The 113094-nt window shown below is 72.1% G+C and carries 95 protein-coding genes, 11 tRNA genes, 1 other RNA gene and 1 riboswitch (1 of these 108 only partly in view); of the genes, 55 read left to right on the forward strand and 52 right to left on the reverse strand.

Features of this window, described 5'->3' with window-relative positions; genetic code table 11:
- Positions 1–488: 488 nt before the first annotated feature.
- On the reverse strand, positions 489–1037 hold the full coding sequence (locus ACFY2L_RS18570) for a MarR family winged helix-turn-helix transcriptional regulator (RefSeq protein WP_390662335.1): 549 nt from the start codon (positions 1035–1037) through the stop codon (positions 489–491).
- A gap of 134 nt (positions 1038–1171) precedes the next feature.
- On the opposite strand from ACFY2L_RS18570, the gene ACFY2L_RS18575 reads away from it, so the two are divergent.
- On the forward strand, positions 1172–2434 hold the full coding sequence (locus ACFY2L_RS18575) for an MFS transporter (protein ID WP_390822832.1): 1263 nt from the start codon (positions 1172–1174) through the stop codon (positions 2432–2434).
- 77 nt (positions 2435–2511) lie between these two features.
- Here ACFY2L_RS18575 and ACFY2L_RS18580 read toward each other — a convergent pair whose 3' ends face one another.
- From ACFY2L_RS18580 to ACFY2L_RS18590, 3 genes are all read right to left on the reverse strand, one after another.
- A complete protein-coding gene (locus ACFY2L_RS18580; protein WP_390662333.1) occupies positions 2512–3318 on the reverse strand; it encodes a class I SAM-dependent methyltransferase in 807 nt (268 codons plus the stop codon).
- Positions 3319–3410: 92 nt separating this feature from the next.
- Positions 3411–5063 carry a SpoIIE family protein phosphatase gene (locus ACFY2L_RS18585; protein ID WP_390822833.1) on the reverse strand — a complete coding sequence of 551 codons (1653 nt, stop codon included), beginning with the start codon at positions 5061–5063 and terminating at the stop codon, positions 3411–3413.
- Between the two features lie 272 nt (positions 5064–5335).
- The gene (locus ACFY2L_RS18590; RefSeq protein WP_390662331.1) at positions 5336–6715 is read right to left on the reverse strand and encodes an NAD(P)/FAD-dependent oxidoreductase; all 1380 of its coding nucleotides are present in this window, start codon (positions 6713–6715) and stop codon (positions 5336–5338) included.
- 379 nt (positions 6716–7094) lie between these two features.
- Between ACFY2L_RS18590 and ACFY2L_RS18595 the strand changes: the two genes are divergently transcribed.
- Both ACFY2L_RS18595 and ACFY2L_RS18600 read left to right on the forward strand, forming a co-directional pair.
- Positions 7095–7898 (forward strand): TetR/AcrR family transcriptional regulator, encoded by an 804-nt coding sequence (locus ACFY2L_RS18595; protein WP_390822834.1) that lies wholly within the window; start codon positions 7095–7097, stop codon positions 7896–7898.
- A gap of 291 nt (positions 7899–8189) precedes the next feature.
- Positions 8190–9995, forward strand: a complete 1806-nt coding sequence (locus tag ACFY2L_RS18600; RefSeq protein ID WP_390822835.1) for a sigma-70 family RNA polymerase sigma factor — start codon at positions 8190–8192, stop codon at positions 9993–9995.
- On the opposite strand, the gene ACFY2L_RS18605 is transcribed toward ACFY2L_RS18600, so the two are convergent.
- Together ACFY2L_RS18605 and ACFY2L_RS18610 are read right to left on the reverse strand one after the other, a co-directional pair.
- Positions 9982–13368, reverse strand: coding sequence for a BTAD domain-containing putative transcriptional regulator (locus tag ACFY2L_RS18605; protein ID WP_390822836.1), 3387 nt, complete (start codon positions 13366–13368; stop codon positions 9982–9984). The two genes, ACFY2L_RS18600 and ACFY2L_RS18605, sit on opposite strands and share 14 nt — an antisense overlap.
- Before the next feature lie 214 nt (positions 13369–13582).
- Positions 13583–15709 carry an asparagine synthase-related protein gene (locus tag ACFY2L_RS18610; RefSeq protein WP_390662327.1) on the reverse strand — a complete coding sequence of 709 codons (2127 nt, stop codon included), beginning with the start codon at positions 15707–15709 and terminating at the stop codon, positions 13583–13585.
- Between the two features lie 706 nt (positions 15710–16415).
- Between ACFY2L_RS18610 and ACFY2L_RS18615 the strand changes: the two genes are divergently transcribed.
- From ACFY2L_RS18615 to ACFY2L_RS18630, 4 genes are all read left to right on the forward strand, one after another.
- Complete coding sequence (locus ACFY2L_RS18615; protein WP_390662326.1) at positions 16416–17840, forward strand: MFS transporter; 1425 nt, start codon at positions 16416–16418, stop codon at positions 17838–17840.
- Between the two features lie 87 nt (positions 17841–17927).
- A complete protein-coding gene (gene lhgO, locus ACFY2L_RS18620) occupies positions 17928–19127 on the forward strand; it encodes an L-2-hydroxyglutarate oxidase (RefSeq protein WP_390662325.1) in 1200 nt (399 codons plus the stop codon).
- Between the two features lie 41 nt (positions 19128–19168).
- A complete protein-coding gene (gene trmB, locus ACFY2L_RS18625) occupies positions 19169–19999 on the forward strand; it encodes a tRNA (guanosine(46)-N7)-methyltransferase TrmB (RefSeq protein WP_390662324.1) in 831 nt (276 codons plus the stop codon).
- A gap of 110 nt (positions 20000–20109) precedes the next feature.
- Entirely contained in the window at positions 20110–21528 is a 1419-nt protein-coding gene (locus tag ACFY2L_RS18630) for a PrsW family intramembrane metalloprotease (protein WP_390822837.1), read from the forward strand.
- A gap of 18 nt (positions 21529–21546) precedes the next feature.
- Here ACFY2L_RS18630 and ACFY2L_RS18635 read toward each other — a convergent pair whose 3' ends face one another.
- From ACFY2L_RS18635 to ACFY2L_RS18650, 4 genes are all read right to left on the reverse strand, one after another.
- Positions 21547–22491, reverse strand: coding sequence for an aldo/keto reductase (locus ACFY2L_RS18635; protein ID WP_390822838.1), 945 nt, complete (start codon positions 22489–22491; stop codon positions 21547–21549).
- A gap of 145 nt (positions 22492–22636) precedes the next feature.
- The gene (locus ACFY2L_RS18640; RefSeq protein WP_390662321.1) at positions 22637–23671 is read right to left on the reverse strand and encodes a M23 family metallopeptidase; all 1035 of its coding nucleotides are present in this window, start codon (positions 23669–23671) and stop codon (positions 22637–22639) included.
- Between the two features lie 7 nt (positions 23672–23678).
- Positions 23679–23846: riboswitch (cyclic di-AMP (ydaO/yuaA leader) on the reverse strand.
- A gap of 246 nt (positions 23847–24092) precedes the next feature.
- A tRNA-Met gene (locus tag ACFY2L_RS18645) sits at positions 24093–24166 on the reverse strand.
- Positions 24167–24228: 62 nt separating this feature from the next.
- A complete protein-coding gene (locus tag ACFY2L_RS18650) occupies positions 24229–25356 on the reverse strand; it encodes a dihydrofolate reductase family protein (protein WP_390662320.1) in 1128 nt (375 codons plus the stop codon).
- A 79-nt stretch (positions 25357–25435) separates the two neighbouring features.
- Between ACFY2L_RS18650 and ACFY2L_RS18655 the strand changes: the two genes are divergently transcribed.
- Positions 25436–25957, forward strand: coding sequence for a MarR family winged helix-turn-helix transcriptional regulator (locus ACFY2L_RS18655; protein ID WP_390662319.1), 522 nt, complete (start codon positions 25436–25438; stop codon positions 25955–25957).
- 131 nt (positions 25958–26088) lie between these two features.
- Positions 26089–26715, forward strand: a complete 627-nt coding sequence (ribA, locus tag ACFY2L_RS18660; RefSeq protein ID WP_390822839.1) for a GTP cyclohydrolase II — start codon at positions 26089–26091, stop codon at positions 26713–26715.
- A gap of 36 nt (positions 26716–26751) precedes the next feature.
- On the opposite strand, the gene ACFY2L_RS18665 is transcribed toward ribA, so the two are convergent.
- The 7 genes from ACFY2L_RS18665 to ACFY2L_RS18695 all read right to left on the reverse strand — a co-directional run bounded on the left by ACFY2L_RS18665 (position 26752) and on the right by ACFY2L_RS18695 (position 32871).
- A complete protein-coding gene (locus tag ACFY2L_RS18665; RefSeq protein ID WP_390822840.1) occupies positions 26752–26964 on the reverse strand; it encodes a hypothetical protein in 213 nt (70 codons plus the stop codon).
- A gap of 19 nt (positions 26965–26983) precedes the next feature.
- On the reverse strand, positions 26984–27190 hold the full coding sequence (locus tag ACFY2L_RS18670; protein WP_390822841.1) for a hypothetical protein: 207 nt from the start codon (positions 27188–27190) through the stop codon (positions 26984–26986).
- Positions 27191–27414: 224 nt separating this feature from the next.
- Positions 27415–27487, reverse strand: a tRNA-Lys gene (locus ACFY2L_RS18675).
- Positions 27488–27603: 116 nt separating this feature from the next.
- Positions 27604–29127 (reverse strand): amino acid permease, encoded by a 1524-nt coding sequence (locus tag ACFY2L_RS18680; RefSeq protein WP_390662313.1) that lies wholly within the window; start codon positions 29125–29127, stop codon positions 27604–27606.
- Positions 29128–29546: 419 nt separating this feature from the next.
- Positions 29547–31496 (reverse strand): DEAD/DEAH box helicase, encoded by a 1950-nt coding sequence (locus ACFY2L_RS18685; RefSeq protein ID WP_390822842.1) that lies wholly within the window; start codon positions 31494–31496, stop codon positions 29547–29549.
- A gap of 387 nt (positions 31497–31883) precedes the next feature.
- Complete coding sequence (locus tag ACFY2L_RS18690; RefSeq protein ID WP_390662311.1) at positions 31884–32435, reverse strand: hypothetical protein; 552 nt, start codon at positions 32433–32435, stop codon at positions 31884–31886.
- Positions 32436–32520: 85 nt separating this feature from the next.
- Positions 32521–32871 (reverse strand): metallopeptidase family protein, encoded by a 351-nt coding sequence (locus tag ACFY2L_RS18695; RefSeq protein WP_003999986.1) that lies wholly within the window; start codon positions 32869–32871, stop codon positions 32521–32523.
- 83 nt (positions 32872–32954) lie between these two features.
- On the opposite strand from ACFY2L_RS18695, the gene ACFY2L_RS18700 reads away from it, so the two are divergent.
- From ACFY2L_RS18700 to ACFY2L_RS18740, 9 genes are all read left to right on the forward strand, one after another.
- Positions 32955–34523, forward strand: a complete 1569-nt coding sequence (locus ACFY2L_RS18700) for a metallophosphoesterase (protein WP_390822843.1) — start codon at positions 32955–32957, stop codon at positions 34521–34523.
- A gap of 80 nt (positions 34524–34603) precedes the next feature.
- Positions 34604–34676, forward strand: a tRNA-Glu gene (locus tag ACFY2L_RS18705).
- 38 nt (positions 34677–34714) lie between these two features.
- Positions 34715–34789 (forward strand) — tRNA-Asp (locus tag ACFY2L_RS18710).
- Positions 34790–34813: 24 nt separating this feature from the next.
- Positions 34814–34887, forward strand: a tRNA-Phe gene (locus tag ACFY2L_RS18715).
- Positions 34888–35048: 161 nt separating this feature from the next.
- Positions 35049–35483 (forward strand): hypothetical protein, encoded by a 435-nt coding sequence (locus ACFY2L_RS18720; protein ID WP_390822844.1) that lies wholly within the window; start codon positions 35049–35051, stop codon positions 35481–35483.
- Positions 35484–35591: 108 nt separating this feature from the next.
- Positions 35592–35909, forward strand: coding sequence for a hypothetical protein (locus ACFY2L_RS18725; RefSeq protein ID WP_390662305.1), 318 nt, complete (start codon positions 35592–35594; stop codon positions 35907–35909).
- 68 nt (positions 35910–35977) lie between these two features.
- Complete coding sequence (gene hrpA / locus ACFY2L_RS18730; protein ID WP_390822845.1) at positions 35978–39967, forward strand: ATP-dependent RNA helicase HrpA; 3990 nt, start codon at positions 35978–35980, stop codon at positions 39965–39967.
- A 94-nt stretch (positions 39968–40061) separates the two neighbouring features.
- A tRNA-Asp gene (locus ACFY2L_RS18735) sits at positions 40062–40136 on the forward strand.
- A gap of 297 nt (positions 40137–40433) precedes the next feature.
- A complete protein-coding gene (locus ACFY2L_RS18740) occupies positions 40434–40673 on the forward strand; it encodes a DUF6274 family protein (protein ID WP_390822846.1) in 240 nt (79 codons plus the stop codon).
- A 458-nt stretch (positions 40674–41131) separates the two neighbouring features.
- Here the strand turns inward: ACFY2L_RS18740 and bldC are convergent, their stop codons facing one another.
- Together bldC and ACFY2L_RS18750 are read right to left on the reverse strand one after the other, a co-directional pair.
- Positions 41132–41338 carry a developmental transcriptional regulator BldC gene (bldC, locus tag ACFY2L_RS18745; protein WP_003949541.1) on the reverse strand — a complete coding sequence of 69 codons (207 nt, stop codon included), beginning with the start codon at positions 41336–41338 and terminating at the stop codon, positions 41132–41134.
- Between the two features lie 574 nt (positions 41339–41912).
- The gene (locus ACFY2L_RS18750) at positions 41913–42755 is read right to left on the reverse strand and encodes a hypothetical protein (protein ID WP_390662302.1); all 843 of its coding nucleotides are present in this window, start codon (positions 42753–42755) and stop codon (positions 41913–41915) included.
- Between the two features lie 244 nt (positions 42756–42999).
- Between ACFY2L_RS18750 and ACFY2L_RS18755 the strand changes: the two genes are divergently transcribed.
- Positions 43000–44094, forward strand: coding sequence for a Leu/Phe/Val dehydrogenase (locus ACFY2L_RS18755; RefSeq protein ID WP_390822847.1), 1095 nt, complete (start codon positions 43000–43002; stop codon positions 44092–44094).
- A gap of 310 nt (positions 44095–44404) precedes the next feature.
- Positions 44405–44656, forward strand: a complete 252-nt coding sequence (locus tag ACFY2L_RS18760; protein ID WP_390662300.1) for a DUF3073 domain-containing protein — start codon at positions 44405–44407, stop codon at positions 44654–44656.
- Positions 44657–44737: 81 nt separating this feature from the next.
- Here the strand turns inward: ACFY2L_RS18760 and purM are convergent, their stop codons facing one another.
- The 6 genes from purM to purS all read right to left on the reverse strand — a co-directional run bounded on the left by purM (position 44738) and on the right by purS (position 51880).
- The gene (gene purM, locus ACFY2L_RS18765; RefSeq protein WP_390822848.1) at positions 44738–45802 is read right to left on the reverse strand and encodes a phosphoribosylformylglycinamidine cyclo-ligase; all 1065 of its coding nucleotides are present in this window, start codon (positions 45800–45802) and stop codon (positions 44738–44740) included.
- 45 nt (positions 45803–45847) lie between these two features.
- Positions 45848–47374 carry an amidophosphoribosyltransferase gene (purF, locus tag ACFY2L_RS18770; RefSeq protein ID WP_390662298.1) on the reverse strand — a complete coding sequence of 509 codons (1527 nt, stop codon included), beginning with the start codon at positions 47372–47374 and terminating at the stop codon, positions 45848–45850.
- Positions 47375–47595: 221 nt separating this feature from the next.
- On the reverse strand, positions 47596–48393 hold the full coding sequence (locus tag ACFY2L_RS18775) for a sterol carrier family protein (RefSeq protein WP_390822849.1): 798 nt from the start codon (positions 48391–48393) through the stop codon (positions 47596–47598).
- 291 nt (positions 48394–48684) lie between these two features.
- A complete protein-coding gene (gene purL / locus ACFY2L_RS18780; RefSeq protein WP_390822850.1) occupies positions 48685–50943 on the reverse strand; it encodes a phosphoribosylformylglycinamidine synthase subunit PurL in 2259 nt (752 codons plus the stop codon).
- Positions 50940–51620 carry a phosphoribosylformylglycinamidine synthase subunit PurQ gene (purQ, locus tag ACFY2L_RS18785; RefSeq protein WP_390662295.1) on the reverse strand — a complete coding sequence of 227 codons (681 nt, stop codon included), beginning with the start codon at positions 51618–51620 and terminating at the stop codon, positions 50940–50942. The genes purL and purQ overlap by 4 nt, the downstream gene beginning before the upstream one ends.
- Positions 51617–51880 carry a phosphoribosylformylglycinamidine synthase subunit PurS gene (gene purS / locus ACFY2L_RS18790; RefSeq protein WP_103783996.1) on the reverse strand — a complete coding sequence of 88 codons (264 nt, stop codon included), beginning with the start codon at positions 51878–51880 and terminating at the stop codon, positions 51617–51619. Before purS ends, purQ begins: the two co-directional genes overlap by 4 nt.
- A gap of 363 nt (positions 51881–52243) precedes the next feature.
- Here purS and ACFY2L_RS18795 point away from each other — a divergent pair, with 363 nt between their 5' ends.
- The 8 genes from ACFY2L_RS18795 (at position 52244) to ACFY2L_RS18830 (ending at position 56801) form a co-directional block, all read left to right on the forward strand.
- Positions 52244–52561 carry an Lsr2 family protein gene (locus tag ACFY2L_RS18795; protein ID WP_390662294.1) on the forward strand — a complete coding sequence of 106 codons (318 nt, stop codon included), beginning with the start codon at positions 52244–52246 and terminating at the stop codon, positions 52559–52561.
- A gap of 137 nt (positions 52562–52698) precedes the next feature.
- Positions 52699–52770, forward strand: a tRNA-Gly gene (locus ACFY2L_RS18800).
- Between the two features lie 80 nt (positions 52771–52850).
- A tRNA-Gly gene (locus ACFY2L_RS18805) sits at positions 52851–52923 on the forward strand.
- 131 nt (positions 52924–53054) lie between these two features.
- Positions 53055–54008: an ABC transporter ATP-binding protein gene (locus ACFY2L_RS18810; RefSeq protein WP_390822851.1), complete on the forward strand. Its 954-nt coding sequence runs from the start codon at positions 53055–53057 to the stop codon at positions 54006–54008.
- On the forward strand, positions 54005–54796 hold the full coding sequence (locus tag ACFY2L_RS18815; protein WP_390662292.1) for an ABC transporter permease: 792 nt from the start codon (positions 54005–54007) through the stop codon (positions 54794–54796). Before ACFY2L_RS18810 ends, ACFY2L_RS18815 begins: the two co-directional genes overlap by 4 nt.
- 29 nt (positions 54797–54825) lie before the next feature.
- Positions 54826–56097 (forward strand): sensor histidine kinase, encoded by a 1272-nt coding sequence (locus ACFY2L_RS18820; RefSeq protein ID WP_390662291.1) that lies wholly within the window; start codon positions 54826–54828, stop codon positions 56095–56097.
- On the forward strand, positions 56094–56702 hold the full coding sequence (locus ACFY2L_RS18825) for a response regulator (protein ID WP_390662290.1): 609 nt from the start codon (positions 56094–56096) through the stop codon (positions 56700–56702). The genes ACFY2L_RS18820 and ACFY2L_RS18825 overlap by 4 nt, the downstream gene beginning before the upstream one ends.
- Before the next feature lie 23 nt (positions 56703–56725).
- Positions 56726–56801, forward strand: a tRNA-Gly gene (locus ACFY2L_RS18830).
- A 74-nt stretch (positions 56802–56875) separates the two neighbouring features.
- On the opposite strand, the gene ACFY2L_RS18835 is transcribed toward ACFY2L_RS18830, so the two are convergent.
- The 6 genes from ACFY2L_RS18835 to ffs form a co-directional block, all read right to left on the reverse strand.
- Positions 56876–57775 (reverse strand): phosphoribosylaminoimidazolesuccinocarboxamide synthase, encoded by a 900-nt coding sequence (locus ACFY2L_RS18835; RefSeq protein WP_390662289.1) that lies wholly within the window; start codon positions 57773–57775, stop codon positions 56876–56878.
- A 94-nt stretch (positions 57776–57869) separates the two neighbouring features.
- Positions 57870–59375 carry a N,N-dimethylformamidase beta subunit family domain-containing protein gene (locus ACFY2L_RS18840; RefSeq protein ID WP_390822852.1) on the reverse strand — a complete coding sequence of 502 codons (1506 nt, stop codon included), beginning with the start codon at positions 59373–59375 and terminating at the stop codon, positions 57870–57872.
- 458 nt (positions 59376–59833) lie between these two features.
- A complete protein-coding gene (locus ACFY2L_RS18845) occupies positions 59834–62095 on the reverse strand; it encodes a hypothetical protein (RefSeq protein ID WP_390823188.1) in 2262 nt (753 codons plus the stop codon).
- Positions 62096–62406: 311 nt separating this feature from the next.
- Positions 62407–63660: a phosphoribosylamine--glycine ligase gene (purD, locus tag ACFY2L_RS18850; RefSeq protein ID WP_390822853.1), complete on the reverse strand. Its 1254-nt coding sequence runs from the start codon at positions 63658–63660 to the stop codon at positions 62407–62409.
- 131 nt (positions 63661–63791) lie between these two features.
- Positions 63792–66221 (reverse strand): DNA polymerase III subunit gamma and tau, encoded by a 2430-nt coding sequence (locus tag ACFY2L_RS18855; RefSeq protein ID WP_390662286.1) that lies wholly within the window; start codon positions 66219–66221, stop codon positions 63792–63794.
- 91 nt (positions 66222–66312) lie between these two features.
- Positions 66313–66411, reverse strand: an RNA gene (ffs, locus tag ACFY2L_RS18860) — signal recognition particle sRNA small type.
- Between the two features lie 72 nt (positions 66412–66483).
- On the opposite strand from ffs, the gene ACFY2L_RS18865 reads away from it, so the two are divergent.
- The 4 genes from ACFY2L_RS18865 (at position 66484) to ACFY2L_RS18880 (ending at position 71789) form a co-directional block, all read left to right on the forward strand.
- Positions 66484–66568: transfer RNA gene (locus tag ACFY2L_RS18865), tRNA-Ser, on the forward strand.
- A gap of 280 nt (positions 66569–66848) precedes the next feature.
- Entirely contained in the window at positions 66849–69281 is a 2433-nt protein-coding gene (locus ACFY2L_RS18870) for a helicase-associated domain-containing protein (protein WP_390822854.1), read from the forward strand.
- Positions 69282–69342: 61 nt separating this feature from the next.
- Positions 69343–70764: an ATP-binding protein gene (locus tag ACFY2L_RS18875; protein ID WP_390822855.1), complete on the forward strand. Its 1422-nt coding sequence runs from the start codon at positions 69343–69345 to the stop codon at positions 70762–70764.
- Positions 70765–71144: 380 nt separating this feature from the next.
- Positions 71145–71789: a hypothetical protein gene (locus ACFY2L_RS18880; RefSeq protein WP_390822856.1), complete on the forward strand. Its 645-nt coding sequence runs from the start codon at positions 71145–71147 to the stop codon at positions 71787–71789.
- A gap of 93 nt (positions 71790–71882) precedes the next feature.
- Here the strand turns inward: ACFY2L_RS18880 and ACFY2L_RS18885 are convergent, their stop codons facing one another.
- From ACFY2L_RS18885 to ACFY2L_RS18920, 8 genes are all read right to left on the reverse strand, one after another.
- Positions 71883–72293 carry a roadblock/LC7 domain-containing protein gene (locus ACFY2L_RS18885; protein ID WP_390662282.1) on the reverse strand — a complete coding sequence of 137 codons (411 nt, stop codon included), beginning with the start codon at positions 72291–72293 and terminating at the stop codon, positions 71883–71885.
- On the reverse strand, positions 72290–74299 hold the full coding sequence (locus ACFY2L_RS18890; protein ID WP_390822857.1) for a nitrate- and nitrite sensing domain-containing protein: 2010 nt from the start codon (positions 74297–74299) through the stop codon (positions 72290–72292). The genes ACFY2L_RS18885 and ACFY2L_RS18890 overlap by 4 nt, the downstream gene beginning before the upstream one ends.
- 302 nt (positions 74300–74601) lie before the next feature.
- Positions 74602–75684, reverse strand: a complete 1083-nt coding sequence (chvE, locus tag ACFY2L_RS18895) for a multiple monosaccharide ABC transporter substrate-binding protein (RefSeq protein ID WP_390662280.1) — start codon at positions 75682–75684, stop codon at positions 74602–74604.
- A 915-nt stretch (positions 75685–76599) separates the two neighbouring features.
- Entirely contained in the window at positions 76600–78573 is a 1974-nt protein-coding gene (locus ACFY2L_RS18900) for a copper resistance CopC/CopD family protein (protein ID WP_390823190.1), read from the reverse strand.
- Positions 78574–78726: 153 nt separating this feature from the next.
- Positions 78727–79482 carry an SDR family NAD(P)-dependent oxidoreductase gene (locus ACFY2L_RS18905; protein WP_390662279.1) on the reverse strand — a complete coding sequence of 252 codons (756 nt, stop codon included), beginning with the start codon at positions 79480–79482 and terminating at the stop codon, positions 78727–78729.
- The gene (locus ACFY2L_RS18910) at positions 79479–79958 is read right to left on the reverse strand and encodes a cupin domain-containing protein (protein ID WP_390822858.1); all 480 of its coding nucleotides are present in this window, start codon (positions 79956–79958) and stop codon (positions 79479–79481) included. The genes ACFY2L_RS18905 and ACFY2L_RS18910 overlap by 4 nt, the downstream gene beginning before the upstream one ends.
- A 9-nt stretch (positions 79959–79967) precedes the next feature.
- A complete protein-coding gene (locus ACFY2L_RS18915; protein ID WP_390822859.1) occupies positions 79968–80570 on the reverse strand; it encodes a GNAT family N-acetyltransferase in 603 nt (200 codons plus the stop codon).
- On the reverse strand, positions 80563–82947 hold the full coding sequence (locus ACFY2L_RS18920) for a penicillin acylase family protein (RefSeq protein ID WP_390822860.1): 2385 nt from the start codon (positions 82945–82947) through the stop codon (positions 80563–80565). The genes ACFY2L_RS18915 and ACFY2L_RS18920 overlap by 8 nt, the downstream gene beginning before the upstream one ends.
- 95 nt (positions 82948–83042) lie before the next feature.
- Between ACFY2L_RS18920 and ACFY2L_RS18925 the strand changes: the two genes are divergently transcribed.
- The 7 genes from ACFY2L_RS18925 to ACFY2L_RS18955 all read left to right on the forward strand — a co-directional run bounded on the left by ACFY2L_RS18925 (position 83043) and on the right by ACFY2L_RS18955 (position 87293).
- Positions 83043–83816 carry a siderophore-interacting protein gene (locus ACFY2L_RS18925; RefSeq protein WP_390822861.1) on the forward strand — a complete coding sequence of 258 codons (774 nt, stop codon included), beginning with the start codon at positions 83043–83045 and terminating at the stop codon, positions 83814–83816.
- A gap of 24 nt (positions 83817–83840) precedes the next feature.
- On the forward strand, positions 83841–84425 hold the full coding sequence (locus ACFY2L_RS18930) for an HhH-GPD-type base excision DNA repair protein (RefSeq protein ID WP_390662274.1): 585 nt from the start codon (positions 83841–83843) through the stop codon (positions 84423–84425).
- A gap of 139 nt (positions 84426–84564) precedes the next feature.
- The gene (locus ACFY2L_RS18935; RefSeq protein WP_390822862.1) at positions 84565–85230 is read left to right on the forward strand and encodes an HdeD family acid-resistance protein; all 666 of its coding nucleotides are present in this window, start codon (positions 84565–84567) and stop codon (positions 85228–85230) included.
- An 86-nt stretch (positions 85231–85316) separates the two neighbouring features.
- Positions 85317–85637 (forward strand): hypothetical protein, encoded by a 321-nt coding sequence (locus tag ACFY2L_RS18940; RefSeq protein ID WP_390822863.1) that lies wholly within the window; start codon positions 85317–85319, stop codon positions 85635–85637.
- A gap of 45 nt (positions 85638–85682) precedes the next feature.
- The gene (locus tag ACFY2L_RS18945; protein WP_390662271.1) at positions 85683–85808 is read left to right on the forward strand and encodes a hypothetical protein; all 126 of its coding nucleotides are present in this window, start codon (positions 85683–85685) and stop codon (positions 85806–85808) included.
- 425 nt (positions 85809–86233) lie between these two features.
- Positions 86234–86530: a type II toxin-antitoxin system VapB family antitoxin gene (locus tag ACFY2L_RS18950; protein ID WP_004943146.1), complete on the forward strand. Its 297-nt coding sequence runs from the start codon at positions 86234–86236 to the stop codon at positions 86528–86530.
- 136 nt (positions 86531–86666) lie between these two features.
- Complete coding sequence (locus tag ACFY2L_RS18955) at positions 86667–87293, forward strand: LytR C-terminal domain-containing protein (protein WP_390823191.1); 627 nt, start codon at positions 86667–86669, stop codon at positions 87291–87293.
- A gap of 13 nt (positions 87294–87306) precedes the next feature.
- On the opposite strand, the gene upp is transcribed toward ACFY2L_RS18955, so the two are convergent.
- The gene (gene upp, locus ACFY2L_RS18960) at positions 87307–87942 is read right to left on the reverse strand and encodes a uracil phosphoribosyltransferase (protein ID WP_390662270.1); all 636 of its coding nucleotides are present in this window, start codon (positions 87940–87942) and stop codon (positions 87307–87309) included.
- 157 nt (positions 87943–88099) lie between these two features.
- Here upp and ACFY2L_RS18965 point away from each other — a divergent pair, with 157 nt between their 5' ends.
- The 4 genes from ACFY2L_RS18965 to ACFY2L_RS18980 all read left to right on the forward strand — a co-directional run bounded on the left by ACFY2L_RS18965 (position 88100) and on the right by ACFY2L_RS18980 (position 89792).
- The gene (locus tag ACFY2L_RS18965; protein ID WP_390662269.1) at positions 88100–88306 is read left to right on the forward strand and encodes a hypothetical protein; all 207 of its coding nucleotides are present in this window, start codon (positions 88100–88102) and stop codon (positions 88304–88306) included.
- Positions 88307–88640: 334 nt separating this feature from the next.
- The gene (locus ACFY2L_RS18970; protein WP_390662337.1) at positions 88641–89168 is read left to right on the forward strand and encodes a hypothetical protein; all 528 of its coding nucleotides are present in this window, start codon (positions 88641–88643) and stop codon (positions 89166–89168) included.
- A 50-nt stretch (positions 89169–89218) separates the two neighbouring features.
- The gene (tadA, locus tag ACFY2L_RS18975; RefSeq protein ID WP_390662336.1) at positions 89219–89650 is read left to right on the forward strand and encodes a tRNA adenosine(34) deaminase TadA; all 432 of its coding nucleotides are present in this window, start codon (positions 89219–89221) and stop codon (positions 89648–89650) included.
- A 57-nt stretch (positions 89651–89707) separates the two neighbouring features.
- A tRNA-Ser gene (locus tag ACFY2L_RS18980) sits at positions 89708–89792 on the forward strand.
- Here the strand turns inward: ACFY2L_RS18980 and ACFY2L_RS18985 are convergent.
- Positions 89787–90041: a hypothetical protein gene (locus tag ACFY2L_RS18985; RefSeq protein ID WP_390662268.1), complete on the reverse strand. Its 255-nt coding sequence runs from the start codon at positions 90039–90041 to the stop codon at positions 89787–89789. The two genes, ACFY2L_RS18980 and ACFY2L_RS18985, sit on opposite strands and share 6 nt — an antisense overlap.
- Positions 90042–90267: 226 nt before the next feature.
- On the opposite strand from ACFY2L_RS18985, the gene ACFY2L_RS18990 reads away from it, so the two are divergent.
- From ACFY2L_RS18990 to ACFY2L_RS19010, 5 genes are all read left to right on the forward strand, one after another.
- Positions 90268–90444: a hypothetical protein gene (locus tag ACFY2L_RS18990; RefSeq protein ID WP_390662267.1), complete on the forward strand. Its 177-nt coding sequence runs from the start codon at positions 90268–90270 to the stop codon at positions 90442–90444.
- An 18-nt stretch (positions 90445–90462) separates the two neighbouring features.
- Positions 90463–90756, forward strand: a complete 294-nt coding sequence (locus ACFY2L_RS18995; RefSeq protein ID WP_390662266.1) for a Dabb family protein — start codon at positions 90463–90465, stop codon at positions 90754–90756.
- A gap of 207 nt (positions 90757–90963) precedes the next feature.
- Positions 90964–91797, forward strand: coding sequence for an RNA polymerase sigma factor SigF (locus tag ACFY2L_RS19000; protein ID WP_390662265.1), 834 nt, complete (start codon positions 90964–90966; stop codon positions 91795–91797).
- 357 nt (positions 91798–92154) lie between these two features.
- Entirely contained in the window at positions 92155–93057 is a 903-nt protein-coding gene (locus ACFY2L_RS19005) for an RNA polymerase sigma factor SigF (RefSeq protein ID WP_390662264.1), read from the forward strand.
- A gap of 68 nt (positions 93058–93125) precedes the next feature.
- The gene (locus ACFY2L_RS19010) at positions 93126–93869 is read left to right on the forward strand and encodes a hypothetical protein (protein WP_390822864.1); all 744 of its coding nucleotides are present in this window, start codon (positions 93126–93128) and stop codon (positions 93867–93869) included.
- Positions 93870–93884: 15 nt separating this feature from the next.
- Here ACFY2L_RS19010 and ACFY2L_RS19015 read toward each other — a convergent pair whose 3' ends face one another.
- Positions 93885–94085: a hypothetical protein gene (locus ACFY2L_RS19015; protein WP_390662262.1), complete on the reverse strand. Its 201-nt coding sequence runs from the start codon at positions 94083–94085 to the stop codon at positions 93885–93887.
- A 278-nt stretch (positions 94086–94363) separates the two neighbouring features.
- Between ACFY2L_RS19015 and ACFY2L_RS19020 the strand changes: the two genes are divergently transcribed.
- The 4 genes from ACFY2L_RS19020 to ACFY2L_RS19035 all read left to right on the forward strand — a co-directional run bounded on the left by ACFY2L_RS19020 (position 94364) and on the right by ACFY2L_RS19035 (position 98832).
- Positions 94364–94867, forward strand: a complete 504-nt coding sequence (locus tag ACFY2L_RS19020) for a MarR family winged helix-turn-helix transcriptional regulator (protein ID WP_390662261.1) — start codon at positions 94364–94366, stop codon at positions 94865–94867.
- A 13-nt stretch (positions 94868–94880) separates the two neighbouring features.
- Positions 94881–97400 (forward strand): MFS transporter, encoded by a 2520-nt coding sequence (locus tag ACFY2L_RS19025; protein WP_390822865.1) that lies wholly within the window; start codon positions 94881–94883, stop codon positions 97398–97400.
- 72 nt (positions 97401–97472) lie between these two features.
- A complete protein-coding gene (locus ACFY2L_RS19030) occupies positions 97473–98297 on the forward strand; it encodes a YceI family protein (protein WP_390822866.1) in 825 nt (274 codons plus the stop codon).
- A gap of 64 nt (positions 98298–98361) precedes the next feature.
- Positions 98362–98832, forward strand: coding sequence for a PPOX class F420-dependent oxidoreductase (locus ACFY2L_RS19035; protein ID WP_390822867.1), 471 nt, complete (start codon positions 98362–98364; stop codon positions 98830–98832).
- 74 nt (positions 98833–98906) lie between these two features.
- Here ACFY2L_RS19035 and ACFY2L_RS19040 read toward each other — a convergent pair whose 3' ends face one another.
- From ACFY2L_RS19040 to ACFY2L_RS19070, 7 genes are all read right to left on the reverse strand, one after another.
- On the reverse strand, positions 98907–99683 hold the full coding sequence (locus tag ACFY2L_RS19040; RefSeq protein ID WP_390662257.1) for a TetR/AcrR family transcriptional regulator: 777 nt from the start codon (positions 99681–99683) through the stop codon (positions 98907–98909).
- Positions 99684–99845: 162 nt separating this feature from the next.
- The gene (locus ACFY2L_RS19045; RefSeq protein WP_390822869.1) at positions 99846–102104 is read right to left on the reverse strand and encodes a glycosyltransferase family 39 protein; all 2259 of its coding nucleotides are present in this window, start codon (positions 102102–102104) and stop codon (positions 99846–99848) included.
- A complete protein-coding gene (locus ACFY2L_RS19050; RefSeq protein ID WP_390662255.1) occupies positions 102101–103630 on the reverse strand; it encodes a glycosyltransferase in 1530 nt (509 codons plus the stop codon). The genes ACFY2L_RS19045 and ACFY2L_RS19050 overlap by 4 nt, the downstream gene beginning before the upstream one ends.
- A 14-nt stretch (positions 103631–103644) precedes the next feature.
- Complete coding sequence (locus tag ACFY2L_RS19055; RefSeq protein ID WP_390662254.1) at positions 103645–105291, reverse strand: ATP-binding protein; 1647 nt, start codon at positions 105289–105291, stop codon at positions 103645–103647.
- Positions 105288–106028, reverse strand: a complete 741-nt coding sequence (locus ACFY2L_RS19060) for a response regulator transcription factor (protein WP_062701118.1) — start codon at positions 106026–106028, stop codon at positions 105288–105290. Before ACFY2L_RS19060 ends, ACFY2L_RS19055 begins: the two co-directional genes overlap by 4 nt.
- A gap of 272 nt (positions 106029–106300) precedes the next feature.
- Complete coding sequence (locus ACFY2L_RS19065) at positions 106301–107182, reverse strand: DUF2797 domain-containing protein (protein ID WP_390822870.1); 882 nt, start codon at positions 107180–107182, stop codon at positions 106301–106303.
- Positions 107103–107528, reverse strand: coding sequence for an HGxxPAAW family protein (locus tag ACFY2L_RS19070; protein ID WP_390662252.1), 426 nt, complete (start codon positions 107526–107528; stop codon positions 107103–107105). Before ACFY2L_RS19070 ends, ACFY2L_RS19065 begins: the two co-directional genes overlap by 80 nt.
- Positions 107529–107643: 115 nt before the next feature.
- On the opposite strand from ACFY2L_RS19070, the gene ACFY2L_RS19075 reads away from it, so the two are divergent.
- A complete protein-coding gene (locus tag ACFY2L_RS19075; RefSeq protein WP_390662251.1) occupies positions 107644–108135 on the forward strand; it encodes a MarR family winged helix-turn-helix transcriptional regulator in 492 nt (163 codons plus the stop codon).
- A gap of 34 nt (positions 108136–108169) precedes the next feature.
- On the opposite strand, the gene ACFY2L_RS19080 is transcribed toward ACFY2L_RS19075, so the two are convergent.
- Complete coding sequence (locus ACFY2L_RS19080) at positions 108170–108718, reverse strand: YciI family protein (protein WP_390823192.1); 549 nt, start codon at positions 108716–108718, stop codon at positions 108170–108172.
- A 174-nt stretch (positions 108719–108892) separates the two neighbouring features.
- Here ACFY2L_RS19080 and ACFY2L_RS19085 point away from each other — a divergent pair, with 174 nt between their 5' ends.
- Positions 108893–109873, forward strand: coding sequence for a GlxA family transcriptional regulator (locus tag ACFY2L_RS19085; protein WP_390822871.1), 981 nt, complete (start codon positions 108893–108895; stop codon positions 109871–109873).
- A 193-nt stretch (positions 109874–110066) separates the two neighbouring features.
- The gene (locus tag ACFY2L_RS19090; RefSeq protein WP_390822872.1) at positions 110067–111491 is read left to right on the forward strand and encodes a DJ-1/PfpI family protein; all 1425 of its coding nucleotides are present in this window, start codon (positions 110067–110069) and stop codon (positions 111489–111491) included.
- Between the two features lie 63 nt (positions 111492–111554).
- On the opposite strand, the gene ACFY2L_RS19095 is transcribed toward ACFY2L_RS19090, so the two are convergent.
- Positions 111555–112763 carry an HTTM domain-containing protein gene (locus tag ACFY2L_RS19095; RefSeq protein WP_390822873.1) on the reverse strand — a complete coding sequence of 403 codons (1209 nt, stop codon included), beginning with the start codon at positions 112761–112763 and terminating at the stop codon, positions 111555–111557.
- Positions 112753–113094: the 3' end of a DUF5819 family protein gene (locus tag ACFY2L_RS19100; protein ID WP_390822874.1), read on the reverse strand. It continues 375 nt past the right edge of the window; 342 of the gene's 717 nt are visible here — the last part of the coding sequence; the start codon falls outside the window, past its right edge; the stop codon is at positions 112753–112755. The genes ACFY2L_RS19095 and ACFY2L_RS19100 overlap by 11 nt, the downstream gene beginning before the upstream one ends.

Here is a 113094-nt window from a genome sequence, read left to right on the forward strand (position 1 = left end):
AGTTCTCAAGGAACGGACGCTTCCTTTGTACTCACCCTCTCGGGCTTTCCTCCGGGCGCTTCCCTTCGGTCTTGCGTTTCCGACTCTATCAGATCTTTTCTCGATCCGATTTCCTCGGTGCTTTCCAGGTTCCCGCTCTCGCGTTTCCCTTTCCGGCGTTTCCGACTCTATCAGATCCTTTCGGTGTCTGATTCCCCGTCAGAGGGGGTTGTCTTCCCGGCCCTCGGGCCGTTCCGACGTCTCAAACCTTAGCGGATCCGCCGGGCAGTTCCTAATCGGACTGCCGGCCCCGAATCGAATTGAATTCGGGCATGCCTGAATTCAACCCCGTCGGGAGATCGTGCTGTGGTGTGAGGTGCCGCTTGAGCGGCGGGAGTGCCATCGAAGAACCGTTCCGGCTCCCCGACAACCCGAAGAACTCTACGCACCCCCCAAGGGGCTGTCAAGCACCCCTTGTCAAGATCTTTTAGGGAGGGCTCGTCGCGGCCTCAGTCCAGGTCGCTGAGCCGCCCGCCGGCGTCCGGCTGCGCGTGCTCCACCCGGCGCAGGAGCCTGGTCAGGACCTCGCCGAGGGTGGTGCGCTCCCCCGGGGAGAGGTCCTGGAGCAGGTCCTCCTCGAACACCGTGGCCAGGCGCATCGCCTCCAGCCACTTCTCCCTCCCCTCCGGCGTCAGCTCCACGATGACGCGCACGCGGTTGGACTCGTCCCGTTCCCGGGTCACCAGTCCTTCGCCGACCATGCGGTCGATCCGGTGGGTCATCGCGGCCGGCGTCAGTCCGAGGCGCTTGGCCAGGTCGCCGGGGCCCAGGCGATAGGGGGCACCGGAGAGGACGAGGGCCTTGAGGACCTCCCACTCGGCGTTGCTGATGCCCAGCTCGGCGGTCTGGCGGCCGTAGGCGACGTTCATCCGGCGGTTGAGGCGGGAGAGCGCCGAGACGATCTTCTCGACCTGGGGGTCGAGGTCCCGGAACTCGCGCTGGTAAGCGGCGATCTGCTCTTCGAGGGTCGGCTCAGTGACGCCGGAGGGCTCGGCCATGGCCGCAGTATCGCACGGGGCCACTTTGCCTTGAAGTCCTTCGATGTGTACTCTTTAGCTTCGAACTTTAGCTTTGAAGTCTTCACTCCTAACTAGTGAGAGAGGTGAACGTGACCAGGGCGAGGGGCGCAGCGATGCGCCGGATCCACGTGGGCAACGCACTCAGCGCTTTCGGGCTCGGCTTCACGGTTCCCTACCTGTACGTCTATGTGGCGCAGGTGCGGGGGCTGGGGGCCATGACGGCGGGGCTCGTGCTCGCCGTCTTCGCCGTGGCCGCGCTGATCGTGCTGCCGTTCGCCGGACGGGCGATCGTGCGGCGAGGTCCACTGCCGGTCCTGCTCGCCGCCCTGGTCACCGCCGCTTTCGGCGCGATGGGTCTGGGTCTGGCCGGCCACGCCACCGCCGTCCTGTCCGCGGCGGCCGCGCTCGGGGCCGGACAGGCCGTGATGCAGCCGGCGCTGGCGACGATGATCGTGGACTGCTCGACGACGGAGACCCGGTCGCGGGCGTTCGCCACGCAGTTCTTCCTGCAGAACCTCGGGCTGGGCGTCGGCGGGCTCATCGGCGGTCACCTCGTCGACACCACGCGTGTCTCCTCCTTCACGCTGCTCTTCGCGATCGAGGCGGCGATGTTCCTCCTGCTGGTCGTGGTGATGGCGACGGTGCGGGTGCCGTCCGCTCCGCGGGTCGGGGACACGCCCCGGCAGTCCGGCCGGGGGAGCTGGCGTCAGCTGCTCGGCAACCGGGCCATGGTGCAGCTGTGCGTCCTGGGCTTCGTGCTGTTCTTCGCCTGCTACGGGCAGTTCGAGTCGGGGCTGAGCGCGTACGGGGTGGAGGCCGCCGGGATCTCGACCTCCGCGCTGGGGACCGCGCTCGCCGCCAACACCGCCATGATCGTCGTCGCCCAGTTCGCCGTGCTGAGGTTCGTCGAGCGGCAGAAGCGGTCGCGGGTGATCGCGGCCGTGGGGCTGATCTGGGCCGTGGCGTGGGTCGTGGCCGGGTACGCGGGGCTCGGGCACGGGAGCCAGGAGATGGCGACGGCGGCGTTCGTGTCGACGTACGCGCTGTTCGGGCTGGGTGAGGCGATGCTGTCGCCGACGGTCGCGCCGCTGGTCGCCGATCTGGCGCCGAGCGGGATGGCCGGGCAGTACAACTCGGTGTTCGCCCTGGTGAAGCAGCTCGCGCTGGCTGTCGGTCCCGCGGTGGGCGGGCCGATGGCGGCCTCGCTGCACGCGCCGTACATCGTGACGTTCCTGCTGTTCTCGCTGGGGATCACCTTCCTCGCCGTACGGCTGGGGCGGCAGCTGACCCCCGTGCAGGACCAGCCGTGGCTGGTGCGGAACCGGGTCGTGGCCAAGGGTGGGGCCGTGGTGGAGCCCGTGGCCGCGGAGGCCTGAGGCTGCTCGAAGCCGGAGGGGCGGCCGTCGTTCTCGGAACGACGGCCGCCCCTCTTCGTGTCGTCGGTTCGGTGGGATCAGCGCGGTCGGCGGACCGCTGTCACCAGGGTGGCGGTGAAGGGGAAGGTGGTCGTGCCGGCCGGGAGAGCGGCGCGGATCGTGTCGGCGGCCTGGGTGAGGACGTGCTCGCCCGCCGTTTCGGTGATCGTCTGGCCCCAGGGGATCGCGGAGAGGTGGCCGGGGATGTAGTCCTCCAGCGGCGGGAGGCTGATCGCGAAGGTCAGTTCGCGGCCGGCGACGTCGTGGAATCCCGCTCGGGCCAGGGTGGCCGTCAGGCGGTCCGCCGCGGTGAAGGCGGTCCTGAAGAACTCCGCCGCCTCGGGGGTGCCGTACCGCTCGACGGCCCGGAGCTGGGCGACGAAGTACGGGGAGTCGTCCAGGTGGGACCAGACCGTGGCGGCGAAGCGGCCTCCGGGGCGGGTGACGCGGGCCGTCTCGCGCAGGGCCGCGTCGAGGTCGGGGAAGAACTGGACGCCCTGCTGGCAGAGGACGGCGTCGAAGGTCGCGTCGGGGTAGGGGAGGTCGTCGGCGGGGGCGGCGGTGAACTCGATGTCCGGGTAGAGGCGGGGGTGGCGCGCCACGGCGACCTTGAGCATGCCCTCGTTGAGGTCCGCGCCGGCGACCCGGCCGGTCGGGCCCGCCTGGGCGGCCGCGGCACGGGCCGCGAAGCCGGTGCCGCAGGCGAGGTCGAGGACGGTGGCGCCGGGGTAGAGGTCCACGGCGTCCACGAGTGCGGTGACGAAGGGCGCCATGAGCGGCGCGACGTAGTGTTCGTAGCGCTCGGGGGCGCTTCCCTTGAGGTCGAATCCCGTTGCGTCTGCCATGGGGAGCTCCTAGCACCGAGGGGCGTGTTCGCCTAGGTGTCACGCGCCGAGGAACGGATGTTCGAGGCTCTTCTCGGTCGGGTGGTGTCGGGTCAGTCGGCCGGTCTGGGGAGGACGAACTCGCACCACACCGCCTTTCCGCCGCCCGGAGTGCGCCGGCTGCCCCAGTGGGAGGCGATCGTGGCGACGATCGCGATGCCCCGGCCGGACTCGTCGCCCGGTTCGGCACGGCGGCGGCGTGGGAGGTGGTCGTCGCCGTCGGTCACTTCGATGATCAGGCGGCGGTCGGTGCGGCGCAGGCGCAGCCGCATGGGCGGGGTGCCGTGCTGGAGGGAGTTGGCGACGAGTTCGCTGGTGGCGAGCACGCCGAGGTCGTACAGGTCGGCGGGGAAGCGCCAGCTGGTGAGGACGCCGGAGGCGAAGGCACGCGCGCGGGGGGCCGCTTCGACACCGCCGAGGAGTTCCAGCGCGGCGTTGCGGAAGAGCTCGCTGTCGGCGCCGGTGCGGGCCGGGTGCTGGAGGACCAGGACCGCCACGTCGTCGTCGTGGTCGGCGGTGACGCCGGCCGAGCGGACCAGGCGGTCGCAGACGACCTGGGGGGTGCCGGTGGCTCCGGCCAGGGCGCGTTCGAGGGAGGCGATGCCTTCGTCGAGGTCCTCGTCGCGGCGCTCGACCAGGCCGTCCGTGTAGAGGACGGCGGTGGAGCCGGGGCCGAGGGCGATGGAGCCGGAGGCGTGGATCCAGCCGCCGGTGCCGAGGGGCGGGCCGGTGGGTTCGTCGGCGCGCTGGACATGGCCGCTGTCGTCGCGGACCAGGATGGGGAGGTGGCCCGCGGAGGCGTACACCAGCCGGCCCTCGTTCGGGTCGTGGACGGCGTACACGCAGGTGGCGATCTGGTTGGCGTCGATCTCGGTGGCGAGGCCGTCGAGGAGCTGGAGGACCTCGTGCGGGGGGAGGTCGAGGCGTGCGTAGGCGCGCACGGCCGTGCGGAGCTGGCCCATGACGGCGGCGGCGCGGACACCGCGGCCCATGACGTCGCCGATGACGAGGGCGGTGCGGCCGCCGCCGAGGGTGATGACGTCGTACCAGTCGCCGCCGACGGCGGCCTCGGTGCCGCCGGGCTGGTAGGTGGCGGCGATCCGCAGGTCGTCCGGCTGTTCGAGTTCCTGGGGCAGGAGGGAGCGCTGGAGGGTGACGGCGGTTTCCCGCTGGCGGCGCTCGCTGGCTCTGAGGCGTTCGGCGGCCTCGGCGTGGTCGGTGACGTCGGTGGCGAAGATCAGGACCGCGCCGTCGCCGTTGTCCTCGGCGGCCGGGGTGCAGGTGAAGGTGTAGTGGCGGCCGTCGGGGGCCTTGCGGGACTTGAGGGTGCGGGGCTTGCCGCTGCGCAGGGCCTGGTCGAGGAGGGGCATGAGGCCGAGGTCGCGGAGTTCGGGCAGGGCGTCGGCGGCGGGTTCGCCGCAGGGGCGGACGCCGAAGGCCGCCGTGTAGGCGTCGTTGACGTAGGCGAGGCGGTGGTCGGTGCCGTGGACGAGGGCGACGAGGGCCGGGACGCGGTCGAGGACCTCACGGACCGGGAGTTCGTCCACGGCGGGCACGGGGGGCGGTCCGTCGGTCAGTTGTTCGGCGCGGGCCGCGGGTACGGAGCCGTCGCTCCGCCGGTCCGTGGTGGTGACCGTGTGCTCGGCCCGCGCTGCGGCGCGGCGCTGAGTTCCGGGGAGCCGGGCGCTCCAGCGCGTGAAGTTCACGAATCCTTGCCTCGTGTAGTCGTCGTCGGCCGGCTCCGGGCCCGGCCTGGGCTCCGGGGGCCGCGCGGCGGTGGCCCCGCATTGTTACAGCACCCGGGAAGTGGAGCACGTGGGAACAGCCTCGTGGGTCTCGCGGAGCGGGCGGTGGCCCGCCCCGGGCTCGGAAGGGGGCTCGGGAGGAGCGGGGAGCAGCAAGCAGTCTGGCAGTGTGGCCGCGGTCCGGGCCGACATTCGTCAGACGTGGGTGCGGCCGGGGGAGTTCCTGGATCGGGTCAGGACGACCCCTTCGAGTCGTCCGAAGACTCGTCAGAAGGCTTTCCACCGGCAGCGAGTTCGAACTCCGCACGGGGATGTTCGAGGGACCCCAGGGAGACGATCTCCCGTTTGAAGAGTCCGGAGAGCGTCCATTCGGCGAGCACGCGCGCCTTGCGGTTGAAGGTGGGCACGCGGCTGAGGTGGTAGGCGCGGTGCATGAACCAGGCGGGGTAGCCCTTGAGCTTGCGTCCGTAGATGTAGGCGACACCCTTGTGCAGGCCGAGTGAGGCGACCGAGCCGACGTACTTGTGGGAGTACGTGTGGAGGGGTTCGCCGCGCAGGGAGCGCACGATGTTGTCGCCGAGGAGCCTGGCCTGGCGCACGGCGTGCTGGGCGTTGGGGGCGGTCTCCTTGCCGGGTTCGCCGGCGGTCACGTCGGGGACGGCCGCCGCGTCTCCGGCCGCCCACGCGTGCGTGACGCCCTCGATCGAGAGTTCGGGGGTGCATTTCAGCCGACCGCGTTCGGTACGGGGGAGGTCGGTGGCGTCGAGGACGGGGTGGGGTTTGACGCCGGCGGTCCACACGACCGTGCGGGTCGGGAAGCGGGCGCCGTCGCTGAGCACGGCGACGCGGTCCGTGCAGGACTCCAGGCGGGTGTGCAGCCGCACGTCGATGTTGCGGCGGCGCAGTTCACTGACGGTGTAGCGGCCCATGTCCTCGCCGACCTCCGGCAGGATCCGGTCGGAGGCCTCCACGAGGATCCACTTCATGTCCTCGGGCTTGACGTTGTGGTAGTAGCGCGTGGTGTAGCGGGCCATGTCCTCCAGTTCCGCGAGTGCCTCCACGCCCGCGTACCCGCCGCCGACGAAGACGAAGGTGAGGGCGGCGTCGCGGATGGCGGGATCGCGGGTGGAGGAGGCGATGTCCATCTGTTCGATGACGTGGTTGCGCAGGCCGATGGCCTCCTCGACCGTCTTGAAGCCGATGGCGTGGTCCGCGAGGCCGGGGATCGGGAGCGCGCGGGAGACCGAGCCGGGCGCGAGGACGAGCTCGTCGTACGTCAGCTGCCGGGGGCCGGCGCCCTCCTCGTCGGTGGCGAGGGTGGTGAGGGTGGCGGTGCGCTTGGCGTGGTCGATCGCGGTGACCTCGCCGACGACGACCCGGCAGTGCGGCAGGACGCGGCGCAGGGGAACGACCACGTGCCGGGGGGAGACCGCCCCGGCGGCCGCCTCGGGGAGGAACGGCTGGTAGGTCATGTACGAGTCGGGTGTGACGACCGTGATCTCGACCTCGCCCCGGTCGAGTTCCGGTTTCAGCCTCCGCTGGAGCTGGAGTGCCGTATACATCCCGACGTAGCCACCACCGACAACGAGAATGCGCACACGTTCCTTCACCATCCCATGACGCACCCGACGCCGGTGTTTGTCCACAGCCCCGACAACTTGTGTGACCGCGAGCCGGGCGTGCGCGGGGTTGGCCGAAACACCGGCGTGGGGGGCAGATGCGCAGGTCAGTGGGTGTGCGCCGGGGGGCAGGAAGGGGCGCAATCGGGACGTAACAGGCCCGTACTCCGATCGGGGGGCGCTCCGTGCGGAACCTGCCCCTTCTGAATTGACTGCCTCTCAACTATGTTCTTGTCGACGGGGTGTCAGGGGGAAGCGCGCTCCGCGGGTCCGCGACGGGCGGACCCTGGAAGCGCTCCCCTGTTCCACGCGCCCCGGCTTTCGATGGCGGGGAGAGTCTCCGGGGGGAGACGTCATTACCGGGGGATCATTCATGCACATTCAGGACACGCATTGGTCGTCCGCTTCCGCGCTTGCGCACGGTGGCGGTGCGAGCGCGGTGGGCAACGGACGCGGGGACGGCCCGCGGACCGCCCCGCTGCGCGTGGACGCACAGCGCAATCTGGAGCACGTCCTGCGGGCGGCGCGCGAGGTGTTCGGCGAGCTGGGCTACGGCGCGCCGATGGAGGACGTCGCGCGGCGCGCGCGGGTGGGCGTGGGGACCGTGTACCGGCGGTTCCCGAGCAAGGACGTCCTGGTCCGGCGGATAGCCGAGGAGGAGACCTCCCGGCTGACCGACCAGGCGCGGGCGGCTCTCGGCCAGGAGGACGAGCCCTGGTCGGCGCTGTCGCGCTTCCTGCGGACCTCGGTGGCGTCGGGTGCCGGGCGGCTGCTGCCGCCGCAGGTGCTGCGCGTCGGGGCCTTCGCCGAGGACGGCTCCGAGGCGCCGGCGGCCGACGAGGCCCGGGTGCCGCAGCAGCGGACCCAGCCGGGCGGCGGTGAGCTGCGGCTGGTCGCCGAGGGCGGTACGGCCACGGGTGCCTCCGTGGGCGGCCCGGGGTCCGTGGGCTCCGTGGGCGACGACACCGGGGCGGCCGCGCTGCTCGACGTCGTGGGCCAGCTCGTGGAGCGGGCGCGGGCGGCGGGCGAACTGCGGGCGGACGTGTCGGTGTCGGACGTGCTCCTCGTGATCGCCACGGCGGCGCCCTCGCTGCCGGACCCGGCCCAGCAGGCGGCGGCGTCGGCACGGCTGCTGGACATCCTGCTGGAGGGTCTGCGCTCGCGGCCGGCTTCCTGAGCGGCGGGGCCCGGGGTCACTCGTGAGGGTGACCGGGGTGCGGGGCGCGCCGACGCTCCCGCCCCGGTCCGCCCTGCCCGGACCCGTGCCGCATGCCCTTCTTACGCCGCAACTGCGGCTCACAGCACGGCAGTTGAACCGTGCGCGCAGAGGTGGAAGCCAGTACGGGACCCTCCGGCAGGTCCGCCCGGGCAGGTGCGGGGCCGGTCCGGCCAGGTCCCGCCCCGAAGCCGATCTGGCACGCTGAGCCGATGTCGGGACGGGCAGGGCAGGCGGCGGGGGCATTCCGCGATGAGCGTTGACGGGCGGGACGAACAGGTACCGAGCCAGGGCGGGCGCGTGAACTCGCCGCTCCGGGACCTGCCTGCCGCCGACGCCGAGCTGATCGGGCGGATGCGCGCGGGCGACGACACGGCGTACGAGGAGCTGTACCGGCGCCACTCCGACGCCGTGCGCCGGTACGCGCGCACGTGCTGCCGCGACACCCACACCGCCGACGACCTCACCGCCGAGGTCTTCGCCCGCATGCTCCAGGCGGTACGCGGCGGCTCGGGGCCCGAGTTCGCCGTCCGCGCCTACCTCCTCACCTCCGTCCGGCGCGTCGCCGCGGGCTGGACGCGGTCGGCGAGGCGGGAACAGCTCGTCGACGACTTCGCGGTGTTCGCCGCGCAGGCCTCCCGCTCCGCACGGGCACGGGACGACTCGGCGGCCGCCGGTGCCTTCGGAGAGGGACACGACATGGGCGCCGATGTGCGTGCCCTGCACGAGGCCGAGCAGTCCATGGCCATGCGGGCCTTCCGCTCCCTGCCCGAGCGCTGGCAGGCCGTGCTGTGGCACACCGAGGTCGAGGACGAGTCGCCGAGCGAGGTCGCCCTGCTCTTCGGCCTCGACGCCAACGGCACGCGCGTGCTCGCCGGCCGCGCCCGTGAGGGACTCAAGCAGGCCTACCTCCAGGCCCATGTCAGCACCACCCTCACCAGCGACGTGGACTGCGCCCGCTACGCCGACCGGCTCGGCACCTACGCGCGCCGCCGGCTGCGCACCCGCGCCGAACGCGGGCTGCGCCGGCACCTGGAGGAGTGCCCACGATGCCGGCTGGCCGCCCTCCAGATCGAGGAAGTGGCCGGCGGCATCCCCGCCGTGGTGCCGGTCGCGGTCATCGGCTGGTTCGGCGCCGCCGGGTACGCCAAGGCGCTCGAACTCGTCGCCGGCGGTGCCGGTGCGGGCGCGGCGGCCGCGGGCGCGGCGGGTGCCGCGGGGGCGGCCGTCGCGGCGGGCGGCGGCTCCTCGGGCGGGGCCGGTGGGGGTGGTGCGGTGTCGGAGGGGCTGGGCGGGCCCGTGAAGGCCGGGATCGCCGCCGGTGTGGTCGCGGTGGCGGTCGCCGCGGTGGTCCTCGCCCTCGCCGGCGACGACAGCCCCGCCGAGCGGCCCGAGGCCGCGCCCGAAGCCTCCGCGCCGGTGGCGGGGCCGCGGGAGCCGGCACCCACGCCCGCACGGACGGCGAAGTCACCCGAGCCGGACCCGCCGACGGTCGTCCCGGCGGCGGCCCCGCCCCCGACGCCCGCCGCCACCCCCCTGCGGACACCCGAGCCGCCGCAAGCCCCGACGCCCAAGCAGGTCCCCATTCCGTCGCGGCCCACCCCGGCCCCGACGGCCCCGTCCACGCCCCCGTCCACCCAGCCCGTCAATCCGCTGAGCGAGCTGTCCTTCGAGGTCACCGGCGACGGCACCGGGATCCGGCTGGGCGGCAGCGGCTGGGTGTGGCAGCGCGACGGGCTGTCGATCGCCGGACGGACACACGCGCGCGGGGTGACCGCGCACGGCGAGTCCTCCGTCACCGTCGACCTCCACCGCGCGTGCACCTCCGACGACGCTCCGACCGGCGCCGACGACCTGACACCGACGCTCGGCGAGGCGTCCTTCTCCGTCCATGCCGACGGGGTCCGGCTGTGGACGTCCGGGACGGCCGAGGGCGGCGACGCGGCCGCGCCCGTCCGGGTGGACCTCGACGGCCGGGCGGCCGTCCGGCTGGTGGTCGAACCGCACGACCACGTCGACGGGGCGGACCGGGCGCAGGCGGAGTTCACCTGTGCGTAGGGGGCGTGGCCCCCGCCGGGTGGGCGCGGACCGCGTCGGCGAGTTCCCGTAGGACGCCGGCCGCCGTGAGCGCCGTGCCGCGGGCACGCTCGGCCTCGTGACGCTCGGCGCCCAGCTCCTCACGGGCCACGGCGTCGGCGTGTTCGGCACGCGCACGATGCGGGGCGGGGCGGGCGTGCCGGCCGCGCAGGGTGTCGGCGGCCGCCAGCAGTCTCACCGTGCGCGGGAAGTCCCCGAGCCGGGCCAGCAGGTCCGCGGCGCCGTCCACGACCGTCGACGTGATCGCCTCGGCGCAGCGGTCGGCCAGGGCCCGGCGCAGCGTGTCGAGGTACATCGGCAGGCCGTGCTCGGGGCCGGACTCCGCGGCGACGACGTCGGCGTGGAGCATGTTCAGCGCCGCCATGAACTGCGGGGGCGGGGTGCCCCGACGGATCTCCGCGAGGGTCGCGTCGCACAGCTCGCGCGCGCGGGCGACGTCACCCTGCTGCAGCGTGATGTGGGCGCGCAGCAGCACCACGAACGCCCGGGCGTCCGCCGCTCCGTAGCGGTCGGCGGCGGCGTTCGCCTCGTCCAGCGCCTTCATGGCGCCGACGAGGTCGCCCGAGCGGTAGCCGATCTCCGCGAGGCGGGCCATCAGGAACGGCGTCTCGGTGTACGCGCCGACCTCGTAGGCGAGCCGGAGCGCCTCCCGGTACTCCCGCTCCGCCTCCGCGAAGCGGCCGCGGGCCATCTCCGCCTCGGCGGCCGCGCTGCACACCTGGGCGCGCATCCAGCGGTCGCCGACCCGCCGGCTGATCGCGCGCAGCTCCGCCAGGTCGTCGTCCACGCCCTCGAGGCCGCCGGGCGAGTCGACGACCATGTGCGTACGGAACATCAGGGTGCAGCCCAGTTCCCAGTCGCCTCCGTACTCACGGCAGTTGGCGACGGACACGTCCAGGGTGCGGCGGACGTCGACCGTGTCCCGCATCTGGAACGCGGTCAGCGGCCACAGCATCCCCGGCATCCGGGCCGCCTCCGGGCCGCCCGGCTCGAAGCGGGACTGAAGGCGCAGGAGGTAGGCCCGGTACCGGGGGGTGCCCTCCACCTTTCGGGGCTCGGACTCCGAGAGCAGGAACAGATGCAGCATCCGCAGGTTCGTCCGCTGCGCGTATCTCGGATCCCCCTGGTTCTCCGCCTCCCCGCCGGTCGGCTCGTCGAGGGCGGCGTCGACCGGGTCCACGACGGCCATGCGCGCGGCGAGCTCGGCGGGGTCGGGGCGGCACGCGCGGACGGCCGCCCTGGGGGTGGGTGAGGTGTCCGCCGCGGGGACGGGGAAGGAGTCCAGGGCCGTGCCGAGGCGCAGGGTCCGGTCGGCCCAGGCGGCGCCCTCGTGACGGTAGTTGCGCAGCCACCAGAACCAGCCCATGGCGAGGCAGAGGGCGACGGCCTCCTCCTCGTCGGCCGCGGCGATCGCGCGCTGGATCGCCACCCGGACGTTGTCGAGCTCGGTCTCCAGGCGGGAGATCCAGGGGAGTTGCTCGGCGGAGCGGAGCAGCGGGTCGGCCTTCTCGACGAACGCGCGCGCCCACGCGCGGTGCCGGCGCTCGGCCGCCTCGCGCGCGGGCGGGTCCTCGGCGGCGCGCTCGACGGCGTACTCGTGGATCGTCTCCAGCATGCGGTAGCGCATGCCGCCACCGCCGTCGCCCTCGCACGGGGCCGCCACGACCAGGGACTTGTCGACGAGCGCTCCGACGAGGTCGGCGACCGGGCCGGTGCACACGGCCTCGGCGGCCTCCAGGTCCCAGCCGCCCGCGAAGACGGACAGCTCGCGCAGCAGGGTCCGCTCCGGTTCGTCGAGGAGGTCCCACGACCAGTCGACGACGGCGCGCAGGGTCTGCTGGCGGGGCAGGGCCGTGCGGCTGCCGGAGGTGAGGAGGCGGAAGCGGTCGTCGAGGCGGTCGGCGATCTGCCGGGGGGTGAGCAGCCGGAGCCGGGCGGCGGCCAGCTCGATGGCCAGGGGCAGACCGTCGAGCCGCCGGCAGATCTCCGCGACCGCCTCCTCGTCCCGGCCCTGCGGGGCGGCGGCCGCGGTGGGGCGTACGGCGGCGGCGCGCTCGCGGAAGAGGCGGTGCGCCTGGTCGGGGAGGAGGGGTTCGACCGGGCGGACCGACTCGCCGGGGACGCCCAGGGGTTCACGGCTGGTGGCGAGGATGGTGAGCCCCGGGCAGCGGGTGAGGAGGGTCTCGGCGAGGGTGGCGGCCGCGTCGATCACGTGCTCGCAGTTGTCGAGGATCAGGAGCAGGCCGCGCGGGGCGCAGTACTCGACGAGCAGGGCGACCGGGTCGTCCTGCGGGGTCGCCAGGTCGGTGGCCATCAGCACGGTCTCGCGCAGACCGAGGGCGCTGACCACCGCGCCCGGTACCGCCTCCGGCCGGTCGAGGGGTGCCAGCTCGACCAGCCACGCCTGCGGGAGCCCGGCGGCGGCTTCCTCGGCGAGACGGGTCTTTCCGGAGCCGCCCGGTCCGGTGAGGGTGACGAGGCGGGCCCTGCGTACGTCGGAACGGATGGCGTCGAGCTCGGGTTCCCGGCCCACGAACGAGGTAAGGCGCGGACGGAGGTTGCCGGTGCGTTCCGGGGGCCGGGGCGGGGTGAAGAGGGTGCCGTGGCGCCGCTCGGGGCGGTTCAGGAGCTCGGTGTGCAGGGCGCGCAGGCCGGGGCCCGGGTCGGTGCCGAGGCCGTCGGCGAGGGTGCGGCGGGCGGTCTCGTACGCGGCGAGGGCGTCGGCCTCGCGGCCCGAGTCACGCAGGGCGCGGATGAGGAGGGCGTGCAGCGGTTCGTCGTACGGGTGGGCGGCGGTGAGTTCTCTGAGGCGGGGTACGGCTTCGTGGGCGCGGCCGAGGCGGAGGTCGGCCTCGGCGCGGGCGCGGGTGGCTTCGAGGTGCAGGGCCTCGGGGCGGGCGGCGGGGGTGCGGTCGGGGAGGTCGGCCAGCGCGGGGCCGCGCCAGAGGGCGAGGGCGTCGTCCAGGGTGCGGGCGGCGGCCGCGGCGTCGCCGCCGTGCTGCAGGGCGGTGGTGGCCTGGCGTACGAGGCGTTCGAACACGTGCAGGTCGACGTCGTCCTCGGTGGCGGTGAGGCGGTAGCCGCCGGGGGTGGAGGTGATGGTGTCCTTGCCGAGGGTGCGGCGGAGGCGGCCGACGAGGGCCTGGAGGGCGGCGGGGGCGTCCTGGGGCGGGGCGTCGGGCCAGACCTCGTCGATGAGGGTTTCCGGGGGTGTGGGGTGGCCCGGGCGGAGGGCCAGGGCGGTGAGGAGGGCTCGGAGGCGGGGGCCGGGGACGGGTATGGGGGTGCCCTGGTCGTCCTCGGTCTGGGTGACGCCCAGGATGTTGAACCGCACGGGGTCATTGTCGCCGGGGGTGGGGCCGGGGGCCGCGTCTTTTCGCGTTGCCGGTGTCGGTGCGGCGGGGTGGGGCCCGGGCCGCCGGTCTCCGGGGGGTGCGTTCCGGGGGCCGGGGTCGGGACGCGTGCCCGCGCTCACGTGGTGCCGCTGCGTGCCGCCCCAGCGGCACGGCTGCCCGCAGCCGCGCCCACCGCGCCACGACCGCCATCGGCTATGCCGGGCCCGAAGACACCGCTCGTCGTTGGGGAGCGATGCCGGCCGGTACCGCGCGGGTGCGGGCCGGGGTGCCCGTCCAGCAGGTGCCTCGGCGGGACAGCAGGCGGCGGAGCCACAGTTCCAGGGAGATCAGGTCGGCCAGGCCGTCCAGCGGAAGGGGCTCGCCGGAGGCCGCCGCCCGGACCGCCTTGCGGACCACCCTGGCCTCGATCAGGCCCGCTTCGGCGAGGAGGGGGGCGTCGAAGAGGCTGAGGAGGGGGTCGGTGGCCATGCGGAGCCCGGCGCGGGCCGCCGTCGTGGTGCCGTGGCCGGGGGCGCCCCAGCCCGGCGGGAGGTCGGTGATGCCGGCGCCCTTCAGGACGGTCCGCAGGATGGAGGCGCGCGCCCCGGGCTGCACGCGCAGGGTCTCGGGCAGCAGCCGGCAGGCCCGTACGACCTGGTTGTCGAGGAAGGGTGCGTGCAGGCGCTGGGAGCGGATCTCGGCGGCCTGTTCGAGAATGCGCAGGTCGGCCGCGTGGCGGGTGAGGGCGGCACGCGCGCGGTAGTCGCCCGGGCGCTGGCCGGGACCGATGCCGGCGCGGTGGGCGGAACCTTGCAGCAGAACCGATACTTCAGCCAGTGCCTCGCCCGTCAGCCAGCGCGCCGCGGGACCGGGCCCGGCCCACGTCAGGGCCGCAAGCGAGGCCCCGACCGCGCCTCCCGGGTCGTCGCCGAAGCTGCGGTGCAGCAGGCGGTCGGCGAGGTTCTCCACTCCGGCCCGGTACGGCGTACGGGCGAGTCTTCGGGCCGCCCCGTACACGCGCGCGGGGACCAGTACGGAGCCGTCGGCCTTCGTCAGCGCCGCGACGGGGCGGACGAGATGACGCCGTTTGCGGTCCATCAGAAGGTCCGCGAGACGGGCGGGGTGGGCGTCCAGGACCTGGCGGGCTCCGTAGCCGGTGAAGTGGTCGGCGCTGCCCGCCGCGAGACGCGCGCGATGGCGGGCGGCGGCGACCAGGCTGGGCCCGGGTTCGTCGGTCAGCGGACCGTCCAGGTCGGCGTACGGCAGGCTCTCCTCGCCGCCGGCCACGACGACGTGGTGCAGGCGCGGGTTGGCGGCCAGCGCGCCGGCCCGTTGCACTTCCTCCTCGCGGCCGCGCGTGGTCAGGTCGTTGAAGGTGACCGCCAGCAGGCGCTCCCCCGCGCCCGTGCCGTGGCCCAGGACCGTGCCCGGCCTGCCGGGCAGGCCCGCCGCCAGCAGGGCCAGGGTGCCGGAGGCGGGGCCGCCGGAGAGGTCCGCGCCGATGCCCGGCACCGGCATCCCGCGCGCGGCACGCCGTTCGGCAGGGCCCATTCCGGGCACCGGACCGGGATCGATGTCGGGCACGTGTCGAGGCGCCGACAGACGCGCGCGTACCGCGTCTACGAGCGCGTCGCGTACCGCGTCGACCGCGCTGTCCGGGTCGGCGGGCGGTGCCGCCACGGCGAGGGAGGCGACCGGGTCGTACCCGGCGATCTCGCGCGCCCCGGCGCGCAGGATCAGCGCATGCCCCGGCGGAACCCGCCGCACGCCGTCGTACGGCGTGGAGTCGTGCAGGGCGGCCGGGACGTCGGGGGCGGCCAGCAGCGCCGCCAGGTGGCCGAAGTCGAGGTTGGCCTCGATGAGGTCGGCGAGCGGCAGCGCGGCCGTCGCGTAGGCGGTTCCGCCTGCCCAGGGGGTGTGGAACACGGGCCGGGCACCCGCGAGGTCGCCGCAGACGGTGATGCGCCGGCCGACCTGGACGACCGCGGTGTAGCTGCCCGGCCAGGCCGTCAGATGGCGGAGTGCGCCCCCGCGCGCGGCGAACAGTCCGACGCGCAGCTGCTCGTCGCTCGCCCCGCAGATGCCGAGGACCGCGATCCGGGTCTGGGCGTCGGCCCTCACCACCCGGACCTCGTCGGGGCGCCAGTCGCCGACCGCCCACAGCGGATCGGGGTCGCCCCACAGGAGTTGGGAGCCGACGGGCTGCAAGGTCTCCCCGTCGTAGCCGACTTGGCCGCCGTAGGTGTCGCCGTCGTAACGGCCGTCGTCGCGAGGACCGGTACCGACGGCTCCGCCCAGCGCACCCGCGGCGGTGCTGCTCCATCCCACCAACCACCGCATCGACGCCTCCACGGGCCGTGGACAACCGAGTGCACCGTACGAACGGTTCACCATGCTGCCACGAAGAACGCGCCACAGCGGGAGGCGGCGCCGCGTGTGATCCGTGGAGTGCGCCCGCGCGAACGCGTCGGCGCGGGTCGGGGCACCCGAGCGCACCCCGGTGTCTGCGACACGAATGCGCCCCCGGTACGCTCCCCCAAAACGCCCCGCGCGCCCTCGATTTCCATGGTCGGAGGCGTTGTCACCCATGGAACGCGGGGTCGATTTTCGGCCAAATCCGGCGCGGGCGAAGCGAGTTGCGCGTCCCGCGCGCAGGCTTCGCACACGCTCCGTACACACGCGCGTGCCCTTCACGAGCCGCGCCGGCCCGGGAGGCGGAGTACGCCCCCCGGACCGCTCCGCCGCCCGCGGGGATGAAGGCGGCGGTGTCCCCCAGCCCACTGGATCCAGTACAGCGGGCCGACCCACGCATCACCCATGGAACCGCTCCCCCCTTGGCCGGAGAAGAGCGCACACACGGGCGCACGGCCACACAGCGGGAGCACGCGGCGACGGACCGTGCCGGAGCCCGCACTGCAGTACGGACCACAATCCCGCCAACCGGCAGAATGCCCCTTAACGCTTGGGATGCGGCGAACTACGCTGGGTTTACGAATGCCGCGTGGTTATGCCAGCGCGGCAGCCGTCTGTGTCGAGGGGTGGCGCAATGTCCAGGGAGCAACGCGGGCCGAACGAAAAACTCGGCGCCGTTCTCGCCCTCGCGGGAATCAGCAACGCAGGACTCGCACGACGCGTCAACGACCTTGGCGCTCAACGTGGGTTGACTCTTCGCTACGACAAGACGTCCGTGGCGCGCTGGGTGTCGAAGGGCATGGTGCCGCAGGGCGCCGCGCCGCACCTCATCGCGGCCGCCATCGGACAGAAGCTCGGCCGCCCGGTGCCGCTCCACGAGATCGGCCTGGCGGACGCGGACCCCGCGCCCGAAGTGGGCCTCGCCTTCCCCAGAGACGTCGGCCAGGCCGTGCGCTCGGCCACCGAGCTGTACCGCCTCGACCTCGCCGGCCGCCGGGCCGGCTCGGGGGGCATCTGGCAGTCCCTGGCCGGATCATTCGCAGTAAGCGCATACGCGACCCCCGCCTCGCGGTGGCTGATAACCCCGGCCGACAGTTCGGTGGCGCGTGAGGTCCACCCCCTGGAGGGGTCCGGCGCACCGCTCAAAGTCGGCCACAGCGATGTGCAGAAACTGCGGGAGGCCGCCGAGGATGCCAGGCGCTGGGACTCCAAGTACGGGGGCGGCGACTGGCGTTCGTCGATGGTGCCGGAGTGCCTGCGGGTGGAGGCGGCGCCGCTGCTGCTCGGCTCGTACTCCGACGAGGTCGGGCGCGCCCTGTTCGGGGCGAGCGCCGAACTGACCCGGCTCGCGGGGTGGATGGCCTTCGACACCGGCCAGCAGGAGGCCGCTCAGCGGTACTACATCCAGGCGCTGCGCCTCGCGCGCGCGGCGGCGGACGTGCCGCTCGGCGGATACGTGCTGGCATCGATGTCGCTGCAGGCGACGTACCGGGGCTTCGGCGACGAGGGCGTCGACCTCGCCCAGGCCGCCCTGGAGCGCAACCGGGGGCTGGCCACGGCCCGCACGATGAGCTTCTTCCGGCTCGTCGAGGCACGCGCGCATGCCCGCGCGGGGGACGCGCAGGCCGCCGGGGCGGCCCTCAAGGCCGCCGAGAGCTGGCTGGAGCGGGCCCGCGACGGCGATCAGGACCCGTCGTGGCTGGGTTTCTACTCCTACGACCGGTTCGCCGCCGACGCGGCCGAGTGCTACCGCGACCTGAAGGCGCCGCGGCAGGTGCGGCGCTTCACCGAGCAGGCCCTTTCCCAGCCGACGGAGGAGTTCGTGCGCTCGCACGGGCTGCGGCTCGTCGTGTCCGCCGTGGCCGAACTGGAGTCGGGGAACCTCGACGCGGCGTGCGAGCAGGGGGTGCGGGCCGTGGAGGTGGCCGGGCGCATCTCCTCCGCCCGGACCACGGAGTACGTGAAGGACCTTCTGCACCGGCTGGAGCCGTACGGTGACGAGCCGCGGGTGGTGGAGCTGCGGGAGCGGGCTCGGCCGCTGCTGATGGCCCCCGCCTGAACAGACCGCGGAGCACACCCCGGCGCTCGCGTTTGAAGTGACTGTCAGTGGCGCAGTGCACTATCGGAGGCGGAGGTGGTTCAGGTGGTGGCGTACGACTGTGACGTGCTCGTCGTCGGTGGAGGCATCGTCGGGTTGTCCACCGCGTACGCGATCACTCGCGCCGCGCCGGGCACCCGGGTGACCGTGCTGGAGAAGGAGCCGGGTCCGGCCCGGCACCAGACGGGGCGCAACAGCGGGGTCATCCACAGCGGGATCTACTACCGGCCCGGGTCGCTGAAGGCGCGGTACGCGGTGCGGGGCGCCGCCGAGATGACCAAGTTCTGCGCGGAGTACGGCATCGCGCACGCCGTCACCGGCAAGCTGATCGTCGCCACGGAGCGGGACGAGCTGCCGCGCCTGCACGCGCTCGTACAACGCGGCCGGGAGAACGGCATACCGGTGCGCGAGCTCGGCGCCGCCCAGATCGCGGAGTACGAGCCGGAGGTGCGGGGCCTCGCGGCGATCCACGTCGGGACGACCGGGATCTGTGACTTCACGGCGGTCGCCCGGCTGCTCGGCGAGGCGTCCGGCGCCGAGATCCGCTACGGCGCCGAGGTGGCCCGGATCGACCGGCGGGCGGGTCTCGGCGTGGCCGTGCTCACCACGCGCGGCGAGGTCGTGCGGGGCCGGGTGCTGGTGAACTGCGCCGGGCTGTACTGCGACGAGATCGCGCGGCTGACGGGGGACGAGCCCGGGGTGCGGATCGTGCCGTTCCGGGGCGAGTACTACGAGCTGGCGCGGCCGGAGCTGGTGCGGGGGCTGGTGTATCCGGTGCCCGACCCGGCGTTCCCGTTCCTCGGGGTGCATCTGACCAGGGGAATCGACGCAGGGGTGCACGTGGGGCCCAATGCCGTGCCGGCGCTGGCCCGGGAGGGGTACGGATGGGGTGTCGTACGGCCGCGGGAGGCGCTGGCGACGGCGGCCTGGCCCGGTGTGTGGCGCATGGGGCGCCGGCACTGGCGGTACGGGGCCGGGGAGCTGCGGCGGTCGGTGTCGAGGAGGGCGTTCGTGAAGGCGGTGCGGCGGTTGCTGCCCGCGGTGCAGGAGGGGGACCTGGTGCGCGCGGCGGCCGGGGTGCGGGCGCAGGCCGTGCTGCGGGACGGGACGCTGGTGGACGACTTCCTGATCCGGGAGGGGGCGTGCGCGGTGCATGTGCTGAACGCGCCCTCACCGGCGGCGACGGCCTCGCTGCCGATCGGCCGCGAGGTGGCCCGCAGGGCCCTGGAGGTGCTGGGCACCCGGTGAGCCCGGTGCGCCCGGTGAGCGGCAGTAAAATCGACCCCACTGTGTCTGATTCCGTGAACACCCCCGAAGCCCCCCGGCCCGCCCCCGGCGGCGAGCACCACCCGGGCGGGTCCGTCCGGCACACCCGGGCCAAGGGCGAGCCGCGCTTCCCCGACGGACCCAAGGCCGACCCGGCCGGTTCGCACTTCGAGCGGCGGATCAGGAGCTTCCAGCCCCGGCGCAGCCGGGTGACGGCCGGACAGGCCGACGCCCTGCAGCGGCTGTGGCCGAAGTGGGGGCTCGACATCGACGGGCACGCCGTCGATCTTGCCGAGCTGTTCGGGAACGCCAGACCCGTCGTCCTGGAGATCGGCTTCGGGATGGGCGAGGCCACCGCGCGGATGGCCGCCGCCGATCCGGACACCAACATCCTCGCCGTGGACGTGCACACGCCCGGCCAGGGCAATCTGCTCAACCTGGCGGACCGGAGCGGGCTGGACAACGTCCGGGTCGCCAACGGCGACGCGATCATCCTGCTGCGGGAGATGCTGGCGCCCGGCTCGCTGGACGGGCTGCGCGTCTACTTCCCCGACCCCTGGCCCAAGAAGCGCCACCACAAGCGGCGCCTCATCCAGCCGGAGTTCCTGAGCCTGGCCGCGACGCGGCTGAAGCCGGGGGCGATCGTCCACTGCGCGACCGACTGGGAGCCGTACGCGGAACAGATGCTGGACGTCCTCACCGCGCACCCCGACTTCGAGAACACGCGGGCCGACGGCGGATTCGCGCCCCGGCCCGCGTTCCGGCCGCTGACCCGTTTCGAGGGTCAGGGGCTGGACAAGGGTCATGCGGTGAACGACCTGCTCTTCCGTCGCGTACAGCACGGAGATCGCTGACCGGCGGCGCGGCACCTCCGGATCGCCGGCCGTCCCCCACCGACCCGTCCCCCCACCCCCGCGCACACCGCCCGTCCACCACAGTCCCCTCCCTCGTTAGGGTCGATGCCGTGGCCATCAGTCCCCCGTTTCCGCCGTACCCACCGCACCCGGGCGGCCCAGCCGAGGGCGCCGGACTCCGGCACGCGCACTGGTGGCAGCGGAGAGGCGTGCGCTACGGGGCGCTCAGTACCCTGCTCGCCCTGTCGGGCCTGGTGATCCTGGCGCTGGTGCGGGAGCAGACCGGCACCGAGGGGTTCCTGGTCGGGCTGGGGCTCGCGGTGCTGCCGGTACCGCTGCTCATCGCCGCCTTCCGATGGCTGGACCGGGTCGAACCGGGCCCCTGGCGGAACCTGGTCTTCGCCTTCGCCTGGGGTGCGTGCGCGGCCGCGCTGATCGCGATCGTCGCCAACAGCTTCGCCACCCGGTGGATAGCCACGGCGACCGCCGACCCGTCCAGCGCGGACACCCTCGGGGCGACGGTCATAGCGCCCGTCGTCGAGGAGTCCGCGAAAGCCGCCGCGATCCTGCTCGTCTTCCTCTTCCGCAGGCGGGACTTCACCGGGATGGTCGACGGGGTGGTCATAGCCGGTGTCACCGCGACCGGCTTCGCGTTCACCGAGAACATCCTCTATCTCGGCACCGCGTTCGGCACCGACCAGCTCACCGGTGACAGCGGCATCGCCTCGGTCACCGCCGCGACCTTCTTCGTGCGCGTCATCATGTCGCCGTTCGCGCACCCCCTGTTCACCGTGCTGACCGGCCTCGGCTTCGGCTTCGCCGCGCTCTCCGGCGACCGGCAGCACGTACGCCGTGTCCTGCTCCCGCTGTGCGGGCTGCTGCTCGCGATGGGCATGCACGCCCTGTGGAACGGCTCCTCGACCTTCGGCGAGCTCGGCTTCTTCGCGGTGTACGCGGCCATCATGGTGCCCGCGTTCGGGCTGCTGACCTGGCTGGTGATATGGACCCGCCAGCGGGAACTGCGCACGGTCCGCGAGGAGCTGCCCGCCTACACGGCCGCCGGCTGGCTCACCCCGGCCGAGCCGTACGCGCTCGGCTCGATGCGGGCGCGCCGGCTGGCCCGCGAGTACGCCAGGCGGCATCTGGGCCGGCCGGCCGCGCGGGCGGTGGCGGAGTACGAGGCCTACGCGACCTCCCTGGCGTTCTTGCGGCACCGGGGGCGCAGCGGGCGGGCCGACGCCGACTTCGTCGTACGGGAGCGGGAACTGCTGAACGAGCTGTGGCGGCGCAAGGACGTCGCCCGGCCCGCCCTGGACCACGCGGCCCGGATGACGGCCCCTCCCGTACGGGTGCTGATGCCTCCGGCTCCCTGGCCGGTCCACGGGGGCCACGGATACGGGCAGGGCTTCGGACAGGGCTACGGCCCGGGTCACGTCCCCGGGTACGTCCATCCGTCGGGGCAGGCGTACGGGTACGGCTACGGGTATCCCGCGGGGCCGTACCCCGCCGCCAACCCCTATCAGCGCTAGGGGAGAGCGGGCCGGGGATCAGGCCGAGGCCCGGGTCAGTGCCCCGGTCTCCTCCTCCGTCAGCTCCAGTCCGGCCACCGCCAGCAGCGCCGGCAGCTGCTCGGCCGTCCGCGCGGACGCGATCGGTGCGGCCACCGTCGGCTGGGCGGCCAGCCAGGCCAGCGCGACCGTGGCGACCTCGGCGCCCCGGGCCCCGGCGATCTCGTCGAGGGCGGCGAGGACCCGCCGGCCCCGCTCGGAGTCGAGGTGCCGGGCGGCGCCCGCGGACCGCCGGCTCTCCACGGTCGTACCGGGCCGGTACTTGCCGGTGAGGAAGCCGGAGGCGAGGGCGAAGTAGGGGACGGCGGCGAGGCCGGAGCGGGCGGCGAGGTCCTGGAGGGCGCCCTCGTAGGTGTCGCGGGAGACCAGGTTGTAGTGCGGCTGGAGGGCGACGTACCGGGCGAGGCCCTCGCGGTCGGAGAACTCCAGCGACTCCTGGAGCCGCTCGGGCGTGATGTTGGAGGCGGCGATGTGCCGCACCTTGCCCGCCTTCACCAGTTCGTCGAGCGCGCCGATGATCTCCTCGACCGGCACCTCGGGCTTGTCGAAGTGGGTGTAGTAGAGGTCGATGTGATCGGTGCCGAGGCGGCGCAGGGAGGCGTCGGCGGCGGCCTTGATGTTCGCGGCGGTCAGGCCGGGGAACTCGGGGTGCTGGCTGACCTTGGTGGCGACGACGACGTCGTCACGGTTGCCGCGGGACTTCAGCCAGTTGCCGATGATCGTCTCGGACTCGCCTCCGCTGTTGCCCTCGGCCCACGACGAGTAGGAGTCGGCGGTGTCGACGAAGTTGCCGCCGGCGGCCGTGTAGGCGTCGAGGACGGCGAAGGACGCCGCCTCGTCGGCGGTCCAGCCGAAGACGTTGCCGCCGAGGGAGAGAGGGAAGACCTCGAGGTCGGAGGAGCCGAGCTTGCGCAGAGAAGTCATGTTCTACGTCAACGCCGGGCTCGGAGCGGGCCATTCCGGCTTCGTGCGAACACCGTGTGGACGCCGGCCGCTCCGCGGGCCCGCCGCACGGTCCGGCGGGCCGGCCACGAGTCCGGACGCCCGCCTCAGGGTCCGTAGGGCCGGCTCAGGGGTTGAGGCCCTTGCTGCGCAGCCAGGCCATCGGGTCGACGCCGTCAGCGCTGCCGTTCGAGTGGACCTCCAGGTGGAGGTGGGCACCGGTCACGTTGCCGGTGGCACCCACGCGGCCGATCACGTCACCGGTGGCGACCTTCTGGCCGACGCTGACGCTGATCGACGACTGGTGGCAGAACCACAGCTCGGTGCCGTCGTCCAGGGTGAGGATGGTGCGGTAGCCGTAGGCGCCGGCCCAGCCCGCCTCGGTGATGGTGCCGCTGTGGACGGCCTTGATGAGCGTGCCGGTGGGAGCGGCGAAGTCCAGGCCGGTGTGGTAGCCGGAGGACCAGAGGGAGCCGGCCTGACCGAAGGTCGAGGTGATGGTGTACGAGGAGGTCGGCAGCGTGTACTGCTTGGCCAGCTCGGCCAGGCGCGCGGCCTCGGCCTTCTCCTTGGCGGCCTCCTCGGCCTTCTCCTTCGCGGCGGCGGCGTCGGCCTCCGCCTCCTTCTCGGCCTTGGCGACGGCGGCCGCCTCCGCCTTGGCCGCGGCGGCCTCGGCGACGGCCTGGGCCTTGGAGGCGACCTGGGTCTGCTGCGACTCGGCCTGCGCCATGATCCGGCTGCGCAGCGCCTCGCCGGCGTCGGCGGCGGTCCGGCTGCTGTCGGTGGCGGTCTCGGAGCCGAAGCTCGCGAGCGCCGGGGCGGCGTCCTCGGCGGAGTCGTCGTCGGAGATGAGCGAGCCCACGCCGGGCAGGTCCGGCATGGAGATGGAGACCGGGGCCTTGCCGGTGTTGGCGCTGGCCATGCCACCGGCGCTGACGGCGGCGATGACGCCGACGCCGAGAACCGTGGAGCTGCGGGCGAACCCGCCGCCGCGCTGCTTGGCGACCCGGTGCTTGCCCCGGACCGGGCGAATGGACTCCGCGGTGGGGTTCCACTCCTCCCAGGGGCCCTCGTCGGTGCGGTAGCTGCCGTAGCCGTAGGTCTCGGCGGACCGCTGGCTCGGCACGAACGGGGCTTCTGGGGCAGGCCGGTTGGACGCCACGCGGGCGCACTCCTTTCCTTCCGTCGCCTACCGGGTTAGCTGACGGGTTCGGAGCGGGAAGGTCTCCTACGCGCGTATACCGTTCGTGACTCTGCGAGTTCACGGCGGCTTCCGCGTGATTCACCCCAAGGTGGTGGTTCCCCGGTTCCCTTGCGGGATTCGGCGCGTGCGCACGGAGCCGCCTCTTGTGACGGCTGGGACGACCGCGCTGCGTTATCGAACGTTAATAGACCCGGGGGCGGGTTTCCAAGCTCTTCGGCTTGATCAACTACATTTCTGGCCTGGACCTTTCCGGCCATGACCGTTGAAAAACGGGCGAGTTGACCGGAAAGCACAGCGAACGCACAGCCATCGACCGGGAGATCCGGGAAACACGCCGAGGGCCGGAACCCTGAAAAGGATTCCGGCCCTCGGCCTTCAGTAGCGGGGACAGGATTTGAACCTGCGACCTCTGGGTTATGAGCCCAGCGAGCTACCGAGCTGCTCCACCCCGCGTCGGTATGACACCAGTGTACGTCATCTACGGAGCTGATTGTTCCTGGCCGGTGCGACCCCCGTCACACCAGGTGCCGGTTGGGCTCCTTCGCCCGCTCGGCGTACTCCGGGAGGACGACGACGTCGGTCCCCTCGGCGCCCAGGAGGCCGATGCCGTCGGCGGCCGTCACGAAGGTGTCCGGCTCCTGCCAGGCGGTGACCACCCGGCGCACGCCCGCGTCCAGGATGAGACGGGCGCAGGGCAGCGGGCGGGAGGAGCGGTGGGCGCAGGGCTCCAGGCTGCTGTAGACGGTGGCCGTGGCCAGACGGGGGTCGGCGGGGTCGAGTTTCGCGAGGGCGGCCTCCTCGGCGTGGACGACCGGGTCGCCGGCCTCACGGGAGTGGCCGCGCGCCAGTTCCGTCCCGTCGGCGGCGACGATCACCGCGCCGACGCTGAACGCGGTCCGCGAGGGCGGGCACAGGGCGGCGAGTTCGCAGGCGAGGGCCAGCCAGCGGCGGTCCGCGGCGGAGGGGAGCCGGCCGGTGCCGGGGGCGGTGGGCTCGTAGCGCATCAGCACCACGTCCTCGATCCGCCGGGTCTCGGCCAGGCGCAGCCGGCCGCCCTGGTAGGCGCCCGGGCCGAAGAGCCGGGGCGCCTCCGGGTCGCCCACGAACAGCGGGGCGAGGACGAGCTGGAGTTCGTCGGCGAGGCCCTGCTGGAGGAGCTGGGTGTGGACGGTGCCGCCGCCCTCGACCATGAGCCGCTGCACGCCGCGCTCGTCGTGGAGGTGCTGGAGGAGCCGGCGCCAGTCGAGCTCGGGGCCGAGCGGGACGACGTCCGCGGCGATGCCGAGCGCCCGGGCCCGCTCGGCGCCCTTCTCCGTCGTGTAGACGACCTTGTCGCCGCCGGTGTGCCAGAAGTTCGCCGCCGGGTCGAGGTCGCCGGAGCCGCTGACGGTGACCTTGAGGGGGTACGGCGGCCGGCCCGCCGCGACGCGGGCCGCGCGGCGGTCGGCGGAGTTCACCAGCAGGCGCGGGTTGTCGGCGCGGATGGTGCCGGCGCCGACGAGGATCGCGTCGACGGAGGCCCGTACCTCGTCGACGCGGTCGAAGTCGGCGGGGCTGGAGAGGAGCAGGCGCTCGGGGGTGGTGTCGTCCAGGTAGCCGTCGAGGGAGACGGCGGCGGACAGCAGGACGTACGGGTGGGGCATCGGCGCGGTCTCCCCGGCTCGGTCGACTCGGTGGACGGCAGGTCTTGGTTCAAGTTTGAAACAAACCTACACTGGCTGCATGACGACCCGCTGGCTCACCCCCGAGGAGCAGCGCGCCTGGCGCGCGTACGTGGCCGGATACCTCCTCCTGGAGGACGCGATCGACCGGCAGCTCCAGCAGGACGCCGGCATGCCCCACCTGTACTACTCCATCCTCGCCAATCTGTCCGAGACACCGGAAGGGCGGCTGCGGATGACGGACCTCGCCGAGCGGCTGAAGATCACCCGCAGCCGGCTGACGTACGCGGTGACCCGGCTGGAGAAGGACGGGATGCTGCGGCGCGAGGAGTGCCGCTGGGACAAGCGCGGCAGCATCGCGGTCCTGACGGAGGAGGGCATGGCGGTGCTGGAGAACGTCGCGCCCGGCCATGTCGACACGGTCCGCGCCGCGCTCTTCGACCGGCTCACGCCCGAGCAGGTGGGCCAGCTGGAGGAGATCTTCACGCAGGTGGTGCGGGGCTTCACGGGGAACGGCGAGGAGACGGCGCCCGAGGAACTGCCGTGGCGGCGGCGGTCGTCGCCCTGTTCCGGGAGCTCGTGAGTCACACCGCGAAACGGTTGCTTCAAATTTAAAGCAAGGGTAGGGTCTCGACTCGCTGGATCTGTTTCAAATCTGAAGCAGGTACCGGCAGTGCTCCGACGCTCACCGTTCACCGGACCCGGGAGACCCGCATGCCCGACACCCCCGCCGCCACCCAGCGCGCCCGCGTCCGGGTACCGCTTCGCTTCCACGACGGCTACTCCGTCGACGCCGAGCTCGTCACCTTCCACGGCCTGGCCGACGGGCAGGAACACGTCGCCGTCGTCCTCGGCGAACCGGGACCCGTCCCACTGGTCCGGCTGCACTCCGAGTGCCTCACCGGTGACGTCTTCGGCTCCGCCCGCTGCGACTGCGGCCCGCAGCTGCGTGAGGCGGTCGAGCGCATCGCCGAGACGGGCGGCGTCCTGCTCTACCTCCGTCAGGAGGGGCGCGGCATCGGCCTCTACAACAAGCTCGACGCGTACGCCCTGCAGGACCAGGGCCTGGACACCTACGAGGCGAACGCCGCCCTCGGACTGCCGGAGGACGGCCGCGACTACACCGCCGCCGCCCAGATGCTGAGCGCCCTGGGCGTCACCAGCCTGGACCTGCTGTCCAACAACCCCGACAAGGCGGACCAGTTGCGGGCGCTCGGCATCGACGTCCACGACCGCGTCCCGACGGGCGTCTTCACCACCCCGCACAACGTCCGCTACCTGCGTGCGAAGGTCCTGCAGACCCAGCACACCCTGCCGCTGGCCCAGCTCAGCGCCGGCTGAGCGGGGCCCGGCGGCCGGCCGACGCGCCTGATGCCGTCACTGCAGTTCACCCGCCCTCTTCCACGGCAAGTCGTAAAGATCCAGCGTGCTCTCGGCCTTGGGGTCGTGGCGCTGTGGCGTCAGAGGGATGTCGGGTTTTCGCTTTCCGTCTTTCGTCCCGGAGTCTTCCGCGTCCTTCGACCGCTGCTTCCGGCGGAGGCGGAGCAACAGGTCGTCCGAATCGTTGAGCTGCTGGATTCCGTTGCTCACCAGCCGCAAGCCGTGCTGATCACCCCGCGACCTCACTGGTCTCGTCCTTCGTCCTGTCGGGGTAGATCAGCCGCACGCTCCCGCCGATCGCCAGGAAGCAGCCCAGCAGGAGGGCGAAGCGCACGAACCTGACAGCACCCTCCCACTCGGCCGCGGGCCCGAAGACCAACCAGAACGCGAGAGCCATCCCCGCGGCCAACACCACCACGCCAGCCAACCGACGCACCCCCGTGCTCCATTCTTTTACGATCTTCGACCGGCCGTTCGCTCTACGCACCGGCACCATCGGACAGGGCGGGACCGGAGACGGCCGGCAAGGCGCCGCGGCCGCTCCGCGGGCCATGGGCACATCCCGCGCAAGGCCCCGCACACGAAGCGGCGCCCGGGCCGACCGAAGCCGACCCGGGCGCCGCGTAGCAGGTCAGAGGGCATTTCCTCCCCCGCCACCGGTAGGCCCTGTGGGACTCGAACCCACAACCAATGGATTAAAAGTCCACTGCTCTGCCAATTGAGCTAAGGGCCCAGGCGATGTTGCCTCCTTGAGCATAGCCGGACCTGGCCGCGTCTCCGATCGGGTATCGGTGACGCGGCCGCGCCGGTGTGCGCACAGCGGTGAAGATCGGTCATCCGGGCCACGGGTTACCGCGTCTTCCCCGCCCTCGCCACCTCCCGGGCCACGGTCCTCTCGTGGTCGGGGTTGAGGAACCACTTCCGTGCGGAGGCCAGCCACCACACCCCGGCGAAGCCGAGGACGACGAGGACGGCGACCGGGGCGTAGTTGAAGGTCTCCCAGGTGACCGGGGAGACCTGGGGCAGCATGAACAGCACCGTGATCACCGCGACCCACGCCACCGACACCACGCCGATCGCCCCCGACCAGCGGCCCAGGTGCCACGGGCCCCGGGCGAAGGCGTCGCCCTTGCGGACCCGCAGCAGCGTCGGGATGACGTAGGCGATGTAGAGGCCGATCACGGCGATGGAGGTCACCGCCGCGTAGGCCGTGACGTTGATCAGATACGGCAGGCCGAGGACCAGCGCGCCGCCCGCCGCCAGCCAGACCGCCGCCACGGGGGTCCGGGTGCGCGGGCTGACGGTGTGCCAGACGTGGGACCAGGGCAGCGCGCCGTCCCGCGAGAAGGCGTAGATCATACGGCTGTTGGCCGTCACCGACGCCATGCCGCAGAAGAGCTGGGCGCCGATCACCACCAGCAGCAGGAGCTTGCCGGCGGTCGCCCCCAGGGCGTCCAGGAGGATCTGGGCGGGCGGGGCGCCGGTCGGCGAGTCGAGGGCGCCGTCGTAGGACTGGATGGCGAAGGTGAAGCCGAGCAGCAGCACGAAGCCGGCGATCCAGGAGGTCCAGATCGAGCGGACGATGCCCTTCGGGCCCGCCGTCGAGGCGTCGTGCGTCTCCTCCGTCATATGGGCGGAGGCGTCGTAGCCGGTGAAGGTGTACTGGGCCATCAGGAGGCCGAGCAGCACCACGTAGACGCCACTGCCCCAGCCCGTGTTGTTGACGAACTCACCGAAGACGAAGGACGCGGACCGGTGGTGGTCCGGTACGAAGGCCAGGGCGCCGACGATCAACGCCACTCCCAGCACGTGCCACCACACGCTCACGCTGTTCAGCAGCGCGACGATCCGCACGCCGAAGGTGTTGAGCAGGCCGTGCAGGACGAGGATCGCCCCGAACAGCAGCACGGTCCGGCCGGGCGTCACCTCGAAGCCGAACTGCAGGTTCAGGTACGCGCCCAGGAAGGACGCCGCGCCGAAGTCGATGCCCGCGGTCACCGCGACCTGGCCCAGCACGTTGAACCAGCCCGTGAACCAGGCCCACGCGGCGGCCGAACGGGGCGGTGCGAGGCGGTGGGCCCAGAAGTACAGGCCCGCGGACGTGGGGTACGCCGAACAGATCTCGGCCATCGACAGGCCGACGAAGAGGGTCATCAGGCCCACGGCCACCCAGCCCCAGGTGATCACCGCGGGGCCGCCGGTGTTCATCCCGAAGAGATAGAGGGTCAGACAGCCGGACAGGACCGAGATGATCGTGAAGGAGACCGCGTAGTTGGAGAACGCCGACATGCGGCGGGCGAGAACCTGCGTGTAACCGAGCTGGGCCAGCCGCTCTTCGTCCGACAGCCCACTCGCGATGGCGTCATCTGTCATGCCCCCAGCAATTCCCTCACCAAGGGCGTGACACACGTCACAACTTGGCCGAAAATCGCGGCCGGTCGCCGCCAGAAGATCCCCTTGTGGCCCTGCCAGCCGGTGGAGATCTTCACTCGGCCGCCGAAGGAGCCCGCGCCGTTGCCGGGCAGCCGGGCGCCCTGCCCTGGATGCCACCAGCCGACGTACTCGCGGCTCAGGACGGGCAGGCACCCTCCTGCGGTACCGCAGGAGCAGCGACCGGGAGTCGCCCTCGCTCACCGACTGGAGAGACGCTCCTTCCGGCCGGCCGGTCACCCATGCGCATGCCCTGCGGGCGTCCGGCGAGGCTGTCAGCGCACGAAAAAGGGCCCGTACGACAGGAGTCGTACGGGCCCTTCGTTCACCGGCCGAGGCCGGCCGGTGTCTCAGACGTACCGTCAGCCGTTGCGCTTCCAGCGCGGCTTGTCGTCGCGGCGGCCGAAGGAGCCGGTGCCGCGGTGGTCGTCACGACGGCCGTTCGGGCGGTCGTGACCGGCGGAGCGGAAGCCCGGGCGGTCGTCGCGGCGGTCACGGTTGAACGGGCGGTCGCTGCCACGGTGGCCGGGACGCTCGTCGCGGCGGAAGCCGCCCCGGTCGTCACGGCGCTCGAAGCCACGGTTGTCGCGGTCACGGTCACGGTTGAAACCACCGCGGTCGTCACGACGCTCGAACGAACGGCCACCACGGTCGTCACGACGCTCGAACGAACGCCCACCACGGTCGTCACGACGCTCGAACCCACGGTTGTCACGACGCTCGTACGACGACGTGCGCTCCTCGCGCGCGCCCCGGTCGACGTCCCGCGCGGCCGGCTGCTCCGGGACGGAGGCCTCGACCGCCGCCTGGACCTCGGCCTCGGCCTGCTCCTGCGCCTCGGCCACCGCGGCCTCGGGGTCCTCGCCGCGCTCGCGGGCGACCCGGGCGACCAGCCGGTCCGCCTCCTCGCGCAGCTCGGTCGCGCGGCGCTGCGCCCGCTCCAGCTGCTTGGTGAGGTGGGCGACCTCGCGCTCGGCCTGCTGGGCGGCGTTGCCCGCGGACTCCGCCTGGACCTCGGTCATCGAGCGGGCGCCGGTGATCTCGGCGACCTCCGGGTCGAAGGCGGCACCGCCCTGGATGATGTGGCGCGCGGCGTCGACGCCCGCGTCCTCCATCAGCCGGAAGATCTGGCGGCGCTGGTGCGGCAGCGACAGGGAGACGACCGTGCCGGTACGGCCCGCGCGCGCCGTACGGCCGGCCCGGTGCAGGTAGTCCTTGTGGTCGCCGGCCGGGTCCACGTTCAGGACCAGGTCGATGCCGTCGACGTGGATGCCGCGCGCGGCGACGTCGGTGGCGACGAGGACGTTGACGTAGCCGTCCTTGAAGTCGGCCAGGGTGCGCGTACGGGCGCCCTGGGTCATGCCGCCGTGCAGCGCGTCCGCCTTCACGCCCGCCTCGCGCAGCTGCTCGGCGACGCGGTCGGCGCCCAGCTGGGTGCGGACGAAGATGATGGTGCGGCCCTTGCGGGAGGCGATCGCGGCGGTGACCGGCGCCTTGTCCTTGGGCTTCACGATCAGGATGTGGTGCGACATGGTCGTCACGGCACCCTGGGCGGCGTCGACCTCGTGGCTGACCGGGTTGTTCAGGTAGCGGTCGACGAGGGTCTTGATCTCGTTCTCCATGGTCGCGGAGAAGAGCATGCGCTGGCCGCCGGCCGGCACCTGGTCGAGCAGCTCCGTCACCTCGGGCAGGAAGCCCAGGTCGGACATCTGGTCGGCCTCGTCGAGGACGGCGATCTGCACGTCCTCCAGGGAGCAGGCGCCCCGGTTGATGATGTCGCGCAGCCGGCCCGGGGTGGCGACGAGGATGTCGACGCCGCGCTCCAGGGCGTAGATCTGGTTGCCCATCGACGTACCGCCGCAGACGACCTTCATCTTCAGGCCGACGACGTCGCCGTAGGGCTGCAGGGCGTCCGCGACCTGCATCGCGAGCTCACGGGTCGGGGTGAGGATGACCGCGCGGGGCTTCTTCTTCTCGGTGCGGCCGCCGGCCAGCGTGGCCAGGGTCGGCAGACCGAAGGAGAGGGTCTTGCCGGAGCCGGTGCGGCCTCGGCCGAGGATGTCCTTGCCGGCCAGGGCGTCCGGGATGGTCGCGGCCTGGATCGGGAAGGGGACCGTCACACCGTTCTGCGCGAGCTTGCGCACGACGCCCTCGGGCAGACCCAGGTCGCCGAAGGTGAGGTCGGGGGTCTCGTCGGACTCGACGATCTCGTCGACCTCGACGGCCCCGATGATCTCGTCGGTGACCGCGTCGATGTCGCCGGCCTCGATGTTCTCGGGCAGGACGGCGTGATCAGTACTGGAAATGGACATGCGTAAGCGAAACCTTCCGGAGTCTCGTCGGCACGCGCCCGTCAACTCCGTGTTCGCATTACGACCGCCTCAATGCGGTCCGCCACGGCAAGGGAGAGTACGCGCCACACGGCGCGCTCTGCGGTGGCGCCGGGCAAATGGGATCAAACGATCTGCCACCATACGCACCCTGCCCCACCGAAGGCAAATCAGGTGCCCGGCATCCCCGCGAGACGCTCGTCACGCCCCTCGGCCCGGCCCCGGCAGAGCCACCCCGGCCACACCCCCCGGGAGAGCCGCCGGCCGCCCTCCCCGCTCCGGAACGCGCCGCCCCGGCCGCCCCCGCCGGACCGGTCCTCACACCGCCCCGGCCACACCCCCGGCACCCGCCTCCCGCCGGACCGGCCCTCACACCGGTGACCCCGCCTGCGGGGCCGGTTCCCGCTGCGCCAGTTGGGGGCCCGTCCCGCCGCCGCTCTCCTCGTGCGCGGACGACGACGGCTCGGCGACCGTCGGCTCGGGTGTGGGCGACGGCGGCTCCGGCGACGGCGCGGGCGGCTCCGGGTCGGGGTCCGGCGAGTGGGCAGGCGGCGTCGGCTGCGCCTTGGGCGGGTTCGGCGGCCCCGGCTTCTCGCCGCTCTTCCCCGGCTTCACGGGCCCCGCCGACGCCGACCCGCTCGCGCCCGCCGAGGGCGAGGCCGACGGGGACACCGAGGCACTCGCCCGGCCCTTCCCCTTGCCCTTCCCGTGCCCGTGCTTGCCGTCCGCGCCCGCGCCGCCCATGTAGCCGCCGCCCACACCCGCAGGCCCCCCGGCCGTCCCCTCACCGCCGTGGTGCCCCGCCGAGTGCGACGGCCTGGCCCGGCCGTCCGCGTCATCCCCCACGCTCATACAGCCGGCGGCCGCGGCGACGGCCAGGACGGTGGCGGCCAGGCGAACGGGTACGTACTTGGGGCGCACGGGGCCACCTCCGGGGCAGGCGCAATGAGTCGACCTGCCCAACTCCCAGCGCCCGCAGGAGGACACGCGCCCCCTGCGCGAAGGCTCAGCCGTAGCCGAGCGCGTGCAGCCTGGCGTCGTCGATGCCGAAGTGGTGCGCGATCTCGTGCACGACCGTCACCTCGGTCTCCTCGACGACCTCCTCCCGCGTCTCGCACATCCGCAGCGTCGGCCCCCGGTAGATCGTGATCCGGTCCGGCAGCACCCCCGCGTACCACTCACCGCGATCCGTCAGCGGAGTCCCCTCGTACAGCCCGAGCAGCTCGGGATCGTCCGCCGGTGGCTCGTCCTCGACGAACACCGCGACGTTGTCCATCAGCCGCGTCAATTCCGGCGGAATCCGGTCCAGCGCCTCGGCGACCAGTTCCTCGAACTCCTCGCGCGTCATCTCCAGCACAGGCCCATTGTCGGGTACACCACCGCCTCGGGGAGAGCGGGAACGTCCGCATACCCGCACGCACACCCGGGCATACGGCACCAATGGCCCGCGTCCGCGTCCCCCGTACGCCCCCCGCCACCGCCCTCGACCTCTCGCCCCGCCCCCACCCCTGGTCCCGCGCCCTCGGCCTCACCGCCGTCGTCCTCCTCGGCGCCTGGCTGGGCCTGCTGGTCGTAGGGAACGTCCGGGCGCCGGTCGGGCCCATGAACACGACCATGACCCTGCGCCCCTCCCTCACCGGCGGCACCAAGATCAACGTCTCCCCGCTCGGCGCCCTCACCCTCGACAGCCACACCGCGCCGGTCCGCCTCGACGTGAACGTCGACCAACTCGACCCGGCCCGCTCCCAGGCCCTCGTCGACCACCCGGAACGCCTCTCCGGCCTCCAGGACGAGGTCGCCCACGACGTCCAGCACGGCACCCTCGACCTCGCCGTACGCTCCTGCGTCGCCGTCGTCTCCGGCGCCACCGCCCTCGGCCTCGCCGTCTACCGCCGCCCCCGCCGCGCCCTCGCCGCCGGCGGCCTCGCCCTCGGCCTCCTCGCCGCCTCCGGCGCCACCGCGTACGCCACCTGGAACCCCAAGTCGGTCCTCGAACCCCGCTTCTCCGGGCTGCTCTCCTCCGCGCCCTCCCTCGTCGGCAACGCCCGCAGCATCGTCACCGAGTTCGACGTCTACCAGCAGGAACTGGCCCGGCTGGTGACCAACGTGACCAAGCTCTACGACGTCACCTCGACGCTCCCGGCCTACCAGCCCGACCCCAGCACGGTCCGCGTCCTGCACGTCTCCGACATCCACCTCAACCCCGCGAGCTGGAAGATCATCGCCTCGCTCGTCGAGCAGTACAAGGTGAACGTGATCGTCGACTCCGGCGACACCATGGACCACGGCACCTCCGCCGAGAACGGCTTCCTCGACCCCGTCGCCGACCTGGGAGCGCCGTACGTCTGGGTCCGCGGCAACCACGACTCCCGTGTCACCCAGGGCTATCTGGAGGGCATCAAGAACGTGCACGTCCTCGACGACGGCCGGGCGGAGACCATCGCCGGCCTGCGCTTCGCCGGCATGGGCGATCCCCAGTTCACCCCGGACCGCTCCTCCGTCCCGGGCGCCGGGGCGTCCCAGGAGGCGGCGGGCGACCGGCTGGCGGAGGCGCTGCGCGCCCAGACGACCGCCGGCACCCCCGTCGACGTGGCCGTCGTCCACGAACCCTCCGCCGCCCGCCGCACGGACGGCACGGTCCCGCTCGTCCTCTCCGGCCACCTCCACCACGAGGAGATGGTGGTGATGAAGAACGGCACCCGGCTGCGCGTGGAGGGCTCGACGGGCGGCAGCGGCCTGCGCGCCGTCGAGGGCGAGTACCCCGACCCGATCGAGGCGTCGATCCTCTACTTCGACCGCGACAGCAAGCGGCTACAGGCCTGGGACGAGATCGAACTGGGCGGCCTGGGCCTGACCACGGCGGAGGTCAGCCGCCACCTCCCCAAGGAGAACCAGCCCGGAGCCGCCCCCACCCCGTCCACCCCCGCCCCGACTCCGCCGTCCTCCTCCACCCCGTCGCCCCCGACCCGGACCCCCGCCTCTCCCGCCCCGTCCACCCCCTCCCCGTAAACCGTTTTGGCGATCCCTCCCGCCATCCCATATGCTTCTCACGTCCCCGACGCGCTGAGAAGCGCCCAGGCGGGCCGATAGCCCTCATCGTCTAGCGGCCTAGGACGCCGCCCTTTCAAGGCGGTAGCACGGGTTCGAATCCCGTTGGGGGCACGCAACACCGTGTGCGACACTGTCGTACACAACAGCTTGGTCCTGTGGAGCAGTTTGGAGTGCTCGCCACCCTGTCAAGGTGGAGGCCGCGGGTTCAAATCCCGTCAGGACCGCTGAGGTTTCACGTGAAACCTCGTGGCTGGGTAGCTCAGTTGGTACGAGCGTCCGCCTGAAAAGCGGAAGGTCGCCGGTTCGACCCCGGCCCCAGCCACAACGCTGAACAGCGAAAAGACCCCCGTCGGGATTCCGGCGGGGGTCTTTCGCCGGTATAGGCTCGGCCGACCTCGCTCCACCGGCCTCACGGGTGCGGTGCGGCCGTCCTCGAGGGGAGAACACGCCATCGCCGAAGGCACCGCTGGGCGGCAGTTCGAAGTGGGCGATGTCGTGAGAGTCGGCTGCCCGCCCGCGCCGACCCGAGTCGTTCGTGCGACCCGGTTCGAAGTCTCGGTCGAGTGGCCGTGGGCACGGATCGATCCCGGTTCCGAGCATCGGTGGGACGGCCGAAGGGCGATCCCACGCTCCGAGCGCGCCGGGGAGTGGAGCGGACTCTTTCGCACCACTCCTGACGCGCAGCATCTGGAGGCCGGCAGCACCTGCCTGGTGGGCATCCCCGAGATGCTGGTACGGATCATCGACATCGGTCACTACGACCCACCGATCGACGTGGGGTGGCTGCCGCGGCCTCACACCATGTTGGTCGTGCTGCCGGTCGGCCGTCCGCGCCATCCGCTCGCGGAGGAAGAAGCCGACACCATCGATCTCCCGTCGGCGGCTCCCCTGGACATCGAGCTGATGCCACGGGGCTGACGGCAGTCCGGCCGTGGGATCGTCGGCGGGGTTTCGCGTCCTGCTTGGCAGAGGGTTTGGCGCGGCGCTAGGTTCTGGCTGATCGTCGTAGGGGATGCGGGGGCGGGGATGAGCCGGGGCGGGGCCAGGGCTGTGTCGGATGACGCGTTGGAGAGGGACCGGGCCCGGTACGGGCTGCTGGCCGTGGTGGTGAGCAATCTGGCGATCGCCGCGGTGGCGGTCTTCGGGGTCTGGCGGCTCGACGGCGACACATCCGTGATCGTGGGTGTGCTGACCGCGGCCTTCACCGCCGTCAGCAGCATGACCACCGCCTACCTGGGCATCAAGGCCGTCTCCAACACCGCCAAGTCCATAGCCCTCGGCGAACCCCGGACCCGGCATGCGACGGAGACCCCCGACGCACCGCCCGCCCAGCGCACGCCCTGACCCGCGCCCCGCCCAGGGAGCAAAAGGGTTCGCCACGAATTTGGCCGGGATGAGATCCTGGACCGCGTATGTCTACGCATCCCGCCCCCGCCCTCGGCGCCCTCGCCCCCCGCCTGGCCGAGCTGTCCCTGCGCGACGCGCACCGGCTCGGGCGCAGGCTCGAAGGTGCGCGCAAGATCCGCAAGCCGGAGGCCCGTGCCGCCGTCCTCGCCGAGATCGAGGCGGAGGTCGCACAGGTCGAGGAGCGGATGGCCCTGCGGCGCGGCCGTGTGCCCGCCGTCACGTACCCCGAGCAGCTCCCGGTCAGCCAGAAGAAGGACGAGATCGCGGCCGCCATCCGTGATCACCAGGTCGTCATCGTGGCCGGTGAGACGGGCTCCGGCAAGACCACCCAGATCCCGAAGATCTGTCTGGAGCTGGGCCGGGGCGTGCGCGGCATGATCGGGCACACCCAGCCCCGCCGTATCGCCGCCCGCACCGTCGCCGAGCGAGTGGCGGAGGAGCTGCGGACGCCGCTCGGCGAGGCCGTCGGCTGGAAGGTCCGCTTCACCGACCAGGTGAACCCGGACGCCACCTTCGTGAAGCTGATGACGGACGGCATCCTGCTCGCCGAGATCCAGACGGACCGCGAGCTGCGCGCCTACGACACGATCATCATCGACGAGGCCCACGAGCGGTCCCTCAACATCGACTTCCTGCTGGGCTACCTGGCGCAGCTGCTGCCCCGCCGCCCCGACCTCAAGGTCGTCATCACCTCCGCGACGATCGACCCCGAGCGCTTCTCCCGGCACTTCGGCGACGCCCCGATCGTCGAGGTCAGCGGGCGGACGTATCCGGTCGAGGTGCGCTACCGGCCGCTTCTGGAGGAGGACGGCGAGGACTCCGACCGGGACCAGATCACCGCGATCTGCGATGCCGTCGAGGAGCTGATGGGCGAGGGGCGGGGCGACATCCTCGTCTTCCTCTCCGGCGAGCGGGAGATCCGCGACACGGCGGACGCGCTGGAGAAGAAGTACCCCCGCGCCGGAGGCGCTGATTGGCAGCGCACGGAGGTGCTTCCGCTCTACGCCCGCCTCTCCCACGCCGAGCAGCATCGCGTCTTCCAGCCGCACACCGGCCGCAGGATCGTTCTGGCGACCAACGTCGCCGAGACCTCCCTCACCGTCCCGGGCATCAAGTACGTCATCGACCCCGGCTTCGCCCGCATCAGCCGCTACAGCCACCGCACCAAGGTCCAGCGCCTGCCGATCGAGGCGATCTCGCAGGCCAGCGCCAACCAGCGCAAGGGCCGCTGCGGCCGTACCTCCGACGGCATCTGCATCCGCCTGTACTCCGAGGACGACTTCAACGCCCGCCCGGAGTTCACGGACGCGGAGATCCTCCGTACGAACCTCGCCTCCGTGATCCTCCAGATGACCGCGGCCGGCCTCGGCGACATCGAGAAGTTCCCCTTCATCGACCCGCCGGACCACCGCAACATCCGCGACGGCGTGCAGCTGCTGCAGGAGCTGGGCGCCCTCGACCCGGCCCAGAAGGACCCGCGGAAGCGGCTCACGCAGACCGGCCGCAAGCTCGCCCAGCTGCCCGTCGACCCCCGTCTGGCCCGCATGGTCCTGGAGGCCGAGAAGAACGGCTGTGTCCGCGAGGTCATGGTCATAGCCGCCGCGCTGTCCATCCAGGACCCGCGCGAGCGCCCGGCCGACAAGCAGACCCAGGCCGACCAGCAGCATGCCCGCTTCAGGGACGAGACCAGCGACTTCCTCGCCTACCTCAACCTGTGGCGGTACGTCCGCGAACAGCAGCGCGAGCGGGGCTCGTCGTCCTTCCGCCGGATGTGCAAGCAGGAGTACCTGAACTTCCTGCGCATCCGCGAGTGGCAGGACATCTACACCCAGCTGCGCACCGTCGCCAAGCAGATGGGCATCCATCCCAACGAGCAGGACGCCTCCGGCGACAGCATCCATGTCTCGCTCCTCGCCGGTCTGCTCTCGCACATCGGCATGAAGGACGTGAAGGACGGCGCGAAGAACGAGTACCTGGGCGCGCGGAGCGCCAAGTTCGCGATCTTCCCCGGCTCGGCGCTGTTCAAGAAGACGCCCCGCTTCGTCATGTCCGCCGAGCTCGTCGAGACGTCCCGTCTCTGGGCCCGGGTCAACGCGAAGATCGAGCCCGAGTGGGTCGAGCCGCTCGCCGGCCATCTCCTGAAGCGGACGTACAGCGAGCCGCACTGGGAGAAGGACATGGCGGCCGTGATGGCGTTCGAGAAGGTCACGCTGTACGGCGTACCGATCGTCGCCCAGCGGAAGGTGAACTACGGCCGGATCGACCCGGAGGTCTCCCGCGAGCTCTTCATCCGCAACGCCCTGGTGGAGGGCGACTGGCGGACGCACCACAAGTTCTTCTCGGACAACCGCAGGCTTCTCAGCGAGGTCGAGGAGCTGGAGCACCGGGCGCGGCGCCGGGACATCGTGGTCGACGACGAGACGCTGTTCGACTTCTACGACCAGCGGGTTCCGGAACACGTGGTGTCCGGGGCGCACTTCGACTCGTGGTGGAAGCGCAAGCGGCAGGAACAGCCGGACTTCCTGGACTTCGAGCGGGAGATGCTCATCCGGGAGTCGGCGGAGGCGGTCACCAAGGCCGACTATCCGGACTCGTGGCGGCAGGGGCAGCTGAAGTTCCGGGTCACCTACCAGTTCGAGCCGGGCGCGGACGCGGACGGTGTGACCGTCCACATCCCTCTCCAAGTACTCAACCAGGTCACGGACGAGGGCTTCGACTGGCAGATTCCGGGTCTCAGGGAAGAGGTCGTCACGGAGCTGATCCGCTCCCTCCCGAAGCCGATCCGCCGCCACTACGTGCCGGCGCCGAACTTCGCGAAGCGCTTCCTGGACCAGGCGGTGCCGTCGTCCTCCGGTGGCTCGACGCCGCCGCGGGAGCCCCTGACCACGGCGATGGCCCGCGACCTCAAGCGCATGGTCGGCGTTCCCTTCGAGGCGGAGGACTTCGACTGGTCGAAGATCCCCGACCATTTGAAGATCACCTTCCGGATCGTCGACGAGCGGCGCCGCAAGCTCGCCGAGGACAAGGACCTGGAGGCGCTGAAGCTGCGCCTGAAGCCGAAGGCACGCCAGGCCCTCTCCCAGGCTGCCGCGGCGACCGCCGAACGGCAGGGCGGCGAGTCCCTGGAGCGCAAGGGGCTGACGGACTGGACGATCGGCTCGCTCACCCAGGTCTTCGAGACCCGCCGCGCGGGCCAGCCGGTCAAGGCGTACCCCGCGCTGGTCGACGACGGCGACACGGTGTCGGTCCGGCTCTTCGACACCGAGGCGGAGCAGGCGGAGGCGATGTGGAAGGGCACCCGGCGGCTCATCCTGCGCAACATTCCGGTCAACCCCGCGAAGTTCGCTTCCGAAAAGCTCACGAACGCTCAGAAGCTGGCGCTGTCGGCCAATCCGCACGGCTCGATACAGGCCCTGTTCGACGACTGCGCGATGGCGGCGGCGGACAAGCTGATCGGCGACTTCGGCGGGCCTGCGTGGGACGAGGAGTCGTACCGGAAGCTGTACGACAAGGTGCGCGCGGAGATCGTCGACACGACGGTGCGCACGGTCGGGCAGGTGCAGCAGGTCCTCGCCGCCTGGCAGGCCTGTGAGCGCCGCCTGAAGTCCGTGAGCAGCCCCGCGCTGCTGGCGAACCTGACGGACGTACGCAAACAGCTGGACGCCCTCGTGAAGCCCGGCTTCGTGACGTGGGCGGGCCTGCGCCGGCTGCCCGATCTGATGCGCTATCTGGTGGCCGCCGACCGGCGTCTGCAGCAGATGCCGACGGGGGTCCAGCGGGACACCACCCGCATGGAGAAGGTCCATGAGATGCAGGACGAGTACGCCTGGCTCCTGGAGCAGCTCCCGGCGGGCCGGCCGGTGCCGCAGCAGGTCCTGGACATCCGCTGGATGATCGAGGAGCTCCGGGTCAGCTATTTCGCCCACGCGCTGGGCACGGCCTACCCGGTCTCGGACAAGCGGATCGTGAAGGCGATCGACGCCGCCGCTCCGTGACGGATCCCGCACGGAGGGTGAGTTCGACCAGGGGGCTCACCCTCCTGTACAGTCCTTCTCGCAGCACAGCGCAAGACGAAGTGCCGCGAAACCTGGTCCTGTGGAGCAGTTTGGAGTGCTCGCCACCCTGTCAAGGTGGAGGCCGCGGGTTCAAATCCCGTCAGGACCGCAGTAGAGAAGCCCGGATCTTCGGATCCGGGCTTCTTCGCGTTCCCGGCCCGGCCTTCCTGCCCCCGGCCTTCCTGCCCCCGGCCCCTGGCTTCTCGTCTCGCCGGCCTCCGCGCCTCCCCGGCCTTCCCGCCTCCCCGGCAGACTCCCGCCCCGCCGGCCTCTCCCCGCCCCTCCGCCCGGTGCGCTCGCGTTCTCCCGGTGTCCGCATCGCCACCGGCGCCCTTGACGGCGTCACTTTCCCTCGGTACCCCAGAACTCAGGGCACGTTCCCGCGTGGCCTTCCCGGAGGTGGCTCATGGCGGCAGCGGCTAGGCACGAGACGCGGGCACTGCTCCGCGCGCACCTGTCGGCCGCGTCGTCGTACGGGCACCTGACCCGCCACTGCCCCATCTGCCACCGCTTACTGCGGCTCGCCATGGACGGCGCCCCACGGGGCACCCAGGCGCCCGCCGAGACCCTGGACGACGTCCTGGAGGACGCCCTCGAGAACACCCTGGAGGACGCCCTCGAGGACGAGAGTCCCTCGACGGCCTGATCAACGGCTGCGTCGGCAGGCGGAGTTGCCCTGACCCCTCTAGCGCAGAGGAGCGGGCGGCGACAAGGCCACTGGCATGTGACGGGTGTCACCGCATAAGTTTTGGAACCGACCCTACTTACCAGTCGCCTACAACTGGTCAATTTAATATGTGCAATTGCACCACTGTGGAGGATGTCCGCAGGGATGTCCGGAGGGTGCTCCCGGGAACCCACGCACAGCCTCCCCAGACTCCGACAGGGTCGCTCACAGGGCGACCCGATACCGCCCCGCGGCCGCCCATGGGCGGCCGCAAGCGCACAAAAAAGATCGCGCTGGACCCGGCGGAGTCCAGCGCGATCGACGACGTTCCCAGGGGGCGAGGGGCCTGTTGGGGCAGGACCCACGTCGCTTGGAGCTAGGTTCCGGGCGTCCGAACAGGTTGGGGGACCTGCTGTGTTGCCCGGTTATTCAGTTGTTCAGGCCTCGCTGCGCTGCTGCGGGATACCCGCCAGCAGGGCGCGGACCTCTGCCTCGCGGTAACGGCGATGTCCGCCGAGCGTGCGGATCGACGTGAGCTTGCCGGCCTTCGCCCACCGCGTGACCGTCTTGGGGTCGACGCGGAACATGGTGGCGACCTCAGCCGGGGTCAGCAGCGGCTCAGCATCAGGGGTGCGAGCGGTCATGAGCGGCCTCCTCGGGAGAACCGAACCTTCTCGGTTCTTTCCTCTAAATTCTGCACCTTGACCCGCGTTGCCCGAAATGGCGGACGCGAGTCGAGTCGGTTATAGGACGAACGGCTTGTCCTCGGCACTACAACTACACCATCTGTCCAGCCGCGTCGGCCAAACCGATGGAATTGCCCCCCAGGTGTTCATCGGCGACGGAAGCCGATGGACCATGCCATAGCGGACAGTCACGCCACTGTGACGATCAGTCACAGTGGCGCTCAGGAGTCACCAGACCCCCCAAAGCGTGCAATGCTGAGATTCCCCCCACCATGGAACATAAGTAGGCGGATGGAGTCCTCCCCGGACTCCTTGTCCTATTTTGGCACGAGGAGGGGCAAGAGACGCAAGGGCCGCGTACGTGCGGTCCGTCACCCTTGCGACATAAGCACGTATGGGGACCTACATCCCGTCAGTTCCGTGAAGTGCGGATGACCGTACGCTGTTCGACCCATTTCGGCCGTGACGCAGGTCACTTATGAAAGCGCTGTCGCCTCTGTCACATCGTCAGTTCACAGGATGCACGATGCCGTCAGTTGGCCGAGCGCCGGTCCCGGACCGCCCGCCACCGCTCCACGAGCCGCGCGTACGCCTCGCCCGCGGCGGCCCCGTCGCCCGTCCGCAGGGCCTCGATGCCCTCGGCCACGTCCGCCGCCGAGTGGTCGTCCTCCAGATGACCGGCCGGGAGGGTGTGGACGAGGCCGCCGTAGTCCAGTTCCACCAGCGAACGCGGATGGAACTCCTCCAGCCAGCGCCCCACGTCCAGCAGCCCGTCGATCAGCGGCCCCTCGTCCATGGCCTCCCTGAGCGCGCGCAGCCCCCGGGCCACCCGGCGCCGCGCCTGCACCATCGGCGTGCGGTACCGCAGCACGGGCGCCATCTCGGCGGTCCCCTTCTCGTACACCCGCTCCTCGTCGGAGACCAGCACGAACCAGTCCATCGGCACCTGCCAGGTCGCCGAGCGGATCCAGGGACGCGCGTCGGGGTTGCGCTCCCGCCAGCGCTCGTAGTCCTTCGCCGCCTGGAGCCGTACGACCTCGGGGAGCACCGCCTCCAGGACCGGCCGGGGCAGCTCGTCGCCCAGCTCCGCCAGGGCCTGCCAGCCGCGCAGCCGGGTCCGCCACGGGCACACGTGCAGGACCCCGTCCACCTCGGCCACGAACGCCTCGCCGCTCTCGTGCACCGGCACCGCGACCGGCGGGGTGGGCAGCAGGTCGGCCAGGGAGCGGCGCAGCTCGTCCTGGTAGGAGGGGCGGTCGGGGCGGCGGGCGTAGCGCGTCCAGTGGGTGCGCTCGGGCTCGGGGAAGGCGGCCAGCGGCTCGTACACGCGCAGATACGACGCGTAGGGAACGATCACCGAGGACACCTTGGGCACGCCTGCTCCCTCCCCCGCCCACCGGCCGGGAAACCTGGTCGTCCCCGCGCCCGGCGACGCGGGAAATGCCTGCCGATCGTCGCACGCGTGTACTCCGGGAGGAGGTGATCCGGCGTTCCGGAGGAAGTGATCCCGAGCGGTACGCCTTCGGCGGGCCCCGCAGGCTCTACCCTCGTCCCACAGGCCCCGCCACCCCTTGGGCGCCTGCGTCCGAACCGCCGCCAGTTACCCAGGAGTCACCACCGTGACCGACGTAGACAACGGCGTCCTGCACACCCTGTTCCAGTCGGAGCAAGGGGGTCACGAGCAAGTCGTGCTCTGCCAGGACCGCAAGACCGGCCTCAAGGCCGTCATCGCCCTGCACTCCACCGCGCTGGGGCCCGCCCTCGGCGGAACCCGCTTCTACCCGTACGCGACCGAGGCGGAGGCCGTCGCCGACGCGCTGAACCTCGCGCGCGGGATGTCGTACAAGAACGCCATGGCCGGGCTGGACCACGGCGGCGGGAAGGCCGTGATCATCGGGAACCCCGACACGATCAAGACCGAACAGCTGCTGCTCGCCTACGGCCGCTTCGTGGCCTCGCTGGGCGGCCGGTACGTGACCGCCTGCGACGTCGGCACCTACGTCGCCGACATGGACGTGGTGGCCCGTGAGTGCCGCTGGACGACCGGCCGCTCCCCCGAGAACGGGGGCGCCGGCGACTCCTCCGTGCTGACCGCCTTCGGCGTCTACCAGGGCATGCGGGCCTCCGCCCAGCACACCTGGGGCGACCCCTCGCTGCGCGGCCGCCGGGTGGGCATCGCGGGCGTCGGCAAGGTCGGCCACCACCTGGTGGACCACCTGCGGGCCGAGGGTGCCGAGGTCGTCGTCACGGACGTCCGCGAGGACGCCGTGCGCCGCATCCTCGACCGGCACCCGCAGGGCGTGTCGGCCGTCCCCGACACCGAGACGCTGATCCGGGTGGAGGGGCTCGACATCTACGCCCCCTGCGCCCTCGGCGGAGCCCTGAACGACGACTCGGTGCCCGTGCTGACGGCGTCGGTCGTGTGCGGTGCGGCCAACAACCAGCTGGCCCACCCCGGTGTCGAGAAGGACCTCGCCGACCGCGGGATCCTCTACGCGCCGGACTACGTGGTGAACGCCGGCGGGGTCATCCAGGTCGCCGACGAACTGCACGGCTTCGACTTCGACCGGTGCAAGGCGAAGGCGTCGAAGATCTTCGACACCACGCTCGCGATCTTCGCACGTGCGAAGGAAGACGGGATTCCGCCGGCCGCGGCGGCGGACCGGATCGCGGAACAGCGGATGGACGAGGCGGCCCAGGCGCGCGGATGGTGACGTTCCGCTAGCGGTCCGCGGGAGGCGTCCCGAGGGTTTGGCCGGTACCGCCGGGTGGAAAGTTAGAGAGAACTCTCACTCTTCCCGGCGGGTCGGCCGCCAATAAGTGGTTAAAATCGCCACTGACCAGCGAGGACGGGGCGTCTCACAGGTTCTGCGCACACGCGCGTGCTACGGGCGACGTACCGTACGGGCGTGGGCTCAGGTACCGTGGGAGCCCTACGGCGGGCTCTCCGAGGAGAGACCGTTCTGGATCATGAACGCGTGTCAACCTGGGGCCAGCGAGCCCCGTCGTTGAGGGGGTCGAGCCATGGGGCGCGGCCGGGCCAAGGCCAAGCAAGCGAAGGTCGCCCGCCAGCTGAAGTACAACAGCGGCGGGACGGATCTCTCACGCCTGGCCGAAGAGCTGGGCGCATCGCCATCGAACATGCCGCCGAATGGCGAACCGTTCGAGGACGATGAGCAGGACGACGACCCGTACGCACGGTACGCCGAGCTGTACGGGGACGACGACGAGGACGACGAAGAGGACTCCTCTCACCAACACCGTCGCGGCGCTTGACCTCGCTTTGAGCACTCACCCGGTCGGTGACTTCGGTCACCGACCGGGTCTTGTGCTGTGCGCGGGGCGCGCGGCCGGCTGTCAGGCGTAGTCGCCGACCAGCTCCGCGCCCGTGGTGTGCTCGCCGCGCTCGGTGATCTCGCCGGCGACCCAGGCCTCGACACCGCGGTCGGCCAGGGTGGCCAGGGCGACGTCGGCCGACTCCTCGGGCACGATCGCGATCATGCCGACGCCCATGTTCAGCGTCTTCTCCAGCTCCAGGCGCTCGACCGAGCCGGTCCTGCCGACGAGGTCGAAGACGGGGGCCGGGGTCCAGGTGGAGCGGTCGACGATCGCGTGCAGTCCGTCGGGGATGACACGGGCCAGGTTGGCCGCGAGTCCACCGCCGGTGATGTGCGAGAAGGCGTGCACGTCGGTCGTGCGGGTGAGGGCCAGGCAGTCCAGCGAGTAGATCTTGGTGGGCTCCAGGAGCTCCTCGCCGAGCGTGCGGCCGAGTTCGTCGATCCGCGCCTCGAGGGAGAGGCCCGCCTGGTTCAGCAGGACGTGCCGGACCAGCGAGTACCCGTTCGAGTGAAGCCCGGAGGCCGCCATGGCGATCACCGCGTCACCCGTGCGGATACGATCCGCGCCGAGCAGCCGGTCGGCCTCCACGACGCCCGTACCGGCGCCGGCCACGTCGAAGTCGTCCTCACCGAGCAGGCCCGGGTGCTCGGCCGTCTCACCGCCGACCAGGGCGCAGCCGGCCAGCACACAGCCCTCGGCGATGCCCTTGACGATGGCGGCGACACGCTCGGGATGCACCTTGCCGACACAGATGTAGTCGGTCATGAACAGCGGCTCGGCACCGCACACCACGATGTCGTCCATGACCATGGCGACCAGGTCGTGGCCGATCGTGTCGTAGACGCCGAGCTGACGGGCGATGTCGACCTTCGTGCCGACGCCGTCCGTGGCGGAGGCGAGCAGGGGGCGCTCGTAGCGCTTGAGGGCGGAGGCGTCGAAGAGGCCGGCGAAACCGCCGAGGCCGCCGAGGACCTCGGGGCGCTGCGTCTTCTTCACCCACTCCTTCATCAGCTCGACGGCGCGGTCGCCCGCCTCGATGTCGACGCCCGCGGCTGCGTAGCTGGCACCAGTTGTCTCAGACATGGCTAGTGAGAACCTTCGTGTCGTACGGCAGTTGTTACGGGCCGTCTACGGGCGGCGAATGGCGTCGGCGGCGGCCGTGGCGGCCGGGCCGGCGGCCAGCTCCGTCTCCAGCAGCTGCTTGCCGAGCAGCTCGGGGTCGGGGAGCTCCATCGGGTACTCGCCGTCGAAGCAGGCGCGGCAGAGGTTCGGCTTGGCGATCGTGGTCGCCTCGATCATGCCGTCGATGGAGATGTACGCCAGGGAGTCGGCGCCGAGCGAGGTGCCGATCTCGTCGATGGTCATGCCGTTGGCGATGAGCTCCGCGCGCGTGGCGAAGTCGATGCCGAAGAAGCAGGGCCACTTGACGGGCGGGGAGGAGATCCGGATGTGGACCTCGGCGGCGCCGGCCTCGCGCAGCATCCGCACCAGCGCCCGCTGGGTGTTGCCGCGCACGATCGAGTCGTCGACGACGACCAGGCGCTTGCCCTTGATGACTTCCTTGAGCGGGTTCAGCTTCAGGCGGATGCCGAGCTGGCGGATGGTCTGCGAGGGCTGGATGAACGTACGGCCGACGTACGCGTTCTTCACGAGACCCGCGCCGAAGGGGATGCCCGAGGCCTCCGCGTAGCCGATGGCGGCCGGGGTGCCGGACTCCGGGGTCGCTATGACCAGGTCGGCCTCGACGGGGGCTTCCTTGGCGAGCCGGCGGCCCATCTCCACCCGGGAGAGGTACACGTTCCGGCCGGCGATGTCGGTGTCGGGGCGGGCCAGGTACACGTACTCGAAGACACAGCCCTTGGGCTTCGCTTCCGCGAATCGAGATGTACGGAGGCCGTTCTCGTCGATCGCCACGAACTCGCCCGGCTCGATCTCGCGGACGAAGCTGGCGCCCGTGATGTCGAGGGCGGCGGTCTCGGAGGCGACGACCCAGCCGCGCTCCAGCCGGCCGAGGACCAGCGGGCGGATGCCCTGCGGGTCGCGGCCCGCGTAGAGGGTGTGCTCGTCCATGAAGACGAGCGAGAAGGCGCCCTTGACCTGCGGGAGGATCTGGTGGGCGGCCTCCTCGATGGTCAGCGGCTTGCCGTCCTCGTCGACCTGGGCCGCGAGGAGCGCGGTGAGCAGGTCGGTGTCGTTGGTCGCCGCGACGCGCGGAGAGCGGCCTTCCTGCTTGGGCAGGTCGGCGACCATCTCGGCGAGCTGGGCGGTGTTGACGAGGTTGCCGTTGTGGCCGAGCGCGATCGAACCGTGCGCGGTGGCGCGGAACGTCGGCTGGGCGTTCTCCCACACGGAGGCGCCGGTGGTCGAGTAGCGGGCGTGTCCGACCGCGATGTGACCCTGGAGCGAACCGAGCGAGGTCTCGTCGAAGACCTGGGAGACGAGGCCCATGTCCTTGAAGACGAGGATCTGGGAGCCGTTGCTGACCGCGATTCCCGCGGATTCCTGACCCCGATGCTGGAGGGCGTAGAGCCCGAAGTATGTGAGCTTGGCGACCTCTTCACCGGGAGCCCAGACCCCGAAGACGCCGCAAGCGTCCTGGGGGCCCTTCTCGCCGGGGAGCAGATCATGACTGAGTCGACCGTCACCACGTGGCACACCACCGAGTGTAGGCGAGATCGACCACTGGTCCGAATTGGGGATACCTGCCGGTAACTGGATCTTCGTCGGCTCCACCCGCCCATGATCGACTTGTTTGTGCAGGTCAGAGGCGTTGTACGGCGATCCCGTGGGACGCGGGGCGGCCACCGGGGCGGGCCCGTGTGGTCGCGTTCCGTATGCACGAGTGAGGTGTCGCACATCATTCGGCACGCCCGGGGTCAGGACAGCAGCGGCAGGAGCGCTCCCAGGTCGGCCCGATCGCCGCTCGCGCTCACCTGCGCCGCCGCCACCGCCTCGGCCCACGTCAGCCGTCCGGTCGCCAGCCGGATCCAGGTCAGCGGGTCGGTCTCGACGACGTTCGGCGGGGTGCCACGGGTGTGCCGGGGGCCTTCGACGCACTGCACGACGGCGTACGGCGGGACGCGCACCTCGGTCGCGCCGCCGGGCGCCTTCTCCGCGAGGGCGTCCGCGAGGAGGCGGGTGGCGCAGGCGAGGGCCTGCCGGTCGAGCGGGACGGCGAGACCGGGCACGGCCGCGTTGAGGTCGTCGGTGTGGACGACGAGTTCGACGGCGCGGGTGACCAGGTAGTCGGCGAGGGGCAGCGCGCCCGCGTTGGTCTCCAGCAGGCGGCTCCCGGGGTGGGTGTCGAGCTGCTCGACGAGCCGGCGCGCGATGCCGGCGAGGTAGGCGTCCAGGTCGGGGTGCTCCTCGGCCAGCCGCCGGGTGAAGTCGTCGATGGCCGAGGAACTGGCGGCGGTCGCGAACGGCCAGTCCAGGAGCACGGCGTCCCGCTTCGGCGGCTCCGGCCGGGCGAGGGAACGCTCGATGGCGGTGAGGGCCATCCCGATGTGCGCGACGAGCTCCCGCACGGTCCACCGCCCGAGCCGCGTCGGCAGCGCGAGCTGCTCGGGGGTGAGGCCGGAGACCGCCTCCCGTACGTTCCCGAACTGGGCCAGCACCGCTGCCCGGGTCCTGGCGGGGTCGTAGGCACGTGTGCGCTTCTTGGCCGGAGGCATGGGCGTGAGACTAACCCTCCGCGCATGCGGCCGGACGCGATCAGGCCTTCCGACCGCTGCTCCCCGTGCCGGCCCGGCCTCCTCCTCGGCGCCGGGACCCGCGGCGCGGATGCGGGGCCCGGTGCGGACCGGCGGCGCCGGTGCGGGACCCCGTGCGGATCCGCGGCACCGACGCGGGACCCCGTGCAGATCTGCGGCGGGAACGGCGAAGGCCCCGGCCGGCTGGGCGGTCGGGGCCTTCGCTGTCGTACGGACACGCGCGGGGACCGGCGGGCGGTCCCTCGCCGGCGCCTACGCGAGCAGCGCCGGGATCGTCTCCTCGTGGGCCGTGCGCAGCTCCTCCAGGGAGAGCGCGAACTCACCCTGGACGTCCACGGTGTCGCCGTCGACGACACCGATGCGGGTGACCGGGAGGCCCCGGGCGCCGCACATGTCGTTGAAGCGGACCTCTTCCGAGCGCGGGACGGCGACGACGGCGCGGCCGGCCGACTCGGAGAAGAGGAAGGTGAACGCGTCGAGCCCGTCCGGTACGACCAGACGCGCGCCCTTGCCGCCGAGCAGCGCCGACTCGACGACCGCCTGGATCAGACCGCCGTCGGACAGGTCGTGCGCGGAGTCGATCATGCCGTCGCGGGAGGCGGAGATCAGGATCTCGGCGAGCAGCCGCTCGCGCTCCAGGTCGACCTTGGGCGGCAGGCCGCCGAGGTGGTCGTGGACGATCTGCGACCAGGCCGAGCCGCCGAACTCCTCACGGGTGTCGCCGAGGAGGTAGAGCAGCTGGCCCTCCTCCTGGAAGGCGACCGGCGTGCGGCGCGCGACGTCGTCGATCACGCCGAGGACGGCGACCACCGGGGTGGGGTGGATGGCCACCTCGCCCGTCTGGTTGTAGAGCGAGACGTTGCCGCCGGTCACCGGCGTGCCCAGCTGCTGACAGGCGTCGGCGAGACCGCGCACGGCCTCCGCGAACTGCCACATGACGGCCGGGTCCTCGGGCGAGCCGAAGTTCAGGCAGTCGGAGACGGCGAGCGGCTTGGCGCCGGTCGTGGCGACGTTGCGGTACGCCTCGGCGAGCGCCAGCTGGGCGCCGTGGTACGGGTCGAGCTTGGCGTACCGGCCGTTGCCGTCGGTCGCGATGGCGACACCGAGGCCGGACTCCTCGTCGATCCGGATCATCCCGGAGTCCTCGGGCTGGGCGAGGACGGTGTTGCCCTGGACGAAGTGGTCGTACTGGGACGTGATCCACTTCTTCGAGGCCTGGTTGGGCGAGCTGACGAGCTTGAGGACCTGGTCCTTCAGCTCCTCGCTGGTCCGCGGCCGCGGCAGCTTGTTCGCGTCGTCCGCCTGGAGGGCGTCCTGCCACGCGGGGCGGGCGTACGGGCGCTCGTAGACCGGGCCGTCGTGCGCGACCGTGCGCGGGTCGACGTCGACGATCTTGCCGCCGTGCCAGAAGATCTCCAGGCGGTCGCCGTCGGTCACCTCACCGATGACGGTGGCGATGACGTCCCACTTGTCGCAGATCTCCAGGAAGCGGTCGACCTTCTCCGGCTCGACGACCGCGCACATGCGCTCCTGCGACTCGCTCATGAGGATTTCCTCGGGCGAGAGCGTCGAGTCCCGCAGCGGGACGTCGTCCAGGGTGACGCGCATGCCGCCGGAGCCGTTGGAGGCCAGCTCGGACGTGGCGCAGGACAGGCCGGCCGCGCCGAGGTCCTGGATGCCGACGACCAGCTTCTCCTTGAAGGCCTCCAGGGTGCACTCGATGAGCAGCTTCTCCTGGAAGGGGTCGCCCACCTGGACGGCGGGGCGCTTCGAGGGCTTGGCGTCGTCGAAGGTCTCGGAGGCCAGGATCGACGCGCCGCCGATGCCGTCGCCGCCGGTGCGAGCCCCGTAGAGGATGACCTTGTTGCCCGCGCCGGAGGCCTTCGCGAGGTGGATGTCCTCGTGCCGCATCACGCCGATGGCACCGGCGTTGACCAGCGGGTTGCCCTGGTAGCAGGCGTCGAAGACGACCTCGCCGCCGATGTTGGGCAGGCCCAGGCAGTTGCCGTAGCCGCCGATGCCGGCGACGACGCCCGGCAGGACGCGCTTGGTGTCGGGGTGGTCGGCGGCGCCGAAGCGCAGCGGGTCGACGACCGCGACCGGGCGCGCGCCCATCGCGATGATGTCGCGGACGATGCCGCCCACGCCCGTGGCCGCGCCCTGGTAGGGCTCGACGTACGAGGGGTGGTTGTGCGACTCGACCTTGAAGGTGACCGCGTAGCCCTGGCCGACGTCCACGACACCGGCGTTCTCACCGATGCCGACGAGCAGCGCGTCGGACTGCGGGGCCTTCTCGCCGAACTGGCGCAGGTGCACCTTCGACGACTTGTACGAGCAGTGCTCGGACCACATGACGGAGTACATGGCGAGCTCGGCACCGGTCGGGCGGCGGCCGAGGATCTCCACCACCCGCTCGTACTCGTCCTTCTTCAGGCCGAGTTCGGCCCAGGGCAGCTCGACGTCGGGGGTCGCGGCCGCGTGCTCGACCGTGTCCAGAGGCGTCCGGCTCATGCGTTGACCAGCTTCTTGAGGATCGAGGTGAAGAACGGGAGACCGTCGGTGCGGCCCGACCCGATGAGGGGCTCGACGGCGTGCTCCGGGTGCGGCATGAGGCCTACGACGTTGCCGGCCTCGTTGGTGATGCCGGCGATGTCGTTGAGCGAGCCGTTGGGGTTGAAGTCGAGGTACCGGAAGGTCACACGGCCCTCCGCCTCCAGCTTGTCCAGCGTGTACCGGTCGGCGACGTACCGGCCGTCCATGTTCTTCAGCGGGATGTGGATCTCCTGGCCGGACTCGTAGTCGACGGTCCAGGCGGTGTCCGCGTTCTCCACCCGCAGCTTCTGGTCGCGGCAGATGAAGTGGAGGTGGTCGTTGCCGAGCATCCCGCCGGGGAGCAGATGGGCCTCGGTGAGGATCTGGAAGCCGTTGCAGATGCCGAGGACCGGCAGCCCGGCCTTCGCCTGCTCGATGACGGTCTCCATCACCGGCGAGAAGCGGGAGATGGCTCCGGCGCGCAGATAGTCGCCGTACGAGAAACCGCCGGGCAGAACCACCGCGTCGACCTGGTGGAGGTTCTTGTCCTTGTGCCAGAGCGCGACCGGCTCCGCGCCCGCGAGGCGGATCGCGCGCTGCGTGTCCCGGTCGTCGAGGCTGCCCGGAAAAGTGACGACGCCAATACGAGCGGTCACTTCGCGGCCTCCGCGACTTCCTCCACCTTGACGGTGAAGTCCTCGATCACGGTGTTGGCGAGGAAGGATTCCGCAAGATCGTGGATGCGGGCGAGGGCGGCCTCGTCGACCGGGCCCTCAACTTCCAGTTCGAATCGCTTTCCCTGACGTACGTCGGAGATGCCCTCGAAACCCAGACGCGGCAGTGCGCGCTGCACCGCCTGGCCCTGGGGGTCGAGGATCTCCGGCTTGAGCATGACGTCGACTACGACGCGTGCCACTGGCACTCCCGGTGGTGTGGTGCTGAGCAGGTTCCTGCAGGTGTCTCCGACAGGCACCTTCAGACTACCCGTACAAAATTTCTACGCGGGTAGAGTTGTAGGAATCTACGTGAGCGCCATCACGATCAGGTATCGGACCTGTGCCTTCACGAAAAGTTCAGGGAAAGATCCGGGGTACCTGCGTGTTCCCTATTGCCCTGGGACACGCGGGGAGATTTAGTCGGGCTTCACATTCGATTGCCGGGCACTGTACAAATGAAATGGCAATAGCCGATACTTTGCCCCATAACTGGCGGACAGTCGACATCTCCGTGACGTCTTGGCACGTCACCGCAGAGCTGTCGCACGAAGGGACCGATATTCGTGGCGCAGAAGGTCGTGGTCACTCTCTTTGACGACATCGACGGCTCGGAAGCGGCGGAAACGATCGCCTTCGGACTCGACGGCAAGTCGTACGAGATCGACCTGAATGAAGCCAATGCCAAGAAACTGCGTAAGGCGCTGGCGCCCTACGTGGAGGCCGGCCGCAAGCGGTCGAAGTCCGGCAAGGCGTACAAGCAGACGGAGGTCGCGCCCGACCCGGCGGCCGTGCGGGCCTGGGCCCAGGCCAACAAGATGGACGTGCCCGCGCGCGGACGCATCCCCAAGAAGGTCTACGAGGCGTTCGCCGAGGCGCAGTGACCCACCCCGTCCCGGCACCCCCCGGGGTCCGTCAGCGGGCCCCGGGGACAACCGACTTGCGTTACCCCCCACATCGTCGGCTAATGTCTGGGGCACGCCGCCGGGCAGGGCCGAAAAGCCCAGCTCACGGAGGCCACGCGGGTGTAGTTCAGTAGTAGAACATCCCCCTTCCAGGGGGAAGGCGCAGTGTGCGATCCCTGTCACCCGCTCTGCACCGCCGTCCGGACCACGCTTGTGGATCAGGTAGGCTGGTGCTCGCGCCGATCGGTGAAAGCCGGTCGGAGGCAATGCGGACGTAGCTCAGTTGGTAGAGCGCAACCTTGCCAAGGTTGAGGTCGCGAGTTCGAGCCTCGTCGTCCGCTCTGAATCAAGCCCCCCGGCTTCAACCGGGGGGCTTTTTCATGCGCCTGACGTCTCCCCGTCTGACATTTGTCATGGGGAGTCATGACACCTCGCACTGCCGCCGGACTCCGTCCGCGGGGAGGCTTGAGGCATGGACACGAATGGACACGTGATCGAGGTCACCGACCTCCGGCGTGTGTACGGGGGCGGGTTCGAGGCGGTCCGCGGCATCTCCTTCCACGTCGGCCGCGGTGAGATCTTCGCGCTGCTCGGTACCAACGGCGCCGGCAAGACATCGACCGTCGAACTGCTGGAGGGCCTCGCACGCCCCGACGGCGGACGCATCAGCGTCCTCGGCCACGACCCGTACACCGAGCGGGCCGCCGTCCGGCCGCGCACCGGGGTGATGCTGCAGGAAGGCGGCTTCCCTTCCGAGCTGACCGTCGCGGAGACGGCGCGGATGTGGGGCGGCTGCGTGAGCGGCGCCCGCCCCGTCGGGGAGGCGCTGACCCTGGTCGGGCTCGCCGGCCGGGCGGACGTGCGGGTCAAGCAGCTCTCGGGGGGCGAGCGGCGCCGCCTCGACCTGGCGCTCGCCCTGCTCGGCGACCCCGAGGTGCTGTTCCTCGACGAGCCGACGACCGGCCTGGACGCCGAGGGCCGCCGCGACACCTGGGACCTGGTCCGCACCCTGCGCGACTCGGGTACGACGGTGCTGCTGACCACGCACTACCTGGAAGAGGCGGAACACCTCGCCGACCGGCTGGCCATCCTGCACGAGGGGCGCATCGCGGCCGCCGGGACACCCGGTGAGGTGACCGCGGCCCAGCCGTCCCGGATCACCTTCGAGCTGCCCGAGGGGTACTTCGTCGGCGACCTGCCTCCGCTGGGCGAGCTGGGCGTGTGCGGTCACGAGGTCGACGGGCGCGTGGTCCGCCTGCGCACACGGGAGTTGCAGCGGGCGGCCACCGGGCTGCTGGTGTGGGCCGAGGGCGCGCGGGTCGAGCTGCGGGGACTGGACGTGCGGTCGGCCTCGCTGGAAGAGGCGTTCCTGGGGATAGCCCGGGACGCGTCGGAGGGTGCGGCAGCCCAGGAGGTCGCCGTATGAGTGGCAGCACGGTCAAGGGGACGACGACCACTCCGGCGAGCCGTATGGCCGCGCTCGGGCGGGCCGAGCTGACCCTGCTGGGACGCAGCAAGAGCACGCTCGTCGCGGCGGTGCTGGTGCCGCTCGCGCTGCCCTTCAGCCTCGCGTCGGTGGTCGACGACATGGAGGTGGAGGACGTCGGCCTCACCACCGGCCTGGTGCTGCTGCCCGCGGCGATCGGCTTCTCCCTGCTGTTCGGGGTGTACTCGGCGCTGGCCGCCATCTACACCGCCCGGCGCGAGGAGCTGGTCCTGAAGCGGCTGCGCACCGGGGAGTTGCGGGACGCCGAGATCCTGGGCGGCTCCGCGCTGCCGGTCCTGGCGACCGGGCTGGTGCAGTCCCTGGTGCTGGTGATCGGCTCCACGGCACTGCTGGACATCCCCCTGCCCGAGGCGCCCCATCTCGCCGTCCTGGGGCTGCTGTTGGGCCTGGTGATGTGCGCGGCGCTGGGGGCGGTCACGGCGGCCGTGACCCGCACCGTGGAGAGCGCCCAGGTGACCACCATGCCGATGGTGCTGATCTCGATGGTCGGCTCCGGGGTGACCGTCCCGCTGGAGTTCCTGCCCGACAAGGCCGCCTCGGTCTGCGAACTGCTGCCGCTGTCCCCGGTGATCACCCTGATACGCGGCGGCTGGACCGGCGATCTCTCCGCCTACGAGGCCCTGGGCGCGCTCGCCACCGCGCTGGCCTGGACCGTACTGGCGGTGTTTGCTGTAGGGCGATGGTTCCGGTGGGAGCCCCGGCGCTGACCTGCCGGGGGGACGGGGGAGACACGGGGATGCGCAGGCCAGGAGGCTGGTGGCGGCGGAAGAGCACACCGGCGAAGGTCGAGACCTACACACGGTGGTCGTTCCACTTCTTCGCGCTGGCCGAGTTCACGGCGGTGGGGCTGCCGTTCACGGGGGCGGCGCTGTGGACCGGGGCCGGGCTGTGGCTGCCGCCGATGATGCTCGTGCACTGCACGCTCTGTGCCGCGACGGCGTCGCGGGCGCTGGACTGGACACTGGGGCGGCGTCCCCAGCCGGTCCGGCTGCTGTGGGCACTCGCGGCCGTCACCGCGGGGGTCGCCGTCGTAGCGATCTGGATCGCGGAGCACGGCCCGGACCGTGAAGGCGTGGGCTCCGCCGCGGGGGTGGTGTTCGGGGTCTCCCTGATCTTCGCGGCGGGCGTCACCGCGCTCGGTGTCCGCAAACGGCACCGGGTGTTCGCCGTCGTCAACGGCTTCGCGGCGGGGGCCGGCGCCGTGGCGTTCCCCATCAGCGGGGACGGCTTCGCCACGCTCGTCGCGATGGCGTCGGTGCTGATCGGCGGCGCGTTCCTCGCCTTCACCTCCGTCTTCTCGGTCTGGCTGTTGAACGCCGTCTACGAGCTCGACGAGGCCCGTGAGACCCGTGCGCGGCTCGCCGTCGCCGAGGAGCGGCTGCGGTTCGGACGGGATCTGCACGACGTGATGGGGCGCAATCTGGCGGTCATCGCCCTCAAGAGCGAACTTGCGGTCCAGTTGGCCCGGCGCGGGCGGCCGGAGGCCGTGGAGCAGATGATCGAGGTGCAGCGGTTGGCGCAGGAGTCGCAGCGGGAGGTGCGCGAGGTCGTACGGGGGTACCGGGAGGCCGACCTGGGGGTCGAACTCGCCGGTGCGCAAGGGGTGCTGACGGCTGCGGGGATAGCCTGCGAGGTGCGGGGCGAGGCCGACGGGCTGCCCGATGAGGTGCAGTCGGCGCTCGGCTGGGTGGTGCGGGAGACGACGACGAACGTCCTGCGGCACGGGGACGCCGGGCGGTGCTCCGTGGGACTGCGGGTGACGGAGGGGCGGGTGGTGCTGACGGTGGAGAACGACGGGGCGGTGGCCGAAAGAGACGGTGGCGGCGGGTCGGGACTCGCGGGTCTGCGGGAGCGGCTGCGGCAGGTCGACGGGACGCTGGAAGCCGGGTTCGTGGGGGCGGGTGTGTTCCGGGTGGTGGCGGAGGTGCCGCTGGGCGGGAAGGGCCTGGAGAGCAAGGCCGACGACCCACCGAAGGAGACGAGTGCTGTGAGTGAGGTCACGTCATGACGGTGCGGGTGCTGCTCGCCGACGACGAGCACCTCATCCGGGGCGCGCTGGCCGCGCTGCTCTCGCTGGAGGACGACCTGGTGATCGTCGCCGAGGCGGCCACCGGGCCGGAGGCGCTGGCGATGGCGCGGGCGCACGAGCCGGACGTGGCCGTGCTGGATCTCCAGATGCCGGGCGCGGACGGTGTGAAGGTCGCCACATCCCTGCGGGCGGAGCTGCCCGGCTGCCGGGTGCTGATCGTCACCAGCCACGGCCGGCCGGGGCATCTGAAGCGGGCGCTCGCGGCGGGTGTGCGCGGGTTCGTCCCGAAGACGGTGAGCGCCCAGCGGCTCGCGGAGATCATCCGTACCGTGCACTCCGGAAACCGTTACGTCGATCCGGAGTTGGCGGCCGACGCGATCGCGGCCGGGGACTCGCCGCTGACCTCGCGGGAGGCCGAGGTGCTCGAACTCGCCGCCGACGGGGCGCCCGTCACGGAGATCGCCGAGCGGGCCGCGCTGTCACCGGGCACCGTGCGGAACTACCTGTCGTCGGCCCTCTCCAAACTCGGGGCGGAGAACCGGCACGCGGCGGTGCGTCTCGCACGCGAGCGGGGTTGGGTATAGTTGGCCTCGCGCCACGGCGCACTGCGGACGTAGCTCAGTTGGTAGAGCGCAACCTTGCCAAGGTTGAGGTCGCGAGTTCGAGCCTCGTCGTCCGCTCCAGTCGAGAACCCCGGTCCTTGTGACCGGGGTTTTCTCGTGCCCCCGGTTTCCCGGGGGCCCCACCCGTTGCTCCCTTACGACCAGCTGGTGCCGGTGAGGCGTTCGTACGCCTCGATGTACTTGGCGCGGGTCGCGTCGACGATCTGCTGGGGCAGCGGCGGCGGAGGCTGCTCGCTCTTGCGGTCCCAGCCGGACTCGGGCGAGGTGAGCCAGTCGCGGACGAACTGCTTGTCGTACGACGGCTGGGCGCGGCCCGGCTGCCACTGGTCGGCCGGCCAGAAGCGGGAGGAGTCCGGGGTGAGGACCTCGTCGGCGACCACGAGGGTGTCGCCGTCGAAGCCGAACTCGAACTTGGTGTCGGCGAGGATGATGCCCCGCTCGCGGGCGATGTCGCGGGCGCGGCCGTAGACGGCGAGGGTGGCCTGGCGCAGCTGTGCGGCGGTGTCGGCGCCGACCTGGCGGGCGACCTCCTCGTAGGAGACGTTCTCGTCGTGCTCACCGACGGCGGCCTTGGTGGCCGGGGTGAAGATCGGGGCGGGGAGTTCGCTGCCGTCGGTCAGGCCCTCGGGGAGGGCGAGGCCGCAGACCGTGCGGGACTGGTTGTACTCGACGAGGCCGGAGCCGGTGAGGTAGCCGCGGGCCACGCACTCGACCGGGACCATCTGCAGGGACTTGCAGATCAGGGTGCGGCCGGCCCAGTCGGCGGGGGCGCCGGCAGGCAGTTCCGTGCTGAGGACGTGGTGGGGGACCAGATCGGCGAGCTGGTCGAACCACCACAGGGACAGCTGGGTGAGGACCCGGCCCTTGTCGGGGATCTCGGTCGGCAGCACCCAGTCGTACGCGGACGTACGGTCGCTGGCGACCATCACGAGGTCGCCCGCCTCGTTCCGGTACAGCTCGCGCACCTTGCCGGTGTGCAGATGCACCAGGCCCGGCACCTGAAGGGGCTCGGGCTTTTCTACGAATCCGGACACGGTTCCTCCCCGTGGTTCTGTCCTAGTGGCTTGATTGTCCCGTACACCGGGATCGATCAAGGACAGAGGGTCGGGCGGGTCGGCGCGGGGTGGGTCAGCAGCGCTTGCAGATGTGGTCCAGGAGGTTGGCCGTGGCGCGCTGGATGCGGTGATCGACATGGCCGGGGCGGTCCAGGGCGGGGGACCAGGCGAAGGTGCCGGAGGCGAAGACCAGGGCGCCGGAGGGGGCGCGGTAGAGGGAGGTCTCCTGGTGGCGCAGGACGCCCTCGCTGTCGGTGTAGGGGGAGTGGGCGAGGAGGATGCGCTCCTCGTGCGGCGGGAGCGGGGTGCGCGGGAAGTAGCGGTCGGCCTCGCCCGCGACCAGGCCCTCGATGCCCTCGCCCTCATGGGCTCCGGTGGCCTCCCACAACCAGTGGTCGGCGTTGCGCACGATCAGCGGATGCGGCTCGGGGACCCGGCCCGCGTACTGGATGCCGACGAGCTGCTGCTCGGCGCGGTCGATCTCCCGCCACAGGAGGGACTTGCCGGGGCCCTTGCGTTTGCGGCAGGTCAGCAGCCGGCCGGGGACTCCGGACGGGGACGGCCCGAGCTCCACCTGCCAGTACAGGGTGTTGGCGGACAGGAAGACGAGGGAGGTGCCGCTGTCGCGGGCGAGCTCGACCGTGCGGCGCATGGCCGTCGACCAGTACTCGTCGTGGCCGGGGAAGACCAGGCCCCGGTAGCGGGTGGGGTCGATCTGGCCGGCGTGCAGGTCGCGGGCGTCGGCGTAGGCGACGTCGTAGCCGTAGCGCTCGGCCCAGCGGATGAAGTCGTAGGCGTGCCCGACGTGGAGGGGCAGGCCCGCGCCCGCGTACGGCCGGTCGAAGGAGACCGTGGTCGCGGCGTCGGCCTCGCCGAGGAGACGGCCCTTGTCGTCCCAGGCGTGGTAGAGGCTGGCGCCGGTGCGGCCGTCCTCGGGGTAGAGGTTGTAGGCCTGCCAGGTGATGTCGGGCAGGAGCAGGAGCAGGTCGGCGGGGCGGTTGTCGCGGATCGTGAAGGGCACGTGGGAGCGGTAGCCGTCGGCGGTGGTGAGGACGGCGACGTACGCCCCGACGTTCCAGTACGAGGGAACCTGGAGGCGCCAGGAGAGCCACCAGTGGTGGCAGGAGACCGTGCGGTCGGCGGTCAGGGGCGGCGGCTGGACGATGCCGGAGAGCCGGGGACTGGTGGTGATCTTGGCGGCGCCGTCGCCGTCGTAGTGGCCTATGCGGTAGATGTCGACGCTGAACTCCTGGGGCGGGTCGACCGTGATGTGGAAGTCGACGGCCTCACCGGGGGCGACCGCGCCGGTGGAGGTGAAGCCCTTGATCTGGCGGCGGACGTCGTCGGCGGAGCGGGGGACGCCGGACGCCGGTGCGCTGCGGGGGGCGGGGACCCTGGGGGCGCCCTCCTTCGCCGCGGGGGCCGGGTCGACGTACCAGGGGACGACGTGCCCGGTGTCGTCGAAGTAGGTCTCGCTGCCGCGCAGCCAGGGGACGGGGCCCTGGCCGAAAGGATCCGTCACGGCGTGGGCCAGTGCTCCCGACTCCCATCGGCGGATGTGCTCCGGTCCCGGTGCCATGGCGCTCCCCTCCCTGGTGCCCCCGTGATCGTCCGGCGGTGCGGTCTCGATGCGGTCGCGCTGCGCGCCGTGCGGACGCGCTGGTCCTCTGTGTGCCTGTCCTATGTCGCACGCCCATGCCATGGGCGCGATCCGGTCCCAGCACATCACATAACGCGCGCAGACAGTCACTATTCGTTGTGAATTGGCCGAAAGTGGAACCAGTGGGTCCGTTCCGGGCGGGTCAGCTTGGGCGGGGGGCCGGTCGGGGGGCCGGTGGGGACTCGGGTGTGGCTGGGGTGGGGCTCGGGTGTGGCTGGGAGTCGGCGGGGTGGGGTCCCGGGTGGGCCCGGGGTGCGGTCCCGGGACAGGGTCCCGACGAGGCCCGGGTGGGCCCGGAGTACGGTCCCACGAGGCCCGGGCGGGCCCAGGCTGGGCCGGGGTGGCCGTTCGGGCGGCGGTTCGGGCGGCGGTTCGGGTCAGCCCAGCCGTACCGGTTTCTCCGGGCGTATGCCCAGCTCCACCAGCCAGGCACGCAACGGGGCCGCGTCGCCGTCCTCGACGAGGCTGAGGACACGGGGCGCGAGGTCGGGCACGCGCTCGCCGCCGAGGAGGAGGGTGGGGCCGTCGAGCCAGTCGAGCCCGGGCGTCGCACCGACGGTGTCCATCGCGGCGCAGCAGACCATCGCCGTGACGTGATCGGCGAGCAGTTCGCGGTCGGTGCGCGGGGGCTGGAGCGGGAAGAGCGGGAGGGCGCCGTCCTCCCAGAGGGGTCCGTCGGGGCCGCCCTGTCCCCCGCTGGGTGCGGGCGGCGTCGCCGCCACCGCCTCCTCCCGCGCCACCTCCGTCCCCAGCCGCGCGGCAAGCGCCTTGCTTCGGGGATTGGGGGCGGGAAGCCCGTCCTCGTCGTCGCCGTCGTCGGGCAGGAAGGGGGTTGCGGGGTGCACCTGGGACGTCGGCGGCGTCGCGGGCTGCGGGGGTGAGTCGGCGGCGTGCGGGGTGTCCAACGGGTCGGCCGTGTCCGGGAGGTGGGACGGGTCCGGGAGGTGGGACGGGTCCGGGAGGTGGGACGGGTCCGGGAGGTGGGACGGGTCCGGTTGTCGGTCCGGGGCTTGCGGGTGGGCCGAGGGGGCCGGGGTGCCTGCCGGGCTCGGAAGGTCGGCGGAGGCCGCTCGGTCCGAGAGGCTCGTCGCCTCCGTCGAGCAAGCTGGGTCCGGCGGGCCGGGGGTGCCCGTCGGGGTGACGCGGTCCGGCAGGCTCGGGGAGTCTGTCGAGGCCGCTCGGTCCCCGAGAGGCGTGAGGTCCGCCGAGCCACGGCCGTCCGCAGAGGGCGTGGCCGGCGCCGGACCGGAACCCTCCGTGAGAGAGGTGATGGTCGTCGGGTCGGTGTCGTCCAGGAAGGGCGTGAGGGCCGTGGGGCCGGGGTCGTCCGTGAGGGGGGTGATCGTCTTCGGGGTGGAGGCGTCCGTGAGGTGGTCCAGTACGCGGGCCAGGGTGGGGCCGACCGGATGGTGGGGTGTGGGGTCGGGGGCGGGGCGGACGCCCAGGGAGTCCAGGACCCGGTGGAGGCGGGCCGCGTCGGTGCGCCATTTGCGGTCCACGACCTCGTCCGGGTACTCGTGCCAGCCCACCGGGGACCAGTCGGGACCGGACTCCGCGGGGCCGCCGTGGAAGAGGCGGGCGGCGAGCAGGGAGGCGGCCTCGTCGACGACGCCGGGCTCTTCGAGCAGGTCACAGGCGGGACGCTCACCTAGGCGGGAGGCGAAGCCCTCGGCCAGGCGGTCCCGGCGGGACAGTTCCGTCAGCGCGGCCACGACGCCGGCGTCCAGCCGGGACGGCCAGCGGCCCATCCGCCAGGCCGGCAGCGCGACCCGGGTCAGCAGCCGGTCCCAGCCCGCGTACGCCAGGCCGACCTGCTCCTGGGCGACGATCCGCAGGCCGTAGTCCACAGCCTGTGCGCGCTCGGCGGCCGCGGCGGCCACACCCCGTTCCATCTCGGCGGCGTGCGCCTGGCAGCCGCGCAGCATCAGCCGGGTGACCCAGCCGATGCCCACGCAGACCAGGCGGACGCCGGGACAGCGGCCCCGGTCGGCGGAGACGGCCACCGCGGCGTCCAGCCCTCGCACGAAACGCCGGGCCGCAGCTATGTCGGGGTGCGCCGAAGGACCCGTACCGGCGACGACCGGGGCGAGGACGGCGCGCAGCTCGCCGACGCGCATCCACCACAGGAACGGGGAGCCGATCACGAGGACGGGCGCGGTCGCCGTACGGCGGTGGAGGTGCCGGCCGGAACCCGCGCCGGCTATCTCGTCCCGCGCCCGGGGCGCGGGCGGGCCGTGCGCCGGATGGGTGCGGTCCTCCAGCCAGCTGTCGCAGTCCGGCGTGAGCGCTATGGCGGAGGGTGCCGGGACGTCGAGGCGGTCGGCGAGGTCGCGCACCAGCCGGTACAGGTCGGGGGCCGCATCCTCGGCGATCGCGACGGTGGGGCTGACGGCGGGGCGGGCGCGGGCGACGACCAGGCCCACGACAGCGGCGGCGAGCAGCACGACGAGCGCGACCACGGAGACCACCCAGCGGGCGGTGTCCCAGCCGGGGCCCACGAAGTGCCCCGTGGAACCGCCGACGAGCAGGATCACGGCGGCGGCCACGGGCAGCAGTGCGACGGCGAGCGCCCGGCTGCGGATGCGCAGCACGGCCAGCGCCCGGGCCCTCGCGGCCTGCGCGCCCGCCTCCACACCCATACCGGTCACGACCGGAACTCACCCCCTCACCGTCTCGCGGTCCTCGCCTGCCTGCTCTTGCTCACTCCCCCACTGTGGCACCCGCCACTGACATCGCAATGCCGGTGGGCCAAGTGCCGGAATGCTTGCGCCGCACCCTAGTTGGCCCTCCGGCCCCCGTCAGCCGGATAGCTCAGCGCTCACTCGATGGAATGGCTTTGGGGAGAGGTGGATGACGATGGGCAACGATCAGGCCCCGGGTTCCGGGGGCGTCCGCTAGGGACTCCCACGGCACCCGGGGCCTGGAGGATGTTGCCTGGTGGCAGGGCGTGTTACGCGCCCGCCGCCGCCTTCGCGGCGATGTCCGTACGGTGCTGGGAACCGTCGAGACCGATCCGCGCGACGGCCTGGTACGCCCGCTCACGGGCCTGCGTGAGATCGGTGCCGGTCGCGGTGACGGACAGCACGCGGCCACCCGCGCTGACGACCGACTCGCCGTCCCGCCTGGTCCCGGCGTGCAGGACGTACGCGTGCGGCGCGTCCTCGGCGGCCACCGCGTCGAGCCCGGTGATCGGGTCGCCGGTGCGCGGGGTGCCGGGGTAGTTGTGGGAGGCGATGACGACGGTGACGGCCCCGTCGTCGCTCCAGCGCAGCGGCGCCACGTCGGCGAGGGTGCCGGTCGCGGCGGCGAGCAGGACGCCGGCGAGCGGGGTCTTGAGCCGGGCCAGGACGACCTGCGTCTCGGGGTCGCCGAAGCGGGCGTTGAACTCGATGACCCGCACGCCCCGGCTGGTGATCGCGAGACCGGCGTACAGCAGCCCGGAGAAGGGGGTGCCACGGCGGCGCATCTCGTCGACGGTCGGCTGCAGCACCGTCTCCAGGACCTCCTCCACCAGCTTGGGGTCGGCCCACGGCAGCGGCGAGTACGCGCCCATGCCACCGGTGTTGGGACCCTCGTCGCCGTCCAGCGCGCGCTTGAAGTCCTGGGCGGGCTGGAGCGGGAGGACCGTCTCGCCGTCGGTGATCGCGAAGAGGGAGACCTCCGGGCCGTCGAGGAACTCCTCGATGACCACGCGTTCGCAGGCGGCGGCGTGCGCCTTCGCCGCGTCGAGGTCGCCGGTCACGACGACGCCCTTGCCCGCGGCCAGACCGTCGTCCTTGACGACGTACGGCGCGCCGAAGGCGTCGAGGGCCTCGGCGGCCTCTTCGGCGTTCGTGCAGACGTACGAGCGGGCGGTCGGGACGCCGGCCCCGGCCATGACCTCCTTGGCGAAGGCCTTGGACCCCTCGAGCTGCGCGGCTTCCCCGGACGGTCCGAAGACCGGGATCCCCGCCTCCCGGACGGCGTCGGCGACCCCGGCCACCAGCGGCGCCTCCGGGCCTACGACGACCAGGTCGGCGCCGAGCTCCAGCGCCAGCGCGGACACGGCCTTGCCGTCCAGGGCGTCGACCTGGTGCAGCTCGGCGACCTCGGCGATGCCGGCGTTGCCGGGAGCGCAGTGCAGCGCGGTGACGGCGGGGTCGAGGGACAGTGAGCGGCACAGTGCGTGTTCGCGGGCGCCGCTGCCGATGACGAGGACGTTCACGGGGGTCAGCCTAACGGGAGGCGGCGGGGTGCCTTTGTGCGGGCTTCCGAGGACCGGGAGGCCAGGCCTTCGTAGATTCCTCCGAAACGCGGCGGTGGTCTGCGGGAACCGGGGCCGAAGGGCGGCCTCGCCTATTCGTTGGTGTACTCCTCCACCACGGTCGCGCCCAGCTCGCGCACGATCAGTTCATGGCCGGAGAGGGCCGACTCGTTGAGGTCGGGGTCGTCGTCCTCGGGAATGTCGTCCTCGGGAGCGACCGGTTCGGGGGCGGAGGGCCGGGGCGGGGCAGCGGCGCCGGCGGAGGCCTGGGCCGACCCGGACGAGGACGCGGACGCGGGACCGGACTGGGCCGGGGTGACGGACGCCGGGGGCTGTGCGGCCGGACCGCCGCCGTAGCCGGCGCCCGGGACGCCGTACGACGAGGGGCCGCCGTGACCGCCGCCCGCGTTGCCGTAGCCGCCCGGCGCCGCGCCGCCGCCGTGACCGCCGGCCGGCGCGGGGGCCGAGCCGCCGCCGGACGGGTCGACGACCGCGTCGATCTTCCACTGGACGCTGAACTGCTCGGCCAGCGCCTGCCGCAGCACCTCCTCGCTGCCGCTGCTCGCGAAGTTGTCGCGGGCACCGGCGTTGACGAAGCCGAGCTGGAGCGTGGTGCCGTCGAAGCCCGCGACGTGCGCGTTCTGGCTGAGGAGGATCCAGGTGAAGCGGCGGCGGTTCTTGACCGCCTCCAGGATATTGGGCCAGAGCATGCGGGGGTCGAGGCCGCCGGCGGGGGGTGCGTAGGCCGTCGGGGCGGAGGCAGCAGGGGCGGAAGGGGTGGCCGAGGCCGGTACCGGGACGGAGGCCGCGGGGGCGGCGGTGGCCGCCGGGGGACGGACCGCTCCACCGCCCGCAGGGGTGGCCGTGGGCCAGCCGCCGGGCCGGCGCCCGCCGCCCGCGGGGGCGGCGGTGGGCCACGCGCCCGGGGCGGGGGCAGCGGCGGCGGGGGGCTGGGCAGGCGGGGCCGAAGCGGGGGCAGGGGCGGCGGGCTGCGCGGGACCGGTCTCCGCGGCGGCGGGAGCCTGTGCGGGAGGCGCGGAGGGCGCGGCCGCCGCGGCAGCGGGGGGCACGGCGGAAGGTCGGTGGTCGGGGTGCTGCGCCGGGTACGGGGAAGGCGGCTGGCCGGGATGCTGGGCGGCAACGGAGGCGCCACCCGATCCCGCACCCGCCGCAGGCCCGGCACCCGGTCCGGCACCCGGACCCGCGCCCGCACCGCCCCGCACCGCGGCCCGGGCGGCGGCCGCTCCGCCTCCCGGCGGGATGGGGGCGCCGCCGGCCGCGGCCGCGCCGCCGCCGTGCGCCTCCGGCCCGGGCACGTACCCCATCGCGGGCAGCCCCTGGGGAGCACCGGCGGCGGAGAAGTTCACGCCGCGCTCGATGCGGTCGAGGCGGGCCATGACGGAGCGCTCGTCACCGTAGGCGGCGGGCAGCAGCACGCGCGCGCAGATCAGCTCGAGCTGGAGGCGGGGCGAGGTGGCGCCCCGCATCTCGGTGAGTCCCTCGTTGACGAGGTCGGCGGCGCGGCTGAGTTCGGCGGCGCCGAAGACGCCGGCCTGGGCCTGCATCCGCTCGATGACGTCGGCGGGGGCGTCGATGAGCCCCTTCTCGGCCGCGTCCGGGACGGCGGCGAGGATGACGAGGTCGCGCAGCCGCTCCAGCAGGTCGGCGACGAACCGCCGGGGGTCGTTGCCCCCCTCGATGATCCGGTCGACGACCTCGAAGGCGGCGGCTCCGTCGCCCGTGGCGAAGGCCTCGACGACGGAGTCGAGCAGCGAGCCGTCCGTGTACCCGAGCAGGGAGGTGGCCATGGCATACGTCACACCCGCGTCGGTCGCGCCGGCGAGCAGCTGGTCCATGACGGACATGGAGTCACGCACGGACCCGGCCCCGGCCCGCACGACGAGGGGCAGGACGCCTTCCTCGACCGGGATGTCCTCCTTCTGGCACACCTCACCGAGGTAGTCCCGCAGGGTCCCCGGCGGGACGAGCCGGAAGGGGTAGTGGTGCGTCCGCGAGCGGATGGTCCCGATGACCTTCTCGGGCTCGGTGGTTGCGAAGATGAACTTCAGATGCTCCGGCGGCTCCTCGACGACCTTGAGGAGCGCGTTGAACCCGGCCGACGTGACCATGTGGGCCTCGTCGATGATGTAGATCTTGTAGCGGCTGCGGGCGGGCCCGAAGAAGGCCTTTTCCCGCAGGTCACGGGCGTCGTCCACACCACCGTGCGACGCGGCGTCGATCTCGATGACGTCGATCGATCCCGGCCCGTTGCGCGCCAGGTCCCGGCACGAGTCGCACTCGCCGCACGGGGTCGGCGTGGGGCCCTTCTCGCAGTTCAGGCACCGGGCCAGGATCCGCGCGCTGGTCGTCTTGCCGCACCCACGCGGACCGCTGAACAGGTACGCGTGATTGACCCGGTTGTTCCGCAGCGCCTGCTGCAGCGGGTCGGTGACATGCTCCTGCCCGATGACCTCGGCGAACGACTCCGGGCGATAGCGGCGGTACAGCGCGAGAGACGACACGCCTACGAGGTTATAGGCGCCCACCGACAACCGGGATCCGCGCGAGCACCGGGCACCGGGCCCGGACACCGCCCACCCCTGCCCACCCCGGAACGCAAGCGCCCCCCACGCACCCGCCAGAGCCGACCTACCCTTGCTGCCTTCCGGCCCTGGGGGAGTTCAGTCAGATAGCGCCGCGTGAGGGGCTGCCCAAACAGTACCCGATGCCGACGGCCAGGAACGAGTTCGCGAGCACTCCTCTCGGTCATGTAATGTTTCCGGCGGAGGATTCGCCTAGAGGCCTAGGGCGCACGCTTGGAAAGCGTGTTGGGGGCAACCCCTCACGAGTTCGAATCTCGTATCCTCCGCAGCCGCCTGAACAGGCGATACGAAGAGCCGAGCCACGCATGTGGCTCGGCTCTTCCGGCGTTCCGCGAGGCGGTACAGGATGCGCAGGGAGTTCGGAGTACCGGTGCGGGATCCGGTCACCTCTCGCGCCTCAGTGGGGCGGGCCGCACCCTGCCGACGCTCCCTGGGGGCAACTGCCTCCGTGCGGCACCCGCTGGTCACGGGGATACGCCATTGTTGAACCCGGCGCGGGTTCTCCGGCCCCGCTGCGACTCACTCGTGCGACGAGGTGCATTCCGCGTGAAGTCCCGATCAACGCTGGCGACATGGCTGGGCAGCCTCGATGGCTCTCGTCTGGCACGCGTGCTCGAAGCGCGGAAGGACGCCATGTCCCCTCCGGAGCCACGCTCGGTGGGTGAGCTGGCGGACCGTCTTCAGCGCCCGGGATCGGTAGCACTGTCCCTGCCGCGGCTCGCGCTGCCACACCTCCAGGTGGCCGAGGCTCTGGCGGCGCTGGGTGCGCCGGCCTCGCGCGAAGCCCTGGCGGAGTTGCTGGGGGTGGCGGACGACGACGCCAGCGAACTGGACGCCGTACTGGAAGTGCTGGCCGATCACGCTCTGGTCTGGCCGGACGACGCGGGGACGCTCCGCATGGCCGGACCGCTGCGGCAGGTCTGGGAGGCGCCCCTGGGCCTGGACGCTCCGCTGGAGCAACTGCTCGCGGGCGCGACCTCCGACGAACTTCGCGGCATGCTGGCGGCACTAGGCGTCAAGCCGGCGGCCACCAAGCCGCAACGACTGGCCACACTGGTGGAACACCACAGCGACCCGGAACAGGTCGTCTCGGTGGTCGCGAAAGCTCCTGCAGCGGCCCGGGAGCTGCTCGACCGCCGAGCTGAGGGCGTGCCGGGGCAGCCGCAGTTCATCGTGTTCGGTGCTGTCGGCCCCGGCCTCGAACCGGGCGAGCGATGGGCGCTGGACAGGGGGCTCCTGATCCAGGACCGTCACCGCTACGGCCCGGCCCGTATGCCTGCAGAGGTGGCGCGCGCACTGCGCGGACCCGGCTGGCACGCCCCGTTCGAGCCCATACCGCCTTTCGCGCGGCTGACGCCCGTCACCCCGAGGGAGGTGGACAGCGAGGCGTCGGCCGCGGCCACGGCGTTCGTGACCCATGCCGTCTCAGTCCTGTCGGCATGTTCGACGGCCGCGCCTGCCCGGCTGAAGTCCGGCGGAATCGGTGCGCGGGAGCTGGCGCGGATCAGCAAGGCCGCCCGGGCCGACGACGCCGTCGTACGCCTGGCTCTCGAGACCGCGCACGCGGCCGGGCTCCTGGGTCGGGACGGCGATCGCGTGGCGCCCACGGAGGCGTATGACGCCTGGGCGGAACAGGAACCCCCGGAGCAGTTCGCGGTACTGCTTCAGGCCTGGCGGAACCTGCCGCTCACCCCGACCCAGGCGCGTGACGAGGACAGCAAGTCGCTTCCGGCTCTCGCGGGAGCACCGCCCTGCAATGGCTGCATGCAGGCTCGCCACGGGCTGTTGACCGCAGCCGCACAGCTTCCGGCAGGGCAGGGCACGACGGTCACCTCGGAGCTGGGGTCTCTGATCGCATGGCATCGGCCACTCGCCCACTCATCGCTCCTGGACGGAACACCGTTTGCCACCGTGATCCGTGAGGCCGAGATCCTCGGGGTACTCGCTCGCGGTGCCCTGTCCGCCCTCGGCATCCATCTGCGGACCGGCGACACGGAGGCGCTGGGCGTCGAGTGCCGGCGGCTGCTGCCCTCGGCCACCGCGACGGCACGGATCGGCGCCGACCTCACCGCCGTCGTCACCGGCACACCGTCCGCGCGGCTGGCCTCGCTCCTGGACTCCGTCGCCGACCGGGAGTCCAGTGGCACGGCATCAGTGTGGCGCATCAGCTCCCGCAGCATCCGCCGGTCACTCGACGCCGGCCGTACCTGCGACGACATCACGGCCGACCTGGCCGCCGTCGCCGCCGGGCCCCTGCCTCAGCCTCTGTCGTACCTGATCAACGACACCGCACGTGGCCACGGGCGCGTGCGCATCGCCCCCGCCGCCTGCGTCCTCCACGGCGACGAGCCCGCACTCTTGGCGGAACTCGCCGCCCACCGCAAGCTCACCAAACTTGGGCTACGGCAGCTGGCGCCGACGGTACTGGTCAGCCGCAGCCCGCTCGACACGACCGTCGCCGCGCTCCGGGCCGAGGGATACGCCCCCGTCGCCGAGACCGCCGAAGGCACGGTACGGATCGAGAAAACCCAGCTCCGGCGCGCCGCCGCTCCTGTGCCGGCTCCGCGCCGCACCCGCGCGCGGGACAGCGGCCGGAAAGCTGCCACAGACGTGGCGAAGGCACCCACCGCAGTTGACCCGAACATCTTGGCGACCCAACTACTGAAGGCCCCGCCGACGTCTCCCGAGCCCTCGCCGTTCGACGGAGGAGCGGCCTTCGCCACGGACACCGAGGAGATCGTCGCAGGGTGGGCAAAGCGCCTGCCGTACAGCGACGTCCGTCAGCTCGCCCACGCCATCGAGACCGGTGAACCCATCACCGTCGAGTACGTCGCCACCTCGGGGAACCGGACGGTGCGCACCCTCAGCCGCCTCATGCTCGACCCGCCCTACCTAGAAGCCTGGTGCCACCTGCGAGACGACGAGCGCGTTTTCACCCTCTCCCGTATCCACAGCGTCATGAGCCTCACGCCGGACTAGAGCAGGATAGTATCGACAGCGATAGTATCTCTGTCGATACTATCCCTGCCGGGAGGTTTGTGTGCGTCGTTTCATCGGGCGGGATCGCGAGCTGAGCGTGCTCGGCAACGCCTTGCAGGCGGTTCGCTCTGCCGTTGGGTCGGCGAAACCGGGGCAGTGCGTCCTCATGCGGGGAAGGCGGCGGGTCGGCAAGTCCAGCCTCGTCGAGGAGTTCCTCCGGCGCACCGAGACGCCGTACCTCTTCTTCACCGCGGCGGGCGGCACCGCGGAGGACGAACTGTCGGAGCTGCTCGATGCCGTCGCCAGGTCCACCCTGCCGGAGCGGGGACTGTTCTCGGAGGAGACCCCGAGGCAGTGGAACGCGGCGTTCAGGCTGCTCGCGGAAATCCTTCCCGACGACAGCCCGAGCGTGGTCGTCATCGACGAGGTTCCGTATCTCATGGACCGCATCGATGCCTTCGAGGGCATGCTCCAGCGGGCATGGGACCGGCTGCTCAGCCGCAAGCCGGTACTTCTCCTCCTGGTCGGATCCGATCTGTCGATGATGGAGGCGCTGAACAGCTACGACCGCCCCTTTCACCAACGGGGCCGGGAAATGATCGTGGGGCCTCTGAGCCCGGCCGACATCGGCGAGATGCTCGGCCTGTCAGCGGCAGCCGCGTTCGACGCCGCTCTGATCACTGGAGGGCTCCCCCTGATCTGCGCCGAGTGGCGGGCCGGAGCAGACGTCTGGGAGTTCCTCCGCGACTCGCTGGACAACCCGATCTCGGCGCTGCTGGTCTCCGCCGAGCGCTCACTGGCCGCGGAGTTTCCACCGCAGGCGATGAGCAGGGAGGTGCTGCGGGCCATCGGATCCGGGGAGCGAACCTTCACCAACATCGCTCGCGCGGCCGGCGGCATCGCCCACACCACTCTCACCCGAGCCACTGACGTCCTGACCGAGAAGCGGGTCGTGGCCGCCGAGCTGCCGCTCTCGCTGAGGCCGTCGAAGGAACGCCGCTACCGCGTGGCCGACCCCTATCTCCGGTTCTGGCTCGCGTTTCTGGATCCGCACATGGCGGAGATCGAGCGGATGCGGGGAGATCTCACCCTGAGCCGGATCAAGGAGCAGTGGACGAGCTGGCGAGGCCGCGCGATCGAGCCCCTGGTCCGGGAATCCCTCGCCCGCCTCCTGCCGGACGGTCTCCTGCCCGCGGCCCCGGCGGTCGGCGGGTACTGGACCCGCAGCAACGACGTCGAAATCGACCTGGTGGGCGCCGACCGGCAGCCAGTAGCCAAGCAGTTGCGCTTCCTCGGCTCGGTCAAGTGGCTGGAGAACTCCGCGTTCGACAGCCACGACCTGGCCGCACTCCAGAAGCACCGGGCCGCGATCACCGACGAGCCGGTACCGCTCGTGGCGGTCTCCCGCAGCGGGGTCGGCTGTTCCGGCCTCCAGGCGGTGTACGGCCCCGAGGAACTGCTCAGCGCCTGGCGCAGGGAGTGAGCAGGAACTGAACCCCTGGTTGCAGTTCTGGTTGCATTCGCTGCCGTTCAGGCCCGTTCATCACCTGACCACAGCCCTGTTTCACCGCAGGTCAGGACACCGCTGATCAAGCCCGACCCCCCGGACGAACATCTGGAAAGCGTGTTGGGGGCAACCCCTCACGAGTTCGCATCTCGTATCCTCCGCCAGTGCCTCACCGGGCACGATGTCGATGGGCCCCGCTGCTTGCAGCGGGGCCCATCGACGTTGTCCGTCTGACGGTCGAGTGCGGCAGAGCTGGGGCCGTCTCCGGGCCGTCCGAGGTCGCGCGACCGTACCCAAGGACGACTGAGTACAGGTGCTCATGCCGGCCGCCCGGTGTCCTGCGCACGATGCTGCGCATGACACAGCGACGCAACCGCCTCGGGCGGCGCCGGAAGATCCTCGTTGCGTCGGCTGCGGTGCTGGCAGTGGCCGGGGCGGTGGGGCTGGCTCGGTGTGCCGAGCGGCTCTGGGAGGGCGATCCCTATCCCGTCGAGGATCCGTCCGTCACAGCCCTACGGCTGGACGGTCACACCCAGTCCGTCTACGACGCGCTTGCTCTGCCGGACGCCGAACTGGACCCCGACTGGCCTGGAGAAGGTCAGCAGGCCGACTCCAGCTGCACCTATCGAGGTCTGAAGCACTTCCCCGGGCAACTGAACGACACCCCGCCGAGCATGCCGGGCGTGGTCAGTGTGAGCAGCGAATGGGCACTGAAGGGTGTCCCTTCGGGCCAGGCCATGACGGCGCTGCGACGGGCACGGAAGCAACTGACGGAACGAGGGTGGAAGGTCACCACGTACGAGAGCGTCAATCACGCGATCCAACTGCGTCTGCAGCCTCCTGACAGCGACGACACGGTGTGGGTCGCGACATACCCCCGTGGCCGTCTGGAAGTCGCCGCGTACGCCGAGTGCGCCCGCTATCCGTCGGGCACGCCGATGAACGACGGGGGAGAGCCGGATCTTCCTGCCCCGGGGGCACCCGCCCAGCTGCGTGGATGACGCGTGCGGCGGGTGCGGCGTGCGGGCACTCAGGACGGCGCTCCCGTCGTGGTGCTTCCGCGTGCGGGAGCCGACTGCCTCCAGTGGCCGCCGTCATCTGGGCGCCGCCTGCAGTTCGAGGATCAGCTGGGGGGTGAGGAGTTCGCCGGCGCGGTCGGCGAGGACGGACATCTCGTAGCCGACGAGACCGACGTCGCATCCTTCGGCGGCGAGGACGCCGAGGCAGCTGCCGTCGCGGATGCGGCCGACCATGAGGAAGCCGCCGAGCATTTCGATCATGACGAGCTTCATGCCGTGGAAGCCGTGGGTCGTCGCCGCGTTCTGGGCGAGGCTGGTGATGCCGGAGACGACGGCGGCGAGGTGGTCGGCGCGGTCCCGGCCGAGGGTGTCCGAGGCGGCCATGAGCAGGCCGTCGGAGGAGACGGCCACGGCGTCGGTGACGCCGTCGGTGGTGCGTACGAACTCCGAGACGAGCCAGCCGAAGCTCTGGACGGCGGTGGTCACGATGACGCTCCTTGGGGGTTTCTGGCCTCGGCGCGGGCGACACCTGCCCGGAAGCCGTTCAGCAGTGAGGAGACGGAGGGCCGGGCGGGCGGGGGTGGTGCTGCGGTCGGGGAGTCCTCGGCCGGTGCGAGGAGGCGCCCCGGGAGGACGAGGAGTGCGGACAAGCCGCCGCCGGGCGTGTCGAAGAGGTGGACGCGGGTGCCTTCGCCGAGACGGTGTGCGAGCCGGCCGACGACGAGATGGCCGAGGAAGCGGGTGGGCGCGGTGAGGAGCACGTCCTCGCCCGAGCCGGAGAACAGGGCGCCCGCACGTTCCTTGTCGGCCGCGGACATGCCGACGCCGTGGTCGACGACGGCGAACGAGTAGGTGTCGTCCTCGGCGTCGAACCAGCCGTGCACCTCGACCGGTTCCGTCGGCGGCGAGAAGTTCAGCCCGTTCTCGATGAGTTCGGCGAGCAGGTGCGCGACATCCGCGACGGCGTGCCCGCGCACCCGTACCGGCTCCACGGCCGCGATCAGGACCCGTCGGTACTGCTCCACCTCGGCGACCGCGGACTGGACGACCTCCAGGCCGTCGGCGGGTGCCATGGGGGGCCGGGGGGAGTTCTGCCCGGCCAGGACCAGCAGGCTTTCGGCGTTGCGCCGCATGCGGGTGGCGAGGTGGTCGAGTTCGAAGAGCTCGGCGAGCGCGTCCGGGTCGAGTTCCTGCCGTTCGAGGCGGGTGATGAGGCCGAGCTGGCGGCGCACCAGGTTCTGGTTGCGGCGGCCGAGGTTGGCGAGCGACTCGGTGGTGTTGCGGCGCAGGCCGGCCTGCTGGGCGGCCAGCTGGAGGGCGGTGTGCTCCACCTGGTGCAGGGACACCGCGACCTCGGCGATCTCCGCCGCGCCGCCCAGCAGCCGAGCGTCGGGGTCGTCCGGCGCGTCCTTCGGCGGGAGGGGCCGCGCATGGTCCTGCGGCGCGTGCTGGATACGGGCGACGGCCTCGGGCAGCCGGTGCCGCGCCACGTCGTGGGCGGTCTCGGCGAGGGCCCGCAGCGGGCGCGTGAGGGACCGGGAGGCGAAGGCGGCGAGGCCCATGACGAGGGCGGCGATGAGCGTGCCCGCGAGGAGGTAGGCGGTGAGGGCCAGTTCGGCCTCGTGACTGAGCCGGTCGGCCCGGTGCCGTACGTCGTCACCGACCGACTGCTGGACGGCGTACAGATCGTCGACGAGTACGGTCATCGCGTCCCACCAGGCACCGGCGGCCGCGCGCAGCGGGGTGCCCTCGGCGGCGCCCTCCGCCTGTTTCTCGTAGGTCGTGGCGCGTTCGGCGTCCGCGGTGGTGAAGGCCTTCTCCAGGGCCGCGCGCTGCGGTGCGGTGGCGACGGTCCGGAAGCGGTCGAGGGCGGCGACCCGTGTCGCGCGCACCTCGGTGAAGTCGATGTACGTGCGGCCGTGGAAGGTGCCTTGGGCGAACACGCCGTTGAGCAGCCCTCGTTCGAGTGCGACGGACTCCTCGGCGGCGGCCAGCTCCCGCAGTGCGGCCAGCCCGTCGCGCAGCCGGCGGTCGGTGCCGGTCGCGCTCCCCGCCACCGGATCGACGGCGTTGAGGGCGTCGACGGCGCCGGTGTAGAAGGTGAGGGTGGCCGCCTGGTCGGCGGTACCCGCGTCGGCGGCGGAGCGGATGCCGGCCAGGCGTCGCAGGCGCCGCTGGACGACGTCCTCGACCGCGCTCTCGCGGCGCATGTCCCGCAGGGCCGTGTCGACGTGCTCGCGGGTGGTGGCGAGAAGCGGGCGGAACTGCTCCTCACCGCCCAACAGACCGTTGGTCAGGCCGCGTTCGCGTTGCAGCTGGTGCACGAGGCCCTGGATGCGCAGACTGAGGCCGACCTCGGCGCGGGTGGCGCGGGCGTCGCCGAGGGCCTCGGCGCGGCCGTACACCGCGAGACCGGCCACGGTCAGCAGCAGGCAGACCGGGACGGTGACGACCACGGCCACCCGGCCCCTGATGCTGCGCCAGCCGGGCACCGGCCGCCTCCCGCGAGCCGTTCGGCCCCCACGGTGACGTACCGAACTCCCTTTGCCTAAAACGCTTTTGGCGATCACGGCGAGCCTGTCGTGCAGCGGCCGCACCGGCGTCCACACCCTCATGCCACGACGCTAGTCCGGCCGTGGCGACGGCCGGTTTCCCGCCTGTTAGACCGTGTGGGACATCTCGTTGCACCGCTCTCACACCGCGGGGCGGCCGACTGTGACCGCGGAGCGTTCGAGCACGACGTTCGAACGCCGGGGTGTGGTGCCGCGGGAGCCCGACGAGCCTTTCCCGCGGGCTACTTGAGCTCGGCGTCGGTGTAGTAGCCGCCCGCGACCAGGACGTACTCGTAGTTGCTCTTGTCGACGCTCGTGGGCTGCAGCAGGTAGGAGGGCACGGCCTTGGCGCCGTTCTTGTAGGACCTCCTGTTGTTCAGCCGCGGGGTCCTGCCGTTGAGGATGTCGTCGACCATGTCCGCGGCGACCTCGGCGAGTTGGTGGATGTCCTTGTAGACCGTCTGCGACTGCTCACCCGCGATGATGGACTTCACCGAGGCCAGTTCGGCGTCCTGGCCGGTGATGACCGGGAAGGGCTTGCCGGCGGAGCCGTACCCGTACGACTTCAGCGCGGACAGGACGCCGATGGAGATGCCGTCGTACGGCGACAGGACCGCGTCGACCTTCCTGTTCACGTAGGACGAGCTGAGGATGCCGTTCATGCGCTTGCGCGCCGTCGGCCCGTCCCAGCGCAGGGTGGTGACCTGCTTGAGCGCGGTCTGGCCGGACTGGACGACCAGCTGTTTCTTGTCCAGGTACGGCTGGAGGAGGTGCATCGCGCCGTCGAAGAAGTATCTGGTGTTGTTGTCGTCGGGGGACCCGGCGAACAGCTCGATGTTGAACGGGCCCTTGCCGTCGTCCAGGCCGAGCTTGTCCACGATGTAGAGGGCCTGGAGCCGGCCGACCTGCTCGTTGTCGAAGGAGACGTAGTAGTCGACGTTCTCGGTGCCGAGGATGAGCCGGTCGTAGGAGATCACCGGGATGTCCTCGGCGGCGGCCTTCTTGAGCACGTCGTTCAGCGACCTGTTGTCGATGGCCGCGACGACCAGCGCGTCGACGCGCTGCTCGATCAGGTCCGCGATCTGCGAGACCTGGGCCTTGGGGTCGTCGTCGCCGTAGACCAGCTTGGTCTGGTAGCCCTTGTTCTTCAGGTCGGTGACCATGCTCTTGCCGTCGTTGAGCCAGCGCTCGGAGGCCCGGGTCGGCATGGCGATGCCGACGGTGCCGCCCTTGGTGGTGCTCGCGCTGTCCTTGCCGCAGGCGGACAGGGTGAGGGCGAGGGAGGCTCCGGCGAGGGAGGCGAGGGCGGCTCTTCGGTTGCGCATGGTGATCGTTCCTTGTTCTTCTCGTCGTTGAGAGGATGACGGCGCGTCAGATGCCGGAGCGGACGCGGTGGCGCGGGCCGGGCAGCCGTCGAGCAGGTCGGGCGCGGTCGTACGTGGGTCGTACGCGGGCCGTTCGCGCGCCGCACCCGCTCCCGGGCGGTGGCCGGTGCCCGGCTCCGGCGCAGGGGTGCCGGGGGGCTCCGCGGCCATGTGAACGCGCACACGGTCCGCCCAGGTCGTGGGAGATCTCGGTGCGCGGGGTCTCACAAGCCGTGAACAGCCGGTGGATCGCGCGGGAGTGTGCGCGCGTCAGACCGCCCGGCACCTCGCTTCAGGCGATGCCCGAGTGTCTCGGTGTCCCGCGGATCGCCGACGTCGGTGCTGATTCCGGTGATGCGCAGGGCACTCGCCTTTCAGCTGTTCGAAATACCGTCACACGGTCGGAATGCTGGCGAGACTGTAAGGGGGCGTGTACGGAGTGTCAACGGGTCGAACACAAACCGTTTCAGAAACAAAGCTGTCCTCCGTTGGCCACATGTGCTCGGCAGGGGACATTTTTCGACCGTTGTGGCAGGTGGAGCGCCCTCCGGTCGTTTCGGAGCGCAGCCAGATCCTGGCCGCCCGGGCGGGGATCCCTCCGGCGTCGGAGACGTGCTCGGGCGGCACGGGGCCGCCGGGGCTGATGGGGCCGCCAGGGTTGCAGGGGCCGCCGGGGTCGCCGGTGTCGCCGGGGTCGCCGGGGATTCCCAGCCCGTCCCGGGTGATCCAGGGCCCGTACCGCGCAGGACCAGGACGTCGGACTCGGCCGACGTGCCGACGGGGGTGCGCGAGGCGCCGTAGGCCTGCCTCAGGGCGGCGGCCGTCGGGTCGCCGGGGCCGCCGAAGGCGGAACCGCCCACGCCTTCCCCACCGGCCTCAGCGGTCGATGCGCACGTCCCTCGTCTCGCTCACCTGGTCGATGTCCGACACCCGGATCGTCGCCTTCATCTCCCAGGTGCCCGGGATGGGCAGGTTGAGGTCGTCGGAGCCCCAGTAGCCGCCGCGGTCGGTGACCTTGGCGTCGAGGGGGCCGATGTCCTGGCCGGGAAGAGTGAAGGACAGCCGCAGTTCGGGGATGGTGACGAAGCCGCCGTCGGGGCCGTAGACCACCGCCTGCACCGAGTTGTCGCCGACCCGGCCGGGGTCGAGGGTGATCTGCACCTTGCCGCGCAGGCCGGGCTTGCCGAGGTCGAAGGGGATCGTGGTGACGGAGGCGACGGGCAGCCCCGCGGACTGCTGGGTGGTGGCCGCCTCGGCCGCGGCCCGGCCCGGCAGGGTGCCCGTCAGGATCGTCGTGAGGACGAGCACCACGACGGAGACGGCGACCTCCAGGAGCACCGACCGCCGCAGCGCGCGGCTGTGCGCGGCCTCGGCGGGAGTGAGGCGCGGCGCCGGCCCGGAGGTGCCGGCCGACGGGACGGACCGCCCGGAGCCGGCGGGGGCAGCGGAGTCCGCCGCGTCCGCGGTGTCTCCGGCTTCCCCGACGTCTCCGGCTTCCACGGTGTCCGTCGCGGCCGTGCCGGCCGCGGTGGCGCCGGTGTCCGCGGCCTCCGGGGAGTCGGTGCCGTCCCCGGTGTCCGTCGCCTCCCTGGTGTCCGTCGGCTCCTTCCGCGCCGGCGGTCCGCCCGCCGGTACCGTCTCCAGCACCCGGGCCTCCTTCTGCGCGGCCGCCTCCACCGTCACCGTCCTCTGCTTCGTCACATTCCCCTGCCTGGTCACCGTGGCCCTCGACCACGCCCCCGCCGCCAGCAGCACCGCCACCGCGGCCAGCTTCGCGAGCAGGACCCGCCCGTACGTCGTCTCCGTCAGCGCCGAGGCCGACCCGAGACCGCGCCAGGACTGGTAGACACCCGTCACCACCAGGACGGTCACCGAGATCCCGGCCAGCCGGGAGAAACGGGTGACCACCCGCGAGGGCACGGACGCGCGGGGCAGCAGCGTGAGCAGGGCCACGAGGCCGCCCAGCCACACCGCCATCGCCAGCAGGTGCAGCACCGAGGAGGCCATCGCCAGCGGGACCTGGATGCCGGCCGACGCGTGCTCGGCCGCCGCCCAGGTCAGCGCGAGGCCGACCGCGAGGGCGGCGCCCCCCGCGAGGGCGGCGCGGGACGGCTCCGGGCGCCCGCGCTGTCGTAGGAGAAGCGCCGCCGCCGCGGCCACCAGCAGCAGGCGCGCCACCAGGGCCAGCCCGGGGCGGCCGTCCAGCGTGCGGGTCAGGCCGGACGGGTCCAGCGCGCCGGACGGGCCGGCGCCGGCCTCGTAGGGGGCGCGGAGGAAGAACAGGAACACGGTCGAGCCGGCCAGCGTCCAGCCGCCGGTCAGCAGTGGCCCGCGCAGCGGGCGGGTGTCCGGCGGACGGCACACGGCGACGAAGCCCGCCGTACCGACGAGGAGGGCCGCCGCGACGTACGCGAGGTAGCGGCCGATGTTGTAGAGCCCGTCGGTCGCCGGGTCCTCGGTGGCGGTGGAGGGCAGGACGGCCATGGTCGGCGACGCCTTGCCCACGGAGAAGGTGAAGGCGCCGGACACCGGGTGGCTGTCGGCCGACACCACGCGCCAGGCCATCGTGAACGTGCCGGTGCCGAGCTTCTTCGGCAGGTCGACCCGCACGGTGTCCGAACGGTCCTCCACATGCCCCGACCCGCCCAGCTCGACCCGCTGGTTGTCGGGGTCGAGGAGGCGGAAGGAGTCGTCGAGGAGGCCTACCGACTCGGTGAAGGTGAGGGTGATGCTGCGGGGCGACGTCCTGACGACGCTTCCGTCGGTGGGATCGGTGGAGCGGAGGGCCGCGTGCGCCGAGGCCGGTCCGCCGCCGAGGAGGAGCAGGACCAGCACGGTGCCCAGCAGCACCAGCCCCTGAAGTCGCCTTCGCCCACTGCCGTGTCGTCCGCCATCGCGCCCTTCGCTCACGTCACCCGCTCCGTCTTGCCGCCACTCGAGACTCGCGTGCTCGGGGATACGTACGCATGCACAGGACATCCGGTTCACCACCCCGGCTCCGGTTCACCACGTCGGCCGCGCCGACACACCGCCGTCCACCACCAGGTCGTGGCCGGTCACCCAGGACGCCAGCCGCGAGGCCAGGAACACGCACGCGTCACCGACGTCCTCCGGGCGGCCCAGCCGGCCCACCGCGACCGCCTCCCGCCACCGCCGCACCCCCTCCGGCCAGGCCTCCTCCAGTCCCGCACGGTCGATCAGGCCGGGCGAGACCGTGTTGACGCGGATGCCGTGGGGCCCGTACTCCAGCGCGGCCGCGCGGGCGTGCATCACGACCGCCGCCTTGGAGGCCGCGTAGTGGGCGTGCCCCTCCACGGGCATCCGGGCCTCCACCGAGGCGATGTGCGTGACGGTCCCGCCGCCCTGCTCCCGCATCACCTCGGCAGCCGCCTGCGTACAGGCGAACACGCTGGTCAGGTTGGTGTCCACGACCGCCCGCCAGTCCGCCGCCGGCATCCCGGGCAGCTCCCGCACCGGTTGTACGCCCGCGTTGTTCACCAGCGCGTCGAGCCGTCCCCCGCCCCACTCGGCGGCCTGCGCCACCACCCTGCGGCACTCGTCCTCGACGGTGAGATCGGCGCCCGGCAGCACGACGGCCCGGTCACCGATCTGCTCCGCCAGGGCGCGCGCCGCCTCGTCCCCGGTACGGCAGTGCAGCGCCACCGCCGCGCCCTCCCGCGCGAACCGCAGCGCGATGCCGCGGCCGATCCCGCCGCCCGCACCCGTGATCAGGGCCACCTGGCCCGCCAGCAACGTCATGGACGGCACAGTCCCGCGATCTGTGCGGCACGGTCCGGATAACGCGCCGTCAGAGCCGCCGCGTCCCCGTGTTCGTAGTCCCCGTAGGTGAACCCGGGGGCCATCGTGCAGCCGAAGAAGGTCCAGGCGCCCCGGGTCCGCGCGCCCATCCAGGTGCGCGCCGGGACCGTGAGCTGCGGCTGCTGCCCGCCGAGCACGTCCGGGCCGAGCACGGCCGTGCGGGAGGTGCCGTCGGGGGCGAGGAGCAGCAGCTCCAGCGGGTCGCCGAGGTAGAAGTGCCAGACCTCGTCGGTGGGCAGGCGGTGCAGGGCCGAGTGGTCGTCGGCGGTGAGCAGCGCGACGATCGCGGACCCGGCGGGGCGGCCGTCGGGGCCGGCGGGCCCCGCCCAGGTACGGCGGAACAGGCCGCCCTCACGGGGGATCGGCTCCATCCCGTAGTGCGCGACGAGGTCTTCCGGAGTGAGCGGGGCGGTCACCCGGGAAGGCTACGGGAAGGCCACCTCCCGCCGCAGGAAGGCCAGTCGGGCCTTCTTCTCCGGCAGGTACACGTCCGGCAGGTCGATCTCCGGCAGCGTGACCAGCGGCCCGGGCTCGAAGCCCTGGCGCAGGAAGCGGGCGATCGCCTTCTCGTTGCGCACGTCCGGGTCCACCACGACCCGCTGCCGGTCCAGGCCGAGCAGCACGTACGAGGCGAACGCGGTCATCAGCGCCGCCGACCAGCCCGGCCGCACGCCCCGCTCACCGGGGGACGCGAGAAGCACGTGCACACCGATGTCGCCGGGCCGGACCTCGTAGCACTCGCCGACCCGGTCCTCGGCGGGCTCGTACGTCTGGAGGAGGCCGGCCGGGGTGCCGTCCAGCTCGGCCAGGAAGGCGTGATGGGTGTCCAGGCCCGCCATGTGGGCGTAGATCTCGGCGACCTGGTCCCGCGTCAGACCGGTCATGCCCCAGAACGCGGCCCGTTCCTCTCTCACCCAGCCGTGGACGACGCCGGCGTCGCCCTCGGCGTCGAGGGGACGGATGCCGACGGTGCCGAAGCCGTCGACGTGCTCCTGGTGGACGTAGGTGTGGACAGGGCGGTCAGACATCGCTCTCCTTCGTCAGCTGTGCCCAGTCGGTGACGACCGGGGCCAGCTCGCCCTTGAGCCACAAGGGCAGCTGGTCGTGGTGGTGCGGGCTGTCGGGGTGGCCGGAGGCGCCGTGCGGGACCACCCACAGGCTGTCCTCGCGGCGGGCCAGGTCCCAGACGTAACGGGCCGCCGGGCCGCGCGCGGCGAGGTCGGTCCAGCCGGGCACGGCCGTCGTGCACAGCACGCAGTCGTGGTCGCCCGAGAGGGCGGGGCCCTCGTACGAGGGGTCGGGCAGGGCCCGCCAGGGGGCCAGACGGTGGGTGTCGCCCCAGCGGGCGGGCGGCTGTCCGGCGACCTCCTCGACGGCCTCCCGGACGAGCTGCGGCCGGTCGATGCCGTACAGGTGCTCGGCGCGCAGGAGGTGTTCCAGGGCGAAGCCCACGCGCGGCAGGAGGGCCAGCCAGGGGAGGAGGACCTCGGGGTAGGCGGGCGGGGTGGTCAGGGCGGCGAAGGCCGGGTGCGCGGCGAGCCGGCGGACGAGGGCACCGCGCAGCGCCGCGTACCGGGCGGCCTCCTCGCTGTCGGCGTCCATGCGGCGGTCCCAGCGCAGCAGGCGTTCACGCAGCTCGGCGGCGGGTCCGGTGAGGTCGTCGAGGGCCGCCAGGTGGTCGAGGAGCGGCGCGGCGGAGGCGAGGTGGGTGTCCGTGTGGATCGCGGCCATGTCGGACGCGGCCCAGGACTCCTTCTCGCCCAGCAGGGCGCGGATGCGGTCGGCGCGGTGGGGCGGGGCGAACTCGACGCCCAGGGGGGCGGCCGGGCCCCGCTGGTTGGCCATGACCGCGATGCCGTCCGTGAGACCGGCGCGGGGCATCTCGTGCCAGCCGGTCCACTCGTGGCCCGGCTCCCAGGCGGGAACCAGCCGGGTGCCGTTGGCCTCGGCCCGCACGGGCACCCGGCCCGCGACCCGGTGCAGCAGACCGCCCTCGGTGTCGGCGGCCTGGACGACGTTGACCGGCTCGGCCCACCGGTCGAAGGCCCGGTCCACGTCCCCGACCCGCCGGGCCCGCAACAGCGGCAGCAGCGCACTGAAGCCGAGATCCTCGGTGACCCGGGGCGGGTAACGGAGGGCGAGTGCCAGGGGGTGGGTGGGGGGGTGCGGGGGGTGCGGGGGGTGCGGGGGGTGCGGGGGGTGCGGGGGGTGCGGGGGGTTGGGGGCTTGTGAGGTGTGAGGCGCTTGCGGGGCGGGGGCCGCCTGCGAGGCAGGAGCCGCCTGCGAGGCAGGAGCCGCCTGCGAGGCAGGGGCCGCTTGCGGGGTGTCCGGGGTGCTCCGGGGGCCGGAGGCCGCCGGTCCTTCCGGCACGACTCCGCTCCCCAGCCCCTGCGGCAGCACCCCGCTCCCCAGCCCGTCCGGCACCACCCCGCCCGACGACTCCTCCGGCCCCACCCCGCTCGGCAACCCCTCCGACACCACCCCGCTCTCCAGGCCCTCCGGGCCGCCCGCGATCACCGGGCCGCGGGCGGTTTCGATCACCTCGATCTCGACCGGGTCCTCACCGGCCACCTCGACGGTCTCCATGTGCCGGGTGGCGCGGTGCCAGGCGCCGTCGGGGCCGAGGGCCTCGATGCCCGCGCCGGTGCGGCGCAGCCGTTCGCGGTAGAGGTCCTGGTAGTCGGCCATGGCGTTGGTGATGGCCCAGGCGACGGTGCCGGTGTGGCCGAAGTGGGCGATGCCGGGGACGCCCGGCACGGCGAGCCCGACGACATCGAACTCGTCGCAGGCGAGGCGGATCTGCTGGTAGACCCCGGGATCCTCGATGAAGCGGTGCGGATCGCCGGCGATGACCGCCTGCCCGGTGACGGTCCGGGCCCCGCTCACCAGCCAGCCGTTGCTGCCGGAGGTGCCGGGGCCGTCGGCGGCGAACAGGCCGACGGCGTCGGGGCCGAGGTGCCGGGCGGCCTCCTCGCGCCACAGCTTGGCCGGGAAACCGGCGAACAGGATGTGGACGGAGAGCCACACGGCGAGCGGGGTCCAGGGTTCCCAGCGGCCGGGGGCCAGGCCGACCCGGGTGAACTCGGGGGTCGCGTGGAGCCCTTCGTTGACGCCGTCGACGTACGCCCGTACCCACGCGGCCGTGTCCGGATCCTGCCGCTCCAGCCGGTCGAAGCAGCGGCGGGCGGTGTCGGCGAGGCGGACTCGGCGGGCGAAGACGTCCCAGGCCACGGCCTCCGGACCGAGGAAGGACGCCGAGGTGCCCTGGGCCCGGTGCCGCTCGACCTCCAGTTGCCAGGCCCTGTCGCGGGCCGTGACCAGGCCCTGGGCGCGGGCGAGTTCCCGCGCGTCGGCCGCGCGCAGATGCGGGACGCCCCACGCGTCTCTGTGGATCTCGGTCGTCACCCTGTGGCCCTTCTGTCACTGACAAGCGCTCAGCGCTTTAGGTTAGGCTTACCTAATCAATCGTGCAGGAATCGTACGCGAGGGGTGAAGCGGTCATGGCGCAGGGGCGGGGCTGGGAGGGCGCGGTCCTCAGACTGATGCGGGCGAAGGACTTCACCCTGACCGTCACCGGCGCCGAGGACGTCACCCCGCGCTTCCGCCGGCTGCACCTCACCGACGGCGGGCTGCTCGCCGCGACCGCCGTCCACCCGACGATGTGGGTGCGGCTGTGGTTCGACAACGCGGGCAAGCCGCACCAGCGGGCGTTCACCCTGGTCGACCCCGATCCGGCGGCCGGCACCTTCTCGCTGGAGTTCGCCCTGCACGAGGGCCCGGCCGGCGACTGGGCGCGCGCCGCCCGGCCCGGCGACACCATCGAGGCGACCGTCCAGGGCACCGGCTTCGAGGAGCCCTCCCCCGCCCCCTCGCACATCCTCGCGATCGGCGACCCGGCCTCCCTGCCCGCGATCAACTCCCTGCTGGACGCGCTGGGCACGGCCCCGGCGACCGTCTGGTTCGAGAACGCCGAGAACGCAGAGAACACCGAGAACGCAGGGAACGCCGAAAGCGCGGAGGATGCCGAGGGCACGGCGGTCGGGCTGCCGTTCCGCACGGACCCGGCCCGGCACGAGATACGGCACGTCCCGCGCGCGGAGCTGGTCGAGCGGGTGCGGGCCGAGCTGCCGGCCCTGCTGGCGGCCACGCCCGACCCGTACGTCTGGATCGCCTGCGACACCCGGACCACGCGCACGCTGTCCGCGTACGTCCGCAAGGAGCTGGGCGTTCCCAGGGAGCGCACGCACGCGCTGGGGTACTGGCGCGCGAGCTGAGGGCCACCGCGGGATCATCGACGCATGGACGTCACCCTTCACCTCGCCCAGGACCCCGAAGCCGACGAGCTGCTCGGCCGCTCCCCGCTGGCCGCGCTGGTAGGGATGCTGCTGGACCAGCAGGTCCCGATGGAGTGGGCGTTCAAGGGCCCCCGGACGATCGCCGACCGTCTCGGCGCCGGCGACCTGGACGCGCACGAGATCGCCGCCCAGGAGCCGGAGGCCTTCGCCGCGCTGCTGTCCGAGAAGCCGGCCGTCCACCGCTACCCGGGTTCCATGGCCAAGCGCATCCAGCAGCTGTGCCAGTACCTCGTCGAGCACTACGACGGCGACCCCGAGGCCCTCTGGAAGGACGCCGGCACCGGCAAGGAGCTGCTGAAACGGCTGGAGGCGCTGCCCGGGTTCGGCAAGCAGAAGGCACAGATCTTCCTGGCCCTGCTCGGCAAGCAGCTCGGCGTGCGCCCGGAGGGGTGGCGCGAGGCGGCCGGAGCGTACGGCGAGCCGGAGTCCTTCCGGTCCGTCGCCGACATCACCGGCCCGGAGTCGCTCTCGAAGGTGCGGGCGCACAAACAGGAGATGAAGGCGGCGGCGAAGGCGGCCAAGAAGTAAGGGAGGGCGCAGGGCAGGACGTGGAGCAGGGCGCAGAGCAGGACGTGGAGCGTGGCGTAGAGCAGGACGTGGAGCAGGACGTAGGTCAAGTGGCCCGTCCCGGGTGGCGGGCCGCCGGGTGCCGGTCTGAGCTGGGAGCATGACCGAGCCACCGAGCGGCTCCCCCCGGGGCCCGGCGTACGACGACCGCAGGGTCCACGCCCACCACGTCCCGCAGCGCGCGCACGAACCCGAGCCGCCCTTCGAGGGCCCCCTGCACGCCCTGTCCCGCGCCGCCTGGCAGGTCGTCCTGGGCACCGGCGTCGCCTCCCTCGTCCTGGGCGTCCTGGTCCTGGTCTGGCCGGGCGCCTCGCTGTTCGCGGCCGGCGTCCTCTTCGGCCTCTACCTGGTGACCAGCGGTGTCCTCCAGCTGGCCTCGGCCTTCGGCACCCACCGGGCGACCTCGCTGCGGGTGCTCGGCTTCGTCAGCGGCGCCCTGTCGCTGCTGCTCGGCCTGTTCTGCTTCCGCGGCCCCATGCAGTCGGTCCTGCTGCTCGCCCTGTGGATCGGCATCGGCTGGCTGATCCGGGGTGTCACCCAGATCCTGGCCGCCGCCCACGACAGCACCGTGCCCGCGCGTGGCTGGCAGATCTTCCTCGGGCTCGTCACGTTCGCCGCCGGGATCGTGCTCATCGACGCGCCTTTCGAGTCCGTCGCCGTGCTCACTCTCGTCGGGGGGATCTGGCTGGTGGCGGTCGGCGTGGTCGAGGTCGTCACCGCGCTGCGCATCCGCGGCCGGGCCCGGCAGGTCCCGCGCTCCCTGTGAGCCTTCCGGCCGGCCTGTCCGCCGAACGGGCGTATCCGCCGCCCGGCATGCTGAACGACGGGCGCGGCGCGGGCAGATGACCCTCCATGAGCACCGCAGCACGCCTCCCCCGCAGCCGCGCCTGGCTGCGGGTGCTCGTGCTGCTCCTCGCCGTGCTCGTGCCGGCCACGTCCCCCGAGGCGTCCGCGGCGCCCGTCGTGGCCGGCGAGATCACCGAGTACGACCTCCTCGGCACCGCGGTACGACCGGTCCCCTGCGCCCACCGTCCCGCCGTACCCCTGCGCCCCGAGCCCCCGGCGGGTCCGGCGCGCGGAGCGGTGGCGGGACGGCCGCGGCCCGGGCCGCCGCTGCCGCCGCACACACCGCACACCCTGCGTGCCCTGCGCACCGTGGTCCTGCGCTGCTGACCGGACCCGCACCAGGTCAGTCAGTACGACGCGAGGAGCACAGCCATGCCCATCGACCCGTACGCGGTCCTGCGCGCCCTGCTGCGCGCGGAGGCCGTGCGCAGCGCGGCACCGAAGCCGCAAGCCGCCCAGCCGAAGCAGCAGCGGACCCCGGAGAACCGGGACCGCTGACCGGCCGGCGGAGGCAGGGCCCGGCGGGCAACCGGTGGGCCCCGCCTCCGCGGAGTCCCGCCTCCCCAGGACCCTCGCCCCACAGACCCCGCCTCCCCAGGACCCTCCCCCCCCCCCCACGGGCCTCGCCTCGGCAGGACCCTCCCGAAAAGTCCCCGGCCCTCCGTCCACAGCCTGTGCATATCGCCTGCGCCGCGACGCGCCGGACCTCGTGACGAAGAACACGCCACCCCCTTTCGGGCGAATCGCCCGAACGGTGAGGGTGACCGGGTCATGCACAGCGGGCAGTTCCGCGGTGGGCTCGCCGGCGCCCCGCACCGGCAGCCCCCTCACTCCTGTTTTGACCCCGTTCATCACGGCTTTTCCGGCGTCGCACTCCGTCGCCATGGCTGCGCCCGGAAGGTCTGGGCCGGTAGGCTTTCCGTGTGATCTTCAAGCGCATCGGAAACGGCCGGCCGTACCCCGACCACGGCCGGGAAAGCACCCGGCAGTGGGCGGACGTGGCGCCGCGCCCGGTCCGCCTCGATCAGCTGGTGACCACCAAGCAGCAGCTCGACCTGGAAACCCTGCTCGCCGAGGACTCGACGTTCTACGGCGACCTCTTCGCGCACGTCGTGAAGTGGCAGGGCGATCTGTACCTGGAGGACGGGCTGCACCGCGCGGTGCGGGCGGCGCTCCAGCAGCGTCAGGTGCTGCACGCGCGCGTGCTCGAGCTGGACTGAGACACCTCCGCCGACGGCGGGGTTGACCCTTTCGGGTTCTTTCCCACGCCCCAGGGCGATGTCGGATGATCGTTTATTAGTCACGGCAGCCCCGGCGCACTACGCTGCGCCCATGAGCATGCTGACTCCCCCCGGCATGGGCGGCAAATACCGCATCACGGGGGACAAATACCCCCGCATGCGCCGGCGCCGGCGGCGCGGCAGGCTGGTCGTCGTGGTCGTCGCCTGCGGTGCCGCGCTCGGCGTGGCCGGCTGGGGCACTCTGCAGCTCATCGACGTCTTCACCGGGGGCGGAGGGACGGCCTCCGCGGCCGGTTCCAAGTCCTCCTGCGCGGTGAAGTCGGCCAAGGCGAGCCCCTCGGCGTCCGCCTCCCCGGCCGCGCTCCCGAAGCCCGCGCAGATCACGGTGAACGTCCTCAACGCCACCACCCGCAGCGGCCTCGCCAAGAGCACCGCCGACGAGCTGGAGAAGCGCGGCTTCAAGATCGGCGAGGTGGGCAACGCGCCCAAGGAGTACGACAAGAAGGTCGCCGGCACCGGGCTGCTGCTCGGCCCCGCCCCCTCGCTGAACACCTCGCTGACGGTGCTGTCCACCCAGCTCACCGGAGCCGAGCGGCGCACCGACGCGGCCCGCAAGGGCAACGAGGTCGATCTGATCATCGGCGACGGCTTCAAGGCGCTCAGCACCGAGACGGACGCGGCCAGGGCGCTGACGGCCCTGACCGCGCCGAAGCCGACGGCCGGTACGAAGAAGAGCTGCTGAACCCGGGCGGGGACTACTCCGCGGCGCCGTAGAGCCGGTCGCCCGCGTCGCCCAGGCCGGGCACGATGTAGCCGTGCTCGTTGAGGTGGTCGTCGACGGCCGCCGTCACGACCGTCACCGGCGTGCCCGCGAGCTCGCGCTCCATGAGTTCCACGCCCTCGGGGGCGGCCAGCAGCACCACCGCGGTCACGTCGTCGGCGCCCCGCTTGATCAGCTCGCGGATCGCCGCGACCAGCGTGCCGCCCGTGGCCAGCATCGGGTCCAGGACGTACACCTGGCGGCCGGAGAGGTCCTCCGGCATGCGCGTGGCGTACGTGGACGCCTCCAGCGTCTCCTCGTTGCGGATCATGCCCAGGAAGCCCACCTCGGCGGTCGGCAGCAGCCGGACCATGCCGTCCAGCATGCCCAGGCCCGCGCGCAGGATCGGCACGACCAGCGGGCGCGGGTGGGAGAGCTTCACACCGGTGGTCCCGGCGACCGGCGTGGTGATGTCGACCTGCTCGGTGCGCACGTCACGCGTGGCCTCGTAGGCGAGCAGGGTGACCAGTTCGTCGGCCAGGCGACGGAAGGTCGCGGAGTCCGTGCGCCGGTCGCGCAGCGCGGTGAGCTTGTGGGCGACCAGAGGGTGGTCGACGACGTGGAGACGCATGTCCACAACAGTAACCGGGCCCAACCCGCCCGGCGTCCCCACTCTGGGTGAACCTCTGCCCCCGGGTCGGGACCTCGCCGACCGGCTTGGGCCGAACCCTGGCATCAAACCGCCCGGCCGGGGGAAAGTGGTGGGGACGGACCCGGGAGGTGAGCCCATGCCCGACCTGCCAGAGCGCGACGCGCCGGAACCGACCGAGCCGTCGGGCCCGCCGCGGGAGACCGACACCGAGCGCCGCCGGCGCCGTGACCGCTTCCTGCGCGAACTGGCCGAAGCCCGTGAGCTGCGTGACCGGGTCCAGCCCCGCCGCGCCAAGAGCGCCCGCCTGCGCCATGCCATGCGTATGCGCACGTTCCGCTGGTAGCCGAACGATCCGCTCGCGGCGGTACGGCACTTGGGACGTTCGGGGAAGATCACCACCGCCACGAGTGGCGCCGGGGGGTGGGCGTGCTTGGACGCACGGGAAAGCCGCGTACGATCCGCAGTGGCCGCAACGAGTGTGCTGGTGAGTTGCCTGCGGACGTACTCAGGGACGTGCGATCAAAACCACCGGACACAGGGAGCCGAAGACGTCCCCTGAACGCCTTGTTTCTGCCACGATTCCGAGTGGGTGGGGCTCGGAGCACAGCTCTCTCCGCCCGTAACCTCCGCCGGGGGGACCCCCAACCGGCACGCCTATGACCAGTGGGAGAGTCACGGTGTACTTCGCCGCACTGCTCGCGCGCACCGAAGACGGGTGGGAAGCGAGCGACACAGAGCTCGACGATGTGGAGACCCTGTCGGATCTGGCCGACCTGGCCCGGGAAGCCTCTCCCGACGAGGACACGGTGCTCGTGCTCATCGAGCAGGAGGACTCGTGGTTCGGTGTCGTCCGCATCGATGGCGAGGAAGACCCTCGCATCTACGTCTCCGACGCCGCCGCAGCCGCCCGCAGTTCCTACGGCGAGCTGCTGCTCACCGACGAACTGCTCGGAAGGGAGCCGGGTGACGACGACGACCTGGACGCCCTCGACCTCGACGGCACCGAGGACGGTGAGGACGGGGACGACGACGCCGACGGCGCCTCCGGTTCCGCCGAGGCGGTGCCGCACGGCCCGGTCGGTGACGCCGCCGTCCTCGACGACCTCGGCGTCAGCGAGAAGGAGCTGAAGGCGCTGTCCGAGGACGCGCTCAGCGAGATCGCCGACGCCCTGGGCGCCTCGGAGGTCCTGGAGACCGTCCGCTGACCGCACCGCAGGCGCCGCCGGACCCCGTGCGCGACCCGTGGCGGGCCGCCATGCGGCTCGCCCTGGACGAGGCCCGGCTGGCCGTCCGGGACGGGGACGTCCCGGTCGGCGCCGTCGTGCTGGCCGCGGACGGTACGACGGTCCTGGCGGTGGGCCACAACGAACGGGAGGCCGGCGGTGATCCCACGGCCCACGCGGAGGTGCTCGCCATCAGGCGGGCGGCCGCGCGCGTCGGGGAGTGGCGGCTGACCGGCTGCACGCTCGTCGTCACGCTCGAGCCCTGCACGATGTGCGCGGGCGCGATCGTGCAGTCCCGGCTGGACCGGGTGGTCTACGGCGCCCGGGACGACAAGGCGGGCGCGGCCGGCTCCCTCTGGGACGTCGTCCGCGACCGACGGCTCAACCACCGGCCCGAGGTCGTCGAGGGCGTCCTCGCAGGCGAGTGCGCGGGGCTCCTCACGGAGTTCTTCCGCTCACGCTGACGGCCTCCCTGAATACCGATTTCAAACCACGCCCCCGCGTGCTGTAAGGTCTCCCTCGGTAGCGTGTCCGAGCGGCCGAAGGAGCTCGCCTCGAAAGCGAGTGTGGCGCAAGTCACCGAGGGTTCAAATCCCTCCGCTACCGCGCTTGAGCGAAGGGCTCGGTCCGCTGGACCGGGCCCTTCGCCGTGTTCGGTATCGCCTTCTTGCCCAGGTACGCCCAGACGACGGCGGCCACCACCGAGCCGTTGAGCAGGAAGAGCAGCCACAGCAGTTTCGGCACGAAGCGGACGCGGTCCGCAGGGGTGCGGACGCAGTCGAGCAGGGCCCACAGCCATATGGCGGCCGCCAGGACCATCACGGCGGCGGTCGGCAGGTCCAGCATTCCCAGCATTCGTCTTCTCCCTTGCCTCGGACTCGGCCTCGGACCGGCATTCACCCCCTCATCGGACGAGGCCCCCCGATCGGTTCACGGTTCACGTGTCCCTTTCGCGCGACCGCGTTCACGCGAACCGTTCATGGGCGCGCCGCCGACAATCAAAAGCGGTGTGAAAAGCGCACTTGCGGTTACACTCGCCGCCGTCAACAGGGGCCCGAGGGGCACATACAGGGGAGGCCAGGTGGCGGTGAACGCCAAGAAGATCGCCGTCTACGTACTCGTGGTCTTCGCGCTCTATGTGATCATCACGGACCCGTCCAAGGCGGCCGACTACGTCCAGATAGGCTTCGAGGGCATATCGGACGCCGCCAAGGCCATCGGCGACTTCTTCACCTGGCTCGCCAACGGGGCCCAGTAGTACGCATCGGGAGTGCCCATGATCCGCCACCTGGTCCTGTTCAAGCTGAACGAGGGTGTCGAGCGCGACGACCCGCGGGTCGTCCGGGGCGAGGCGGCCTTCCGGGCGCTCGGCGACCAGATCGAGGACCTGGCCTTCTGGGAGCTGGGCTGGAACATCAGCGAGCGGCCCATCGCCTACGACTTCGCGATCAACTCGGCGGTCGAGGACGCGGACGCGCTGAAGCGGTACCTGGAGCATCCGGCGCACCAGGCGGGCGTCGCGCTGTGGCGGGAGTTCGCCACCTGGGTGGTCGCCGACTACGCGTTCTGAGCCGCGCCCGCGGAAGCGGGAACCCACCGGGAGCCCCCCGCCGGACGGCGGGGGGCTCCCGTGCGTCCACGGCCCCCGCTTCCCCTTATGCCCCAACTTCTCCCTCAACACGGTGTTATGGGGTGCTTGCACACAGTGCACATGTCTTGTGATGCTATGACCGCTTTTGATGGATGAGTTGACCGCTGTTGTCGGCCTGACGAAGAGGTGGCGTTGACCGTGTCGGCCAGTACTGCGCCGCCTCAGGAAGAGGCACCCGCCCCGGGACCCGAGCGGCGCCGGGGCGCCGACACCCGGGCGCTCACCCAGGTGCTCTTCGCCCAGCTCAAGGAGCTCCAGCCGGGCACCCCGGAGCACAACCGGGTCCGCGGGGCGCTCATCGAGGCCAACCTCCCGCTCGTGCGCTACGCGGCCGCCCGTTTCCGCTCCCGCAACGAGCCGATGGAGGACGTCGTCCAGGTCGGCACCATCGGCCTCATCAACGCCATCGACCGCTTCGACCCGGACCGGGGCGTGCAGTTCCCGACCTTCGCGATGCCGACGGTCGTCGGCGAGATCAAGCGCTACTTCCGGGACAACGTCCGCACGGTCCACGTGCCGCGCCGGCTGCACGAGCTGTGGGTGCAGGTCAACAGCGCGACCGAGGACCTGACGACCGCCTTCGGGCGCACCCCGACCACCGCCGAGATCGCCGAGCGGCTGCGGATCAGCGAGGACGAGGTCCTGTCCTGCATCGAGGCGGGACGGTCGTACCACGCGACCTCCCTGGAGGCCGCCCAGGAGGGGGACGGCCTGCCGGGCCTGCTGGACCGTCTGGGCTACGAGGATCCGGCCCTGGACGGCGTCGAGCACCGTGACCTGGTCCGCCATCTCCTGGTCCAGCTCCCGGAACGCGAGCAGAGAATCCTTCTGCTGCGCTACTACAGCAATCTCACGCAGTCTCAGATCAGCGCGGAACTCGGCGTCTCCCAGATGCACGTCTCCCGGCTACTCGCGCGTAGCTTTCAGCGGCTGCGTTCCGCGAACCGAATCGACGCATAGGACGCGGGAGCACGACCGCATGCACAGGCGCACGGGCGGGGCGCATGCATAGGGCGCACAGCTCTGGTTACGCAATCCGACAGGGATCGCAAGCAGGAGCGAGAAGTCACCGGTGAGAGCGAATCACCCGTAGAAGCACTTCCCGACATAACTCCGCTGAAAGTCCGTCACACCCCCTCTTTCCAGGGCCGATTCGTCACTGAGATGTCGACATGTCACTACAGCGTGTTGCCGACATGTGACATTCTGCCGGAAGCGCGTTTGCCGGGCCTTCGGCTCCGGTATTCAGGTGAAGGCTGACGTTCTCCACGACGGGGATCGTCGGCCGCGACCGTCCCGCGACCCAAAGGGGGTGGCATGTCCGCAGACCAGGGCAGCTCGAAGGTGCTCACGCTCACGAAGAGCGAGGCCGAGCCCGTCGCGCTTGTCGAGCCCGATGTGCTCGACGACGTCACGGCCCTCGAGGCCGCGCCGGCTCCGGCCCTCCCGTCCACCGGTGCCATCGACACCCGCACCCTGTCCCGCTCCCTGTTCCTGCGACTGGCCGCACTCGACGAGAACAGCCCGGAGCGGGTCTACGTCCGGGACACCCTCATCGAGCTCAACCTCCCCCTCGTCCGCTACGCCGCCGCGCGCTTCCGCTCGCGCAACGAGCCGATGGAGGACATCGTCCAGGTCGGCACCATCGGCCTGATCAAGGCGATCGACCGCTTCGACTGCGAACGGGGCGTGGAGTTCCCGACCTTCGCGATGCCGACGGTCGTGGGCGAGATCAAGCGGTTCTTCCGCGACACCTCGTGGTCGGTGCGCGTCCCGCGCCGGCTCCAGGAGCTGCGGCTGGCCCTCACCAAGGCCAGCGACGAGCTGTCCCAGAAGCTGGACCGCTCGCCGACGGTCGCCGAACTGGCCGCCGTCCTGGGCGTCTCGGAAGAGGACGTGGTCGACGGCCTGGCGGTCGGCAACGCGTACACGGCGTCCTCGCTGGACTCCCCGGCACCCGAGGACGACGGCGGCGAGGGCTCCCTGGCCGACCGCCTCGGCTACGAGGACACGGCCCTGGAGGGCGTGGAGTACCGGGAGTCGCTCAAGCCCCTGCTCGCGAAGCTCCCGCCGCGCGAGCGCCGCATCATCATGCTGCGCTTCTTCGCCAACATGACCCAGTCCCAGATCGGCGAGGAGGTCGGCATCTCCCAGATGCACGTCTCCCGGCTCCTGACCCGGACCCTGGCCCAGCTGCGGGAGGGCCTGATCTCGGACTGACCCCCGGCCCGCATCCGGAGCCGGACCCGAGGCTTCCTTCCTGACGCACCGTCAGCCACACTGGCGCGATGCGCGCGACACGGGAAGGAACGGAACGGTCACGCGGCCGTCGGCGCGCCCTGTGGGGCATGTCGGCGGCCGTCGTCGTCGTGGCGGGAGCGGCCGGGCTGCTCGGGGCGTGCGAGGGCGGCGGGCGCGGAGGCGACTATGTCGCGGTCGGCGCGGGGGAAGGACCACCGGGGGCGGGGCCCACGGGAGACGTACGCCTGGTGCCGCTGGACGGCCCTGCGGGCGCGCACCCACCCGCCGCCGAGGAAAGCCCGGCCGCGGGCCGGGGCACACCGGGCGGCGCCGGGGAACCGGCGGCCGTACCGCCGTCGGGCTCACCGCCTTCGGGCTCGCCTGCGCGGCCCACCGCCACGCCGCCGCGGGCCCCGGGCTCCGCTCCCGCGCGGGAGTCGCCGCCCGCTTCCCCGCCGGCCCCTCCCACCACCGCGCCCGCGGGTCCTGCCGTCCTGACCACGAGCGCACCCGTGCGGACGCCCACGGACCGCCGCTGGTGCGAGGACGTGACACTCACCTTCCGCAACTCCGGCGGCACGGCGGTGCGTTCGGGCACGGTCACCTTCGGGACGCACGTCATCGACGCCCTCGGCACCGACTGGTCCACCGTCGAGTCCACCGAGCAGCTCCCCGCGCCCGTCGCGCCCGGCTCCGGCAAGGAGAAGACCTGGACGGTGTGCGTCGACGCCTGGCGCGTGCCGCTGGGGATGCGGGTCGAGACGCGCGTGGTGTCCGTGCGGTGGGAGTGACGGGCTGGTGAGGGGTTACTTCAGCGCGAGCCAGGCGACCGCGGCCACGATCGCCACCGCGGCGATGACGCCGACGATCAGACCGATGCGCGGGCCGGCCGGCGCGGCGGCCTGACGGGAGGTGGGCTGGGGGGCGCCCTCGTCGACGAACGCGCGGAACATCTGGGTGCTGCCGGCGGGGTCGTAGTTGCCCTGCGGGCCCTGGGTGTTAGCCATGGGCCGAGACACTAGCGAAGACGGGGGCGGCCGCCCAAGTGGGGGCCCGCAACGTGCGCGCGTCCGGCCAGGGCGACGGGGTGTTCGGCGGCGGGGCCGGGCGGTGGCGGTACGGGCCCCCCGCGTCCCCCGACCGAGCCTCGGCCACCCAGTCCACCTGCACATTTACCCTCGCAATACTTGCCTTTGCCAACTTTTTGCGCCGCACACCCCGGCTTTATTTGCCTGCGGCAACCAATCATCCTATGGTTGCCCTAAGCAACAAAGTAGGAGGTGTGATGGCCGCGCAGACGCAGTACGAGGAACTGGCGCGCCAGCTCAGTGCCGTCGGGGCCGTGAAACGGGACCTCGGGCGGATCCTTCCGTCCGACTGCTCCTCCGGCTCGGCCGCCGTGCTCGCGCTGCTCGGCCGCCACGGGGACATGCGCATGAGCAACCTCGCCGAACTGCTCGCCGTCGACATGTCGGTGACCAGCCGGCACGCCGCGCACCTCGCCGAACGGGGCTGGATCGAACGCTCCCCCGACCCCGCGGACAAGCGCTCCCGCATCCTGCGCCTCACCCCCGAGGGCCACACGATGCTCGCCGAACTCTCCCGGCGCAGCGCCGACCTCCTGGCGCAGCGGCTGAGCGACTGGTCCGAGGACGACGTGGGCCAGCTCATCCGGCTGATGACCCGGCTGCGCGCCAGCTTCGGCGACTGCCGGGCCACCCCGCACCGGCCACCGCCTCCCCCGCCCTCGCGGGCACTGCCTCACCAGACCACCCGTACACCCGCGTAAGAGAAGGAAGTCCATGGCAACGACCACACCAGCCGGTGTGCGGGCCCACGCGAAGCACGGCGGAGGGTCCGCCGACGCTCCCATGACCCACCGGCAGATCATGGAGGCGCTCTCCGGACTGCTGCTCGGCATGTTCGTGGCGATCCTGTCGTCCACGATCGTCTCGAACGCCCTCCCGGAGATCATCGGCGACCTGGGCGGCGGCCAGTCCGCCTACACCTGGGTCGTGACCGCCACCCTGCTGGCGATGACGGCGACCACCCCCCTGTGGGGCAAGCTCGCCGACCTCTACAACAAGAAGGCGCTCGTCCAGATGGCGCTGGTCATCTACGTGCTGGGCTCCGCGGCCGCCGGGCTCTCGCAGAACCCCGGCATGCTGATCGCCTGCCGTGTCGTCCAGGGCGTCGGCGTCGGCGGTCTGTCCGCCCTCGCGCAGATCGTGATGGCGGCGATGATCTCCCCGCGTGAGCGCGGACGCTACTCCGGCTACCTCGGCGCGACCTTCGCCGTCGCGACCGTCGGCGGCCCGCTGCTCGGCGGTGTCATCACCGACACCAGCTGGCTGGGCTGGCGCTGGTGCTTCTACGTCGGCGTCCCCTTCGCCGTCATCGCGCTGATCGTGCTGCAGAAGACCCTGCACCTGCCGGTCGTGAAGCGGGACGTGAAGGTCGACTGGGCCGGCGCGTTCTTCATCTCGGCCGCGGTCTCGCTGCTGCTGGTCTGGGTCACCTTCGCCGGTGACAAGTACGACTGGCTGTCCTGGCAGACGTACACGATGGTCGCGGGCTCGATCCTGCTCGGTCTGGTCTTCGTGCTCGTCGAGTCCAGGGCGAGCGAGCCGATCATCCCGCTGCGGCTGTTCCGCAACCGGACGATCACGCTCTCCTCCATCGCCTCGATGTTCGTCGGTGTCGCGATGTTCTCCGGCACGGTCTTCTTCGCCCAGTACTTCCAGCTGGCCCGCGACGAGTCGCCGACCATGTCCGGCGTCCTGACCATCCCGATGATCGGCGGTCTCTTCGTCTCCTCCACGGTCTCCGGGCAGTTCATCACCCGCACCGGCAAGTGGAAGGCCTGGCTGGTCAGCGGCGGTGTGCTCATCACGGCGGGCCTCGGTCTGCTGGGCACCATCCGCTACGACACGGACTACTGGAAGACGGCCGTCTTCATGGCCCTGCTGGGTCTCGGCGTCGGCATGATGATGCAGAACCTGGTGCTGTCCACGCAGAACCAGGTCGACCCCGAGGACCTCGGTTCGGCCAGCTCCACGGTCACCTTCTTCCGTTCCCTCGGCGGTGCGATGGGCGTCTCGGCGCTGGGCGCCGTCATGGCCGACCGCATCACCGGCTACGCCAAGGACGGCATCGCCGGCCTCGGCCCGAAGTACGCCGCCCTCGCGTCCGGTTCGAGCTCCTCCAGCGAGATCCCGGACATGGACAAGCTGCCCGCGCCGCTGCGCACGGTCATGGAGAGCGCGTACGGCCACGGCATCGCGGACGTCTTCCTGATCGCCTCCGGCATGGCACTGCTCGCCTTCCTGATCACCCTGTTCATCAAGGAGGTCCCGCTGAAGACGAGGGGGGCCGTGTCCCAGACGGCCGCCGAGGAGGCGGCGGCCCCGGCGGAGGCTCCGGCCACGACCGCGACCGCGGCTGCCGCCGAGGAGAAGGTCCCGAGCTGGGCCGTGACCGACTCGGCCACCGAGGCCGCGCCCGAGGGCACGCGGCGGCTCTCCGCCGTCGCCACCGTCGAGGCCCGCAAGGCCCCCTCGGGTGGCATCCCGCTGCACGGCTTCGTCCGCGGAGCGGAGAGCACGCCCGTCCCGCAGGCCGCCGTGACCCTGGTCTCCCTGTCCGGGCGGCAGCTGGGCCGGTCGGTCGCCCAGGCCGACGGTGCCTACGCGCTGGACGCGCCCGGGACGGGGTCGTACGTCCTGATCGCCTCCGCGGACGGGTTCCAGCCGCAGGCGTCCACGGTCGTCGTGAACGGTGAGCCGCTCGCGTACGACGTCCTGCTCAGCGGGACCAGCGGGCTCGGCGGGGTCGTGCGGGCCGCCGAGTCGGGCGAGGGCGTCAAGGACGCGATGGTCGTCGTCACCGATGTGCGCGGCGATCTGCTGGCCACCGCCGCCACCGGCGAGCAGGGCGAGTTCTCCTTCGCCGAGCTGGTGCCGGGTGCCGTGACCGTCGCGGTGAACGCCGCCGGGTTCCGGCCGCGCGCGCTGCCCGTGGAGATCGGCGGGACGGGCGTGACCCGGGTGGAGGTCGTGCTCGACGCGGGCGCGCAGCTGCGGGGTGTCGTACGGGCGCCGCACGGGCCGCTGGCCGACGCGCGGGTGACGCTCATGGACGCGGCGGGCAACGTCGTCGGCACGGCGACGACCGGCGCGGACGGGGCGTACGCCTTCGCGGACCTGGACGGCGGCGACTACACCGTCATCGCGACCGGCTACCCGCCGGTGGCGACCGCGCTGACGGTCGCCGGGGCCGGCGTCGACGGCCATGACATCGAGCTCGCCCACCCCGGCGAGTAGACACTGCGAGGCTCCGGCCCGGTGCGGGTGTTCGCCCCGCACCGGGCCGGTCCGGTGGAGGAGTGGGACAGGATGGGACTGACCGCGAGGATCCGCACGCGCGACGGATGGGCCGTGTCGCACGCGGTGGTCACGGTGACCGACATGGCGGGCACGCAGGTGCTGCGGGCGGAGGCGGACGAGAAGGGAGTCGTGGGCGACCCGACCGGGCTCGCGCCCGGGGCGTACACGGTCGTCGTCACGGCCGTGGGCCACGGGCCCGCCGCGTCCACCGCGATCGTGACGGCGAGCGGCCGGGTGGACGCCGGCACGATCACCCTCGCCCGCCAGGGCGGCGGGGACGAGCTGCCGCCGCCCGGCCCGTGGACCGTGGACCCGGCGCACTCCACCGTCGGCGCGGTCGCCCGGCACCTGGGCATCTCCAGCGTGCGCGGCCGGTTCACCGACTTCTCGGCGGCGATCGAGGTCGCCCCGGACGAGGTCACCAAGTCCCGGGTGGAGGCCGTGATCCGCGCGGCCTCCATCGACACCGGCAACGGCCCGCGCGACACCCATCTGCGCTCGGCGGACTTCCTGGACGTCGAGACGTACCCGGAGATCACCTACCGCTCGACCGGTCTGACGGTGGCGGGCCCGGACCGCTGGACGGTCCATGGCGACCTGACGATGCGCGGTGTCGTACGGCCCGTCGACCTGGACCTCGTCCACCTCGGCACCGGCGCCGACCCCTGGGGCGGCACCCGCGCCGCCTTCCGTGCGACGGGCGAACTCCATCGCGAGGACTTCGCCATGAACTACAACCAGGTCGTCCGGGCGGGCGTCGCGGCGATCGGCACGACACTGCGGGTGGAACTGGAGATCCAGGCGGTGCAGGGGGAGTCGCTCCCCCAGGCGTAGACCCGGCAGGGTCACGTACGGGCGGCTCCGCTGCCCCTGGGCCGTGTCCGCCTAGGCTGGCGCCATGGCACGGAACATCGCGACCAACACGACCGTCTCGTTCGACGAGCTGCTGGACTTCGTACGACCCCGTCACCGCGCGATCCTGCTGACCCGGCGGGCCGACGGCAGCCCCCAGGCGTCGCCGCTGACCTGCGGTGTCGACGACGCGGGCCGGATCGTCGTCTCCACGTACCCGGAACGCGCCAAGACCCGCAACGCCAAGCGGGACGAGCGGGTCAGCGTCCTCGTCCTCAGCGACGACTGGAACGGACCCTGGGTCCAGGTCGACGGCACGGCCGAGGTCATCGACACGCCCGACTCGGTCGAGCCGCTGGTGGAGTACTACCGCACCATCGCGGGCGAGCACCCCGACTGGGACGAATACCGGGCGGCCATGATCAAGCAGGGCAAGTCCCTCATCCGCGTGACCCCCGAACGCTGGGGGCCGGTGGCGACGGGCGGGTTCCCGGCGCGGCTGGCGCAGCAGGACTGACGGCCGCCGGACGGTTCCGGGGACGGGCGGCCGCGGGTTCCGCGGCGCCGGGCGGCGCGGTTCGCCGCGCCGCTTCAGGGCGCTGCGGAGCCGTGCCGTTCGGCCATCGCCTCGATGCCCGCGATCAGCAGGTCCAGGGCGAACTCGAAGTCGCGTTCCCACATCTCCTCGACCGTGTCGCCGCCCCGGGCCTCCGTGATGTCCTCGGTCTCCCGGACCAGGTCGGCCGCGTCCGGGTCCAAGGTCACCGCGCCGAGCGCCTGCCGGAAGTACTCGTCCGGGGTGAGGCCGACGGACACCGAGCGGGCGATGAAGTGGCCCTCGATGGTGCCGAAGCCGTACACGAACTGGAAGACGGAGGAGATGGCCGCCGCGAGCCCGTGCGGCGGCAGTCCGGTGCGGCGGATCACGCGCTGGACGGCGCGGGAGAACGCGAGGTTGTTCGGGCCGATGTTGAGGAACGTGCCGGCCAGCGGCGACAGCCAGGGGTGACGGACCAGCAGGGTCCGGTACGTCCTGGCCAGCCCGCGCAGCTGGTCGCGCCAGTCCTCGTCGGCGTCCGGGTCGGGCAGGCTCAGATCGGCGAAGGCCGCGTCCAGGGCGAGTTCGAGCAGTTCGTCCTTGGTGTCGACGTACCAGTACACGGACATCGCCGTCACGTTCAGCTCGGCCGCCAGCCGCCGCATGGAGAACTTGGCCAGCCCCTCGGCGTCCAGCAGCCGGACGGTGACCTCGGTGATGCGGTCGCGGTCGAGTCCGGAGGGCTGACCGCCGCCCCGGCCGCGCCGCCGGGCCTTGCCGCCGTCCAGCCAGACGCTCCGCTGTGCGGCTCCCTTGCCGGTCTCGGCCATGGCCAGGCACCTTCCTCACACTCCGGACACTGAGAAGGATGCCAGGCGCAGGCACCCCGTGAGGGGCGCGGGCGGGGGCGCGCGAGCCGCCGCACGCCCCAGTTCAGACACGAAGAGGGGGCGGTGGCCCTTGAGCCACCGCCCCCTCTTCGTGTGCCGCCGTCAGCTGTCGGAGCTGCTCGCCTTCTGCGTCAGGTCGTAGAAGGTGGACGAACCGGCCGTCACCTTCTTGAAGTTGGCCTCGACCCACGAGGTGATCTGCGAGGACGTGCCGCTGCTGCTGCCGCCCATGCCGCCGCCGGTGCCGCTGCTGATGAAGTAGTGGATCTTGCCTTCCGCCACGTACTTCTTGAACTGCGCCAGCGTCGGGGACGGGTCGGTGCCGTTGAAGCCGCCGATCGCCATCACCGGGTCACCGGTGGAGAGCTGGTAGCTCGCCGCGTTCTGGGCGCCGATCGCCGCCGCGACCCAGGTGTACTGGCCGGAGTCGGTCTCCAGCAGCTTCTTCGCCTCGTCGGAGACGCTCGCGCCGTTCAGCAGGCCGCCGACGCCACCGCCGCCGCCCATGCCGCCGCCGTCACCCGTCTGACCGCCGGGGCCGCCCTGCCGGCCCTGGCCCTGCTGGCCCTGGCCCGGCTGGTTCTGGGTGCCGCCGTTGCCGTTCTGCTGGTTCTGGCCCGGCATGCCGCCGCCGGGGAAGCCCTGCCCCTGCTGGTTCTGGGTCCCGCCGTTGCCGTTCTGCTGGTTCTGGCCCTGCTGGCCGGGCATACCGCCGCCGAAGCCGCCCCGGCCGCCGCCACCGCCCGGACCGCCGCCGCCCATCATGGACGCGCCCGCCGGGCCCGCCGTCACGATGGAGCCGGTGTGGCCCTCCTGCACGGTGCTGAGGGTGTACGCCGTCGGGCCGGCCAGGGAGGCCACCAGGCCGACGGAGGCCGCCGCGAGGGCGAGCCGGCGGTTGATCCGGCCCGCGAAGACGAGACCGAGCGCGGCGGCCAGACCGCCGGTCAGGATCAGCCACTTCAGCCAGGGCAGGTAGTCCGGGGTGCGGTTGAGCAGGACGTACGACCAGGACGCCGCCGCGACGACCGAGGCCGCGAGGGTGATCGAGGCCCACAGCTCGGACCGCTTCTCCCACAGGATCCCGGCGCCCATGCCGATCACGGCCGCCATGTAGGGGGCGAGGGCCACCGTGTAGTACTGGTGGAAGATGCCCGCCATGTAGCTGAAGACGACCATGGTGATGAGCAGCGAGCCGCCCCAGACCAGGAACAGTCCGCGGGTCGTCGACGTCCGCTTCAGCATGGGGGTCCCCCCGCTCGAGCGGAGCCGAGAGTGGGGGAGGGTCGCCACCAGGCCGCCGACCAGGAGGATCAGCGCGGCCGGCAGCAGCCAGGAGATCTGGCCGCCGATCTCGGAGTTGAACATCCGGTCCCAGCCGGTCTCGCCCCACTGGCCGGTGTTGCCACCGCCGCCGCCGACGCTGCCGGTCTCCTCGCCGTTGAGGCGGCCGAGACCGTTGTAGCCGAAGGTCAGCTCCAGGAAGGAGTTGTTCTGGGAGCCGCCGATGTACGGGCGCGAGGAGGCGGGCCACAGCTCGACGATCGCGACCCACCAGCCGCCGGAGGCGACCAGCGCACCGGTGGCGAGCGCCAGCTGTCCGAAGCGCTTCTTCACGCTCACCGGGGCGCAGACCGCGTAGACGACCGCCAGCGGCGGCAGGATCAGGAAGGCCTGGAGGGTCTTGGCGAGGAACGCGAAGCCGATCGCGACACCGGCCCACACCAGCCACTTCGTCCGGCCGTCCTCCACCGCGCGGGCCACGAGGTAGCAGGCCACGGCCATCAGCAGGGCCAGCATCGCGTCCGGGTTGTTGAACCGGAACATCAGCGCGGCGACAGGGGTGAGCGCGAGCACGGCGCCCGCGATCAGGCCGGCCGCGGCGCTGAACCGGCGGCGCACGGAGGCGTGGACGACGGCGACCGTGCCGACACCCATCAGCACCTCGGGAGCGAGGATCGCCCACGAGTTCAGACCGAAGATCCGCACCGACAGCTCCATCGGCCACAGGGAGGCCGGGGGCTTGTCGACGGTGATGGCGTTGCCTGCGTCCAGCGAGCCGAAGAAGAAGGCCTTCCAGGACTGGCTGCCCGCCTGGACGGCCGCCGAGTAGAAGGAGTTGGCGTAGCCGGAGGCGCTCAGGTTGTAGAGGTAGAGGAGGAGCGTGGCGAGCAGCAGGCCGAGGAAGGCCGGGCGCGCCCAGCGGGGGTCCTCGGGGCGGCCGCGCCAGAGTCTGCGGTGCAGGGGCTGCTTCGGCTCACCCGACTCGGGGGCCGGGACGACGGGTTCCCGCGGCTCGGTGGGAGGAGCGGTGGGGGGCGGGCCCCAGGTGGCCGCCGGTCGGTCGAGGTGGGTGCTCATCGGGGGTCCCCCGGGTCGGTGTCGTGGGGGCGCACCGGCTGCAGTCGCATGGTGGCGTCCCTCCAGGTGCCGTCCGCGGCTTCACCGGCGCGGAACTGGGTGGTCTCTTGGGTGGCGGTGGTGTTCCGGTACGGCGAGGCGTACGCCCCGGCCTGGCCCTGCGAGCCGTACGCCGGTGCGGACGGACGGGCCGGGTGCCGCGGTCCGTGCGCCGGCGCGGCCGGGTACGGCGTCGGCTGTGCCGGGAGGTGGGAGGCGATCACGGTCGACGGCGCGTCGCCGGCCTCCCGCCGGTCCGAGAACACCCACGCGCGGAAGAGCAGGAAGCGCAGGATCGTCGCCGCGAGGTTGGCGGCGATCAGCACCGCGAGCTCGGTGGCGTGCGCGGGGTCGGTGGTCGCCGCGTTCAGGGCGACGAGCGAACCGCTGGTCAGCGCGAGGCCGATGCCGAAGACCACCAGGCCCTGCGCCTGGTGCTTGACGGCCCCGCCCCGGCCGCGGACCCCGAAGGTCAGACGCCGGTTGGCGGCGGTGTTGGCCACGGCGGACACCAGCAGGGCGAGCGCGTTGGCGAACTGCGAGCCGCTGAACTGGCGGAAGCCGCTGTAGAGGAGCAGGTAGAACAGGGTGGACAGACCGCCCACGACGCAGAAGCCGACGAGCTGGCGGGCCAGGCCCCCCGGCACGTCCTGGATCTCACGGTCGCGCGGGTCGTCGCCGAAGGGGCGGGTGAGGCGGTCGAGCGAGAGGGAGCCGGTGGCCAGGGCCTTGCCCACCCGCCACACGCCCTTGAGGTCCTCGGTCGCCGTCTTCACGATGTGCACCGTGGAGTCCGGGTCGTCGACCCAGTCGACCGGCACCTCGTGGATCCGCAGTCCGGCCCGCTCGGCGAGCACCAGCATCTCCGTGTCGAAGAACCAGCCGGTGTCCTCCACCAGGGGCAGCAGGACCTGGGCGACGTCGCGCCGGATGGCCTTGAAGCCGCACTGGGCGTCCGAGAAGCGGGCCTGGAGCGAGCCGCGCAGGATCAGGTTGTAGGCGCGGCTGATGAACTCCCGCTTCGGCCCGCGCACCACGCGGGAGCTGCGGGAGAGCCGGGAGCCGATCGCCAGGTCGGAGTGGCCGGAGATCAGCGGGGCCACCAGCGGCAGCAGCGCGTTGAGGTCGGTGGACAGGTCCACGTCCATGTACGCGAGGATCGGGGCGTCCGACGCCGACCAGACGGTCCGCAGCGCCCGGCCGCGGCCCTTCTGCTCGAGCCGGAAGTTCCGCACCTCCGGAAGCCGTGCCTCCAGCCGCCGCGCCACCTCGGGGGTAGTGTCCGTCGACGCGTTGTCCGCGATCGTGATGCGGAACGTGTACGGGAACGTGCGCGTCAGGTGGTCGTGCAGTCTCCGGACGCACGGCTGGAGGTCCTTCTCCTCGTTGTAGACGGGGATCACTACGTCCAGGACAGGCGTACCGGCTGTGGCGGCCGGGAGGTGCTCCCGCGCCGGCAGGGTGCCGGGAGAAGAGTCGGTTCGCATGCCAACGACTTTCGTCAAGCGCCCTGTTGCACCCATGTGGTGGCACTGTGCTGCACCTGTGAGTCCAGTTGCCAGTTCGTTTCGGGGGCGGGCTGGGGCACGGCGGGGGCGAGGGCGGGCAGGTGCACGGTGAAGACGGTCTGGCCGGGCACGCTGTCCACGGTCACGGCGCCGCCGTGCGCGGTCGCCACGGCCTGCACGATGGCGAGCCCCAGACCGGTCGAGCCGGAGGAACGGGAGCGCGAGGAGTCGCCGCGCGCGAACCGTTCGAAGACATGGGGGAGCAGGTCCGGCTGGATGCCCTGGCCGTTGTCCTGGACGTCCACGCACAGCCACGGGCCGCGTCGCTGCACGCGCGCGGTGACGGTCGTACCGGGCGGGGTGTGCGTGCGGGCGTTGGCCAGCAGGTTGACGAGCACCTGCTGCAGACGCGCGGAGTCGGCGGACACGAGCGCGGGCTCGTCGGGGAGTTCGAGACGCCAGACGTGGTCGCGTCCGGCGGCACGGGCGTCGCTGATCGTGTCGATGACCAGCGGTACGAGGTCGGTCTGCTCGAACTGCAGCGGGCGGCCCGCGTCCAGGCGGGCGAGCAGGAGCAGATCCTCCACGAGGAGGGTCATCCGGCCGGCCTCGGACTCGATGCGGCCCAGCGCGTGCTTGGTGTCGGGGCCGACCTCCTCGCGTCCGCGCCGGGTGAGCTCGGCGTACCCGCGGATGGACGCGAGGGGGGTGCGCAGCTCGTGGCTGGCGTCCGCGACGAACTGCCGCACCCGCATCTCGCTCTCCTGGCGGGCGTGCAGGGCGCCGTGCACGTGGTTCAGCATCCGGTTCAGCGCGGCGCCGACCTGGCCGACCTCGGTGTGCGGATCGGTCTCGGACTCGGGCACCCGCTCGCTGAGGTTGACCTCGCCGGTGTGCAGGGGGAGTTCGGAGACGCGGGTGGCGGTGGCGGCGACCTTGCGGAGGGGGCGGGTGGCGACGCTGACCATCACGGTGCCGGCCAGACCGGCGGCGACGAGGCCGGCGACGGTGAGGCTGACCTCGACGATGATCAGGGTGTTGATGGTGCCGTCCACGTCGGAGGTGGGGATGCCGACGTAGTAGTCACCGTTCTTGCCGTTGATGTACTGGACCCGGTAGGTGCCGAGGCCGGGGATGTCGACGGTGTGCTGCTTCCCGTCCTGCGCGACCGAGCCGAGCGCCCTGAGCTGGGACTCGGAGAGGGTCTCGGCGTTCACGTCCGGGATGCCGGCGGAGGTCTTCGTCTTGTTGCCGACCTTGCCGCTGGTGATGGAGCCGTTCTCGACCGTCGCCGCGAGGGCCTTCTGCGGCCCCGGGCCCCGGGTGACGAAGTCGGTGAGGGGGTCCGTCTGCTGCTGGGGCACGTCGGTCTTGCCGTTGGCGGTGCCGTTGCCGTTCTTGGCGCCGTCCTCGCCACCGGGTGCTCCGGCGGGCCCGCCGGAGACCCGCATGGTGGCCTCCTTCAGGGAGCCGTCCAGCTGCCCGTACAGGTGGTCCCGCAGGACCAGGGTGGTGACGGTGCCGATCACCGCGCAGACCACGGCGATCAGGGTCACGGACACGACGACGAGCCGGGTCCGCAGGGTGCGCGGCTTCCCCGCTCGTCGCTTCTGCGGACGCGGCCGTCGTCGCCCGCTCATGACGCCGCGGGCTTGATCAGGTATCCGGCCCCGCGCCGGGTGTGGATCATCGGCTCACGTCCGGCGTCTATCTTGCGGCGCAGATAGGAGATGTACAGCTCGACGACGTTGGCCTGGCCGCCGAAGTCGTACGACCAGACCCGGTCCAGGATCTGCGCCTTGCTGAGCACGCGGCGCGGGTTGCGCATCAGGAAGCGCAGCAGCTCGAACTCGGTGGCGGTGAGGTGGATGTTCTCCCCGGCCCGCGAGACCTCGTGGCTGTCCTCGTCGAGGGTGAGGTCACCGACGACGAGGACGGAGTCGGAGCGGCGGTCGGCGGCACCGGAGCGCCGGATGAGTCCCCGCAGCCGGGCCACGACCTCTTCGAGGCTGAACGGCTTGGTGACGTAGTCGTCGCCCCCCGCGGTGAGACCGGCGATACGGTCCTCGACGGCGTCCTTGGCGGTGAGGAAGAGGACGGGAACGTCCGGCAGCTCACGGCGCAGCCGCCCGAGGACGGTCAGGCCGTCCATGTCGGGGAGCATCATGTCGAGGACGACGGCGTCGGGACGGAACTCCCGGGCGGTCTGGATGGCACCGGTGCCGTCTCCCGCACTGCGGATCTGCCATCCCTCGTAGCGCAGGGCCATGGACAGCAGTTCGGTGATCGACAACTCGTCGTCCACCACAAGCACTCGGACGGGGCTCCCGTCCGGCCTCAGCAGTTCGGTGCGCCCCTGGGGCGAGGTCGTGGTCATGGGGAACACCTTGTCGATGTCCTCTGAGAGCACTCTTTCGACAACCTGTGATTTCCCTGAGAAACTCACAGGAGGCTCTCAGGCAATGCCTGGCAACCCCTGACGCCGAGTTGATCTCGGGTCCTCCTCCGGCCGCCGCCGCTCGCCGCCGGTGCGTTCCTTGGGCGGATCCCGCGCCCCTCACCCGAGGTTGACCGCGCCCCTCTCCCCCGGCCGCCCGCTCCGATCACGTGCGGGCTCAGAACGAGCCATGGCTCGGCACCATCCGGGGCTCAGAACAAGCCGTCCTGCACATGCCTCTTCTCCCTGAACTCCCGTACCGGAGGCCGCATTTCCGCACCGTTCCGTGAGGGAGCCGGAACCAGCTCCCAGCCCCTCATCAACCGCGTGTCGAGCACGACCACCCGCTCCCCGCTCGCCAGATGAAGATCGGGACCGGCCGCCGCCACCAGCTCACCGCTCACCGCGCCCCCGGCGACGAGCTCGCTCACCTCACCGAAGGCGGCGGGTGCCGAGTCGAGCCCGAACACCCGCAGATGGTCGACGGGCCGGAAAGGCGCCCGGTCCAACGACTCCGGCCAGTCCGCCAGTTCCACGGCCCGCGCGTGCAACTCCCGGAGCTCACCGCGCCGTTCCTCTTCTTCTCGCGGCAGGGCGGCCCGTACCGCCCGCTTCACGGTGTACGGAATCCGGTCCGGCACCCCCAGGGCCGCCCGCAGCAGTTCCTCCGTCCGCCGGGCGGCCATCAGCGGCCCGCTGCCCAGCCAGCTGAAACAGACCGCCCCCTGCTCCAGCAGCCGCGCCGGCCCCCGCTCCACGGCCGTGATCCCGACCTTGACGAGCTCCGGCCCGAACCAGGCCAGGTACACCCGGTACGGCCGGGGATCGTCGGCGATCCCGTCCGCGGCGACGGAATGCGCCCGGTCCAGCCGCGCACACTCCTCGCACCGCGCCCCGGCGCTCCTCCCCGGCACCGCCGCCCGCACCGGACACGCGTGCCCCCGGGCCCCGACACACTGCCGCACACCCCCTTCGGCGACCGCGAAGGCCACCCGCTTCCCCCATGACAGCGGGCTACCGCGCCCCCCGTCCCACATCAGCACGGGACCCTCCGCCGACCACCGCAGCCCCGCGCACGTCCAAGTCTGTGCCATCACTCACCACGCTAGCCGCCGGCACCGACAACGCGCCCCGGCCCGCGGGCGCGCGCCCGGCGAGCCGGCATCCGACACATCCCGGATGACCGACCCGCGCCCCGCCGTCCCGGACCCGCATCCCCCACTCCGCCCGGGGCCGTACCCCCGGCGGCTTGCCCCATCCGGCCAGGTGCAGCCCCCAGGTGACCAGCACGCTCACGCCCACGACGGCCGCCCCGGCGACCAGCAGGACAGGGGAGACGAGACACACCCCCACCCCGATCACCGCGGTCCCCGCGGTCGCGATGCCGAAGCCGGTCCAGCCGGCGATCGTGTGCCCCTCGTCGTACTGATGCCCCGCCACGGCATTCCCTCACAATCTAAGAGGTTGATGATCTGAACCTCTTACAAGGTAAGAGAAACCGAAAGCAGATAACAAGGACCCAGCACGAATCACCGGAGAGGAACCAGGCCCCGCGATGTCAGCCAATCCGTCCCGTCCCGCGGCGACCCCCGCCCAAGCGCTCTCCGCCATGGACGACCTCATCGCGGCGAGCATGATCGGCCAGCAGGAGATGGCCCAGCGCCTCGGCCTGAACGTCACCGACCTGACCTGCTTCGCCTACGTCCTCCAGGCCGGCGAGGACCTCCTCACCGCGGGCGACCTCGCGACCCGCGTCCACGTGACCACCGGCGCGGTCACCGGCATCCTCAACCGCCTGGAACGCGCCGGCTTCGTCACCCGCCGCACGGACCCCGAGGACCGCCGCAGGGTCCGCGTGGCCGCCGTACCGTCCGCGGTCGCCAAGGCGTACGCCCTCTACGAGCCGTACTACGTCCGCCTGAACACCCTCTTCGCCGACTACTCCCCGGAGGAGATCGCGGTGCTGACGGACTGGTTCACCCGGGCGACCACCCTCGCGAACGCCTACCGCGAGGAACTGCGCGCCCGGGAAGGCGACTCCGCATGACGACGCACCCGGCCGGCGGTCCCGGCCGCCGGGACTACCTCCGCCCCCCGAACTCCCACTCGTGGACCTCGATTCCGGCGTAGCGGCCGGCGGTCAGCACGGCGCGCGCCGCATCCGGGCCGGCCGCCCGCACCAGGGCCGCCGTGCCCACCCAGACGACGCCGTCGTCGGACAGCAAGGGACCGTACGCGATCAGTTCGCCCCGGTCCCACGGCACTTCGAGGTCCGCCGCGGGTCCCGAACCGAAGCCGAGCACGAGGTACCGGAGGCCGCCGCTGGGCCCTCCGGGAAACTCCCACATGGTCCGCCCGAGCAGGTTGCGCCAACGCCGCACCAGCACGTCCCGGTAGACGCCGGCCTGGTAGTTGGGCTCGTCGAAGGCGAACGCGCGGGCGGCGGCGGGATCCGGCAGATCCACGATGTGCACACTGCCGGTCGGCGCCTCACCCCCGTAAGCGAAGGTGGGCCCCCGGGCGATCATCTCCGCCGCGAACCGGTCCATGTATCCCCAGTGCGCCTCCAGCAACTCCCCCCGCAGCGTCGCGGATCCGGCCCTGTCCCGGTGGTAGCAGAAGAACTCCATGGCGGCAGTCTCCAGCACCTGGCACCGGGGCCGGTGCTGGGGCGGGGGGGCGATGAGACGGAACGGATGTCGCGCCGGATCCGTGGGGCAGCTGGAGCGCCAGTGCCAGATCTGTCCGCCGTCCGCCCCTGGGAGACCTCGTGCGGGCGGTCCGTGGCGGCCTACGGTGGCGGCGTGAGCGAGGAGATGAACGGGTGTACCGGGCGGGTGCTGGTCCTGGTGCTGCCCGAGGTGAATCTGCTGGACCTCGGTGGTCCTGTGCAGGTGTTCGACGCCGCGGCGCATCTCGGCGGCGGCTACCGGCTGGAGTACGTCGCCGAGACGGAGGTTCTGCGGTCCGCCCAGGGCCTGCGGCTGGCGGGGCTGGCACCGCTGCCGGCGAGCCGGGCGGCAGCCGGTGATCTGGTGCTCGTGCCGGGCCCCCGGCTGACCGCATCCGACCGGCTGGTGGCACCCGCCGTGGTGCGCTGGGTGCGCGAGGCCCACGACGCGGGCGCCCGGGTGGCGTCCGTGTGCACCGGCGCGGTCGTTCTGGGGGAGGCGGGGCTGCTGGACGGCAGGGCGTGCACCACCCACTGGTCGCTCACCTCGGCGATGCGCGACCGCTACCCGCGGGCCCGGGTGCGCGAGGCCGCGCTCTACGTGCACGACGGGCGGATCAGCACCAGCGCGGGCATCTCGTCGGGCATCGATCTCGCGCTGTCCCTGGTCGAGCGGGAACGCGGCCCGGAACTGGCCGCGGGAGTCGCGCGTGAACTGGTGCTCTATCTGCGGCGGGACGGGGAAGCGGCACAGATCAGTCCGTTCCTGCGCCACCGCGACCACGTCCAGCCCGCGGTGCACCGGGTGCAGGACCATCTGGCCCAGCATCTGGACACCGCCTTCACCCTGCGTGAACTCGCCGCCCTCGCCGGGCTGTCCCCGCGCGGTCTCACGCGGGCCTTCACCACGGCCACCGGCATCACCCCGTTCGCCTACCAGCGGCAACTACGGCTGGAGCGGGCCCGCACCCTGCTGTCCGGTACCGACCTGACGGTGGAGGCGGTCGCGCTCCGCTGCGGATTCCGTGACGCCCGGCAACTGCGCCGGGTGGTCGCCGACGCCTTCGGAGCCCCGCCCTCGCTGCTGCGCGCACCGCTGCGGCCGACTGCCTGACGGACCTGACCTCATCGGCCGGCGGCCTCCTCCCCGACTGCTTCCCGCGCTTCTTCCCCCTTTCCCGCTCCCCCTTTCCCGCTCCCCCTTTCCCGCTCCCCCTTTCCCGCTCCCCCCTTTCCCGCTTCCGCGAGGGCCGACGGCACAACGCTGCCGACATGCGCCCGGATTGTTGAGGTATGTCTTGTTCAAGATGAGTCCCGAGCCGAGCAAGGGGCACCGGGCGCTGCGCCGTATCGGCTGGGTACTGCTGGGCGCGGCCCTGGCGGCCGCGTCCTTCGCGGGGATCGCCCTCGCGGGGGTGAGCGCGTCGATGGCCGACAGTTTCGCCGCCGCCCCCCGCGGCTCCGACGCCAGGGTGTGGCCGGCTGCCCGGCCGGTGCCGGACGACCGCATCACGGTGGCGGTCGCGGTCAGCAACCAGGGCTCCGTGGCCACTGATGTTCTCGCGCCCTACCAGGTGTTCGCCGAGTCGCGGAGAATGTTCGTCTACACGGTGGCCGCCGAACGCCGTGTCTCCCCGCTGTCCGGCGGCGCCCATCTGCTGCCCGACCACACGCTGACCGAGGTGGCGGACGGCACGCTGCCGGAACCCGACGTGGTGGTCGTGCCCGCCGTGACCGACCCCGCCGGCGCGGGCGAGGAGCGCCTGCGCCGGTGGATCGTCGAACGTCACCGCGAGGGCGCCCGGATCCTCGGGGTGTGCGCGGGCTCCGAGCTGCTGGCCGCCTCGGGTCTGCTCGACGACCGCGACGCCACGTCGTTCTGGTCCAACATCGGCTCCCTGGAGGGCGACTATCCGAAGGTCGACTGGAAGCGCGGGCAGCGCTACGTCGAGGACGGGCGGGTGACCACCACCGCGGGCGTCACCTCCGGCACCGTGGGAGCGCTGCGGTTGGTCGAGGAACTGGCCGGCGAGACGGAGGCGACCCGAATCGGCACCGGCCTGTCCTACCCCGGCTGGACTCCGGACGGACCGACCGAGATACCGGCCAACCATCTCACCCTCGGCGACCTCCCCTACGCTCTCAACGCCGCGTTCCCGTGGCTGCGCCCCACCACGGCCATCGGCTTGGTCGACGGCGTCGAGGAGATCGACGCGGCCGCCGCCTTCGAGGGATACGGCGGGGTCTCCTTCGCCGACCGGACGCTGGTGATCGGCGCCGGTGACACCGTCACCACTCGCCACGGCCTGGTCCTCGTCACCCGGCCTGCGAAGGGAGGCGCCCACGGCGCGGACCGCTTCGTGGTGCCCGGCGTCAGGAACGCCTCCGGCCTCGGCGGCACGCTGGGCGCCTGGGCCCGCCGCAACGGGCTCGCCGCCGAACTGCCCGGCGGGGGACGGCGGTCGGGGGAGTTCGGCTTCGATCCGGTGCTGCGGGACCTTGCCGAGCACAGCGACCGTCGTACGGCGCTGACCACCGCGAAGTTCTCCGAGTACCCCTCGGCCCAGCTGGAGCTGACCGGCGCGTCCTGGCCCTGGCGGTCCACCCTGCTGGCCGCGGCGGCGGTCATGGTGAGCGTGGGGGTGGGACTGGCCCCGAGCGCGATCCGACACATGGTCCGCCGACGCCGGGCCTGTGCGCACTCGGCAGCTTCCGAACCCGCACCCTTCTGATCCGGTTGCCGTTGCCGTTGCCGTTGCCGTCAGAACTGCCGTCGATCCGGTCCGGCTTCCGGCTCAGCCGTTCTTCGGCGGGACTTGGGCGGACGGGGGCTCGGTGGCGAGCGTCATGTCATTCCGCCCTGCGGGAAGCACGACTCGGTGCTTGGAACCGAGTACGCCGGGCCCGCCTTGCGCAGGTACCGTTCCGGATCCCGCCGCTCGCCCGGGTGCCGGCCGCCGGCTGCCGGTCCGCCGTACCACGCGTCGACAGAGGTGGGGCAGGAAGGTGTAGAAGCGGTCGGGAAGGAACACGGCGTCCGCAACGATCATCGCGCCGGAGAAGAGAGGCAGCCCCATGAGCACCGCGATACCGGTGTGCATGCCCAGCAGCATGGCGAGAACGGGGTACTTCAGCCTGCCGAAGAGCACGAACGGGAACGCCACCTGCAAGAGCACGGTCACGTAGCCGGCGATCGCGACCACGAGCGTGTGCTCGTCCACGAAGTGGGAGAGTGCGGGCCAGGGCCGGAAGAGTTCGAGGTTCAGGACGTAGTGGAGAGCGGTGCCGCTGCCCCAGGAGGCGCCCTGGACCTTGTACAGACCGGCTGATCCGTAGAGAAAACAGACCTGCGCCGCGATGACGAACATGCCGCAGTTGTGCACCACCGTGATCAAAGCGGTCCGGGCATCGAGGAGTTGTCGCGCGAAAAGGCTCTGCGTCGGCTCCGTCGGCTTCGTCGGCTTCGTCGTCTCGCCCGCACGCATCGCCTTCAGCCGGCTTCTGCGCGCGTCCAGGGACCAGCGCCGGCCGCAGGCGGTCAGGGCGAGATAGATGGACATCAGCAGGATCAGATTGTCGCCTCCGTCCGTCATGAAGATCGCCCGGCCGTGGAACGAGGTCACCGCGACGGCGAAGAGGACGGACATGACGCGGGTCCGCCAGCCCAGCATGAACAGCCCGGACGTGACGAGGGCCAGTACGTAACAGAACTCGAAGTAGGCGCGGCTCTCGGACAGGGCCAGGACACTGAACCAGCCCGTCTGGTCGAAGAGCTGGTGCGCCAAGGCGGGCGTCCACGGAGAGCCGGGACCCCAGATCTCGTCGCGGTGCGGGAACTCACGCAACAGAAAGACCAGGTAGAGCAGCCCGTAGCCGATGCGCAGCACCGCCGCGGCGTACAGGGACACCGGTCGGCCGGTCAGGAGGTCCCACAGGGAGGTGATCCGGCCGACGAGCCACCGCTCGGCGGCGGAGAGCGCGGACTTCTGCGCCTCACTGTGCATGGCGGGTCACCTTCCACCAGGGCAGAAGCCGGTTCTCGACCGGTGTCGGCGGGCGACTGCCGACGCGGGTGCCGGCCTCGGCGACGGACAGTGTGACGACACGGAGCTGAACGAATTCGAAAGCGCCGCCGTTGTGGGCGGCGACGCGGTCCGCGGCAATGTTGGTCACGTACTTCTGCATCATCAGGGCGCGTTCCGTTCGCGCGTTGTCGCCTCCTCCGTGCGAGTCGACGTAGCCGGCCCAGGCCCGGCGCAACATGTTCTGAGCCGTGTGGCTCGGGAACACGTGATGCTCGACGGCGGAACGGTCCACGGCGGTCAGGTCGAACCA

This window comes from Streptomyces sp. NPDC001381 (genome assembly GCF_042895685.1).
Classification (GTDB): domain Bacteria; phylum Actinomycetota; class Actinomycetes; order Streptomycetales; family Streptomycetaceae; genus Streptomyces.

What these genes read in the sequence shown, in the direction of transcription:
- ACFY2L_RS19080 (WP_390823192.1), bottom strand. Translation starts at nt 108,718, where the DNA reads ATGGAGTTCTTCTGCTACCACCGGGACAGGGCCGGATCCGCGACGCTG.
- ACFY2L_RS19025 (WP_390822865.1), top strand. Translation starts at nt 94,881, where the DNA reads ATGGCAACGACCACACCAGCCGGTGTGCGGGCCCACGCGAAGCACGGC.
- ACFY2L_RS19040 (WP_390662257.1), bottom strand. Translation starts at nt 99,683, where the DNA reads ATGGCCGAGACCGGCAAGGGAGCCGCACAGCGGAGCGTCTGGCTGGAC.
- ACFY2L_RS18760 (WP_390662300.1), top strand. Translation starts at nt 44,405, where the DNA reads ATGGGGCGCGGCCGGGCCAAGGCCAAGCAAGCGAAGGTCGCCCGCCAG.
- hrpA (WP_390822845.1), top strand. Translation starts at nt 35,978, where the DNA reads ATGTCTACGCATCCCGCCCCCGCCCTCGGCGCCCTCGCCCCCCGCCTG.
- ACFY2L_RS18955 (WP_390823191.1), top strand. Translation starts at nt 86,667, where the DNA reads ATGGGCGGCAAATACCGCATCACGGGGGACAAATACCCCCGCATGCGC.
- ACFY2L_RS19020 (WP_390662261.1), top strand. Translation starts at nt 94,364, where the DNA reads ATGGCCGCGCAGACGCAGTACGAGGAACTGGCGCGCCAGCTCAGTGCC.
- ACFY2L_RS19005 (WP_390662264.1), top strand. Translation starts at nt 92,155, where the DNA reads ATGTCCGCAGACCAGGGCAGCTCGAAGGTGCTCACGCTCACGAAGAGC.
- ACFY2L_RS18915 (WP_390822859.1), bottom strand. Translation starts at nt 80,570, where the DNA reads ATGTCTGACCGCCCTGTCCACACCTACGTCCACCAGGAGCACGTCGAC.
- ACFY2L_RS19030 (WP_390822866.1), top strand. Translation starts at nt 97,473, where the DNA reads ATGGGACTGACCGCGAGGATCCGCACGCGCGACGGATGGGCCGTGTCG.
- ACFY2L_RS18740 (WP_390822846.1), top strand. Translation starts at nt 40,434, where the DNA reads ATGGCGGCAGCGGCTAGGCACGAGACGCGGGCACTGCTCCGCGCGCAC.
- ACFY2L_RS19055 (WP_390662254.1), bottom strand. Translation starts at nt 105,291, where the DNA reads ATGAGCGGGCGACGACGGCCGCGTCCGCAGAAGCGACGAGCGGGGAAG.
- ACFY2L_RS18650 (WP_390662320.1), bottom strand. Translation starts at nt 25,356, where the DNA reads ATGCCCCACCCGTACGTCCTGCTGTCCGCCGCCGTCTCCCTCGACGGC.
- bldC (WP_003949541.1), bottom strand. Translation starts at nt 41,338, where the DNA reads ATGACCGCTCGCACCCCTGATGCTGAGCCGCTGCTGACCCCGGCTGAG.
- ACFY2L_RS18905 (WP_390662279.1), bottom strand. Translation starts at nt 79,482, where the DNA reads ATGACGTTGCTGGCGGGCCAGGTGGCCCTGATCACGGGTGCGGGCGGC.
- ACFY2L_RS18815 (WP_390662292.1), top strand. Translation starts at nt 54,005, where the DNA reads ATGAGTGGCAGCACGGTCAAGGGGACGACGACCACTCCGGCGAGCCGT.
- ACFY2L_RS18825 (WP_390662290.1), top strand. Translation starts at nt 56,094, where the DNA reads ATGACGGTGCGGGTGCTGCTCGCCGACGACGAGCACCTCATCCGGGGC.
- tadA (WP_390662336.1), top strand. Translation starts at nt 89,219, where the DNA reads ATGCGGCTCGCCCTGGACGAGGCCCGGCTGGCCGTCCGGGACGGGGAC.
- ACFY2L_RS18840 (WP_390822852.1), bottom strand. Translation starts at nt 59,375, where the DNA reads ATGGCACCGGGACCGGAGCACATCCGCCGATGGGAGTCGGGAGCACTG.
- ACFY2L_RS18635 (WP_390822838.1), bottom strand. Translation starts at nt 22,491, where the DNA reads ATGACTTCTCTGCGCAAGCTCGGCTCCTCCGACCTCGAGGTCTTCCCT.
- ACFY2L_RS19090 (WP_390822872.1), top strand. Translation starts at nt 110,067, where the DNA reads ATGAGTCCCGAGCCGAGCAAGGGGCACCGGGCGCTGCGCCGTATCGGC.
- ACFY2L_RS18930 (WP_390662274.1), top strand. Translation starts at nt 83,841, where the DNA reads ATGGACGTCACCCTTCACCTCGCCCAGGACCCCGAAGCCGACGAGCTG.
- ACFY2L_RS19060 (WP_062701118.1), bottom strand. Translation starts at nt 106,028, where the DNA reads ATGACCACGACCTCGCCCCAGGGGCGCACCGAACTGCTGAGGCCGGAC.
- ACFY2L_RS18615 (WP_390662326.1), top strand. Translation starts at nt 16,416, where the DNA reads ATGTCCAGGGAGCAACGCGGGCCGAACGAAAAACTCGGCGCCGTTCTC.
- ACFY2L_RS18580 (WP_390662333.1), bottom strand. Translation starts at nt 3,318, where the DNA reads ATGGCAGACGCAACGGGATTCGACCTCAAGGGAAGCGCCCCCGAGCGC.
- ACFY2L_RS18925 (WP_390822861.1), top strand. Translation starts at nt 83,043, where the DNA reads ATGGCGCAGGGGCGGGGCTGGGAGGGCGCGGTCCTCAGACTGATGCGG.
- ACFY2L_RS18595 (WP_390822834.1), top strand. Translation starts at nt 7,095, where the DNA reads ATGCACATTCAGGACACGCATTGGTCGTCCGCTTCCGCGCTTGCGCAC.
- ACFY2L_RS19010 (WP_390822864.1), top strand. Translation starts at nt 93,126, where the DNA reads ATGCGCGCGACACGGGAAGGAACGGAACGGTCACGCGGCCGTCGGCGC.
- ACFY2L_RS18995 (WP_390662266.1), top strand. Translation starts at nt 90,463, where the DNA reads ATGATCCGCCACCTGGTCCTGTTCAAGCTGAACGAGGGTGTCGAGCGC.
- upp (WP_390662270.1), bottom strand. Translation starts at nt 87,942, where the DNA reads ATGCGTCTCCACGTCGTCGACCACCCTCTGGTCGCCCACAAGCTCACC.
- ACFY2L_RS18570 (WP_390662335.1), bottom strand. Translation starts at nt 1,037, where the DNA reads ATGGCCGAGCCCTCCGGCGTCACTGAGCCGACCCTCGAAGAGCAGATC.
- ACFY2L_RS18600 (WP_390822835.1), top strand. Translation starts at nt 8,190, where the DNA reads ATGAGCGTTGACGGGCGGGACGAACAGGTACCGAGCCAGGGCGGGCGC.
- ACFY2L_RS18965 (WP_390662269.1), top strand. Translation starts at nt 88,100, where the DNA reads ATGCCCGACCTGCCAGAGCGCGACGCGCCGGAACCGACCGAGCCGTCG.
- chvE (WP_390662280.1), bottom strand. Translation starts at nt 75,684, where the DNA reads ATGCGCAACCGAAGAGCCGCCCTCGCCTCCCTCGCCGGAGCCTCCCTC.
- ACFY2L_RS18680 (WP_390662313.1), bottom strand. Translation starts at nt 29,127, where the DNA reads ATGACAGATGACGCCATCGCGAGTGGGCTGTCGGACGAAGAGCGGCTG.
- ACFY2L_RS18610 (WP_390662327.1), bottom strand. Translation starts at nt 15,709, where the DNA reads ATGCGGTGGTTGGTGGGATGGAGCAGCACCGCCGCGGGTGCGCTGGGC.
- ACFY2L_RS18810 (WP_390822851.1), top strand. Translation starts at nt 53,055, where the DNA reads ATGGACACGAATGGACACGTGATCGAGGTCACCGACCTCCGGCGTGTG.
- ACFY2L_RS18725 (WP_390662305.1), top strand. Translation starts at nt 35,592, where the DNA reads ATGAGCCGGGGCGGGGCCAGGGCTGTGTCGGATGACGCGTTGGAGAGG.
- ACFY2L_RS18845 (WP_390823188.1), bottom strand. Translation starts at nt 62,095, where the DNA reads ATGGGTGTGGAGGCGGGCGCGCAGGCCGCGAGGGCCCGGGCGCTGGCC.
- purM (WP_390822848.1), bottom strand. Translation starts at nt 45,802, where the DNA reads ATGTCTGAGACAACTGGTGCCAGCTACGCAGCCGCGGGCGTCGACATC.
- ACFY2L_RS18935 (WP_390822862.1), top strand. Translation starts at nt 84,565, where the DNA reads ATGACCGAGCCACCGAGCGGCTCCCCCCGGGGCCCGGCGTACGACGAC.
- ACFY2L_RS18985 (WP_390662268.1), bottom strand. Translation starts at nt 90,041, where the DNA reads ATGCTGGGAATGCTGGACCTGCCGACCGCCGCCGTGATGGTCCTGGCG.
- ACFY2L_RS18575 (WP_390822832.1), top strand. Translation starts at nt 1,172, where the DNA reads ATGCGCCGGATCCACGTGGGCAACGCACTCAGCGCTTTCGGGCTCGGC.
- ACFY2L_RS19075 (WP_390662251.1), top strand. Translation starts at nt 107,644, where the DNA reads ATGTCAGCCAATCCGTCCCGTCCCGCGGCGACCCCCGCCCAAGCGCTC.
- ribA (WP_390822839.1), top strand. Translation starts at nt 26,089, where the DNA reads ATGCCCGACACCCCCGCCGCCACCCAGCGCGCCCGCGTCCGGGTACCG.
- ACFY2L_RS18775 (WP_390822849.1), bottom strand. Translation starts at nt 48,393, where the DNA reads ATGCCTCCGGCCAAGAAGCGCACACGTGCCTACGACCCCGCCAGGACC.
- ACFY2L_RS18590 (WP_390662331.1), bottom strand. Translation starts at nt 6,715, where the DNA reads ATGGTGAAGGAACGTGTGCGCATTCTCGTTGTCGGTGGTGGCTACGTC.
- ACFY2L_RS19015 (WP_390662262.1), bottom strand. Translation starts at nt 94,085, where the DNA reads ATGGCTAACACCCAGGGCCCGCAGGGCAACTACGACCCCGCCGGCAGC.
- ACFY2L_RS19095 (WP_390822873.1), bottom strand. Translation starts at nt 112,763, where the DNA reads ATGCACAGTGAGGCGCAGAAGTCCGCGCTCTCCGCCGCCGAGCGGTGG.
- ACFY2L_RS18820 (WP_390662291.1), top strand. Translation starts at nt 54,826, where the DNA reads ATGCGCAGGCCAGGAGGCTGGTGGCGGCGGAAGAGCACACCGGCGAAG.
- ACFY2L_RS18945 (WP_390662271.1), top strand. Translation starts at nt 85,683, where the DNA reads ATGCCCATCGACCCGTACGCGGTCCTGCGCGCCCTGCTGCGCGCGGAG.
- ACFY2L_RS18940 (WP_390822863.1), top strand. Translation starts at nt 85,317, where the DNA reads ATGAGCACCGCAGCACGCCTCCCCCGCAGCCGCGCCTGGCTGCGGGTG.
- ACFY2L_RS18880 (WP_390822856.1), top strand. Translation starts at nt 71,145, where the DNA reads ATGACACAGCGACGCAACCGCCTCGGGCGGCGCCGGAAGATCCTCGTT.
- ACFY2L_RS18685 (WP_390822842.1), bottom strand. Translation starts at nt 31,496, where the DNA reads ATGTCCATTTCCAGTACTGATCACGCCGTCCTGCCCGAGAACATCGAG.
- ACFY2L_RS19035 (WP_390822867.1), top strand. Translation starts at nt 98,362, where the DNA reads ATGGCACGGAACATCGCGACCAACACGACCGTCTCGTTCGACGAGCTG.
- ACFY2L_RS19050 (WP_390662255.1), bottom strand. Translation starts at nt 103,630, where the DNA reads ATGCGAACCGACTCTTCTCCCGGCACCCTGCCGGCGCGGGAGCACCTC.
- ACFY2L_RS19045 (WP_390822869.1), bottom strand. Translation starts at nt 102,104, where the DNA reads ATGAGCACCCACCTCGACCGACCGGCGGCCACCTGGGGCCCGCCCCCC.
- ACFY2L_RS19065 (WP_390822870.1), bottom strand. Translation starts at nt 107,182, where the DNA reads ATGGCACAGACTTGGACGTGCGCGGGGCTGCGGTGGTCGGCGGAGGGT.
- purL (WP_390822850.1), bottom strand. Translation starts at nt 50,943, where the DNA reads ATGAGCCGGACGCCTCTGGACACGGTCGAGCACGCGGCCGCGACCCCC.
- ACFY2L_RS18655 (WP_390662319.1), top strand. Translation starts at nt 25,436, where the DNA reads ATGACGACCCGCTGGCTCACCCCCGAGGAGCAGCGCGCCTGGCGCGCG.
- ACFY2L_RS18700 (WP_390822843.1), top strand. Translation starts at nt 32,955, where the DNA reads ATGGCCCGCGTCCGCGTCCCCCGTACGCCCCCCGCCACCGCCCTCGAC.